The sequence below is a fragment of the Flavobacterium sp. LM5 genome (assembly GCF_002017945.1).
Classification (GTDB): Bacteria; Bacteroidota; Bacteroidia; order Flavobacteriales; family Flavobacteriaceae; genus Flavobacterium; species Flavobacterium succinicans.
This window is the reverse complement of record NZ_MUFX01000004.1, coordinates 1-115,343: the sequence shown is the minus strand read 5'-3', so window position 1 is coordinate 115,343 and position 115,343 is coordinate 1. Positions and strand designations below refer to the sequence as shown.

The 115,343-nt window shown below is 35.7% G+C and carries 88 protein-coding genes, 5 tRNA genes and 3 rRNA genes (1 of these 96 running past the window's edge); 46 read left to right on the top strand and 50 right to left on the bottom strand.

The window, feature by feature from the left end; all coding sequences use genetic code 11:
• The 4 genes from priA to nadC form a co-directional block, all read right to left on the bottom strand.
• Window positions 1–1,816 carry the 5' portion of a primosomal protein N' gene (gene priA, locus BXU11_RS12750; RefSeq protein ID WP_078212951.1) on the bottom strand. 635 nt of this gene lie to the left of the window's left edge, so 1,816 of the gene's 2,451 nt are visible here — the first part of the coding sequence; the start codon lies at window positions 1,814–1,816; its stop codon lies off the left edge, out of view.
• Between the two features lie 150 nt (window positions 1,817–1,966).
• Window positions 1,967–2,398: a DUF2147 domain-containing protein gene (locus BXU11_RS12745; RefSeq protein WP_078212950.1), complete on the bottom strand. Its 432-nt coding sequence runs from the start codon at window positions 2,396–2,398 to the stop codon at window positions 1,967–1,969.
• 173 nt (window positions 2,399–2,571) lie between these two features.
• Window positions 2,572–3,519 carry a YihY/virulence factor BrkB family protein gene (locus BXU11_RS12740; RefSeq protein ID WP_078212794.1) on the bottom strand — a complete coding sequence of 316 codons (948 nt, stop codon included), beginning with the start codon at window positions 3,517–3,519 and terminating at the stop codon, window positions 2,572–2,574.
• A 16-nt stretch (window positions 3,520–3,535) separates the two neighbouring features.
• Window positions 3,536–4,393 carry a carboxylating nicotinate-nucleotide diphosphorylase gene (gene nadC, locus BXU11_RS12735; protein WP_078212949.1) on the bottom strand — a complete coding sequence of 286 codons (858 nt, stop codon included), beginning with the start codon at window positions 4,391–4,393 and terminating at the stop codon, window positions 3,536–3,538.
• Between the two features lie 263 nt (window positions 4,394–4,656).
• Here nadC and BXU11_RS12725 point away from each other — a divergent pair, with 263 nt between their 5' ends.
• The 6 genes from BXU11_RS12725 to BXU11_RS12700 all read left to right on the top strand — a co-directional run bounded on the left by BXU11_RS12725 (window position 4,657) and on the right by BXU11_RS12700 (window position 8,946).
• Window positions 4,657–5,199 carry a DUF2975 domain-containing protein gene (locus BXU11_RS12725; protein ID WP_078212792.1) on the top strand — a complete coding sequence of 181 codons (543 nt, stop codon included), beginning with the start codon at window positions 4,657–4,659 and terminating at the stop codon, window positions 5,197–5,199.
• A gap of 2 nt (window positions 5,200–5,201) precedes the next feature.
• Entirely contained in the window at window positions 5,202–5,405 is a 204-nt protein-coding gene (locus BXU11_RS12720; protein WP_024982106.1) for a helix-turn-helix transcriptional regulator, read from the top strand.
• A 280-nt stretch (window positions 5,406–5,685) separates the two neighbouring features.
• Window positions 5,686–6,519: a 50S ribosomal protein L11 methyltransferase gene (gene prmA / locus BXU11_RS12715; protein ID WP_078212791.1), complete on the top strand. Its 834-nt coding sequence runs from the start codon at window positions 5,686–5,688 to the stop codon at window positions 6,517–6,519.
• 37 nt (window positions 6,520–6,556) lie between these two features.
• Window positions 6,557–6,832, top strand: a complete 276-nt coding sequence (locus tag BXU11_RS12710) for an ATP-dependent Clp protease adaptor ClpS (protein WP_024982108.1) — start codon at window positions 6,557–6,559, stop codon at window positions 6,830–6,832.
• Between the two features lie 91 nt (window positions 6,833–6,923).
• Window positions 6,924–8,189, top strand: a complete 1,266-nt coding sequence (locus tag BXU11_RS12705; protein WP_078212790.1) for a sterol desaturase family protein — start codon at window positions 6,924–6,926, stop codon at window positions 8,187–8,189.
• A 76-nt stretch (window positions 8,190–8,265) separates the two neighbouring features.
• Window positions 8,266–8,946: a lysoplasmalogenase gene (locus BXU11_RS12700; RefSeq protein WP_078212789.1), complete on the top strand. Its 681-nt coding sequence runs from the start codon at window positions 8,266–8,268 to the stop codon at window positions 8,944–8,946.
• A gap of 45 nt (window positions 8,947–8,991) precedes the next feature.
• Here BXU11_RS12700 and BXU11_RS12695 read toward each other — a convergent pair whose 3' ends face one another.
• Window positions 8,992–9,405: a DUF6691 family protein gene (locus tag BXU11_RS12695; protein ID WP_024982111.1), complete on the bottom strand. Its 414-nt coding sequence runs from the start codon at window positions 9,403–9,405 to the stop codon at window positions 8,992–8,994.
• Window positions 9,406–9,415: 10 nt separating this feature from the next.
• Window positions 9,416–9,976, bottom strand: a complete 561-nt coding sequence (locus tag BXU11_RS12690; RefSeq protein WP_024982112.1) for a YeeE/YedE family protein — start codon at window positions 9,974–9,976, stop codon at window positions 9,416–9,418.
• Window positions 9,977–10,156: 180 nt separating this feature from the next.
• Between BXU11_RS12690 and BXU11_RS12685 the strand changes: the two genes are divergently transcribed.
• The 3 genes from BXU11_RS12685 (at window position 10,157) to BXU11_RS12675 (ending at window position 12,407) form a co-directional block, all read left to right on the top strand.
• Window positions 10,157–10,612 carry a hypothetical protein gene (locus tag BXU11_RS12685; RefSeq protein WP_024982113.1) on the top strand — a complete coding sequence of 152 codons (456 nt, stop codon included), beginning with the start codon at window positions 10,157–10,159 and terminating at the stop codon, window positions 10,610–10,612.
• A 121-nt stretch (window positions 10,613–10,733) separates the two neighbouring features.
• Window positions 10,734–11,552, top strand: a complete 819-nt coding sequence (gene kdsA, locus BXU11_RS12680; protein ID WP_024982114.1) for a 3-deoxy-8-phosphooctulonate synthase — start codon at window positions 10,734–10,736, stop codon at window positions 11,550–11,552.
• Between the two features lie 21 nt (window positions 11,553–11,573).
• Window positions 11,574–12,407 (top strand): hypothetical protein, encoded by an 834-nt coding sequence (locus BXU11_RS12675; protein ID WP_078212788.1) that lies wholly within the window; start codon window positions 11,574–11,576, stop codon window positions 12,405–12,407.
• A 49-nt stretch (window positions 12,408–12,456) separates the two neighbouring features.
• Here BXU11_RS12675 and BXU11_RS12670 read toward each other — a convergent pair whose 3' ends face one another.
• The 4 genes from BXU11_RS12670 to BXU11_RS12655 form a co-directional block, all read right to left on the bottom strand.
• Window positions 12,457–12,804, bottom strand: a complete 348-nt coding sequence (locus tag BXU11_RS12670; RefSeq protein WP_078212787.1) for a DUF1801 domain-containing protein — start codon at window positions 12,802–12,804, stop codon at window positions 12,457–12,459.
• 1 nt (window position 12,805) lies between these two features.
• Window positions 12,806–14,176, bottom strand: coding sequence for a M20/M25/M40 family metallo-hydrolase (locus tag BXU11_RS12665; RefSeq protein WP_078212948.1), 1,371 nt, complete (start codon window positions 14,174–14,176; stop codon window positions 12,806–12,808).
• Window positions 14,177–15,019: 843 nt separating this feature from the next.
• The gene (locus BXU11_RS12660; RefSeq protein ID WP_078212786.1) at window positions 15,020–17,116 is read right to left on the bottom strand and encodes a glycoside hydrolase family 97 protein; all 2,097 of its coding nucleotides are present in this window, start codon (window positions 17,114–17,116) and stop codon (window positions 15,020–15,022) included.
• A gap of 169 nt (window positions 17,117–17,285) precedes the next feature.
• Window positions 17,286–18,155: an NAD(P)H-hydrate dehydratase gene (locus tag BXU11_RS12655; RefSeq protein ID WP_078212785.1), complete on the bottom strand. Its 870-nt coding sequence runs from the start codon at window positions 18,153–18,155 to the stop codon at window positions 17,286–17,288.
• Between the two features lie 436 nt (window positions 18,156–18,591).
• Here BXU11_RS12655 and BXU11_RS12650 point away from each other — a divergent pair, with 436 nt between their 5' ends.
• Entirely contained in the window at window positions 18,592–19,062 is a 471-nt protein-coding gene (locus BXU11_RS12650; RefSeq protein ID WP_078212784.1) for a DUF1572 domain-containing protein, read from the top strand.
• A gap of 53 nt (window positions 19,063–19,115) precedes the next feature.
• On the opposite strand, the gene BXU11_RS12645 is transcribed toward BXU11_RS12650, so the two are convergent.
• The gene (locus tag BXU11_RS12645; RefSeq protein WP_078212783.1) at window positions 19,116–22,301 is read right to left on the bottom strand and encodes a glycosyl hydrolase; all 3,186 of its coding nucleotides are present in this window, start codon (window positions 22,299–22,301) and stop codon (window positions 19,116–19,118) included.
• Between the two features lie 160 nt (window positions 22,302–22,461).
• Here BXU11_RS12645 and BXU11_RS12640 point away from each other — a divergent pair, with 160 nt between their 5' ends.
• Both BXU11_RS12640 and BXU11_RS12635 read left to right on the top strand, forming a co-directional pair.
• Window positions 22,462–23,004, top strand: coding sequence for a hypothetical protein (locus BXU11_RS12640; RefSeq protein ID WP_078212782.1), 543 nt, complete (start codon window positions 22,462–22,464; stop codon window positions 23,002–23,004).
• A 40-nt stretch (window positions 23,005–23,044) separates the two neighbouring features.
• Window positions 23,045–23,557 carry a GNAT family N-acetyltransferase gene (locus BXU11_RS12635; RefSeq protein ID WP_078212781.1) on the top strand — a complete coding sequence of 171 codons (513 nt, stop codon included), beginning with the start codon at window positions 23,045–23,047 and terminating at the stop codon, window positions 23,555–23,557.
• Between the two features lie 29 nt (window positions 23,558–23,586).
• Here the strand turns inward: BXU11_RS12635 and BXU11_RS12630 are convergent, their stop codons facing one another.
• Together BXU11_RS12630 and BXU11_RS12625 are read right to left on the bottom strand one after the other, a co-directional pair.
• Window positions 23,587–25,383 carry an adenylate/guanylate cyclase domain-containing protein gene (locus BXU11_RS12630; RefSeq protein ID WP_189318531.1) on the bottom strand — a complete coding sequence of 599 codons (1,797 nt, stop codon included), beginning with the start codon at window positions 25,381–25,383 and terminating at the stop codon, window positions 23,587–23,589.
• 97 nt (window positions 25,384–25,480) lie between these two features.
• Window positions 25,481–26,029 (bottom strand): hypothetical protein, encoded by a 549-nt coding sequence (locus BXU11_RS12625; protein ID WP_078212779.1) that lies wholly within the window; start codon window positions 26,027–26,029, stop codon window positions 25,481–25,483.
• Between the two features lie 255 nt (window positions 26,030–26,284).
• On the opposite strand from BXU11_RS12625, the gene BXU11_RS12620 reads away from it, so the two are divergent.
• The 5 genes from BXU11_RS12620 to BXU11_RS12595 all read left to right on the top strand — a co-directional run bounded on the left by BXU11_RS12620 (window position 26,285) and on the right by BXU11_RS12595 (window position 33,002).
• Window positions 26,285–27,172, top strand: a complete 888-nt coding sequence (locus BXU11_RS12620) for a YitT family protein (RefSeq protein WP_024982125.1) — start codon at window positions 26,285–26,287, stop codon at window positions 27,170–27,172.
• A gap of 346 nt (window positions 27,173–27,518) precedes the next feature.
• Window positions 27,519–28,961 carry a M20/M25/M40 family metallo-hydrolase gene (locus BXU11_RS12610; RefSeq protein WP_078212777.1) on the top strand — a complete coding sequence of 481 codons (1,443 nt, stop codon included), beginning with the start codon at window positions 27,519–27,521 and terminating at the stop codon, window positions 28,959–28,961.
• A 119-nt stretch (window positions 28,962–29,080) separates the two neighbouring features.
• Window positions 29,081–30,163, top strand: a complete 1,083-nt coding sequence (gene gcvT / locus BXU11_RS12605) for a glycine cleavage system aminomethyltransferase GcvT (protein ID WP_078212776.1) — start codon at window positions 29,081–29,083, stop codon at window positions 30,161–30,163.
• 6 nt (window positions 30,164–30,169) lie between these two features.
• A complete protein-coding gene (locus BXU11_RS12600) occupies window positions 30,170–32,197 on the top strand; it encodes a S41 family peptidase (protein WP_078212775.1) in 2,028 nt (675 codons plus the stop codon).
• A 94-nt stretch (window positions 32,198–32,291) separates the two neighbouring features.
• Entirely contained in the window at window positions 32,292–33,002 is a 711-nt protein-coding gene (locus tag BXU11_RS12595; RefSeq protein ID WP_024982129.1) for a YebC/PmpR family DNA-binding transcriptional regulator, read from the top strand.
• Window positions 33,003–33,146: 144 nt separating this feature from the next.
• Here the strand turns inward: BXU11_RS12595 and BXU11_RS12590 are convergent, their stop codons facing one another.
• Window positions 33,147–33,710, bottom strand: coding sequence for a hypothetical protein (locus tag BXU11_RS12590; RefSeq protein WP_223253733.1), 564 nt, complete (start codon window positions 33,708–33,710; stop codon window positions 33,147–33,149).
• A gap of 78 nt (window positions 33,711–33,788) precedes the next feature.
• A complete protein-coding gene (gene folP / locus BXU11_RS12585; RefSeq protein ID WP_078212773.1) occupies window positions 33,789–34,616 on the bottom strand; it encodes a dihydropteroate synthase in 828 nt (275 codons plus the stop codon).
• An 87-nt stretch (window positions 34,617–34,703) separates the two neighbouring features.
• Here folP and BXU11_RS12580 point away from each other — a divergent pair, with 87 nt between their 5' ends.
• Window positions 34,704–35,252 carry a DUF1599 domain-containing protein gene (locus tag BXU11_RS12580; protein ID WP_078212772.1) on the top strand — a complete coding sequence of 183 codons (549 nt, stop codon included), beginning with the start codon at window positions 34,704–34,706 and terminating at the stop codon, window positions 35,250–35,252.
• Window positions 35,253–35,316: 64 nt separating this feature from the next.
• Here the strand turns inward: BXU11_RS12580 and rho are convergent, their stop codons facing one another.
• A complete protein-coding gene (gene rho / locus BXU11_RS12575; RefSeq protein WP_078212771.1) occupies window positions 35,317–37,158 on the bottom strand; it encodes a transcription termination factor Rho in 1,842 nt (613 codons plus the stop codon).
• A 184-nt stretch (window positions 37,159–37,342) separates the two neighbouring features.
• On the opposite strand from rho, the gene BXU11_RS12570 reads away from it, so the two are divergent.
• The 4 genes from BXU11_RS12570 (at window position 37,343) to BXU11_RS12555 (ending at window position 42,073) form a co-directional block, all read left to right on the top strand.
• The gene (locus BXU11_RS12570) at window positions 37,343–37,756 is read left to right on the top strand and encodes a DUF4293 family protein (protein ID WP_078212770.1); all 414 of its coding nucleotides are present in this window, start codon (window positions 37,343–37,345) and stop codon (window positions 37,754–37,756) included.
• Window positions 37,757–37,885: 129 nt separating this feature from the next.
• Window positions 37,886–38,545 (top strand): response regulator transcription factor, encoded by a 660-nt coding sequence (locus tag BXU11_RS12565; protein ID WP_024982135.1) that lies wholly within the window; start codon window positions 37,886–37,888, stop codon window positions 38,543–38,545.
• Window positions 38,546–38,577: 32 nt separating this feature from the next.
• On the top strand, window positions 38,578–40,278 hold the full coding sequence (locus BXU11_RS12560) for an ATP-binding protein (protein ID WP_078212769.1): 1,701 nt from the start codon (window positions 38,578–38,580) through the stop codon (window positions 40,276–40,278).
• Between the two features lie 97 nt (window positions 40,279–40,375).
• Window positions 40,376–42,073 carry an ATP-binding protein gene (locus BXU11_RS12555; protein ID WP_139363501.1) on the top strand — a complete coding sequence of 566 codons (1,698 nt, stop codon included), beginning with the start codon at window positions 40,376–40,378 and terminating at the stop codon, window positions 42,071–42,073.
• On the opposite strand, the gene BXU11_RS12550 is transcribed toward BXU11_RS12555, so the two are convergent.
• Window positions 42,074–42,565: a metallophosphoesterase gene (locus tag BXU11_RS12550; RefSeq protein WP_078212768.1), complete on the bottom strand. Its 492-nt coding sequence runs from the start codon at window positions 42,563–42,565 to the stop codon at window positions 42,074–42,076.
• A 363-nt stretch (window positions 42,566–42,928) separates the two neighbouring features.
• Between BXU11_RS12550 and truA the strand changes: the two genes are divergently transcribed.
• The 5 genes from truA to cysK all read left to right on the top strand — a co-directional run bounded on the left by truA (window position 42,929) and on the right by cysK (window position 48,670).
• Window positions 42,929–43,666: a tRNA pseudouridine(38-40) synthase TruA gene (gene truA / locus BXU11_RS12545; protein ID WP_078212767.1), complete on the top strand. Its 738-nt coding sequence runs from the start codon at window positions 42,929–42,931 to the stop codon at window positions 43,664–43,666.
• Between the two features lie 84 nt (window positions 43,667–43,750).
• Entirely contained in the window at window positions 43,751–45,505 is a 1,755-nt protein-coding gene (locus tag BXU11_RS12540; RefSeq protein ID WP_024982140.1) for an ABC transporter ATP-binding protein, read from the top strand.
• Between the two features lie 36 nt (window positions 45,506–45,541).
• Window positions 45,542–46,084 carry a hypothetical protein gene (locus BXU11_RS12535; protein WP_078212766.1) on the top strand — a complete coding sequence of 181 codons (543 nt, stop codon included), beginning with the start codon at window positions 45,542–45,544 and terminating at the stop codon, window positions 46,082–46,084.
• Between the two features lie 106 nt (window positions 46,085–46,190).
• A complete protein-coding gene (gene lpdA, locus BXU11_RS12530; RefSeq protein ID WP_078212765.1) occupies window positions 46,191–47,579 on the top strand; it encodes a dihydrolipoyl dehydrogenase in 1,389 nt (462 codons plus the stop codon).
• A gap of 176 nt (window positions 47,580–47,755) precedes the next feature.
• On the top strand, window positions 47,756–48,670 hold the full coding sequence (gene cysK, locus BXU11_RS12525; RefSeq protein ID WP_078212764.1) for a cysteine synthase A: 915 nt from the start codon (window positions 47,756–47,758) through the stop codon (window positions 48,668–48,670).
• Window positions 48,671–48,741: 71 nt separating this feature from the next.
• On the opposite strand, the gene BXU11_RS12520 is transcribed toward cysK, so the two are convergent.
• Together BXU11_RS12520 and BXU11_RS12515 are read right to left on the bottom strand one after the other, a co-directional pair.
• Window positions 48,742–49,866 carry a cysteine desulfurase family protein gene (locus BXU11_RS12520; protein WP_078212763.1) on the bottom strand — a complete coding sequence of 375 codons (1,125 nt, stop codon included), beginning with the start codon at window positions 49,864–49,866 and terminating at the stop codon, window positions 48,742–48,744.
• 340 nt (window positions 49,867–50,206) lie between these two features.
• Window positions 50,207–51,121, bottom strand: a complete 915-nt coding sequence (locus BXU11_RS12515) for an EamA family transporter (RefSeq protein ID WP_078212762.1) — start codon at window positions 51,119–51,121, stop codon at window positions 50,207–50,209.
• 147 nt (window positions 51,122–51,268) lie between these two features.
• On the opposite strand from BXU11_RS12515, the gene BXU11_RS12510 reads away from it, so the two are divergent.
• Window positions 51,269–52,216 (top strand): hypothetical protein, encoded by a 948-nt coding sequence (locus BXU11_RS12510; protein ID WP_078212761.1) that lies wholly within the window; start codon window positions 51,269–51,271, stop codon window positions 52,214–52,216.
• 63 nt (window positions 52,217–52,279) lie between these two features.
• Here BXU11_RS12510 and BXU11_RS12505 read toward each other — a convergent pair whose 3' ends face one another.
• A complete protein-coding gene (locus tag BXU11_RS12505; protein ID WP_078212760.1) occupies window positions 52,280–52,831 on the bottom strand; it encodes a Smr/MutS family protein in 552 nt (183 codons plus the stop codon).
• Window positions 52,821–53,006, bottom strand: coding sequence for a hypothetical protein (locus BXU11_RS12500; protein WP_024982148.1), 186 nt, complete (start codon window positions 53,004–53,006; stop codon window positions 52,821–52,823). The genes BXU11_RS12505 and BXU11_RS12500 overlap by 11 nt, the downstream gene beginning before the upstream one ends.
• 103 nt (window positions 53,007–53,109) lie before the next feature.
• Between BXU11_RS12500 and BXU11_RS12495 the strand changes: the two genes are divergently transcribed.
• The 3 genes from BXU11_RS12495 (at window position 53,110) to cysM (ending at window position 55,332) form a co-directional block, all read left to right on the top strand.
• Window positions 53,110–53,397, top strand: a complete 288-nt coding sequence (locus tag BXU11_RS12495) for a DUF2752 domain-containing protein (protein WP_024982149.1) — start codon at window positions 53,110–53,112, stop codon at window positions 53,395–53,397.
• A 256-nt stretch (window positions 53,398–53,653) separates the two neighbouring features.
• The gene (gene epsC / locus BXU11_RS12490; RefSeq protein WP_078212759.1) at window positions 53,654–54,445 is read left to right on the top strand and encodes a serine O-acetyltransferase EpsC; all 792 of its coding nucleotides are present in this window, start codon (window positions 53,654–53,656) and stop codon (window positions 54,443–54,445) included.
• Window positions 54,445–55,332 carry a cysteine synthase CysM gene (cysM, locus tag BXU11_RS12485; RefSeq protein WP_078212758.1) on the top strand — a complete coding sequence of 296 codons (888 nt, stop codon included), beginning with the start codon at window positions 54,445–54,447 and terminating at the stop codon, window positions 55,330–55,332. The genes epsC and cysM overlap by 1 nt, the downstream gene beginning before the upstream one ends.
• A 75-nt stretch (window positions 55,333–55,407) precedes the next feature.
• On the opposite strand, the gene BXU11_RS12480 is transcribed toward cysM, so the two are convergent.
• The 5 genes from BXU11_RS12480 to BXU11_RS12460 form a co-directional block, all read right to left on the bottom strand.
• Complete coding sequence (locus BXU11_RS12480) at window positions 55,408–56,253, bottom strand: DUF2911 domain-containing protein (protein ID WP_024982152.1); 846 nt, start codon at window positions 56,251–56,253, stop codon at window positions 55,408–55,410.
• Between the two features lie 63 nt (window positions 56,254–56,316).
• Window positions 56,317–56,976: an HAD family phosphatase gene (locus BXU11_RS12475; protein WP_078212757.1), complete on the bottom strand. Its 660-nt coding sequence runs from the start codon at window positions 56,974–56,976 to the stop codon at window positions 56,317–56,319.
• Window positions 56,977–57,055: 79 nt separating this feature from the next.
• Complete coding sequence (locus tag BXU11_RS12470; RefSeq protein ID WP_024982154.1) at window positions 57,056–57,769, bottom strand: ThiF family adenylyltransferase; 714 nt, start codon at window positions 57,767–57,769, stop codon at window positions 57,056–57,058.
• A gap of 381 nt (window positions 57,770–58,150) precedes the next feature.
• Window positions 58,151–58,807, bottom strand: a complete 657-nt coding sequence (locus tag BXU11_RS12465) for a TatD family hydrolase (RefSeq protein WP_078212756.1) — start codon at window positions 58,805–58,807, stop codon at window positions 58,151–58,153.
• Window positions 58,808–59,410, bottom strand: a complete 603-nt coding sequence (locus BXU11_RS12460) for a DUF1684 domain-containing protein (RefSeq protein ID WP_078212755.1) — start codon at window positions 59,408–59,410, stop codon at window positions 58,808–58,810.
• Between the two features lie 93 nt (window positions 59,411–59,503).
• On the opposite strand from BXU11_RS12460, the gene BXU11_RS12455 reads away from it, so the two are divergent.
• From BXU11_RS12455 to dnaX, 5 genes are all read left to right on the top strand, one after another.
• Complete coding sequence (locus BXU11_RS12455) at window positions 59,504–60,721, top strand: MFS transporter (RefSeq protein WP_078212946.1); 1,218 nt, start codon at window positions 59,504–59,506, stop codon at window positions 60,719–60,721.
• Between the two features lie 134 nt (window positions 60,722–60,855).
• On the top strand, window positions 60,856–61,212 hold the full coding sequence (locus BXU11_RS12450) for a BlaI/MecI/CopY family transcriptional regulator (protein WP_078212754.1): 357 nt from the start codon (window positions 60,856–60,858) through the stop codon (window positions 61,210–61,212).
• A gap of 5 nt (window positions 61,213–61,217) precedes the next feature.
• Window positions 61,218–63,038: a M56 family metallopeptidase gene (locus tag BXU11_RS12445; protein WP_078212753.1), complete on the top strand. Its 1,821-nt coding sequence runs from the start codon at window positions 61,218–61,220 to the stop codon at window positions 63,036–63,038.
• A gap of 63 nt (window positions 63,039–63,101) precedes the next feature.
• Window positions 63,102–63,239: a hypothetical protein gene (locus BXU11_RS12440; protein WP_024982160.1), complete on the top strand. Its 138-nt coding sequence runs from the start codon at window positions 63,102–63,104 to the stop codon at window positions 63,237–63,239.
• A gap of 197 nt (window positions 63,240–63,436) precedes the next feature.
• Window positions 63,437–64,522, top strand: a complete 1,086-nt coding sequence (gene dnaX, locus BXU11_RS12435; protein WP_024982161.1) for a DNA polymerase III subunit gamma/tau — start codon at window positions 63,437–63,439, stop codon at window positions 64,520–64,522.
• A 10-nt stretch (window positions 64,523–64,532) separates the two neighbouring features.
• Here dnaX and BXU11_RS17700 read toward each other — a convergent pair whose 3' ends face one another.
• Window positions 64,533–64,754 carry a hypothetical protein gene (locus BXU11_RS17700; RefSeq protein WP_139363500.1) on the bottom strand — a complete coding sequence of 74 codons (222 nt, stop codon included), beginning with the start codon at window positions 64,752–64,754 and terminating at the stop codon, window positions 64,533–64,535.
• On the opposite strand from BXU11_RS17700, the gene BXU11_RS12430 reads away from it, so the two are divergent.
• Window positions 64,729–65,178 (top strand): DNA polymerase III subunit gamma/tau, encoded by a 450-nt coding sequence (locus BXU11_RS12430; protein WP_223253732.1) that lies wholly within the window; start codon window positions 64,729–64,731, stop codon window positions 65,176–65,178. The two genes, BXU11_RS17700 and BXU11_RS12430, sit on opposite strands and share 26 nt — an antisense overlap.
• Window positions 65,179–65,284: 106 nt before the next feature.
• The gene (locus BXU11_RS12425) at window positions 65,285–65,851 is read left to right on the top strand and encodes an acetate uptake transporter (RefSeq protein ID WP_223253731.1); all 567 of its coding nucleotides are present in this window, start codon (window positions 65,285–65,287) and stop codon (window positions 65,849–65,851) included.
• A 74-nt stretch (window positions 65,852–65,925) separates the two neighbouring features.
• On the opposite strand, the gene BXU11_RS12420 is transcribed toward BXU11_RS12425, so the two are convergent.
• From BXU11_RS12420 to BXU11_RS12410, 3 genes are read right to left on the bottom strand one after another with little or no spacing between them, the layout of a single operon-like run.
• Complete coding sequence (locus BXU11_RS12420) at window positions 65,926–66,816, bottom strand: Ppx/GppA phosphatase family protein (protein WP_024982180.1); 891 nt, start codon at window positions 66,814–66,816, stop codon at window positions 65,926–65,928.
• A gap of 36 nt (window positions 66,817–66,852) precedes the next feature.
• A complete protein-coding gene (ppk1, locus tag BXU11_RS12415; RefSeq protein ID WP_078212751.1) occupies window positions 66,853–68,919 on the bottom strand; it encodes a polyphosphate kinase 1 in 2,067 nt (688 codons plus the stop codon).
• 7 nt (window positions 68,920–68,926) lie between these two features.
• Window positions 68,927–69,412 carry a histidine phosphatase family protein gene (locus BXU11_RS12410; protein WP_078212750.1) on the bottom strand — a complete coding sequence of 162 codons (486 nt, stop codon included), beginning with the start codon at window positions 69,410–69,412 and terminating at the stop codon, window positions 68,927–68,929.
• Between the two features lie 418 nt (window positions 69,413–69,830).
• Between BXU11_RS12410 and BXU11_RS12405 the strand changes: the two genes are divergently transcribed.
• The 4 genes from BXU11_RS12405 to BXU11_RS12315 all read left to right on the top strand — a co-directional run bounded on the left by BXU11_RS12405 (window position 69,831) and on the right by BXU11_RS12315 (window position 87,865).
• Window positions 69,831–70,370, top strand: coding sequence for a hypothetical protein (locus BXU11_RS12405; protein WP_139363499.1), 540 nt, complete (start codon window positions 69,831–69,833; stop codon window positions 70,368–70,370).
• Window positions 70,371–70,418: 48 nt separating this feature from the next.
• A complete protein-coding gene (locus tag BXU11_RS17695) occupies window positions 70,419–84,926 on the top strand; it encodes a gliding motility-associated C-terminal domain-containing protein (protein WP_139363498.1) in 14,508 nt (4,835 codons plus the stop codon).
• Window positions 84,927–85,000: 74 nt separating this feature from the next.
• Window positions 85,001–85,912, top strand: a complete 912-nt coding sequence (locus BXU11_RS12320) for a type IX secretion system membrane protein PorP/SprF (protein WP_078212748.1) — start codon at window positions 85,001–85,003, stop codon at window positions 85,910–85,912.
• Between the two features lie 9 nt (window positions 85,913–85,921).
• The gene (locus tag BXU11_RS12315) at window positions 85,922–87,865 is read left to right on the top strand and encodes an OmpA family protein (protein ID WP_078212747.1); all 1,944 of its coding nucleotides are present in this window, start codon (window positions 85,922–85,924) and stop codon (window positions 87,863–87,865) included.
• A 78-nt stretch (window positions 87,866–87,943) separates the two neighbouring features.
• On the opposite strand, the gene BXU11_RS12310 is transcribed toward BXU11_RS12315, so the two are convergent.
• The 11 genes from BXU11_RS12310 to BXU11_RS12260 all read right to left on the bottom strand — a co-directional run bounded on the left by BXU11_RS12310 (window position 87,944) and on the right by BXU11_RS12260 (window position 103,281).
• The gene (locus BXU11_RS12310; protein WP_223253730.1) at window positions 87,944–88,453 is read right to left on the bottom strand and encodes a CAP domain-containing protein; all 510 of its coding nucleotides are present in this window, start codon (window positions 88,451–88,453) and stop codon (window positions 87,944–87,946) included.
• 160 nt (window positions 88,454–88,613) lie between these two features.
• Complete coding sequence (gene pdxH / locus BXU11_RS12305) at window positions 88,614–89,258, bottom strand: pyridoxamine 5'-phosphate oxidase (protein WP_024982690.1); 645 nt, start codon at window positions 89,256–89,258, stop codon at window positions 88,614–88,616.
• 73 nt (window positions 89,259–89,331) lie between these two features.
• A complete protein-coding gene (locus BXU11_RS12300) occupies window positions 89,332–90,237 on the bottom strand; it encodes a ribonuclease Z (protein WP_078212746.1) in 906 nt (301 codons plus the stop codon).
• 54 nt (window positions 90,238–90,291) lie between these two features.
• Window positions 90,292–90,624, bottom strand: a complete 333-nt coding sequence (locus tag BXU11_RS12295) for a ribonuclease Z (protein WP_078212745.1) — start codon at window positions 90,622–90,624, stop codon at window positions 90,292–90,294.
• Window position 90,625: 1 nt separating this feature from the next.
• On the bottom strand, window positions 90,626–91,552 hold the full coding sequence (locus BXU11_RS12290) for an aspartate carbamoyltransferase catalytic subunit (RefSeq protein ID WP_024982693.1): 927 nt from the start codon (window positions 91,550–91,552) through the stop codon (window positions 90,626–90,628).
• 8 nt (window positions 91,553–91,560) lie between these two features.
• Window positions 91,561–92,106 carry a bifunctional pyr operon transcriptional regulator/uracil phosphoribosyltransferase PyrR gene (gene pyrR / locus BXU11_RS12285; protein ID WP_024982694.1) on the bottom strand — a complete coding sequence of 182 codons (546 nt, stop codon included), beginning with the start codon at window positions 92,104–92,106 and terminating at the stop codon, window positions 91,561–91,563.
• A 152-nt stretch (window positions 92,107–92,258) separates the two neighbouring features.
• Window positions 92,259–93,878 carry an ABC-F family ATP-binding cassette domain-containing protein gene (locus tag BXU11_RS12280; RefSeq protein WP_078212744.1) on the bottom strand — a complete coding sequence of 540 codons (1,620 nt, stop codon included), beginning with the start codon at window positions 93,876–93,878 and terminating at the stop codon, window positions 92,259–92,261.
• 247 nt (window positions 93,879–94,125) lie between these two features.
• Window positions 94,126–96,198, bottom strand: coding sequence for a beta-N-acetylhexosaminidase (locus BXU11_RS12275; protein ID WP_078212743.1), 2,073 nt, complete (start codon window positions 96,196–96,198; stop codon window positions 94,126–94,128).
• 97 nt (window positions 96,199–96,295) lie between these two features.
• Window positions 96,296–98,233 (bottom strand): glucosamine-6-phosphate deaminase, encoded by a 1,938-nt coding sequence (gene nagB, locus BXU11_RS12270; RefSeq protein ID WP_078212742.1) that lies wholly within the window; start codon window positions 98,231–98,233, stop codon window positions 96,296–96,298.
• A gap of 414 nt (window positions 98,234–98,647) precedes the next feature.
• Complete coding sequence (locus BXU11_RS12265; RefSeq protein ID WP_078212741.1) at window positions 98,648–100,249, bottom strand: RagB/SusD family nutrient uptake outer membrane protein; 1,602 nt, start codon at window positions 100,247–100,249, stop codon at window positions 98,648–98,650.
• 11 nt (window positions 100,250–100,260) lie between these two features.
• Window positions 100,261–103,281 carry a carboxypeptidase-like regulatory domain-containing protein gene (locus BXU11_RS12260; protein WP_024980752.1) on the bottom strand — a complete coding sequence of 1,007 codons (3,021 nt, stop codon included), beginning with the start codon at window positions 103,279–103,281 and terminating at the stop codon, window positions 100,261–100,263.
• Between the two features lie 261 nt (window positions 103,282–103,542).
• On the opposite strand from BXU11_RS12260, the gene BXU11_RS12255 reads away from it, so the two are divergent.
• The 3 genes from BXU11_RS12255 (at window position 103,543) to BXU11_RS12245 (ending at window position 106,741) form a co-directional block, all read left to right on the top strand.
• A complete protein-coding gene (locus BXU11_RS12255; protein WP_024980753.1) occupies window positions 103,543–104,595 on the top strand; it encodes a sensor histidine kinase in 1,053 nt (350 codons plus the stop codon).
• Window positions 104,585–105,292, top strand: a complete 708-nt coding sequence (locus BXU11_RS12250; RefSeq protein WP_024980754.1) for a LytTR family DNA-binding domain-containing protein — start codon at window positions 104,585–104,587, stop codon at window positions 105,290–105,292. The genes BXU11_RS12255 and BXU11_RS12250 overlap by 11 nt, the downstream gene beginning before the upstream one ends.
• A gap of 189 nt (window positions 105,293–105,481) precedes the next feature.
• On the top strand, window positions 105,482–106,741 hold the full coding sequence (locus BXU11_RS12245; protein ID WP_024980755.1) for an MFS transporter: 1,260 nt from the start codon (window positions 105,482–105,484) through the stop codon (window positions 106,739–106,741).
• A gap of 97 nt (window positions 106,742–106,838) precedes the next feature.
• Here the strand turns inward: BXU11_RS12245 and BXU11_RS12240 are convergent, their stop codons facing one another.
• Window positions 106,839–107,345, bottom strand: a complete 507-nt coding sequence (locus BXU11_RS12240) for an adenine phosphoribosyltransferase (protein ID WP_024980756.1) — start codon at window positions 107,343–107,345, stop codon at window positions 106,839–106,841.
• A gap of 119 nt (window positions 107,346–107,464) precedes the next feature.
• Between BXU11_RS12240 and BXU11_RS12235 the strand changes: the two genes are divergently transcribed.
• Window positions 107,465–107,538: transfer RNA gene (locus BXU11_RS12235), tRNA-Arg, on the top strand.
• Between the two features lie 169 nt (window positions 107,539–107,707).
• Here the strand turns inward: BXU11_RS12235 and BXU11_RS12225 are convergent.
• The 8 genes from BXU11_RS12225 to BXU11_RS12190 all read right to left on the bottom strand — a co-directional run bounded on the left by BXU11_RS12225 (window position 107,708) and on the right by BXU11_RS12190 (window position 114,653).
• Window positions 107,708–108,937, bottom strand: a complete 1,230-nt coding sequence (locus tag BXU11_RS12225; protein ID WP_078212739.1) for an IS4 family transposase — start codon at window positions 108,935–108,937, stop codon at window positions 107,708–107,710.
• 291 nt (window positions 108,938–109,228) lie between these two features.
• A tRNA-Leu gene (locus tag BXU11_RS12220) sits at window positions 109,229–109,314 on the bottom strand.
• Between the two features lie 6 nt (window positions 109,315–109,320).
• Window positions 109,321–109,393: transfer RNA gene (locus BXU11_RS12215), tRNA-Phe, on the bottom strand.
• 57 nt (window positions 109,394–109,450) lie between these two features.
• A 5S ribosomal RNA gene (gene rrf / locus BXU11_RS12210) occupies window positions 109,451–109,559 on the bottom strand.
• A 155-nt stretch (window positions 109,560–109,714) separates the two neighbouring features.
• Window positions 109,715–112,589, bottom strand: a 23S ribosomal RNA gene (locus BXU11_RS12205).
• Between the two features lie 191 nt (window positions 112,590–112,780).
• A tRNA-Ala gene (locus BXU11_RS12200) sits at window positions 112,781–112,854 on the bottom strand.
• Between the two features lie 88 nt (window positions 112,855–112,942).
• Window positions 112,943–113,014: transfer RNA gene (locus BXU11_RS12195), tRNA-Ile, on the bottom strand.
• A gap of 129 nt (window positions 113,015–113,143) precedes the next feature.
• Window positions 113,144–114,653 (bottom strand): 16S ribosomal RNA (locus BXU11_RS12190).
• The 16S, 23S and 5S rRNA genes sit together here with 4 tRNA genes alongside, the layout of an rRNA operon.
• Between the last annotated feature and the right edge of the window lie 690 nt (window positions 114,654–115,343).

Here is a 115,343-nt window from a genome sequence, read left to right as displayed (position 1 = left end):
ATTTTCCTCGCGTAGTATCCTGATCCATTCGACCGATTTTAGCCTCTGGAAACAGTTCTATCAATTCCAATTCAATCTGCTCTGTACCAAATCCTTTGGAAGTTAAATCGATACTCGAACAGGAATAACAATTGGTAGGCTTGCCCATCGCATATCCACAGTAATGACAACGTAATTGATTTTTAAATTTATGAAACGTTAGACTCACATCGCATTGCGGGCATTGTGGAATATGGCCACAGGTAAGACACTCAATTACAGGCGCAAAACCACGTCGATTCTGAAATAGAATCACTTGTTCTCCCAGTGACAAGGCCAAACTAATTTCCTTGATTAAAGCATCACTAAAATGCCCTTTCATGCGTTTACGGAAGTAACTATCCTTCAAATCCACCAATTCAATAATTGGCATTGGCACTTTACCAAAACGCTCCTTTAGCGTAACAAGTCCATATTTAGCGATTTGAGTATTATAATACGTTTCTATACTAGGCGTAGCCGATCCCAAAAGAACTTTACATTTATGGTAATTAGCTAATACAATTGCAGCATCACGTGCATGAAAACGCGGAGCCGGATCAGCCTGTTTAAAGGTTTGTTCGTGTTCTTCGTCAATTATAATAGCCCCTAAGTCTTGAAATGGCAAAAAAAGTGCCGAACGCGCTCCAATTATTATTTGTGCATTTGTAGACTGTTGCAATACATTTTGCCAAACTTCAATGCGTTCGTTATTATTGAATTTGGAATGAAAAACTGCTATTTTATCACCAAAATACAAACGCAAACGTGTCACCAATTGCGTGGTTAAAGCAATTTCTGGTAACAAAAACAATACTTGCTTATTTTGTTCTAAAATAGTTTCGATCCATTTGATGTAAATTTCAGTTTTACCACTCGCGGTAACACCATGAAGCAAACAAACTTCTTTTTGCAGGAATTGATTTTGAATCGCTTCGAAAGCAGCCAGTTGTGTATCGCTTAAATTCCAATTTTCAAGATTTAATCCTGCTTTATATACCAAACGATCCTGCTGTACCAAATATTCTTCAAAAATTTCTTTGTCGATCAAAGCTTTCACCGTAGCTGTGGTCACCTTAGCCGATTCGCACAATTGCTTTATGGCTATTGGTTTTTTCTCTTTAGCATTCAATTGAAAATAATGCAGTACAATTTCTCTCTGCTTACTAGCATTCTTGAGTAATGCCAATAAATTCTCCAAACCTCCTTCAATATTGTATTGCGAATGCAATCGAACATAACGAACTAATTTGGGCTTGTAACTTTCTGAAATTTCTTCTTCAAGTACAAGCATATTTTTATCGATCATTTTTTGAATAACAGGCAGAATGTTCTTTTTATTCAAAATAGAAACAATATCATTGATTTTTAAGGTACTTTGTTGCTGCAAGGCTTGATATACTAAATATTCTTCGTCCGAAAGTTGCCCTTCTTCGATATTGGAATCTAACTTTGCCGTAACAACTGTCTCACTTTCTAAGAGCATAGCACTCGGCATGGCGTTTTTGTATACTTCGCCAATACTGCACATATAATAATTGGCTATCCAAAGCCAATGCTCAATTTGAATGGCAGTCACCACTGACTTATGATCTAAAATTTGATGAATTTCTTTGGCTTGATACAGGGTAGGTTCATTGCGATGTAACTCGATAGCAATAGCAGTATAAATTTTACTTTTACCAAAAGGTACAGCCAACCGCATTCCTTTTTGAATGAAATGATATTCTGCTTCAGAGACTTGATAAGTGAAGGTTTTAGCTAAGGCTAATGGTAAAATTACTTCTACGAAAAACATATAGTAAGGATCTTGTCTAGCGACAATTTTGAGACATTTATATTCCATTCAATGTCCAAAAATAACAAAAAAAATACCCTTAAAGTTTAATTTTATCTAGAAAAACTCTACATAAAACAAACCTCAAGGGTATTTATACTTTAAACAGACCTACTTAACGCGGTGCCATAATTGTGTTCTTCCTATTAATGCGATACCAATATATCCCCTCACCTTTAATTTATCTTTTCCTTCTAGCGTAATAAAGCATTTGTACTTTTTTCCTGTAACTGGATCCATTATACTTCCATCATTATATTCTTCAGCATCTTTTTTAAGTCCTTTTACAATAACCATTCCCAAAACTGGCTTGTTTTTATCCTCTCCTGTACACTCCGTGCACAATTTTTCTTTTTTTTGAGGATCTAAAATATCTATAATTTTTCCGTAAATCTTTCCAGACTTCTCATAAATTTCAACAATAGATTTTGGCTTACCCGTTTCGTCATCAATGGTTTTCCATTTTCCTACAACAGATTGACTTTGTACAGCACTAACAAAACTAAGACCAATACTGATGGCTAAAAGAATACTTTTTTTCATTTTTTTCATAATTTGATTTATAATCGCTACATAACTTTCTTATTTTATGAAAATTTATATTTCATTTCAGTTTTTCTTGAACCAAAAAACCGAATAATAAAAAGTATATAGCTTTTAAATAGCACTCAAAAATAACATAGTTTGTGATATTTATTATGCAACTATAACGTTTTTTATGAATTAATTTGTTTTCTATGGGACTGAATAATGGCATTGAGCTCAAAACCAAGCAAAAGCAACATGCAATTGATCCAAATATAAAACATCATAATAAGCAATGTCCCAATAGATCCGTACAATTCATTGTATTTAGAGAATTTTACCACCCAAATTCCAAAACCATAGGAAGAAATTATGATAAGAATAGTAGTAAACACAGCACCAATCGAAATAAACTTAGGCTTATGTCGCTGTTTTATTCCAAATCGCAATAAAACACAAGTAGTAAATAAAATCATTAATGATAAAAAAATGTAACGTCCCAATTGAATCAACGGTATATTATCACTTAAAACATCTTGAATTTTAGTCTGTTGAATAAACACCTCAAAAACTACTATAATTGCAACAGTAAAGAGTAACAAAAAAGAAAGAAAAAGCGACATTCCCAGCGCTACTACATATTGGTCAAACACTCCCCTTTTTTCAGTAACATGTTTAGATTCCTCAAACCCGCCCAAAATAGCACTTAAACCATTTGCCATTAAAAATATCGACAACAAAAAACCTGTTGACAATAAGCCTGAATGACTGTTATTTAAGATATCATTAATAATTCCTGCAATAGCATCATAAGTATTAGGTGGTACACTTTGCTCTACAAAGCGCAAAAAATCCTCTTGAAAACCTTCAATTGGAATAAACGGAATCAAGTTCAAAATAAAAAGAGCAAATGGAAAGAGCGCCATGAAAAAACTAAAGGCAATAGCACCCGCACGTATATTAAGTTTTCCATTCAAAAGCCCAACAATATAGGAATGCAAAAAATCATACAGTGACACCTCTTCCAACCAAAGTAATTTTTGATTTTTCAAGAAAAATATCAGCTTTTTTACAAGGACATTTTGTTTTACTTTATTCTTAATCAGAATTTCTAAAGGAATCTTCTTAGTTGAAATCATTAGGTTTGGATTACTATCAAATGGCTTTTAAACTCAAATCCATATTGTACACGGAGTGCGTCAACGCTCCAGAGGAAATAAAATCTACTCCACAGGCCGCATATTCGCTAATGGTTGTTTCGTTGATATTTCCTGAAGATTCAGACTGAAATTTGCCGTTAATCATTGCCACTGCTTTACGAGTATCTTCATAATTAAAGTTATCAATCAAGATTCTATAAATACCGTCAGACTTTAAAATTTCTTCAATTTCGGCTAAATCTCTGGCTTCTACAATAATTTTTAAATCTAAGTTATTTTCCTTTAAATACACTTTTGTCTTATCAATGGCTTTTGTGATACCTCCGGCAAAATCGATATGATTGTCTTTGAGCATAATCATATCATATAAAGCAAATCGATGGTTCACTCCTCCCCCAATGGTTACTGCCCATTTTTCGGCAGCACGAAATCCTGGTGTTGTTTTACGAGTATCTAATATTTGAGTTTTTGTACCTGCTAATAAACGAACATAACTGTTGGTTTTCGTCGCAATGGCTGACATACGTTGCATAGTATTCAACACCAAACGTTCTGATTTTAATATCGATTGTGAACTACCCGATACGTGAAAAACCACATCACCATAGCGCACAGGTGTTCCGTCTTGTATAAAGGTTTCTATTTGCAAGGAAGGGTCAACATAATGAAAAATCATTTCAGCCAATGCTACACCCGCGATTATCCCATCTTCTTTTACTAGTAATTTTGCTTTCCCTGTGGCCGATGCTGGAATACAAGCCAAGGAACTGTAATCCCCTGGGCCAACATCTTCACGAATACCATTGGCAATAAACAATTGTAACTCTTGTTGAAACTGTGCTTCTGAAATCATTCTCTTATTTTTTTGTGGTGCTAAATTAATCAAAAACGATGGCAAAAGCTAGTCTAAAAACCAAAATAAACTATCAAAATTCCTCGAAAAAAAACCAGCAAAAACAAGGGTTTTCATTAGGACTCCAACTTTTTTCAAATCCTTCATTTTCACAATTTTCTGAATTAAGGTTTTTATTCAATCAAATTAAAATAATAAATTTTTATTATTTATCAATAAATTTTTATTATTTTTGAATCAATAAACCCAAAAAACAAACTGTTATGGAAATCAGAATTAGCACCGAACAGCTACTCAAAATTCTATTTTATGTAGCCCTTTTACTTTTTGTTGGCATTTGCATTGAGTCGGGAATGTACATTTTTAATGGCATTTACACCTTCACTATCAATTCGTACAACGCCAATTTTTTGAGTCTAAAAGCACTCTATCAATTTGACCCTGGACATTATGGTGTAGTGATGCTGTTGTTAAGCATCGTTACCACCTTAAAAGCTGTACTCTTTTTTGTTATCGTAAAACTATTGCACGATAAAAACCTGAACCTTTACCAGCCCTTTAGTACAAAAATGTATCATTTTCTCTTAACCTTAAGCGGATTAAGTGTGGTAATCGCCTTTTTCTCTAATTACGGTCTCAACTACTTGAAGTGGTTGCAAGAAAAACCCATAAGCCTTCCTGACTTGAGTACATTCGCAGTAGGCGGAGGCGATGTTTGGTTTTTTATGGGCATCATCTTATTTCTGATAGCAAAAATCTTCAAAAGAGGTATTGAAATCCAGTCCGATAACGAATTAACCATATAATTATGCCTATAGTAGTCAACCTAGATGTAATGATGGCCAAAAGAAAAATGTCCCTCAACGAGCTTTCCGAAAAAGTAGATTTAACGCTCTCCAATCTTTCGATTTTAAAAACAGGCAAAGCAAAAGCCATTCGTTTCAGTACCCTCGAAGCCCTCTGCAAAGCCTTAGATTGCGAGCCAGGCGATTTACTTGAATATAAAGAATAAATCAGTTGAAAAACACAAATAAATTAAAAAAATTAACCACATAGAAGAATCATAGACAAACACTAAATAAGTAAAGAAACCAATAGAAACAGCACTATTTCACACATAGAATAGCTATGTGAATAGTAAAACGTCTATTTGTCCTTTTAAAAACTTATACTATAAATTAGTGTTCATTAGTGTTATTTGTGGCAGAAATTTTAAAAGAGGCTACCCTGCTTTTTTAAATTTTTAACACCGCATGAATAGAGAAATAGTACCTTTGCAAAAAAATTGAAAGATGTCAAATAGTTACATAGGATACCATTTTACCATTGAACCCAAAGAATTAGGTTCAGAAATTCTAATTGCCGAGTTAGGCGAAAAAGCATTCGAAAGCTTTACAGAAACCGAAAAAGGAATTGATGCCTTCGTTCAAAAAGACCTTTGGGACGAGAACATATTAGATGGTATTTTTATTCTACAATCCGAGGAATTCAAGATTAGCTATACCTTCGAAGAAATCGAACAAATCAACTGGAATGAAGAGTGGGAAAAAAACTTTGACCCCATTGATGTTGATGGAAAATGCCATGTTCGCGCCCCTTTTCACCCAAAAACCAATGCCGAATTTGATATTCTCATCGAGCCCAAAATGAGCTTTGGCACAGGGCATCACGAAACCACACATATGATGATTCAGCACCTACTCGATATGGATGTTGCGGGTTTAAAAACACTCGATATGGGATGCGGAACAGCAATCTTGGCCATTTTAGCCGAGATGAAAGGAGCCCAACCTATTGACGCCATTGATATCGACAATTGGTGCTATTTGAATTCTATTGAAAATGCAGAGCGTAATAATTGTAAACACATTAGCGTTTACGAAGGAGACGCTGCTTTACTTGCTGGCAAAAAATACGATTTGATTATTGCCAACATCAACAGAAACATTTTGTTAAACGACATGCAAAGTTACGTAGACAGTTTGAATGCAAATGGAATTATTTTGTTCAGTGGCTTTTATGAAGAAGATATTCCATTCATAGACGCTTCATGCACTGAAAAAGGATTAACTTTTGTAAAAAAACTTCAACGAAACAACTGGGTTTCTCTAAAGTATAGTAAGTAACCATCATACACCATTTATAGTATCAAAACACAGCATTATGAGTACTAAAGAAAAAGTAAGAGAAAAAGTCAATATCAAGGAATTGATGGGACTCAACAATGAAATTATAGTATACAATGACGATGTAAACACCTTTGATCACGTAATTGAGACTTTAATTCGAGTTTGCGACCACACCCCTGAACAAGCAGAACAATGTTCGTTAATCATTCACTATAACGGAAAATGTACTGTAAAAACAGGCCCTTATGACAAATTGAAACCGCAATGCACTAAACTTTTGGCAGCGGGTTTGAACGCAGAAATAGTCTAAGAAAAAAACTTTCATAAAAAAGCAGAATTATCAATACAATTGGTAGTTCTGCTTTTTCTTTTTTATATATTTGGTAAAAAAAAAGTACTTTATGGAAGAATACGGCAAAATATTGGTATTTGTAATGCCCATGTTTTTACTACTCATTGCGATTGAAAAAATTTACGGTCATTTTAAAGGCGAAGACACTGCTCCTTATATGGATACGGTTTCGAGTGTCAGTTCTGGAATGACGAATTCGGTCAAAGATGTTTTGGGGATTAGTATCTCTATACTTACCTATGAATGGCTTGAAGCTCATATTGCCTTATTTCATTTAGAAGCTAGTGTTTGGGCGTATATCATTGCTTTCATTTGCATTGATTTTTATGGGTATTGGTCGCACCGATGGGCGCATCAAATTAATTTTTTATGGAACAAACACGCTATTCATCACAGTAGTGAGGAATTCAATTTGGCTTGTGCGCTGCGCCAAACCATTTCAAGTTTTGTCAATCTCTTTACGTTTTTGTTGATTCCTGCCGCAGTTTTAGGAGTTCCCTCAGTCGTAATTGCCATTACCTTACCCATTCATCTGTTCTTGCAGTTTTGGTACCACACCAAACACATCAAAAAAATGGGCTTTCTAGAAAAAATCTTGGTTACACCTTCTCATCATCGTGTGCATCACGCCATCAATCCAGAATATATCGACAAGAATCATTCCCAAATCTTCATTTTTTGGGACAAACTCTTTGGTACTTTTCAAGAAGAATTGGATGCAGTGCCTCCTGTTTTTGGGATTACCCGACCAGCACAAACTTGGAACCCCATTAGAATTAATTTTCAGCATTTAGGATTGTTGATTTCGGATGCGTGGCGTGCTGAAAACTGGAAAGACAAACTCACCATTTGGTTCAAACCAACAGGTTGGCGTCCCGAAAATTTTGAAGAAAAATATCCCGTTACTAAAATTAGCGATGTGTATCATTTTGAAAAGTATGGCACACAGCATTCTAAAAAACTAATGTATTGGTCTATTTTTCAAGCCTTGGTTACTTTGCTTTTAATTACCTATATGTATGATTCTATAGGTACGATTGGCTTACCGCACGTATTTGTATATGGTACCTTTATCTTTGTAACCGTATACAGTTACACAGAATTGATGGATGCCCGAAAAACGGCTGTCTTTTGGGAGGCTTTCCGATTCCTTTTTGCTATGGGCCTTCTCTATTTTTATGGCGATTGGTTTGGTTTAACCAATTTACTACCCGTGAGCACCTATATTTTAATTGGGTATTTTTCGATTTCACTTGCTATGAGCATTTACTTTGTAGCTATTGATTTTGAAAAAGAAAAAATAGCACTCGCCTAGTTGCCTCAAACTTATTCTAAACTAATTTAATTTCCATTCCGTAGTCGTATAGACTGCTAACTACTTCTTGTGTCTTATGAAAGCAAACAGCATCCTCAACAGCTATCTTATTTTTAGCATACTCTACTTACTACTCCCTTTTGTGGGATTAGATACTGTTAACTGGTATTTGAAACCCTTTTTATTGCCCTTTTTGCTAGTAACTGTTCTTATTTCTGCTGATTTTCAAGGCAAAAAATTATTGCTTAGCGCTTTGTTGTTTTCTTGGATAGGAGATATCATTTTAATGTTTGCTGACAAAGCCGAAATTTATTTCATTTTAGGATTAGTTTCGTTTTTACTTTCTCATATCCTATACATTGTCCTTTTTAGTAGACAACCCAAAACAGCAATGAAAGGTAATTCCATTGCTTTGTACTTAGGAACTATCCTGATTCTTGGTTACTTTTTTGGAATGGTTGGTCTATTGTTTCCGAAATTAGGCCCTTTGCAAATTCCTGTGATGGTATACGCAGCTGTTATTACTACAATGCTCTTTGTTGCTTGTAAAGGAAGTTTGACTTGGGAAAAACCAGCAGCTTTTTCAATCCTAGCAGGTGCTATTTTCTTTGTGCTTTCGGACAGCATTTTGGCTATTAATAAATTCTACCACCCCATAGCTCAATCTGGTTTTTGGATTATGAGCACTTACATCTTGGCACAGTACCTTATTGTTTCAGGCATACTTCGATTGAATAAAAAAAGTAGTCTTTCCTAATCAGAAAAGACTACTTTTTAAAAATTATAAAAACGATTTTATAAATTAATGAGGTAATTTATCTTTAAATACCCCGTATAAATAAGTTCCCAACAAAGCTCCAATCAGCACTACACTTACAGGTAAAAAACCAGCACCCAACAAAATAAAAATAGGTCCTGGACAACAGCCTACTAATGCCCATCCTAATCCAAACAAAATTCCACCAACCCAATAACGGGTATTCCCATTTTCTTTATCCGGAACACTCATAATAGTGCCGTCAATATTTTTCACATTAAAGCGTTTTACCAATTGCATCCCTATCAATCCAGTAGTAACAGCAACGCCAATTATGCCATACATATGAAAGGATTGAAAGTGAAACATTTCGTAAATGCGGTACCACGAAACAGCCTCAGATTTGGTTAATACAATTCCAAACAAAAAACCAACAAATAAATATTTTAAAGCTTTGATCATAACCTAATTATTTTAAAAGTAAAGGCAATAGTAAATGCGCCATAATAAGTCCTCCAATAAAGAAACCAATTACTGCTTTGAGCGAAGGCAATTGCAAAGTACTCAATCCTGTAATGGCGTGTCCTGAGGTGCAACCTCCAGCAAATCGAGAACCAAAACCGATTAAAACCCCTCCTAAAAGCAAAATAGCTAATCCCTTAGGAGATTCAAAAACAGACGGACCAAAAAGAGCATCAGGCACTAATTTTCCCTCAGGAGCATCGATTCCTAATGTTGCCAATTGCTCAATGGTTTGAGGATTAATAGCTACGTTTGTCGGAGCGCTCATATAATGTACAGCCACAAAACCCCCAAGCATAGTTCCAAGAACTACAACTAAATTCCACCGTGTTGATTTCCAATCAAAATCAAAGAAGGGCACTTTTTTCCCGGCTCCGGCCAAAGTACACAAGGAACGAAGATTAGAAGACATCCCGAACGTTTTTCCCAGAAAAATCAAAGTAAGCATAACCATGCCAATAACAAAACCTGAAAAATACCAAGGCCATGTTTGAAACAAAAAATCCATAAGTTCTATTTTAAATTTCTGCAAAGATAAGACGCTTTTTGCGCTAAACCTTGCGATATACTATAATGGATTAAAAAACATCAATACTAATTTTGATTATATCTTCATCAAAGTTTTATATTTGCTTCAAAAACTCTTTTGAAATTTACGTCAAACTATTTCAAAATAAAATTCATCGCTATGAAAAAAATCTTCGGGTTGCTGATCAGTATTTTACTCTTTACATCATGCCTTAGTACCAAATCAACTCTTGAGAATGTAGATAATAATGCACCGGCTCTGAAACTTTCTAAAAACAATACATTTATCATAACAGCATTTAGTAAGGATAAAAAGTACGGATATGACAAAAATTTCCCCATTAACATTTATTATCACGGTACTAAAAATGACACCATCAATCAAAAACGCTATTTAGACGCTTTGGCTGGGCCTAAAGGAGAGGCAATAATGTATAAAAAACTAGAAAGCTGTTGTCCGTTTCCTTCGAAAAATTCAGAGATGGGTGCCGGATTTTTAGATGTTTATGAAATTAAATGGGAAGGCCAAAAAAAACCTATCCTTCTTTATATGAACATATACGAGAAAGGTCATTTATTGGTTCCAATGGGATTCAGACTAAAAACAACTAATTAATAGTTTAGTCCAAAAAAAACTTGATTTCAGATTCATTTTGAATAATGAAGTCCAAAAAACTATTTTCTTAAAAATTATCTAAAATCGCAAAACCTATTTACCTTTGCAAAAAAAATATAACATGAACATACATCATATTCCTCAAATTAAACATACTGAAAGTGGTAACTTCTTTGTACTAGCTGGTCCTTGTGCCATTGAAGGAGAAGAAATGGCTTTGCGTATAGCAGAACGCTTAGTTGGTATCACTGACAAATTACAAATCCCATACGTATTTAAAGGTTCTTTCAAAAAAGCCAACCGTTCTAGAATTGATAGTTTTTCTGGAATTGGAGACGAAAAAGCTTTGAAAATTCTTCAAAAAGTATCTGAAACTTTTGGTGTTCCAACTGTAACTGATATTCACACCAATGAGGATGCGGCTATGGCTGCTGCTTATGTAGACGTGTTGCAAATTCCTGCTTTTTTAGTTAGACAAACGGACTTGGTTGTGGCTGCTGCCAAAACTGGAAAAGTAGTCAACTTGAAAAAAGGGCAATTCATGAGTCCAGAGAGTATGAAGCATGCCGTACAGAAAGTATTGGATTGCCAAAACGAAAATGTAATGGTTACAGACCGCGGAACTATGTTTGGTTATCAAGACATGATTGTAGATTATAGAGGCATTCCAACAATGCAGCAGTATGCTACCACGGTTTTGGATGTTACGCATTCTTTGCAACAACCTAACCAAACCGCTGGTGTAACTGGAGGTCGACCAGACATGATCGAAACTGTAGCCAAAGCTGGAATTGCTGTAGGTGTAGATGGCATCTTTATTGAAACTCATTTTGATCCAGCTAACGCTAAAAGTGATGGAGCTAACATGTTGCATTTAGATTATTTTGAAGCCTTAATGACCAAACTGGTAGCTATCAGACAAACCATCAATCAATTTTAATTTTTTTTATTTAATAGCCCCTTGAAAACATTCTATTATTATTTCGTTCTTTTTTTAACGACGACTATTGCCTTTGCACAAGAAAACACTACAGAAAGATACACTGCTCACAATAAAGGAAAATTCTTTATCTCATGGGGAGGAAACAGAGAATCCTACAGTAAATCAGACGTTACCTTTACCGGTAAAGATTATCGCTTTACAGTAGAAGATATGCGAGCTCACGACAAACCCAAAGGTTGGCATATCGATTACATTAACCCTACCAAAATGACGATTCCACAAACGAATTTACGTTTAGGATATTTTTTCTCAGATCATTATAGTGTGGCTATTGGGGTGGATCATATGAAATATGTGATGACTCAAAACCAGACGGCTAATGTAACAGGGCAAATAAACGGACCTATTCACAATGGCATCTATAATAACACTCCTGTTGATTTTTCAGATGAATCATTTTTAACATTTGAACATACTGATGGTCTGAATTATATCAATACCGAAGTTTCTCGTCATGATGATATTTCTAAGTTATTCAAAATTGGAAATACGGATAAAATTCAGGTTAACTTGACAGAAGGCATTGGTTTTGGGGTATTGTATCCAAAAACAAACACACAATTACTAGGCAAAGAACGTTATGATGAATTTCATTTAGCAGGATTTGGAACTTCTATAAAAGCAGGTTTAAATATTACTTTTTTTAAATATTTCTATGTCCAAGGAGAATTAAAAGGCGGTTATATCAATATGAACGATATTCGTACAACCATTAATCCAGAAGATAGAGCCTCGCAAGATTTCTTCTTTTTTCAGAGAATCCTTGCTGTAGGAGGAAAATTTAGAATCTAAGCTTTTACCATAAAACCATAAAAAAATCTCCTTTTAGGAGATTTTTTTTTTAGTACAATGTCATTGCTTCGGTAATTACAGCTAGTAAAATGTCGTGGTCTATATTTTCTAGGTTAAAATAACGCAGCGATTTTACCGTATTTCGTTTCTCCCCAATCAAATGGGATTGATTTTGTTGCAATTGAAAACCTTTGGCAAAACCCAAATCGACAAATCCTTTCTTGTGATTGGGAGCGAGATAGCAAAAGGGGTTCTTTTTATAATACACATAAGGAATGCCCCATTTGAACAACACTTCACTTTCGGGCAGTTGTTGCTGAATCACCTGAAGTAAATGCAACATAATACTCTGGTACAAGTGCGGCTGATTAAAAATATAGGCTTCGGAGGGTTTCATCTTATAATCCTTTTTGATCCATCAAAAATAACAAAGAAGCCATAGTAGCTGCTCCCAATTCCAATTCTCTTTTGTTGACAGCATCAAAGGTATCGTTTGCCGCATGATGGTAATCAAAATAGCGTTGAGAATCGGGTTTGAGTCCTGCTTTGACGATATGTTTGGATGCCAATGGCCCAATATCTGTTCCGCTATGTCCTTTTACAAAACTATGAATCAAATAAGGTTCAAATAACCCTTTCCAACTGCTAAATTTAGCAAACTCTTCATCATTGCATTCGAATGAGAAACCTCTTGGCGAAAAGCCTCCCGAATCGCTTTCTAAAGCAAAAACGTGATTTTCTTTATTGGTTTGTGCCAATTCTGCATATTTTTTCCCTCCGCGGTTGCCATTCTCTTCGTTCATGAACAACACTACACGAATCGTGTTTTTAGGCTTGTAATTCAGCTGTTTCAAAATGCGTAAGGCTTCCATACTTTGCACCACTCCTGCCCCATCATCGTGAGAACCATCGGCTAAATCCCAAGAATCCAAATGACCGCCCACTACCATAATGTTTTCGGGCGTTTCGCTTCCTTTTAGTTCGCCCACCACATTATAAGACAACACATCTGCCATTTGTTCACAGGATTGCTTAAAATAAAATTGCAGTTGTGGGTTTTCTTTTAACTTCTTGCTTAACAACTCCGCACCATTGGTACTGATGGCTGCTGTAGGAATCCATTGCGCTTGCGGTAAGTCGCCATAACTTTGGTTACCAGTATGCGGAAAATCATCCAAACGCAAATTCATTGAACGTACAATCGTTCCCACCGCACCATATTTCGCTGCTTCTCTAGCGCCCGAAGAACGTTGGTCCACACAATGTCCATAAGCATTAAAGGTTTCGATATATTCTGCCTCCATCGGGCGGTTGTAAAAAACAATTTTTCCTTTTAAAGCCGTTCCCAAGGATTCTAGTTCTTTGATACTATGCACTTCGATTACGGGAGCTAGTAAGCCCTTTTTAGGAGTGGCTACCGAACTACCCAAAGCACAAATAGGCACTTCAATTTTGTTTTTGCCATCTTTGATATAAGCGGTTTCTTTTGCACCACGCACCCACTTTGGCACCATTACTTCCTGCAAAAACACTCTATCTAACCCTAAGGCTTCTAATTGTGCTTTGGTGTATTGTACTGCTTTCTCGGCATTATCAGAGCCTGATAATCGGTGTCCGATTTGGTTAGAAAGATAGTCCAGCCATTGGTAGCCTTGCCCCTTAGTCAATGCGGATTGGTAAATGGCTTTGAGTTGCAATTCGTCTGATGTTTGAGAAAAAATGACTCCGCCAAGGCTTAGCAATAGGGCTGTAAAAAAAGTTTTCTTCATAGTTTTAGGTTGGTTTTGGAACATTATAGTTGGCGGCAATTTCGGGAAAGTTTATGAATTATGAGGTAGGTTGGTTAAAGTTTATGGCTAATTGTTTATGGTTTAAGGTTTAAGGTTTTTAGAGCCTTCGGCTCTTTTTCGATTTGCTGTGTGTGGACTGGCCTGAAGTCCAGCCTTACAAAATGTACCGAGTCTACGACTCTTTATCGAATGTAAGAGTTCCGTAGGAACGAAACATTTTGTGCAACTGAAACTGGACTGAAGTCTAGCCTTACAAAATGTGCCGAGTGTACGGCTCTCTATCGGATGTATGAGTTCCTTATGAACAGAACATTTTGTAGCAACTGAAACTGGACTAAAGTCAAGCCTTACAAAATGTACCGAGTCTACGACTCTCAATCGAATGCAAGAGTTCCGTAGGAACGGAACATTTTGTAGCAACGGATTTTAATCCGTTGTTTTTTAATACGTTGTTTTTAAATACGTTGTATTGGATTCGTTGTTTTTTAAACCGTTTTGTTTTTAATCGGTTGGTATTGAGCAATATTTTTTTTGGGTTTCCTGCAAGGTTTTTTCAACCTTGTAGGGATAAGGGATAATTATGAAAGCCTACAAGGTCTAGAAAAAGACCTTGCAGGTTGATAAGGTGATACTTTATTTTTTAATTGGGTTTTAAACAAACCTTCTTATGAAAATGAAACGTCTTACCTAGCCCCGATCGCAGCGGCATCCTTTTTTACAAAAAAACCTAGTAGTGGGTTACTACTAGGTTTTTTTGTAAAAAAGATAGAGCGGAGAGCGGGACGACGTGTGTGGTGCTCCGCCTGCGTCTGCTCCTAAAAATTAAGGCAGTGGTTCGAAACTAATGGCGGTTCCTCCCCCAGCGGCTAATTGCAGTTTGAGCTTGCTAGCCGAAGTGACCACTTGTGTTTTGATGGTGTAAGCGATTGGGTTTTTCTCCCAATGTGCATTTTTGGCGTCTTCATAGATGATGGCTTTGTATTTTTTGCCTTTGGTTAGGAAATCCAATTTGATTTCGGTGGTTCGGGCATTTTCATCGGTGATGGCGCCTAGGAACCAAGTGTCTTTGCCTTTGGTTTTTCTGGCCACGGTAAGATAATCGCCGGGTTCTGCTTCTAGATACAAACTCTCGTCCCAATCCATCGCCACGTCTTTGATGAACTGAAAAGCATCGGGATATTTCTCGTAGTTTTCAATCAAGTCGGCCGCCATTTGCAAGGGAGAATACATCGTCACGTACAAGGCCAATTGCTTCGCCAAAGTAGTATGAACTTGCTCAGTTTTGTTTTTATCGTAGTAACTCATTTTGATTTCAAAAATCCCTGGGGTGTAATCCATAGGGCCGCCCAACTGACGCGTGAAAGGCAAAATGGTTTCGTGCGCTGGCGGATTTCCGTTGCTCCAAGCGTTGAATTCGTTCCCACGAGCCGATTCAGCCGCAATATAGTTTGGATAAGTACGGCTGTAGCCTGTTGGGTGCGAACATTCGTGTGAGTTGACCATCAATTTGTTGTCAGCAAAGCGACGCGCCACAAAATTAAAGTGATTCACCATCGCTTGTCCGTCGTGGAATTCACCACGCGGAATGATTTTGCCCACATAGCCTGTTTTGGCCGCAGGATAGTCAAATTTCTTCATCAAATCTAATGCACGGTCCAAGTGGCGTTCGTAGTTGCCCACAGAACCCGAAGTCTCGTGATGCATGATCATTTTTACGTTTTTTGCTTTGGCGTAAGCCGAAACTTCTGCCAAATTAAAGTCAGGATAAGGTGTCGTAAAATCAAAAACATCTTCTTTCCAGTTGCCTACCCAGTCTTCCCAACCTACGTTCCAACCTTCGACCAACACGCCATCAAAACCGTGTTTGGCGGCAAAATCAATATAGCGTTTGGTATTTTCGGTAGTTGCACCGTGTTTGCCTGTTGGAATTGGATTGCCCGCAGCGTTTTGCGCATTTTGAGAACCCGCGTAATCCCAAGTCGATTTCCCCACGTGCATTTCCCACCAAATCCCTACATATTTCATTGGTTTTATCCAAGAAGTATCTTCGATTTTAGACGGTTCGTTTAGGTTCAAAATCAATTTGGAACTCACAATTTTTCTAGCGTCATCGCTGACCATAATCGTACGCCAAGGCGAAACGCAAGGCGCTTGTAAATAAGCTTTGTCGCCAATGGCGTTGGGTACCAAATTGGCTTTTAGCGTGAACTTTTGCACATTGGCATCCAAATGCATCACGGGATAATTCACCACTGCTGCCTCAAAAATATTGAGATACAGCCCTGAAGGCGATTTCATTTGCAAAGGCGTTTGCACCGTGTATTTTCCAGGAATCGATTTCACGCCAATTCCGTTGTTCATGTTCAATTTTTCGTTGTCAATTTCGGAGAATTTCGTTTCGTTGTACACGTATTCATTGCTATCAAAATCCCCTGGCAACCAAAAAACCTTATTATTTTCGGTTAAATTGAATTCCGTTTTCTCGTCTGAAATGATAAAATAGTTTAGGTTTTCTTGTTTTGGGAAATCATAGCGAAACGCCACCCCTTCGTCAAAGGCTCTAAAGACCAAATTGAGTTTTACCTTTGAATCTTTATTTAGTAAAGAAACGATCAATTCATTGTAGTGATTCACGATTTGGGCTTGTTCACCTAATACCGGTTTCCAAGTTTCGTTGACCGAATTAGTTTTTGTATCAATAATTTCAAAATGATTGACCAAACCTTGTTTCTCTTTAAGACTTATTCCTAAAGCACTTTGTACTACAACGGGTTTATTTTTGTAGCTCACGGCATAGGTCGGTTGGCCATCGGGCGTAAGTTGAAATGAAAGCGTCAAAGTTCCAGTAGGTGATTTTACAGATTGTGCAGTAATTGTACTTATCCAACCCAAACAAAGTAAGAATACTATTTTTTTCATGGTATTTAATTTAGATAACTTTAAAATTAAGTAAAAAAATGGTGCTACAAAACTAAACTCTTCGCTACAAGGTTGTAGTTGGAGAATTCGTTCTAATTATAACATATTTTTCACGTTTGGATGAGAGGAAGAAAGTACAAACAAAAACACAGAATAAAAGGCTAATTGTTCACGTTTTAGGAATGCCTGTTTCATTTGCTATAAACAAAAAAGCCTTTCCAAGATATTTGATAATGGTAGAGGCGATGAAAGACTCATAACCCGTTTTGGGTACGGCTAAATCCGCAGTCAAACCATGGATAAAAACGCCCAAAATAGCTGCATCTATTGGTGAGTAGGATTGTGCTAGCAAACTGGCTATGATACCCGTAAGCACATCACCACTTCCTGCTGTTGCCAAAGCTTGATTGCCTGTGGTGTTTTCATAAAATTCTTGCCCAAATACAACTTGTGTTGGTCCACCTTTTAGTACTAAAATAATCTGATAACGTTGTGCAAATGCTCTCGCTTTAGTTACCTTTTCTTCCTGATTACACCAGCTTCCAATCAATCGTTCTAATTCTTTAGGATGAGGAGTTAGGATGGATTGTCGAGGAAGTAACGTCAACCATTCGGGATTTTGTGCCAAAATATTGATCGCATCTGCATCGACGACCAAAGGGCTTTTTTGCTTAACAAGAAAGTCATAAAATGCTTTTTGCGTTTCTAGTGCTTGTCCCAAACCAGGACCGATGGCGATGGCATTGGGTTGGAAATCATAATGCATATCAGAAAGATATTTTTTGTTTACATCCGTTAGTACCATCACTTCGGGGTTTGAAATTTGGATTATTTCGTAGCCACATTTGGGAACAAATGCCGTTACCAAACCACAACCGGTACGTAAAGCTGCACGAGAAGCTAAGGTAATGGCTCCAATTTTCCCATAACTTCCACCAATCAATAAAGCATGTCCTTGCAGTCCTTTGTGGGTGTCATACAAAATGTCTTTATATCGCTTTCTAGCTTCAAATTGATCAATATAAATGGGTAACCGCATAGCTTAAATTTTACTTAAAGGTACAAAAATGACACAGCAGATTACTATTAAACAGGATTTAAAGCAATATAATGCTAAAAAAAGTGAACATAATTTACACCAGTACTCATGAATTGAGATTCTACCTCGATAAAAAAAGTAAAACACAAATTACAGTAATCCAGACAGATTTAAAAAAATATATAAAAGTACGAAGATGTACCTACTTTCTAATTATTTGTATTTTTACGAGAAAGGTATTTGTTACCATTTAGCGAAATGACAAGTTTTGTTAGTTCACTTAGCTCATTTGTAACTGCAATTATTTGCTATGGCAGCAACTATCGGGACGAAGCAAAAGATACAGCGAATAGCAAGATTCGTAGCATCCAGACTTCAACAAAGAGCTTACTAAATCAAACCAAATACTGCTATTTATTAAAAAACACAGAAATCAATGAGTCATCAAATTACCACGCAAATCGCTCTGCACTTAAAGCAAGTATACTTTGGAGGCAACTGGACCACATCGAATTTTAAAGATCAGGTTTCGAATGTCACATGGCAAGAGGCTAATTTAGCTATTAAAGAAGGTAATAGCATTGCCAAACTATTGTTTCATTGCAATTACTATATTAATGGATTGATACCAGTTTTGCAAGGTGGAACGTTGGATATTAAGGATAAATTTAGTTTTGAAAGCCCAGTGATTACTTGTGAAGCCGATTGGGAGCAGTTAAAACAAAAATCATGGGACGAAGCGGAGCTTATTGCCTCCTTAATTGAAAAATTGCCCGATAGCTGCCTTTTTGACGATTTTGTGGAAGCAAAGTATGGCAACTACTACCGCAACTTCCATGGATTAATAGAACATTGTCATTATCACCTTGGCCAAATAGCCATCATTAAAAAAGAAATTAAACAATAAAAGAAGGCAGTGAATACTCCATTTCACTGCCTTCTTTGATAAAGTGCTCTGGTTTATTTGATCCAAATACCCCCTACTCCTGCTTCCCATAATTTTTTATTCAAAGCTGGAATGTCTTGATTCAAAATTTGAAAGCCTTCGGCTTGCATTTTTATCCATTTGTTATCATACTCCAACTTTAAATCCCTTACAGGCTGAGTAATTTTAGGCAAGGTACTTTCGGATTGATTGATCAAATACAAATAATCGGCATTGAATTTATTTGGAAAATTTTCTACATCGTCATACGCTTTTGATTTGCGTTGCACCATTGACTCGTCCCAAGTTTTCATTTTCTGCACTAACTTTTGTGCTTCCTCCAAAACGGTAATTTGCTGTGGACTGTTCATCAATTGTGCAATCAGTGTACTGATTTGTTGTTGTTTTATATATATACCATTAATCATGCTTTGCATTTCGTTAAAACGCTGTTCTAGATCCATCTTTAACGTATGATAAGCCGTGTAATCGCTCTCTTTTGTGTCGAATAAGGGATTAGGTAAAACAGTAGCTTGCGCACTTTTTTCTTGATTAGCCACTTTAAGGGTAATAGTGTAGGTTCCAGGCGCTACTTTATGTCCGTCGTAACTTCCTTCAATATAAACATTAGGAATACCTAATAAAGAAGTATGACGCATATCCCAAACGATACGGTTCAATCCCTTGTTTTTACTCAGTAACACGGCAGCACTTGGACCACCATCATAGCTTTTAAGTTCAGGATTGACTTTAGAACTGTATGTTCTTACTATTGTACCAGCATTATCCATTATTTGTAGTGTAACCACCTCACTTTCTTTTAGTTCTGGCAATTGATAATACACAACAACTCCCGAAGCAGGATTAACGCCTTTTGAAACTCCCATTCCCGTAAATTCAGCATCTGTTACATCCAATTCGCTCCCGCTTGTAGTAATGAATGTTGGATTAGGAGCAAATAATTTAATTGTTTCGGTAATCGACTTGCTATCTTTAGACTCCTTAGCCAATTCACGAATCAAATTCAAATCATCTAGGATCCAGAAACCACGACCTGAGGTTGCCGCGATCAAATTGTTTTGATGTACTTTTAAATCAGTTATAGGAGTTAAAGGCAAGTTCACTTGAAACGATTGCCAATTATTACCGCCATCAAAAGAGACAAACACCCCTAATTCTGTCCCAGCATATAACAAGTTTTTCACCGTATCATCTTCTCGGATCACTCTTGTAAAGGCATTGGCAGGAATACCATTGTTGATTTTTTTCCAAGTTTTTCCGTAATCTGTAGTCTTATATAATCCAGGTGTATGGTCATTAAATTTATAACGCGTAGTAGCAATATAAGCTGTAGCTTTATCAAAAGGAGATACTTCAATGGCATTGATTAAGCACTCCGTCAAATTGGCTGGAGTAACATTTTTCCATGTCTTTCCACCATCTTTAGTCAAATGCACCAAACCATCGTCACTACCAGTATACATTACACCTTTTTCGAGGGATGATTCTTCGATATAAGCCAATGTCCCATAATTCTCGGCTCCTACTGCCTCATTGGTAAATGGCACACCCGGTTTGCCTTGCTTGCTTTTATCATTTCGAGTCAAATCAGGAGAGGTTTCGGTCCAACTTTGTCCCATGTTATCAGTACGTAAGACCAATTGTGACCCATGAAAATAGGTGTCTGGTTCGTGTTTACTGCGTATAATTGGCGCATTCCAATTGAAACGGTATTTCATATCTTTGGCATCGCGACCAAGATATAAAATTGGGGCTGCCATAACATTCGTACTGGTTTTGGTTTGAGTATCTAATACTTCGATGGTTCCTTGATAACTTCCACCAAAAACAAATCTAGGATTGGCTGGATCAAATGCTAAAAAGGCACTTTCTCCTCCTGCCGAAACGCTCCAATCTTTTTCAGAAATACCGTATCCGCTAAGATTTCGGCTCGCAATTTTTACAGAAGTATTATCTTGTTGCCCTGCATAAATATTATACGGAAACTGGTTGTCGACCGCAATACGATAAAACTGCCCTGTAGCATAAATATCTTGGCTACTCCATGATTTTCCTTTATTAAAAGTTATGGCTGCTCCGCCATCATCGGCAATAATCATATTGTTCGAATTTTTGGGATTGATCCATAAATTATGGTAATCGCCATGTGTTTTCGAAATGTTTTCCCAAGTTTTACCTCCATCAGTCGAACGCATCGCTGGGGCGCTCATTACATAAATGGTATCTTCATGATTAGGGTCAATGAACAATTCAATGTAATACCAAGAACGTTGAATAAGTCGATGGTCCGTTGTGACTTGTGACCAAGATTTTCCAGCATCATTAGATATATACAAGCCACCAGCTTCTTTTTCCCAATCACTTTCGATCAAAGCATATACTTTATCTGGATTAGTGGGAGATACGGCAATAGCCATTTTTCCCATTTCCTTAGGAAGACCTTCTTGCATAAGAGTCCAAGTAACACCACTGTCCACTGACTTGTACAAACCACTACCTGCACCACCACTGGTGACTTGCCAAGGCTTGCGACCATGTTCCCACATCGCCGCATATAAAATTCTAGAATTTGTAGCATCCATCGATAATTCGACAGCACCAGTTTGGTCATTTTTGTATAATACTTTTTCCCATGTTAGACCTCCATTGGTAGTTTTGTATATCCCTCTATCTTGCGACTTGCTGTAAAGCGCTCCTTGAGCCGCAACATAAACAATATCTGAATTTTTAGGATCTATACAAATGCGAGAAATATGTTGAGTAGTCTCTAGTCCAAGATGTTTCCAAGTTCTACCGGCATCGGTACTTTTATAGATACCATCGCCATGATGCGTCATTACCCCACGAACTGCATGTTCTCCCATTCCAACATAAATCACATTAGGATCACTTTCCGCAACTGTAATAGCACCAACAGAGCTCGTTTTAAAAAAACCGTCCGAAATTGGATGCCAACTCACTCCCATGTCTTGTGTTTTCCACAAACCACCGCCAGTCGTCCCCATGTAATACGTTAATGGATCGGATGTTACTCCTGTAGCGGTTACCGATCGTCCGCCCCTAAAAGGACCTATAGATCGCCATTTGGACACTTTAAGTTGTGCATTTAAATCTGCTGGCTTAGAAGAGATATTCTTCTGAGCGAACAACGTACTACTAATGGAAGCCAATAGTAGTACTAAAAACAGTTTTTTGGTCATAATATAAGGTTATAGCTTTGGTTCAAAAATATGTAATGTTTCTGTAGTAGTCTACTTTATACGGTAAAAAAAACATTTTTTCTAAACAATAATATTAAAAGGGAGCACTATAATCCATAACTAAAAATCATATATTTGAATTTTCTAAACGGATCGAATCATGAAAACTGCTTTTTATTTTTACCTTACATTATTGACGAGCTTAGTTCTTTTTTCTTGTAAAAAAGAAGAAGAAAATACTGTAACAGATCAACGAAGCAATGTTGTTCCTTTTACTCAAATGGCTACAACAACTGCTCCTTCTACACCCACCAATCCTGCTAATACATCTGCATATGTGGAAAAGTCAGACCAAAAAGAAAGTGTGATGTATCAATACAAATATACCGTTGTTAAAAATCCAAATGCTACTACAACTACCACTGTTACACCAGCAGGGATGAATCCTCCGCATGGTCAACCGAAGCACCGTTGTGACATTCCTGTTGGAGCACCTTTAAATTCTCCAAAACCAAAAAATGTCACCACACCTAATACTACTGTAGTTAGTACTCCAACCTCAACCAATACAACTAATGCAGTACCCTCTTTACTAGCTGCACCAACCGAAGGAACACCTACTCCCGAAGGTATGAATCCACCTCACGGTCAAGCCAAACATCGATGCGACATTGCTGTTGGTGCTCCATTACCAAAAGAGTAGTGTAGCAGAATCTCATTAAAAAAAATAAACTTTATCAGTTATGATTACTCCCGCTACAACGGCAGACGCTATTGAATTATCTGCACTAATTAACTCTGCTTACCGTGGAGAAAGTTCAAAGAAAGGTTGGACCACAGAAGCAGATTTATTAGACGGTAGCAGAACTTCCGAAGCGGAATTGCACACAATCATTACGTCGCCAGATCATTACATGCTTAAATTTACACGCAATCAAAGAATAATTGGAAGCGTTTTGCTTATTGCTAAAAAAGAGGTACTGTATTTAGGGATGCTGACCGTTTCACCCGAACTTCAAAACGGTGGATTGGGAAAACAATTATTAAAAGCCGCGGAGGAAAAAGCAAAACATTTACATTTGAACACTATTCAAATGACTGTTATCGGCCTTCGAAAAGAGCTTTTAGCTTGGTACATTCGAAATGGTTATAAGGACACTGGTAAAACAGAGCCCTTTCCATTTAGCAATAAAGATAAAGCACTAACAGCGGAATCTTTAGATTTTATAGTCTTAGAAAAGAAGATTACGCACTAAACCAATTTATTATTTAAAACTAAGAGAATTTATATGGTCTGTTTTATAAAATACATATTCATTCTACCTCTGTTTTTTACCACGATATTGCCACGATATTCACATGCGAAACGATCTTTGACCAACTCAAAAGTCGCTTCTGAAATATTGATTTTACCAGTTTCGGAGTTGGATTCCATTCTAGAAGCCGTATTTACAGTATCTCCCCAAATATCATAGGCAAATTTCTTTGTTCCAACTACACCTGCTACAACTGGCCCGGTGCTGATTCCAATCCGAATATCAAAACGAACATGGGACACGTCTCTTTCGGTTTTGGCCAAGGCTACACAATGAATAATCTCCTGAGCAGCTAGTATCATTTTGTAAGCATGATCGTTAGTTTCAAAAGGCAAGCCACCTGCACACATATAGGCGTCGCCAATCGTTTTAATCTTTTCTAAATCGTATTTTTCAATAATGGCATCAAATTTTGAGAAGTAATAATCAACACTTTCTACTAATTTTTCTGGAGATAAATTTTCAGCATATGCCGTAAATCCAACAAAATCTGTAAATAGAACTGACACTGAATCAAATTTTTTAGCCCTCACACTTCCAGATTGTTTCAATTCTGCCGCTGTTTCTTCAGGCAAAATATTCAATAATAATGCATTAGATCTATTTTTTTCTGATTCGATAATAGCATTGGTTTTTTTGATGAATTGATACCTCCTAAATAAACCCACTACTAAAAGACTAATTAAAATAATTGCAACAACTGTAGCATAGATCACATTTTGCTGCTTCTTAGCTAAAAGTTTCTGAATTTCTGATTCTTTCTCCAGTATGTTTACTTCCGCTTGTTTTTTTGAAACCTCAAAATTGGTTCTTAAATCGGCTAAATCTTGTACCATTTTCACATTGCTAACACTATCTTTATAGGCTACATATTTTTTGAAATACGATAAAGATAGGTTGCTTTTGTGTGTAGATTCATAGATTTTGGACAATTGTAAACTCGAAGTGCTAATTTGGTCTTTATAACCGTTTTTAACAGCCAATAGATAACTTCGTTTAGCTGCACTAAGGGCTTTACTCCAATTATTCTGCTTACTATAAATATCAGACAAATGGATCAAATATTCAGAAATCCCATAAAAATCTTCGATAGATTCTAAGGATTGTATGGCTTGTTTTAAATTGTTTTCAGCTTCTTTATTTTTTCCTTGTTTGAAATAAATCACACCCATATTACCCAAAGTATAGGCAATACCACTGGTATATCCCGATTTTTCAAAATACGTACCCGACTCAGAAAAATACTCTAAAGCTTGTACTAATTGATTGTTTTTTAAATATTCATCCCCAAGATTGGATAGCGCTGACGCTAACTTCAATGGTTCATTTGATTTTCGTAAAATTGCTATTGCTTTTTCATAATATGAATAGGCCTTTTTCGTGTCTTTCATTACCGAAAAAACATTAGCCATTGCCATATAAGTTACGCCTTCTCCAACTAAATTTTTTGAATTTTGAGCAATTTTTATTGCCAACAAAAAATCGCTCAACGCTTCTTGAAGGTTTCCTTTCAACTTGAGTTTGTTACCCCTAAGATAATAACCTCTAAACAAATACAGGTCATTCTTTGACTTTCTTGATAACACAATTAATTCATTAGTATATCTAATTGCTAATGTCAAATCGTTAAGTTCATTGAATGCTAAATTGCGAAGTAATTCTAGTTGTACAGCTGTCGTATTACCTCCTTTTTTGTAAATAATAGTCAGACTGTCTGCTACTTTTTGGTCTTGCGCCTGTAGCTTAGTGCCTACTGCAAGAAGCATAACGAAGCACATCACGCAACATTTAATAAAAAAATTGGATATAGTATTCAATACAAAAGTTTGTTTAAAAATTAGAGATTGATATCTAATTTCGGAGTTACTCAGAACTAGGATTGATATCCAATTTAGGCATAACGTTTAGAGTGGGATTAATGTCCAACTTCGGCATAACGCTAGCAGCATTAGGATTAATTTCGACTTTAGGATCAATGATATACGATTTAGATGCTTCTTTGTAATGTATCGAAAAATGGATCTTGTAGACGTTTTGCTTTCCTATTAAACTTTCACGATCTTTTACCGTTGCCACTACATTGCCCGATGTACCTCCTTTTCCAATTAACATTAAATCATCGGAATCGTCATTACCAAAACACATTTCAAAATCATCATTCGTAGCATCTAAATCATAAACAATCTTATCTATAGCTATAGAATACCACTTATCATTGGTTACACCTTCCCACTCTACTTCTTGACTCAAGTATATGTTAGATAAAAAATCTTGAATTTTTCCAGTCTCTGAGAGTCCATCGTTATCATCTGATAAATAACAACGTTCATGTATATCATCCTGAGTAGGATGGGACATTTGAAACAATCGGCTAGCTTCTACATTCAGCTGAATTTTAACTCTTTTACCCATGATGCATTGATTTTTAAAATTTTATTATAAGTTTTTCCCAGAACGATACTTTACACGATACAAATAATTGATTTACAAGCAAATAAACAGGGGGTAATCAAAGATACAGTTTTAATAAATAGGTTTTTAGATGAATTTAAAAAAAGTTATTTGGCGTAAAAATTTAAATTTTTTCTCCAAATAAAAAAAAATAAATAATTGAATATGAGGTATTTAAAAGATTATAACTAATTTTATAGATCAAAGCAACCAAAAATGAAACAAAAACCCAATACGATAGACTGGAAAGAAATTTTTCAACCCAAGAACATTGTGCTTAATCTCATAGGAGTTGCCTTTATTCTATTAGCCTTAAAAGGGTTTATGATTCCTAATCGTTTTTTGGATGGCGGTGTTATTGGAATTTCTATCTTAATTCATGAAATTACACATTGGCCCTTTAGTATTTTAGTTTTAGTTTTCAATATTCCTTTTATCTTTTTGGGGCATAAATTGTTGGGATTGACTTTTGCCATTCAAAGCTTAATTACTTTTATTTTAATCGCTGTTGGCTATACTTTTTTTCATATTGAGGCTGTAACTTCTGACAAATTACTGATTGCTTTATTTGGGGGATGTCTAATTGGGGTTGGTATGGGTTTGTGCATTCGTAGTGGATCAGTTGCAGATGGTATTGAAATCGTAGCCTTATTAACTACACGAAAAATTGGTTTGAATGTTTCGGAAGTTATTTTTGCCTTGAATACGCTACTTTTTTTAGCCGCAGCTTGGTCTTTTGGTATTTCGACGGCACTTTATTCAATAGTGACCTATTTTTCGGCCGTAAAAGCATTAGATTATATTTCCCATGGAGTGGAACAATATACAGCTTTGCACATTATTTCAGCAAAAAGCGAAGAAATGAAACAATTAGTAGTTCAAAAATTAGGAAAAGGCATAACCGTAATCAAAGGAGAAAGAGGTTATCTTCCTGAAAGTTTTCATGTAAAAACACCCTGCGATATCATTGTAACAATAGTCACCCGATTAGAATTACTCCGCATCAAAGACGAAATAAAACTGGTCGATCCACATGCTTTTACCTACATTCAATTCATCAAAGAAGCAAGTGGAGGCATTCTTCGTCTGAGAAGAAGCCACTAATTCTCATAAAATGGGTTGCCAAAAACAAGTTCTATTTTATTTTTTTAACCAAATTAAAGTCAATTAATTGATTTTTTTTACTGGACCTGCCAACTCATTACTTGTTGAGACTATTACAAGTGCCAAAATATTTCGTATTAAATCCTCAAGACAAAAGACGATTATTACCAACAATTTATCCAAACAAGATGTTTTGATGTTTTATCATACAGTTTTAGTTTTTAAGAATCTACAAACTATTAGCTGTCAAAAAAAAGGCTACTCACAATAACCTGTTTAACATTTTATTAACTATATTAGCTTTTTACATTGGCAACTTTTCTTTACCTAAAATCTAGAAAAAAAAATGAAATTCTTTTACTATTTCTTTCTCTTATTATTCACTTTTTCTGTACAAGCTCAATTTCTAAGAAAGAAGAAAAAAAAAACGCTACCCTACGAAAACATAGTGATAAGCGATTCAGCCACACAACATTTAGTGAAGGCTATTCAATTTGAAACCCTTTCAAAACCAGATTCTCTTTTTTTTTATGCCAAAGAATTTAAAAAGTTTAAAGCTTTTTTAAAAACTAGTTATCCCTTAGTTTTTGCCAATTTAAAAGAAATACCAGTTAATTCCAATTCTATTTTATTAAAATGGGAAGGAAGCAATACGAAGCTAATGCCAAATTTATTTATGGCTCATCAAGATGTGGTACCTGCCAAACAGCAAAATAGTAAATGGCAGTTTCCACCATTTGGGGGCGAAATTAAAGATGGTTACATTTATGGGCGCGGCACACTTGATGACAAATCTTCATTAATTGCAATATTCGAGGCAACCGAATACGCCTTAAAAAACAAATACCAACCCTTACGAACAACCTACTTTGCTTTTGGTGATGATGAAGAAGCTGACGGAAATGGCGCTAAAGAGATTGCTGAATATTTTATTAAAAACAAAATTGAATTTGAATTAATTTTAGATGAAGGTCCTGGAGTTGGTTTGGATATTATTCCTGAGATCAGCAAGCCAATATCATTTATTGGCATAGCCGAAAAGGGATATGCAACGGCAGAAATAACAGTAGATCAAGAAAGTGGACATTCCTCTATGCCTTCAAAACATACCGCTATCGGAATATTGAGTCAAGCGGTTGCCAATATTGAAAACAAACCTTTCAAGGCGCATTACCATGGTTTAGCAAAAAAATTATTTGACGAAATAGCCTCAGAAATGAGTTTTACACAAAGAATTGTATTTAAAAACAGTTGGCTATTTAGTGGATTAATAAAAAAAGAGTTGTCTAAAAAATATTCAACCAATGCTTTTATAAGGACAACGGCTGCAACGACCATTTTCACTTCAGGACAATCCGAAAATGTATTGCCACACAAGGCCTCAGCAACAATTAATTTTAGATTAATCCCAGGTGATTCTGTACAAGATATCGTTCCTTATTTAAACAGAGTTATTAAAAATCCAAAAGTTAAGGTAGCTTTAAAAGGCAATACTTATAATGCTTCGCCAATTGCCAAAAAAAAATCTATAGGATATAAAGCCCTTTCAAAAACTAGTTTAGAGTTGTTTCCAGAAGCAATTGTAGCGCCAATTTTAGTTATTGGATCTACTGATTCAAGACATTTTAACCGTACTTGTAAAAATATTTTAAGATATATTCCTCTTCGATTTACCAATGCCGATTTAGAAAAAGTACATGGTTTTGATGAAAATATTGAAATAGAAAATTATCATAATATGATTCGGTTTTACATAAGATTTTTTCATAATCTCAACGAGTTTCCATAAAATCATCATTTTGTTAAAAAACACACGCTACAACCGCAAAAGAATATCGTGTTAGTATTCTTTGTTACACAAAATAAATTGAATAAATTAGCGCCACTAAATTTTATACCAAAATAAAAATGAAAAACACAGCGCTTACGCATATACACGAGAATTTAGGAGCCAAAATGCTTCCATTTGCAGGATACAATATGCCCATTCTTTATGAAGGAGTGAATATTGAACATGAAACCGTACGTAACGCAGTAGGCGTTTTTGATGTTTCTCACATGGGAGAATTTTTTCTTTCGGGTCCTAATGCTTTAGCTTTGATTCAAAAAGTGACTTCAAACGATGCTTCCACTTTAACTATCGGAAAAGCACAATATTCTTGCCTACCCAATAATGAGGGAGGAATTGTAGATGATTTGATCATTTACAAAATGGAAGAAGAAAAATACCTTTTGGTAGTCAATGCTTCCAATATTGAAAAAGATTGGAATTGGATTAGCTCTCATAACGATTTAGGCGTTGTTATGGAAAATCATTCAGATGATTATTCATTATTGGCCATTCAAGGACCAAAAGCTGTTGAAGCCATGCAAACACTTGCTTCAATGGATTTATCTTCTATAAACTACTATCATTTTGCAGTAACAGACTTTGCAGGATTTTCTGATGTCATTGTTTCTGCAACAGGATACACCGGTTCAGGTGGTTTCGAAATTTATTGTAAAAACGACCAAGTTGAAGCGATTTGGAACCAAGTTTTTGAGGCTGGAGCCGCCTATGGTATTAAACCTATCGGATTAGCTGCAAGAGACACCTTACGTCTAGAAATGGGATTTTGTTTGTACGGTAATGACATCAACGACACTACTTCACCTTTAGAAGCTGGTTTAGGATGGATTACCAAATTCACCAAAGACTTTACAAATGCTGAAAATTTAAAAAAACAAAAAGAATCAGGTGTAACCAAAAAACTAATTGCTTTTGAAATGCAAGAGCGCGCGGTACCGAGACACGATTACGAAATTGTTGATGGTACAGGAGCCGTGATCGGTATTGTAACGTCAGGCACCATGTCACCGTCTATGAACAAAGGGATTGGTCTTGGGTATGTTACTACCAACAATAGCGCTGTTGATAGCGATATCTTTATTCGAATTAGAAAGAATGACGTACCTGCCAAAGTGGTCAAACTTCCTTTTTATAAAAAATAATCAATTATGAAAAAAATTTTACTGGGGTTTCTAGTAATGAGCGCCCCTATTTTTGCTCAAAGTAATGACACTTCATGTAAAATTCTTTCCAAAATTAATGCGTTAGTTCAAAAAGAACACGTGCAACCTAAACCGATAGATGATAGTCTATCGGTTTTTATTTTTGATCAATTAATCAATCAACTGGACCCTGCAAGAAACATTTTTTTTAAATCTGAATATGATTCCTTAGCACAAAATTACAGATTAGAGTTAGACAATTTAATGCTAAAGAACGAGTGCCAATTCATCTCAACTTTTACAAAAACATATCAAAAAGCATTACAAAGAAACTTAGTTCTTTTAAAACGATTGGACAATGATACTCTTGATTTTTCGATAAAAGACACCATTCGTTTGTATAAAAAAGCCTTTCCTGTATACATGACTCCGTCAACGATGGAAAAAATTTGGCGAAAAAAAATTCGATACGAAATACTTAATGACATCGCCTACAATAGTAATAACTTAGATTCTATTCAAAGTAATTTTCAAACGATGATTTTTGCACAAAAAAAATTGGTCCTTGAAAATGAAAATTGCAAAATCAATACTCAACTCAAGAATCTCAACACGATGGATCAAAAAATATACGGTCTTTTTTGTACCTATTTTGATCCACATACCAATTATTTTAATGTAAATAACAAATCTAACTTTGTAGCGTCATTATCAAAAGAGCGATTGTCACTTGGCTTTTTAGTAACCTTAAACGAAAAGAATCAAATTCTTATTGAAGAAATTGATTCCAATGGACCTGCTTTCAAAAATGGACTACTCAAAAAAGGAGACCAAATTATAGCCATTTCTAATCAAAAAGAAACATTAAAAGTTACATGTGCCTCCTTAGAGGAAATTGGGACATTAATTGCTTCTGACTCCAATAAAATAGTTACGCTCTGGATCAAACGAAAAGGCGAAAAAACATTTCAGGTTACCCTAGAAAAACAAGTAATTAAGGACGAACAAAACACAGTATATAGTTTCGTAATTGAAGATAAACGTAAAATTGGTTATATCAAAATACCTAGTTTTTATTCTGATTTTGACAACAAAAACAATAGTGGTTGCGCTGAAGATGTTGCCACTGAAATCGTCAAATTACAAAACGACGATATCGAAGGATTAGTCATTGATCTTATCGATAACGGTGGTGGATCTATGGAAGAAGCTATAAAAATGGCTGGCTTATTCATACATCATGGGCCAATAAGTATTGTTGTAGACAACACGAAAAAACAGCAAATTATCCAAGATCCTTATCGTGGTTATTTATATAAAGGGCCTGTTATCATTTTAGTCAATGGAAATAGTGCCTCTGCAAGTGAATTTTTTGCCACTATTTTGCAAGATTACAATAGAGCAATGGTAATTGGTAGTAATACGCAAGGTAAAGCTACCATGCAAACCATTCTACCACTCGAAAATGAACAAGAAGATTTTGTAAAAGTAACCATAAACAAATTTTATAGAATAACAGGCAAAAGTCATCAAGGTATAGGTGTCATTCCTAATGTAAAACTACCGGTTCTTTTTGAAACGGTATTCTCTAAAGAAAGCGATCAACCTAATGCCTTCAAAAATGACATTCTTCCTAATTCGATTAGTTTTACACCTTATGTAAAAAACAAGCTCATTACACAATTAGAAAAAAACAGCGTCAAAAGAACCAACGCTAGTGATTACTTTTCAACCATTATTAGTTTTAACAATAAAATTAATGATTTAGTTAAAAATCCAAAAACAGTGATTCCAATGGAAATTGTTGCTATCGTTAATGATCAGCTAGCTGTTACCAATCTTTGGAAAGAATTAAACGAATACAAAGACGAAAGTGTCCATTTAAATGTCAAAAATTCTAAATTCAATGAATCGCTGTTAAATGTTTATTTTTCAGAAAGACCTAATAACGAAAATCAAATCAAAGCGTTACAACACAATCATTACCTAAATGAAGCCATTGCGATTATCAACGATTATTTGAATCTAAAATAAGGCACTCCATGCCAAACTTCTACTAAAAGAATCTAAAATCAATTTGGTAAAATAAGGAATAACTGTATTTTTGCATTTCAAAAATTGTATAGAAATGGGAAGAGCTTTTGAATTCCGAAAAGGTAGAAAAATGAAACGTTGGTCTGCAATGGCCAAAGCATTTACCAGAATTGGTAAAGATATTGTAATGGCTGTTAAAGAAGGAGGCCCAAATCCTGAGGCTAATTCTCGTTTAAGAGCCGTTATTCAAAATGCCAAAGCGGCTAACATGCCCAAAGACAATGTAGAGCGTGCTATTAAAAAAGCAACTGATAAAGATACAGCTAACTACAAAGAAGTGCTTTTTGAAGGTTATGCACCACACGGTATTGCACTGTTGATTGAAACAGCTACAGATAACAACAATAGAACGGTAGCCAATGTTAGAAGTTATTTTAACAAATGCAATGGCACATTTGGAACACAAGGTTCTGTAGAATTTATGTTCGATCACACTTGTAACTTCAGAATTCCAAAGGAAGGAATTGACGCTGAAGAATTAGAATTAGAATTAATTGATTTTGGTGCCGAAGAAGTTTTTGAAGACGAAGATGGTATTTTGATTTATGCTCCATTTAGTAGTTTTGGAACCATTCAGAAAGAATTGGAAAATAGAAACATGGAAATCTTATCCTCAGGTTTCGAAAGAATTCCACAAATTACCAAAAAATTATCTGAAGCTGAAATGGCCGATGTTGAAAAACTAATTGAAAAACTAGAAGAAGATGACGATGTGATGAATGTTTATCACACTATGGAAGAGTAATTATTTAAACAACTCACCAACTTATGAAAATAAAAAAAACTTCGTTCTACTGAGCGAAGTTTTTTTTTATGCTTATTTGTCTTAAGGTATCAATTCTAGCTTACGCAAACATCGTTAATTCGGCTAGAAAAATAAATAATTCAATTAATAAATATACTCTGTATTGGCTTTATCTAAAAAAAACTGTTTGTAGGCATTCACATTTCGAAGGTAAATTTTATTTTGAATATAGCGCTCAAAACTGCAATCTTTCGAAAAGCAAAACACAATACTTTGACGATTGTTTGCTACAAATTCTTGTAAAACATCTTCGACTTCCTCTCGTTTAACTTCCATACCATCAAATACAATTCGATTATTTTTGTCTATAAAAAAAACACCTTGCTGTTTGGGTTGTTCTAGTTTATAACTAATGGTAGAAAAAGGCATAAACGCTAAGTTTTTATGAATGCTATCAGCATAAGAAAAATAGTTTTGTGATGTTTCATTTTTATGCATACTGCCTTCTTTCTTAGCTTGCATTTTTATTATTTGTGGTAGCACTAAACGCAAAGGTAATCGCTTGTCAATAGTAAAAACCCAATGGGTTGAGCTAATCGTATTGGCGCGATTCAAATCAGCAATTGTATCCTTTTTATCTTTTTTAAAAAAAATATAAACAGGAGAGTGTTCTCCAATTTCAGCTTCGATCGTTACATTAGATTTCACTAACTGAACTTCTTTTTTTCCTTCACAGGACAAAACAAAACAACAAATACAACACAATAAAAAACACCTCATACCTTTTTACTTTACAGTTATTTTTTGACACAATTTGATCACTTCAACCGCCTCATTAACATCGTGAACCCTCAGAATAGCCGCTCCTTTTTGCAAAGCGATTGTATGGAGTACCGTAGTACCATTTAAGGCTTCATCAGGTGAAACACCTAAAGTTTTATAAATCATTGACTTCCTTGAAACACCTGCTAAAACTGGCAAATCCAATATCCTAAAATGGTCTAAATGACTTAAAAGTTCATAATTTTGATCTATCGTTTTTGCAAATCCGAAACCAGGATCCACAATAATATCCGAAATCCCTAAACTTCTAGCAACAGCCACTCGTTCAGAAAAATAGTGAAGCACCTCTTTAGTAACATCCTCGTAAGTGGTTAAAGTAGTCATATTTTGAGGCGTTCCCTTCATATGCATCATGATATAAGGTACTTTGTAATTCGCAACAATTTTAAGCATTAAAGGATCTAACATTCCTGCTGCAATATCATTCACTAAAGCTGCCCCTTGATCCAAACACAATTGCGCCACATCACTTCTAAAGGTATCTATTGACACTATAGCTTCAGGGAAATGTTGTACAATTGCAGTAATTATTGGAAGTACTCTAGCTTTTTCTTCTTGTGAAGTTACAAATGTAGCATCAGGTTTACTAGAATAACCACCAACATCAATAAATGTAGCTCCTTCTTCAAGCATTTTTTCAACACGCTGTAGCACTAACTTTTCGCTAATAAAACGCCCACCATCAAAAAATGAATCAGGAGTAACATTTAAAATCCCCATTACTTTAGGGCTTGATAAATCGATTAATTGTCCATTACAGTTAATTGTCATAGTTTTTGTGATTCTAATAATAACTTGGTATTTGTTTAAAAAATTGTTTTATTTTTGGAGCCAATAGAATACAAATATACACCAATAATGAAGAATACTTCACAGGAATATGATGCGGTTATCGCCATTTGTCGTCAATTATTTAGTAATAAAATGAAAGATTACGGGAGTGCATGGCGTATTTTGCGATTACCATCGTTAACCGATCAAATTTTCATCAAAGCACAACGCATCCGAAGTTTACAAGAAAATGAAGTTCGTAAAGTAGACGAAGATGAAACTGGCGAATTTATCGGGATCATCAATTATTCAATCATGGCATTGATCCAATTAGAATTAGGTGTAGTAGAACAACCTGATTTGGATGTAAGCACAGCAATACATTGGTACGATGAAAAAATCAACACGACCAAAGCTTTGATGGAAGCCAAAAATCATGATTATGGAGAGGCTTGGCGAGAAATGCGTGTGAGTTCACTTACCGATTTAATTCTTCAAAAACTACTCAGAGTAAAACAAATAGAAGACAACAAAGGAAAAACATTAGTCTCTGAAGGCATTGATGCCAATTACCAAGATATGATCAATTATGCGATTTTTGCTCTAATTTTAATGGGCTTTCATCTCAAAAAGTAAATCAATCTAAAACAAAAAAATCCTCAGTTGAGGATTTTTTGTTGTATAATCGGAATCAGAGATTTTAATCATTCATAGATATTAAAAACTCTTCGTTATTTCGTGTTTTCTTAAAACGATCATTGATAAAATCCATCGCTTCAATTGGGTTCATATCCGAAAGGTATTTCCTCATGATCCACATGCGGTGTAAGGTATTTTGATCCAATAACAAATCGTCACGACGTGTACTAGAAGAGGTCAAATCAATTGCAGGGAAGATTCGTTTGTTAGCAATTTTTCGATCCAATTGTAATTCCATATTTCCAGTTCCTTTGAATTCTTCAAAGATAACTTCATCCATTTTAGAACCCGTTTCGGTCAAAGCTGTAGCAATAATACTCAACGAACCGCCGTTTTCTACATTTCTTGCAGCTCCAAAGAAACGTTTTGGCTTTTGCAACGCATTGGCATCAACCCCTCCACTTAACACTTTTCCTGACGCGGGTTGTACTGTATTGTACGCTCTAGCTAAACGTGTAATGGAATCCAAAAGAATCACCACATCATGCCCACATTCTACCAAACGTTTTGCTTTTTCCAAAACGATGTTGGCAATTTTCACATGCTCTTGTGGTTCTCTATCAAAAGTAGAGGCAATAACCTCGCCTCTAACGCTTCGTTGCATATCAGTAACTTCTTCTGGACGCTCATCGATCAATAAAACAATCAAATAAACTTCTGGGTGATTGGCAGCAATTGCATTGGCGATATCTTTCAATAACATGGTTTTACCCGTTTTTGGCTGCGCCACGACCATACCACGTTGACCTTTTCCGATAGGCGAAAACAAATCCATAATTCGAGTAGAGATCGTAGATTGTTTTTCGGCTAATTTAAATTTTTCAGAAGGAAAAACAGGAGTCAAATGTTCAAATGAAACGCGATCTCTTACTACTTGTGGATCGTGACCGTTTATCTTGAGTACGCGTACTAAAGGAAAATATTTTTCGCCTTCTTTTGGAGGACGCACCACTCCTTTTACAGTATCGCCTGTTTTTAAACCAAATAAGCGTATTTGCGAAGTAGACAAATAAATATCATCTGGTGAAGCCAAGTAATTATAATCCGAGGAACGCAAAAAGCCATATCCATCAGGCATCATCTCCAATACACCTTCACTTTCTATAATGCCATCAAATTCAAAATCAGCATCTTTAAAATTGTTCTTCTTATTTTTAAAATTAGGGTTTTGATTTCCTGCTGCATTCCCATTCTGATTAGTATTTGCGTTGGGATTCTGATTAGCATTTGGATTTGAATTCTGATTTTGTTTCTTAAGTTGATTTGGATTAATCTTCTTAATCAGCTGCGGTTTTTCAGGAGCATCTGTTGAGTCAACTGCTACTACCTCTTTCGCATTAGTAGTAATTGTATCTGCATCTCCGTTTGTAGCTGGTTTTTCTAATTTAGCTGCCTCTTTTTCACGCTGAAGCGCCATCTTTTGTTCATATGCAGCCTTATTAAACTTCACTGTTTTGTTAATTTTGGCAACAGGAACTTTACCTTCTTTGGGTTGATCCACTTTCGCTTCTGGTGCTGCGGGCAAAGGATTTTGAACCTCTCTATTCAGGACGTTTTCTTCAATTACTGTCTCCTGAAGAGTTGCTTCGCTACTATTGACAACTAATTTCTCTTTTTTTGACGGAAGAATACGTACTCTTTCTTTCTTATGTTTTTCTACCTCTGCTTTGTCTTGTACCGTTTCTTTAGTAGGTATAGTAGTGACTGCTGCGTTTTGATATTCTAAAATCAAACCTATTAAAGTTTCTTTTTTGACACCATTAAATTTTATTGTTTTTGCTTTTTTAGCAATTTCTTGAAGCTCAGAAAGCTTCAATTCTTTTAATGCAGCAATATCAAACATGAAAGTTTTATTAAATTATTGTAATATGGAATTTTGTGTGAAGAAAAAGAAAGGATTTTTTTCTTGAATCAACCGCAAAATGAAGTGCTTACGGATTTATGATGCAATAATACGAATAAAATTCAATCATACAATAGTATTTCTAAAAAAGAAAATATATTTTTGCGTTAGAATATTACTAACAATGATACAACGCATTCAATCGATCTACTTATTTTTAGCCTTTTTGGCTACCTTGGTTTTGCCCTACATTTTTCCGTTATGGATTACTGCAGATAATAAAGACTATTATTTCATGCAAAACCCAGTTTATGTAGCTCTTCTAGGATTGAGTACTACCCTATCTTTGGTAAGCATTTTTTCATTTAAAAAGAGACAAAATCAATTTGTAATAGGCAGATTGAATATGATATTAAATTTAATTTTATTAGGATTATTTGTATATCGTTCACTAAATTTATCTGGAGAAACCCCATTGGTTTCTGAGAAAGGTATTGGGATGTTTGTACCTGTCTTGGCTATCGTGTTGTTAGTTCTAGCTAACAAAGCCATCAAGAAGGATGAAGATCTTGTAAAATCTGTGGACAGATTGAGATAAACCTATAAACTTAGTTTATTTGTGCGAGGAAAACCCGATTTTTATAAATCGGGTTTTTTTATTTTTGCAGAAAAAATCTTAGATTATCTTTAAAAAAAGAATATATTTGAAAGGTTCAAGATCTATACTATGCAAAATATAAATATTCATTTAGCCGATGATCATCAAATTCTAATTGACGGAATTAGAGCGCTTTTAAACACCATACCTGGCTTTTCTATTGTAGGAACATCCCTGAACGGAACTCACATTTTTGAGGAAGTGACTCAAAACAATACCGATATTCTTGTCCTTGACATCAGCATGCCTGAAAAAGATGGGATACAAGTTTTAAAGGAATTTGCAAAAAAAGGTTTTCCATGCAAGGTCATTATTTTATCCAGCTATGACGATTTAAAAATTGTAAAAGAAGTAATGAAACTTGGAGCTAGTGGCTATCTCACCAAAGAATGCGCCTGCGAGAGCATTATTGACGCCATTAACATAATTCATTCGGGGCAAGAATATTTTTGTAAAAGTGTTCAAAACAAAATTTTCAATACCGCTACCAAAAACAATCCTAAAATAAAACCTTTACCTCTTGGACTCGACGTAACATTAACAGAACGCGAACTTGAGATTATGATTTTAATTTCTTTAGAATACAGTGGCAAAGAAATAAGCGAGCGCTTATACATCAGTACCAATACTGTCGAGACACACCGCAAGAATATTATGAAAAAAATAAAAGCCAAAAACACGATCAGTATTGTGAAATATGCGCTTAAAAATCAACTCATTGAAGCTTAATTTTTTTATTTTTTTGTGAATCAAAACTGCCAATGAAATTTTTAAAACAACCTCTTTCCTCTCTTTTTGCGCTACTCTTTTTGTGGTTGTTAACTCTATCTTTTAGTCATGCTCAAGAAAAAAAACTTTCTCGACATGAAATTCAATCTTTATCCCGAGAAGCTGTCAATAACATGCATAATGAGTTGTATGAAAAATCATTAATCCAAGCTCGAACTGCCTTACGCCACGCTATACTATTAAGAGATGATGCTGTAATTGCTCAAATTTACAACATCATTGGAGGAAACTTTGATGGTTTATTAGAATATGAAAAAGCTCTTTTTTATTACAATAAGGGGCTTTTTTTTGCAAATAGAACCAAAGAAACCGAGCTAAAAAACTTCCTACACAATAATCTTGGTAATATTTATTTTTTTGATAAAAAAAACTTTAAAAAAGGGGTGTATCATTATAACAAATCCCTTGGTTATAGTACTCTAACTAAAGATACTGTAAAAATGGTTTTTACCAAAATCAATATAACTTGGGCTTTTTTTGATATTGAAAAATACAAGGAAGGATATAGATATTTGGCGTTTGTGAACACTCATTTTAAAAAATATGGTGACCCTGCTTTAAGTACAGTACTACACATGTTGAATGGAATGTATTTCAAGTTTAAAAAACAACCTGAAAAAGCGACTACCCACTTCACAAAAGCCATAAAAACTGGGATTGAAAACCAAGAAAAATCAGACCTTTCATATACATATTTAGAATATTCTCGATTTTTAAACCAAATTGGCAAACACCAAGAAGCTTATCGAAACTTAGAAAAATACAATCAACTCACTGAAGAAATTAATTCAGAAGAGAAAATAAAAAAAGCCAATTTAGCCGGAATTAATTTAGAATTAGATGAGTACAAAAGAGAGATTGACAAAATTGCCGTGACCTATAAAAACAAAGAAACTATTTGGAAGGAGGAGCAATCACGTAATAAAAAAATAGTATTAGTCATTGTAACACTTTCGATTTTAATACTCATCATTTTTTATTTTTTAGCCATAAATGAAAAACTAAAGCAAAAAAACAAACTCAAAGAATTACAAAACCAAAACCAACAGAATTTAATTAATGCCACTATCGATGGACAAGAATCAGAGCGCAGAAAAATAGCTGCATTTCTTCATGATAACATCAGTGCTTTACTTTCGTCTGCAGGGATGCATATCAACGTTTTTTCAAGTAAGAATGAAGAACAATCCGATGAAATCCTAAAAACAAAATACATCCTTGAAGAAGCTCATCATAAAGTTCGCGACTTATCACATGAACTGATGCCAGCGCTTTTGGTCCGTTTTGGGTTGATGTATGCTTTAGATGATTTGTGTGAAAAAAATTCGAATTCCCAAATTCAATTTGAATTCATACACGACTTAGAGATGTCCACTAGATTTGAAGAGGCCTTTGAAATGAAACTGTACTTTATTGTATCTGAGTTGCTCAACAACATCCTAAAACATAGCAAGGCTTCTCATGCAAAACTACATGTAGCATTAATTAACAATCAACTACATATCCTTGTAAAAGATAACGGAAAAGGATTTAATGAAAACAGTTCAAGCATCGAAGGATTTGGAATTAATAGAATCAAAGCCAGAATTCACAGTATGCATGGAGAAATTTACATCGTGTCTGATAACGAAAATGGAAGTTCTATTGAACTCATTGTTCCAGTTATAGCATGATGATAGCTACTTTCAACGCTTTATTATAAAAAAAAAACAGCTAATAATACCGATACATTCAACGAATAGTAAACCAGAAAACAATTTTGAAGTACACATGAATCCACTACTAAATTCTTTTGGAAAAATAATTTTTAAAATTTGTTGGTACCTTTTACCTATTATCTGCTATTCACAAAATGAAGTTGTCACAGAACAAAAAATCCAAAAACTACTCAATCAAGCCATTGAAAATTGGAAAAATGACCGTTACGAAACGTCCTTAAAGCAATCCAATCTCGCGCTCTCTAAAGCTCTACTACTCAAAGACAATAAATTAATTGCGAAATCTTATAACGTAATTGGAGTGAATTTCGATGATTTGTTCCTATTGGAAAAAGCATTTTTCTATTACCAAAAAAGCTTAATATTTGCCAAAAAAACCGAAGATGACACTTTAAAAGGAAAAATTTACAACAATCTAGCCAACATTTATTTCTTTGAAAAAAAAGAATATAAAAAAGGTCTAGAACATTACCAAAAATCATTATTTCACACAGAAAAAATTGCCGATACCAGTAAAATATTCTTAAGAAAATTAAACATTACTTGGGCTTTTTTTCAAGAAAATCAATTCTCCAACGGCAAGAGTTCTTTGGATTACTTAAATAAATACCAAAAAAAATATGCTGATGAATCAACACTCACTATACTCAATATGCTAAACGGTATGTATTCTGAATACCTAAATGATTACCCAAAAGCTGCTCAATTTTATCAAAAGGCCATAAAATTTGGTATAAATAGCAATGAGAAATTTGATTTATCAGTTGTATACTATAATTATTCCCTGTTTTTAGCCAAAACTAAACAATTCAAAGAAGCCTACACTTACGGTAAAAAATTTGAAGATTTAACCAATCAAATTCAAAACGACAGCAAGATAAAAACAGCCAAAAACACAGGGATTAATCTTGAAGTTGAAGAATACAAAAGAGAAATAGCCACTATTGCTTCAACTTTCAAAACCAAAGAAACCTTTTGGATGGAACAACAAGCTCAAAACAAAAAAAAGGTAGTGCTAATCATCGTATTTTCATTACTAGTATTTTTTCTTTTTTATGCCGTTTCGTTACATGAAAAATACAAGCATAAAGACAAAATTAAAGAGATTCAAAACAAAGTACAACAAAACATAATCAATGCTACTATTGATGGGCAAGAGTCTGAACGGATGAAAATTGCCACGGTATTACACGATAATATTAGTGCGTTATTATCATCTGCAGGCATGCATTTGAATGTTTTTAGTACCACTACCCAAACACCGAGCGAAGAAATCCTAAAAACAAAACACATTCTTGATGATGCCCATCACAAAGTGAGAGACCTCTCACATGAACTCATGCCTTCCTTACTCGTCCGGTTTGGTTTGTTTTTCGCCTTAGAAGATTTGTGCGAAAAAAACTCCAATTCCAATATCAAGTTTGACTACAGCAACACCATCGATATTGAGACTCGATTCGATGAAACATTCGAAATCAAACTCTACTTTATTGTTTCAGAATTGATAAACAATATACTAAAACACAGTAAAGCCAACTACTCCAAAATTGAAACCATCATAGAAGATCAACAACTTCATATCACCATTCAAGACAACGGAAAAGGATTTAATGACCTTCAAAAAAACAGCACCGATGGTTACGGAATCAACAGAATCAAAGCACGAATCAACAATATGAAAGGAGAATTCGTAATCACCTCCAAAAAAAATCAAGGAACAACCATAAAGCTAGTTGTCCCAATTGTATAATTATTTTTTCATTTCGACAATTTCCAAGTCTTTAATTTTATCGCCATCAATCACAAATCGCAACAGTGTACGAACCTGATGAAAACCGCTTTTTCCAGCAGCACCGGGATTCATGTGTAACAAATTATGCTTCTTATCAAACTGAACTTTCAAAATATGAGAGTGTCCAGAAATAAATAACATAGGCGGATTCATAGCCATTTCATCTCTAACAGCAGGAATATATTTCCCAGGATAACCGCCAATATGCGTAATCCAAACCGAAACTTGCTCACACACAAAACGATTGTGTAAGGGAAATTCAATTCTAGCTTCATTCCCATCAATATTACCGTACACTGCTCGCAAAGGCTTGTGTTTTTTTAGCGTATCGGTCACATTCAAATCTCCAATATCACCTGCATGCCAAACTTCATCAGCCCAAGCTACATGTTTCAAAATCGCCTCATCGATGTGGCTGTGCGTATCTGAGAGCAAAAGAATTCTGGTCATACTATGGAGGATTAAAAATAAAAAACAGCAAAAATAAGCGCTTCTCCCTCATTCCAGCCAAAATTTGAAGTTCTTTTTTTGGAGCCAAACAAAAGGCTAAAAATAAACAGGGATTCCCGCTGTCCTTCCTATCTTTTTTTTATACCTGTCAGGTTTTAAAACCTGACAGGTATAAAAAAAAGGATATTCCCTCCCATCGGGGCTAGCATCAAACATTCGGCATTTATTCAGGCAATTACAAAAATGATATAAAAACAAAAAAATCACTCTAAAGATTGTAAATTTGCAGCCAATAAAACAAGCAATCGTTACCCTACCTTTGTAACGCATTAAAACGATTACAACCCAAAATCACAAAACATCTTGAGGTACTTTATACAATTAGCCTATAACGGAACTGCTTATCACGGTTGGCAATACCAACCCAATGCCAGATCTGTCCAAGAAACGCTGAACAAAGCTCTTTCGGTGCTTTTGAACACCACTATAAATATTATGGGGGCTGGTAGAACCGATACTGGCGTACATGCCAGCCAAATGTATGCTCATTTTGATAGTGAAAAAAAACTAGAAACAGCAACCTTGGTACACAAACTCAATTCGTATTTACCAAAAGATATCGCCATATTTGACATTATCCCCGTAAGCGATGAAGCGCATTCCCGATTTGATGCTACCAAACGCACTTACGAATACCATATCAATACCCTAAAAAATCCTTTTCTAGAAGGATTGAGTTGGTATTACCACCAAGATTTGGATGTAGCCTTAATGAATGAAGCTGCTAAATTATTATTAAATCATACCGACTTTCAGTGCTTTTCGAAAGTGAATACTGATGTAAATACATTTGATTGCACTATATTTGACGCAGTTTGGAGAAAGGAAAAAGATCGTTTGATTTTTACCATTTCCGCCAATCGTTTTTTGAGAAATATGGTGCGTTCTATTGTAGGAACATTAATCAATGTGGGATTACATAAAATCACTTTGATTGATTTTGAAAACATCATAAAAAGCAAGAACAGAGAGAAAGCAGGTTTTTCGGTTCCAGCGCATGGTTTGTACTTAACCGAAATCACTTATGAATACCTAAAATAGCCCCGATAGTAGTGGAAATCCTTTTTTGTTTTTCCTTTAAAAACAAAAAAGATTATAACGGATAGCGGGAAATAGCTCCTAAACATGAAAGCAAAAGCATTCGATACTCGATTATTCAAAAGAATTTTAAAATATACAAAACCCTATCAATTACGATTTAATGGGGTCATTGCCTTTGCCATTTCCTTATCGGTTTTTGCAGCTTTACGTCCGTATTTGTTAAAGCAAACAGTCGATGGATACATCAAAACCCATGACCAACAAGGTTTACTTTTGTATGTGTCTTTGATGGGAATTGTATTGCTTCTAGAAGTTTTTTCGCAATTCTATTTTGTGTTTTGGGCCAATTGGTTGGGCCAAGATATTGTAAAAGACATCCGAATTAAATTGTTTGCACATTTGCTCAGTTTTAGGATGAAATACTTTGATTTGGTTCCTGTTGGACAAGTCGTAACCCGATGTGTTTCGGACATTGAAGCCATTGCTCGTATTTTTAGTCAAGGACTTTTCATGATTATTAGTGATTTGATGAAAATGCTTGTGGTACTTATTTTTATGTTCTATATGAACTGGAAACTCACTTGGATTGTCATTGTAGCCATGCCGGTTTTGGTCTTTTTCACGCGTATTTTCCAAAAGAAAATGCAAGTGGCTTTTGAGGAAGTTCGTACCCAAATTGCGAATATGAACACTTTCGTTCAAGAACGCGTAACAGGAATGAAAATCGTTCAGTTGTTCAATCGTGAAGATATTGAGTTTGATAAATTCAAAAACATTAATGATAAACATAGAAAAGCGTGGATAAAAACAATTTTGTACAACTCCATTTTCTTCCCTATTGCTGATATTATCTCGTCATTGACGTTAGGATTTATCGTTTTGTATGGTGGAATCAAAATATTGAACGGTGACAACTTTACCACATTTGGAGATTTGTTTTCGTACACTATGTTTATCGGAATGCTATTCAATCCCTTGCGCCAAATCGCGGATAAATTCAACGAAATGCAATTGGGAATGATTGCAGCCAATCGTGTGTTTGATATTTTGGATACCGAAGACCAAATTCAAGACAAAGGAACAGTAGAAGCGCCGATTTTCAAGGGAAATATTTCGTTCAAAAAAGTACGATTCGGCTATATCCCTGACGAAGAAGTGGTAAAAGGTATCGATTTGGAAGTAAAAGCCGGACAAACCATTGCTATTGTGGGTTCTACAGGCGCAGGAAAATCGACTATAATTAATTTATTGAATCGTTTTTACGAAATCAACAGCGGTACGATTTGTATTGATAACGAAAATATCGACAACTATTCATTAAGTTCTTTACGAAAACAAATAGCGGTGGTGCTTCAGGACGTTTTTTTGTTCGCCGATACTATTTACAACAACATTACCCTTAATAATCCTGAAATTACAAGAGAGGAAGTAGTAGCTGCTGCCAAAAAAATTGGAGTACATGACTTTATCATGAGTTTGCCTGATGATTATAATTTTGACGTAAAAGAACGCGGGGTTATGCTTTCGTCTGGTCAACGCCAATTGATTGCTTTTTTACGTGCTTTTGTTTCTAATCCGAGCATTTTGATTTTGGATGAAGCCACGTCATCTATCGATACGTATTCAGAGGAATTGATTCAGCGCGCCACCGAAACCATTACGCAAGGCAGAACTTCAATAGTGATTGCGCACCGTCTGGCTACAATTGTAAACGCTGACAAAATCGTAGTTATGGACAAAGGCTTGATTGTAGAACAAGGAACCCATTTTGAGCTATTGAATTTAGAAAATGGTTTTTATAAAAACCTGTATGATTCGCAGTTTTCAATAGCGAATTAATTATTACATTCACATAATTAGTTCTTACTTAGCAGTATGAAAAAACTCAGTTGTTGGCTTCTAATTCTCCTAGCTTATTCTTGCATACCGTACAAAATTGCTCCAAATATCGAAGGAGAAAAAATCATTAAGGCAAAAAAATTCAAAAAAGACTTACCAAATTTTTACGGATACATTTTTGAAGACCCCAAGAATGCAAATGAGTTTTATAATTTCATCAACACTAAATACAATTTGAAGCATTTCAATGTCGATTCAAATGTGCCAATTACTATCAATAACACTAGGTATTATTTATCTTTTTTTGAACGTGAGAGAACAACAGAAACAATAAATTTGATCCCATTTATTATAGATGCTGATAGAAATAGTAAAGGAAAAGAGTCATTATTAGAAGATTTTTACGCAACTAGAACAGGTTTTTGGTATTTAGTGATAACAGTAACGGACACGGAAATTAAAGATTGTCTTAATCCAAAATATCCGCAACATGAGGAAGTCCTCAATCATTTGAAAAAATTAAAAAACGAATATTTTTCAACAAGTAATTATAAGGAAGCTTTCTTAAAAATGAAATAATAGTTTTTACGGATGCTACGAACTAATAAACTTTTGAAAGGTCTAATTTTTTTTAAAATAAATCCTTAATTTCGCAACTTGAAATTAATTTAGAAAACACATACAAATGAAATACGATATTATAGTTTTAGGAAGTGGGCCTGGAGGTTATGTAACAGCCATTAGAGCTTCACAATTAGGTTTTAAAGTAGCTGTAGTTGAAAAAGAAAATCTTGGTGGCGTTTGTTTGAACTGGGGGTGTATCCCAACTAAAGCCTTACTAAAATCAGCACAAGTTTTTGATTATTTAAAACATGCTTCTGACTATGGATTGACTGTAAAAGAATTTGACAAAGATTTTGGTGCTGTAGTTAACCGCAGCCGAAGTGTAGCTGACGGAATGAGCAAAGGCGTTCAGTTCTTAATGAAAAAAAATAAAATTGACGTTATTGACGGATTTGGAAAGCTAAAAGCTGGAAAAAAACTTGACGTTACTGATAAAGATGGAAAAGTAACTGAATACAGTGCTGATCACATCATTATTGCTACGGGTGCTCGTTCTCGTGAATTACCTAACTTACCACAAGATGGTGTAAAAGTAATTGGTTACAGACAAGCGATGACTTTGCCAACTCAACCTAAATCAATGATTATTGTAGGTTCTGGAGCAATTGGAGTAGAGTTTGCACATTTCTACAACTCAATGGGAACAGAGGTTACTATTGTAGAATTTATGCCAAATATTGTTCCTGTAGAAGACGAAGACATTTCAAAACAAATGGAACGTTCTATGAAAAAAGCAGGAGTTAAAATTATGACTAACTCTTCAGTAGAAAGAATCGATACTACTGGTGCTGGTGTAAAAGCCTATGTAAAAACGGCTAAAGGTGAAGAAGTTTTAGAAGCAGATATTTTATTATCGGCTGTTGGAATCAAAACCAACATCGAAAACATTGGATTAGAAGAAGTAGGTATTGCTACTGATAGAGATAAAATTTTAGTAAATGCATACAATGCTACTAACATTCCTGGTTACTATGCTATTGGAGATGTAACTCCAGGACAAGCTTTGGCACACGTTGCTTCTGCAGAAGGAATCAACTGTGTTGAAAAAATTGCAGGTCTGCACGTAGAACCAATCGATTACGGAAATGTACCAGGTTGTACTTATGCAACGCCAGAAATTGCTTCTGTTGGTTTGACAGAAAAACAAGCCAAAGAAAAAGGATATGAATTGAAAATTGGTAAATTCCCATTCTCTGCTTCTGGAAAAGCAAAAGCTTCTGGAGCTGCAGATGGTTTTGTGAAAGTAATTTTCGATGCTAAATACGGCGAATGGTTAGGATGCCATATGATTGGAGCTGGTGTTACGGATATGATTGCTGAAGCAGTTGTAGCTCGTAAATTAGAAACTACAGGTCACGAAATCTTAAAAGCCATCCATCCTCACCCAACTATGAGTGAAGCGGTTATGGAAGCCGTAGCTGATGCTTATGGCGAAGTAATTCACTTGTAACATTTTGTTTTAAATCTTCTTAAGTAGATTATAGATAAATATAGAATCCGTTTTGTGTATAACAAAACGGATTTTTTTATGTAATTTCATTTTACCATAGAATTAACTGTTGCTGTTTTGGTAAAACCAATTTATTCTATAAATTTACTAGGATTTAAAACTAAATAATTACAATCATGACTTACAACAACATACTTGAAACAATTGGCAATACGCCTCATGTAAAAATCAATAAACTTTTTGGAGATAAAGCATCCGTTTGGATAAAACTAGAGCGTGCCAATCCTGGGGCTAGTATCAAAGACCGTATTGCTCTAGCCATGATTGAAGATGCAGAAGCAAAAGGAATTATACAAAAAGGAAGTACCATCATCGAGGCTACCTCAGGCAATACAGGCATTGGCTTAGCTATGGTGGCGGCAGTGAAAGGATACCGACTTATTTTGGTTATGCCAGAATCAATGTCCATAGAAAGACGTCGCTTAATGAGTATCTACGGTGCAGAATTTGTATTGACACCACGCGAAAAAGGAATGAAAGGCGCCATTGAAAAAGCGCAAGAACTAGTCAACGAAATCCCAAACTCTTGGTCACCACTACAATTCGAAAACCCTGCAAATATTGAGGTGCACAAGCAAAAAACAGCCCAAGAAATCATCAACGCCTTTCCAAACGGAATTGACTACCTCATCACTGGAGTGGGCACTGGTGGACATATTACAGGTTGTGCAGAAATCCTAAAACAACACTTTCCTAACCTAAAAGTATTTGCGGTAGAACCAGAAGCTTCTCCTGTAATTAGTGGAGGCGCTCCAAGTCCACACCCAATTCAAGGGATTGGTGCTGGTTTTATACCCACCAATTTACACACCGAATTACTTGACGGCACCATACAAGTTAGCAAAGACGAGGCATTTGCTTATGCACAAAGAGCCGCTAAAGAAGAAGGAATCCTGTTAGGCATTTCATCTGGTGCCTCTTTAGCCGCTGTAGCTAAAAAACTAAACGAAATCCCAGATGGTGCAACTGTACTTACTTTTTGCTACGACACCGGGGAACGCTATTTGAGCATCGAAGGATTGTTCGAATAACATAAAATTGTATATAACAAAAAACCTGACAACTTTACAATTGTCAGGTTTTGCATTTTTATAAGAGAGCCTTAAAGGCCCTTCAACGCCTCAATCAATAAATCTACATCTTCTTGAGTGGATAAATGACTGAACGATATTCGCAAACTTGGTTTTTTCAAATCATCTTCCGAGAGCATTTCAGCCAATACATGCGACGGCTTCACACTTCCCGACTGGCAAGCACTTCCTCTTGAAACAAAAATCCCTTTCATATCCAAATAAAACAAAATCATAGCCGTTTTATCCGCTGAAAAAGGCAATTGCACATTCAAAATCGGATAAAAAGTAGCAACTCCATTTTCTTTCACTCCAGCAAAGTGCAACGCTAATTGTTCCAAACAATACTGCTTTAGAGCACTAATTTGCTGCTGCTCAGCTTCTAAATTGGCATAAGAAATTTCCAAAGCCTTTGCCATTCCAGCAATTTGATGAATTGCTTCGGTTCCAGAACGCAGTCCTTTTTCTTGCTCTCCACCAAAAAACAAAGGCTGCAAACCCGAATTTTTTCGAATAAAAGCAAAACCAACGCCTTTTGGACCGTGAAATTTATGGGCACTGCTCACTATAAAATCTACAGGCACTTTTTGCAAATCCAAAATCGCTTTGCCTACAGATTGCACCGTGTCCGAGTGAAACAAAGCATGATGCTCTTGACAAATTTGTGACACACGTTCCAAATCCAAAACCACCCCCGTTTCATTGTTCACATGCATTAAACTCACCAACGTTTTCTCCGTAGATTCAGAAAGTAAACTCACTAAATGCGTCAAATCAAGAACGCCATCAACCGAATTTTCTACATATTCCACTTGAACACCAAACTCCTTTTGCAATTCCAAAATAGGATATAAAACCGCATGATGTTCCATTTTGCTCGAAATAATTCGCCTCACTTTCAAATCCTTCACTGCCGAACGTAAAATCCAATTATTGGCCTCAGTCCCACCCGATGTAAACAAAATCTCTTGCGCCGTAGCATTCAAAGCCTTGGCAATGCTCTTTCTAGACAGTTCCAAAATACTTTTGGCGTGACGCCCCAAACTATGCGTAGACGACGGATTTCCATAATCTTGCGCCATACAATCTACCATCACCTGAATCACTTCGGGACGCATCGCAGTTGTAGAAGCATTGTCGAGATATACTTTTTTCATAATTAAATACTATTCATTTTTATTTGGGCGTGCCCCGCCAAAAAAAGTCGGGTCGGGCATCCGTTCCCGCTTTTTTTAGAGCCAAAAAAGTCTCTAAAAAAGAGCTCCACTTCTACCCTCACGCAAACCCTGCAAAACCAAACGTTCTTTACAGGAAATTCACTTTTAAAATTTTCGCCACAAACAACACTAATAAACACTAATTTGCAACAGTTTTTTATTGAACGAATTCTTAAGATCTATAAAATTTGTGCCATTCCATTTTAAAAATTGCAAAAAATTAGTGCCTATTTGTGCTATTCGTGGCTATTTTTTTTTAAATGCGAATGCTTTGCGTTCTTTAGGCAACCAATCGTTTTTCTTTCGATTTTTTCAATAGTTCCAATATCACTTTCTTATTAAAAATCACAACAGAAATCAAAATCAGTACATACGAAAAGAGTTGAATTCCATTTATTTTCTCTTTGAAATACAACAAAGCAATTGCAAAATTAATCATTGGATTGATATACATCAAAATTCCAACTGTCGCAGAGGAAATTCCTTTCAATGCAAACAAATTTAAAAATAAAGGAATAATCGTAAAAAAGACCACAATACATAACAAACAACCATAAAACAAAGGTGTTGTAGGAAGCGGACCGCTATAAATAGGATAAAATGGCAGTATCAACAGCGCAATAAAAAGCAACTGCACATTGAGCACCAATAGTTTATCCATTTGATTGTTTTTTCGTTGACTTACCAAATAGAGCGCATAAGACGCCGCTACCACCAAGCTATAAAAAATATCATGTAAATCATTCATTGACAACAACAAACAACTCACAACACTCAATGAAACCGCAAACCATTGCGTCTTTGAAAGTGTTTCTTTTAAAAGAAAAAAGGCAAAAACGGTCGTCAGTATCGGGCAAATCAAGTAAGCCAAGGAACCTGCCTTCACACTAACGTGATTGACAACATAAATAAAAATAAACCAATTCGAAGCCAGTATTAAACTTCCTCCTAATGTCAACCACAAAATGGTTTTCTTAACTTTTGACTCAAAATTTAGAAAAAGAACCCAATTCTCTCGAATCACACTTTTTCTAAAAACAACATTCAAAAGCGTCAAAAGTGCAACACTAAAAAAAACACGGTAAAAAAGAATGTCCAAAGAAGGAAAATCGGCAATAGGTTTTAGTGCCAAGCTGAAAAATCCCCAAATAAAGAAAGCGGAAAATGCAGCAAGATAATATTTCGTTTGTTTCATTTAGATTAAATAGGACGGCAAAGGTACTAATTTCATTTGGCTTGTCTTTTTCTTCCAAAACAAATCGGCTACATTAACATCATTTTAAAAAAGAGATGAAGCGGATACCAATTAAAAATTCTATTTTTGCTTAAAATAAACTCTATAATGAAACGATTTTTAGGTATCTTATTCTTATCACTAATTTTGAACAGTTGCGATGATGGCGACCTGTTTTTAGAAGATATTAATTTTGACAATGCCACGGTGGCCAAATGCGAAACTAATGGTATTATTTACAAACTCAACGAAAAAGAAGCCTTATTGCTGGAGCTTCCACGATTAGTTTTACCAAACGAAACCAAAACGCAATCTGTTATCATCGGTGGTGAAAATCGGGTGGTGTATCGTTTCTACGATGGAAAAGTATCGCAAGCCAACATTTGCGAAACTATACCTCCTGGAACACCAATTGTAACAGATCAATGGAATGCAACAGCCGGTATTGTTGAAATTGCATCGACACCGATCAAAAAAATTGATGAGACCAACAATAGTACTCGAATTACAGGCTATAATCATTTTATAGTATTGAGAAATATTACTTTTAAAAAGTCAGACGGTAAAGATCAAACTTATCCTGAGTTTGTTTTTGGAAATCAGGTGACCATGGCTACTTTGCTACCTTTTGCTTTCACTCAGGCGCTAAACCGATGTACTGTTTCAAAAAATATTTATAACTTTATTAAGAGCGAAGCATTAACTTTAAGCAATATTGATCCTGAACTAATTAAAAGCGAAAGTACTCCTTTGAATACTCCTAGAGTTGGATTATTGGGTACTACTAAAAATAGTCTAGTCTACAAATCCTATAACGGTTTGTTGACAGGTGATTTTTTCTGTACTACCACACCTCCACTTACACCAACTGTTCTTCAAGAGTGGAAGGCGGCAGCAGGTATTGCTAATTCTGAAGGCATTATCGAAGTAACAACCACTACTTTTGGCACAGGATATAAACATACGATTATACTTAAGAAAGCAAAAATGACCCGTGGAGAAGACAGCTTTTTATTGGGTGACACCTATATTTACGGAGAATTAATCACCAATTAACACTCAAATCAACAATCAAAAAAAGGTCAATTCTTTACTGAATTGACCTTTTTTTGATAAAAATTACTTTGCGTTTTGCTTAAAGTATACTTCAGTTGCCCCTAAACCATATTTTTGATAATTGGCATCTTGAAACGAAACATTGTCATAACGTCCTAGTAGAAAATCCAACTCGGCTTTCAGTACTCCTTCTCCAACGCCGTGGATGAAAACGATTTTTGGTATTCTATTTCTAATCGCAAAATCAATATGGCGTTTGGCGGTATCGGCTTGCAAAGTTAGAATATCATAATTCGTCATACCACGCTTATTGGGTACTAATTTCTCAATGTGCAAATCAAATTCAGGTACGCCAACTTCCTTTTTTTCTTTGCGTTCTTTTACAAAACTTCTGGGTGTTGGAATCGTTTTTTCTTTGATAATTTCATCTACATTAATCCTTCTAATAGCATCCATTAAATTACTCGATTGGTTCATGTTAAGTAATTCATGAGTTGCAAAATTCATTACAAAACCATCTTCGGTTTCAATAGTAATTTGGGTTCCATTGATCGCTAGAACAATACCATTAATATCGTCGTCTAGTACCGCTACTTTATCTCCTTTATTCCACATCATTTTCTTCTTTATCTTGATTTTTACTTGGCGTTTTACCACTTAATCGCATCATTCCATACATGAAAATAATCATAGCCATAACTATCAAATAAACATTTTTATCTGGTTTAGTTTGTTCATAAAAAGCAACTCCTATGGCTACTGCCACTATCAAAATCATCAATTTCTTCATTTCAAAAAATTTCAAGCTCCAAAAATAAGAAATAAAACTGGTGAGATCGATTATTGAAAAAGGAATCGGCTTTTTTTTGTAAAATTGTATCAAATTAATGACGATGCATTTAGAAGAATATATGATTCCTTGTTTGAGCAAAACACTTTTTGGTATAGAATGCTTGGGTTGTGGATTTCAACGCGCCCTGCTTTTGTTGCTAAAAGGAGAATGGAGTACCGCGTTTGTTATGTATCCAGCAGTATATTCCATGCTTACAATGTTAGTGGGAATTCTTTTGTTTTACACCACCAAAAAAACAACTTTTACCAAAAAAGGTTTAACTGTTTTAATAGCAATTAATCTCTTCTTTGTCATTGGTGGCTATACCTACAAACATTTTTTGATTTAAATTACTTTTTCATTCGAGTAAAAATATCATTCATAATTTCGATTTAATGATCATTATTTAATGATTAAACTCTCTTTTTTAAGCTAATTTTCGCGATTAATTCAAGGTAACTTACTAAAAAAGAAACAAATTTATAGTCCTACAAAATCTATCTAATAAATAGGAAAAATTATGATTTATTGCCACAAAAATTAGTTACATATCTAAAAAACATCTTATTTTTACGTTTTCGAATTCATCTTATAATCTTACTATTGTGTCAAGACATCAAATTATTCAAAATATTCATTCGCAAAAGAGTCATTTGTCTATTAATTATAGTATAAAAACCAAAACAGAAGCTTTTACTGAAAAACTGTTTTATACCCTTTTTGATTCAAATGCTCCTTTAGACCAAAGTATTGATGAATTGGAGGTTCAATTCAAAGAAATTGCAAAAATTGCTTGTAAAAAAGCAACCACCCATTGTGAAAGTGCTTGGGATAGTTTCCTTGAAAAATTGCCTTTCGTTTTAGAACAACTCAATCAAGATGCGGCTTACATTCTTATAAATGACCCCGCTTCGAATAGTATCGAAGAAGTATATTTAGCTTACCCAGGTTTTTACGCTATTGCCATTTATCGTTTAAGTCATGAATTGTATTTACTGGATTTATTGCTTTTTTCAAGGTTAATGAGTGAATACGCACACCGCATTACGGGTACAGACATTCATGCAGGAGCTACCATTGCTTCGCCATTTTTTATTGATCACGCCACTGGAATTGTAATTGGAGAAACCACTGTAATCGAAGAAAACGTCAAAATATACCAAGGAGTCACTTTGGGTGCGCTAAGTGTTAGTAAAGAAATGAAAAATGCTAAACGCCATCCAACCGTTGAAAAAAATGTCTGTATTTATGCCAATGCCACTATACTTGGAGGCGAAACTGTAATAGGACAAAATAGTATCGTAGGTGGAAATTCATGGGTAACAAAATCAATACCAGCCGATTCTACTGTATTAAACACAACAACAACTGAGGTTAAGATAAAAGAAAAACGATAATGAAACCACAAAAGTTAGTCGATCTTATTGGAAACACACCATTAGTAATAAGTCAAAATTTAGTACATAATCCCAACGTAAAATTGCTTCTAAAACTTGAAGGAAACAATCCTGGAGGAAGTGTAAAAGACCGTGCAGCCTACAATATGATTAAATCGGCAATTGAACGAGGCGATATCAAAAAAGGCGATAAATTAATCGAAGCAACCAGTGGAAACACAGGCATCGCATTGGCCATGATTGCACAATTATTCAACATCGAAATTGAATTGGTTTTACCTGAAGATTCTACCATAGAACGCACACAAACCATGAGAGCTTATGGAGCCACTGTAATCTTGACTCCTGCAAGTATTGGCATCATTGGTTCAAGAGATTATGCCGACAAAAAAGTCGCAGAAGGAGGTTACATAATGCTCAACCAATTTGCCAATAACGACAATTGGAAGGCACATTACAACACTACAGGTCCAGAAATTTGGGAAGACACCGAAGGAACCGTAACCCATTTTGTATCGGCGATGGGGACAACAGGAACTATTATTGGTACTTCAACCTATTTGAAAGAAAAGAATCCATCGATTCAAATTATTGGGGCACAACCTAGTGATGGCTCTCAAATTCCGGGTATTCGCAAATGGCCACAAGAATATTTACCTAAAATTTTTGATGCTTCAAAAGTGGATACCGTTATAGAAGTAACTGAAGCCGAAGCTAGAGCCATGACTCAACGTTTAGCTAAAGAAGAAGGCATTTTTGCTGGAATGAGTAGCGGTGGTTCAGTAGCAGCTGCAGTAAAAATTGCCGAAACCTTAGAGTCAGGAGTCATTGTCGCTATTATATGTGATCGTGGTGATCGTTATCTGTCTTCCGATTTGTTTGATTAAAAACAGATTCAGATTATAAAAAAATCCCGTTCGATTGGACACGAACGGGATTTCTATTTTAATAAATATTGCAGATTATTTTTTGCTCCACTCTGCTATACTGTCTTTATTCATTTTTACATAATCTTGGTTTTTAGCGGCTTCAGCAGCGGCAAGAGACAATTTTGCAGTTTCTATTGCTCCCGCTTTATCACCTTGTTTGGCTTGAATCAAAGATTTTAAACGTAAATACCAAAAAGGCTTTTCTTTGGTCATATCCAAAGCTTTGTCAATATAGGTTCTAGCTTTGGTTATATCACCTTCTGCTTGAAAAATGTATTGTGCCGAAGAAAAATAATCCCCTGCTGTTGGACCTGCTAAAACTTTTTCAATACTTGCGGTAGCTATTTTTTGAGTAGGCACTTCAAATTTCATTGATACTGAAGAATTTTCCCAAGCTAAATCCAAATGCCCTGAATTCAAATCCAAATGATTAATACCAATAGTAAATGATTCTACTGCTTTTGGTAAAGCTTCTTCTTTAACAGTAGTACGCAAGGCTACATTTTCTTCTTTGAATTCTTCTGGCAACCCCCAATTGTCAGTTGTACTATAAAAAATAACTTCCCAACTACCAATTTTTGGAACAGTATACAAAGCATATTTTCCTTTTTTCAAGGTTTTACCATCAATCACTACATCATCTGAAAATGAAATAGTAGTATTCGCGTTAGCTCCCGTTCTCCATAATTTTCCAAAAGGAACTAAGTTTCCAAAAACTGGTCTTCCTTTGGCCGCTGGTCTTGAATACACCACTTCTACATCCGTTAGTCCCACTGTTTGCATAATGGTCGCTTTTGGACTAGGAGCAGGCGTTTTTACTTGCGCCTCGATAGTGAAATTAGCAATAAAAATTGCTAAAGCAATAATGATTTTTTTCATGATACTTTTTTAAGTTAGTGCTTCAAATTTACAAATAAGATTCAATATTTTAACTCTTTAACATTAAAAACCCAATTTCGAAATCGTATTGGCATTTAATTCGGTAAAATTTTGAATAATAGTATCTGCGGTAGACAAGTCTTGATCTTTGGAATGAAAACTTTTGTACCCCACGCAAAAAATTCCAGCGGCATTAGCGGCTTTTACACCATTGGTACTATCTTCGATGACGATACAGCTTTGCTTAGGAGCAGTAGACAAATTGGCCGCGTGCTCAAAAATAGCAGGATGCGGTTTGGATTGCGGAAAATCTTCGCCACTTACAATATGCGAGAAGTATTGATGTAAATTAAATCTTGTGAACACTCTATCAATAGTCACTTTTGAAGCTGATGAAGCCACGATTAACTGCATTCCGTTTTGATGTAAATCTTTAATCAAATTTTCTACTCCAGCCAACAATTCCAAATCTTCTTTAGTATCAAAAGCATCATTAAAACGGTTGCGTTTTTGCTGAATTAAATCTTCTACTTCCAGTTGTAAATTGAACTGATTTTTCAAAAACTGAAAAGTATTTCGAGTTGAAAAACCAGTAAAAGAAGTATACATTTCCTCGGGAACGCTAACATTTAATTCATCGAATAATTGGTAATAGGCATAACGATGAACAGGTTCTGTATCTACAATTACCCCATCCATATCAAAAATTACAGTTTGTATCATATTTTTTTTAAGTTTCTAAGTTGCTTTGTTTGTATTGAATTGAACTAATCACTAGTTACTAGGTACTAGCCACTAAGAACTAATTCTTCAGTAAATATCGAATTACGGTTTCGGCGGCATGCAAACCAAAAAGACCTGGCATATAGCTATTGGTCCCGTAAAAAGATTTTTTAAAATTAGTACCATCTGTTAATTTTAAACTGGTTGGATCTTGAATTTCGGAAGAAAAAACCACTTTCAATTTGTATAAATTATGTGCTTTCAAACGTCTTTTGATCGTTCGAGCAAAACTGCAATTGATGGTTTTAGAAATATCAGCAACTTTAACCTTTGAAGCTTCCATTTTTCCTCCAGCACCCATGCTACTAATAATTTTTACTCTATATCTTTGGGCTCCTAGAATTAAATTGATTTTGGGAGTTACACTATCAATACAATCTAATACGTAATCATAGTCATTATTTACGATTTCGAAGGCGCGTTCTGGTGAAAGAAATTCTTGTACTCGGGTAAGGTTAAGTGCGGGATTGATGTCCATTAATCGGTCGCCAACGACGGTTACTTTGGGTTGCCCTACAGTGGAATGTAAAGCTGGTAATTGACGATTAATATTGGTAATATCGACCACATCTCCATCTACTATGGTCATCTTTCCTACGCCTGCTCTTGCCAAAAACTCGGCAGCAAATGAGCCTACTCCTCCTAGTCCTACGACTAGTATATTTGCATTTTGTAATTTTTGTAATCCTTCGGCTTTAAATAAAAGCTCCGCTCTTTCGGTCCACTCTGCCATATTCTTTGTTTAAAGTTATTCTTTGTTATTTGATTATTTTATAAACATTTGAGTCATTTTAGTTTTTGCTACTTATTATTTTAAGCACAATGAAAGTGCATAAGAGTAAAACTTGTTTGTTCTTAAAAGCGTAGTTATCAATTTCAACTTTTTTAAACTGATTAGTACAACTTTCAATGACTGATATGTTTCTGTTTTTATTTGAATCTATTTTCTTTTTTAAAATGTTTCCTAAAAATCCCCAATCTTCTCTTCTAGCCCCGGTAGGAGCGGCATCCTTTGCTTTTTTTCTTTAAAAAAGCAAAGATATAGCGGATAACGGGACTTTGCTGGCTAAAATGCCTATTTTTTCTGCTCCTAAAAACTCATTTCATTCTAAAATCAATCGAGTTGTAATCCAAAAACTCGCTTTATGTTTGCGTTGATTTGTTGCTGTATGGTTTCAACAGTCGTGTTTTTGTATTGGGAGGCCAAAGCGTAGACTTCTTCGATTCCGTTTTCGATGGTATCGGTTTCTAGAAAAAACTGATGGTCTGGCACTTTTTGAAAAACGCTTGCCAAGGCTGGATTTTGAACCAAATACTTCCCAAAAGACAGATAAAACCCGTTGTTGAGTAACGATTGCGCCACGATTTCGTTCTTTGAGAATCCGTGAATGAGCAACGGAACAGTGATTTTTAACTTTTTGCTACTAGCAATTACCTCCTGATACGCCGCCACACAATGAATCACCACGGGTTTGTTGTACTTTTGCGCCAAATGCAACTGTTGTTCAAAAACGGCTTGTTGTATCTCTAACGGAATAGCAATTCGTTTGTCTAAGCCGCACTCGCCCAAAGCCAAACAATTGGGGTCTTGGAGTTGTTTCTCGATGATTTCTAAATCGTTTGCTATCCGCTCCTCCACAATGTACCAAGGATGAATGCCTATGGAATAATAGGAAAAAGAGTTCTCGAACTCGTTTGGATACTGATTAACCAACTCGATTCGGTTGGGATTTTGGGTGGCTTTGTGCGTATGTAAATTGAAATACTTCATTTAGTCGTGAAACTTTTTTACTCCCGCATTTATGGCTACTGGTAAATCATTTTCAAGCGGTACTATGGGACAAGAATATTTGTGATTGTAAGCGCAATAAGGGTTGTAAGCCGTATTGAAATCTATAAAAATAGTATCGTTTGTTGGGATTTTCAAATCGATGTAGCGTCCGCCGATGTAACTTTCTTTGCCGCAAGTCAGGTCAGAAAAAGGCAAAAACAAATAGTCTACATATTCTTTCTTTTTGGAAAGTTCGATGTTTTGATAAATATTGAGCACTAAATCTTTCCCATCGATAGTGAAATGTGCTTCTCCGAATTTAATGTACAAAGGTTTTCTTGTCGTAGAGGTTTTCATTTCGAACACCTTCTCATTTGGCGTACGAACGAAACGGGCTTCAATTTGCAAGTTGGGATTGAAAGGAAAAAAATCCAAGCTTTTGAAAACGGCTAAATCCTCTTTGAGCAAAGGACTTTTTTCAGGAGAAGCATATTCTGCATTGAGTTCTTTTTGGAATTTTTCTACGGCTTCGCTACCTTTTTGAGCTTGTCCGAAAGTCCAATTTGAGCAAATAATCATCAATACAAGAAGTGCTTTTTTCATTTTCGAGTCGTTTTTGGCAAAAATAACTTAAAGTTAGCAGTCAGCAAAGTGCTTCCGATCAAAGTTAGTACCTTTGGCAAAACGAAAAAAAAGATGCTGACCACTGCCATTCAACGCTATTTTGACAATTACCGAGGCTTTTCGAGAGAAATTTGGATACTAACTTTAATGACTTTTATCAATCGAGCAGGAACGATGGTGTTGCCTTTTTTGTCCAAATACTTGAAAGAAGACCTTGGTTTTTCGTTTAGTCAAGTCGGTTGGATTATGGTATGTTTTGGTTTAGGCTCTATGCTCGGTTCTTGGCTAGGTGGAAAACTATCTGACAAGATTGGTTTTTACAAAATCATGATTTTCAGTTTATTTACTACTGGCGTTTTGTTTTTCTTCGTTCAATATGTGACTTCCTTTTGGGGATTGTGCTTCAGTATGTTCTTTATTATGTCGGTTGCTGATATGTTTCGACCCGCGATGTTTGTTTCGTTAGGAACTTATGCCAAACCAGAAAATAGAACTAGAGCCTTGACCTTAGTGCGATTGGCCGTAAACCTTGGTTTTGCGGCTGGGCCAGCGCTTGGCGGTTTAATCATTATGGGAATGGGTTATCAAGGATTGTTTTGGATAGACGGGGCTTCGTGTATAGTCTCTATTTTGATTTTTGCCCTTTTGGTAAAGGAAAAGAAAAGCACTATCGACAAAGAAAAACTGAAAGAAATCAATGCTACAAGAGTATCAGTGTTTAAAGACACCGTTTTTTGGATTTTCTTGTTTGTATGTTTCATTACAGCCGTTTTATTTTTTCAATTGTTTACTACTTTGCCTTTGTATCATAAAGAACAATTTGAATTGACTGAATTTCAAAGTGGTTTGCTATTGTCGTTGAACGGATTGATTATCTTTTTCCTAGAAATGCCTATCGTAAGCGCTTCTCAACGCAAAAACGTGAACAAACTCAAAATCATTCTTTGGGGCTGCGTTTGTATGTCATTTAGTTTCCTTGCGTTGTTGTTCAATTTTTGGGTGGGCTTTTTAGTGATTAGTTTATTGTTTATCACTTTTGGAGAAATGTTCATTTTTCCTTTTTCGAATTCTTTTGCTTTGAGCCGAGCTCCCAAAGGACACGAAGGGCGTTATATGGCGCTTTTTACGATGAGTTTTAGTTTGGCTCATATTGTTAGTTCCAAAACAGGAATGGATATTATCAGTCGATTTGGCTACCAAAACAATTGGCTTTTTATGGCTTTCTTGGGCGTATTATCGATTTTGGGTTGTATTTGGGTAATGCGATTGGTTCGCAAAGAAAACCAATAACTCCTTGTTTTACTGCATTTTGAGATAGCGAAATTTTAACTAACTTAAAATTTAGTTAAATAACTATATTTTTAGTTTATCAACTACAAAAATAGTTGTAGGTTTGTTTTGTCATTAAATCAAACGTAATCAAGATGCAAAAATTAACCAACAAGGAAGAAGAAATTATGCACATTTTATGGAAGCTAAAAAAAGCCTTTGTAAAAGAAATTCAAGCAGAAATCACAGAAGAACAACCCCACTACAACACCCTTTCTACGATTGTTAGAAATTTAGAAGAGAAAGGATATGTGTCGCACAACGCTTTTGGTAACACCCATCAATATTTTCCAGTAGTTCAGATTGATGACTATCGCAAGAAATTCATGTCGAATGCCATAGAAACATTTTTTGGCAGTTCCTATAAGAATATGGTATCGCAATTTGCGAAAGAAGAAAAAATATCTGCTGAAGAGTTACGAGAAATAGTAGCGATGATTGAACAAAAATAAGCGTTATGGAAACCCTCTATATCTACTTACTAAAAGCAAGCGGTTTGATTGCTTTATTTTATTTGGCTTACTATTTCTTGTTACGAAAAGAAACATTTTTTACAGCCAATCGCTTTTTCTTACTCGCTGGATTAGGAACAGCTGTGGTGCTTCCGTTATTCTACATAACCAAAATCGTTTGGGTAAACCCTACTCCACTTACTTTTCCTATTTCAGAACTGCCACTGCAGCAAGTTGCGCCTGAGAAAACCTTTGAAATAGATTGGTATTTGACCGCCATTGCCATTTATATAGTAGGCTCTGCTTTGTTTTTTATCAAATTCGGAATAGATTATTGGAGTTTGAATCGAGTATTGTATAAAACCAAAGCGCAACAACAAGCCGACTTTAAATTGATAGATGTTCAAGAAAAAATAGCGCCATTTTCGTATTTCAACACGATTGTTTTCAATTCTTCTTTGTATACTCCATCAGAATTACAAAGCATTTTAGAACACGAAAAAGTGCACAGCGAGCAACACCATACCATAGATGTTTTGATTATTCGCTTTTTTAGTATCGTATTTTGGTTCAATCCTTTTATCTGGCTGTACCAAAGAGCCATACTTCAAAACCTTGAATTCATTGCGGATAACGAAGCTACCAAACGACTAGACGACAAAAAGGCCTATCAAATGGCACTTTTAAAAATAACAACACACGAAAATTGTGTTGCCCTTACCAATCATTTTTATCAATCATTAATCAAAAAACGAATCGTTATGTTAAACAAAAATCAATCAAAAAAATGGAATTCCTGGAAGTATGCGCTGATACTTCCAGCCTTAATCGCCTTTGTGTTTATCTTCCAAATTAAGGTTTTAGCACAGGAGAAAACAGTAACACACACTACAACATCCAAAACAACAACAGAGGACATCATTTTAGTCATAGACAAAAATACTTCTGATGCCAAATTAAAACAAGAAGCACAATTACTAAAAGACCAACACGGTATTAACCTAAAAATTTCGAAAGTTAAGCGTAATGCTAATCAAGAAATTACAGGAATCAAAGTCCAATTTGATGACAAAAACGGTAACAAAGGAACCAATCAGGTGGACAGCGACCGTCCGATTTCACCTATCACTTTCATAAAAAATACCGATAGCAACGGAAAATCAAGTATCGGATTTTATACTGGAAAAGCCAATCCGAAAGGAAAAATCAATAAAAGAATAGTACTAAATTCTTCTGATGATGAAGAATCTAACTTTTCTTTTTCTTTTAGTGATGACGAAGAGGATTTAACTCCACCAGATGTACCAAGTGTTCCTGATGTAGAAGGTGCTCTAGACGCACCAGATACACCAGATGCGCCAAACCAACCCAAAGTTCAAATCCAAAAAAGGGTAATCGTAACCAGAAGTAATAATGGTGAAAAACCAATAGTGTACATCAATGGTAAAAAAGTGGATGTCAATATGGAAGAATTAAATTCCAAATTAGACCCCAAATCAATCGAAAGAATGGATGTTTATAAAGGAGACATATCTATTGAAAAATATGGAGACGATGGTAAAAACGGCGTAATCGCAATTACAACTAAAGATGGAAGAACTGAAGTAAATGTGAACAAAATAATCAAAAGAGCTCAAGCTGATGTAGAACGCTCTCTCAACGACAGAGAAAATATGCAAGCCGATATGGAACGTGCTAGAAAGGAAATAGAGCTATCAAGAATTGAAATGCAAAAAGCAAAAGCCGAAATAGAAAAAGCGAAACAAGAAATTCTAAAAGCCAAAAAAGAAATAGAAAAGGCAAAAGCTGAAAACAATAAAATATAAATTCAAAAGACGGTCATTCTACAACGACCGTCTTTTTTTTTTTATCTTTGAAAAAAATAATCTATGTATAAAGTACTCGCTAAAATCAACAAAATCATTTTACCCAGTTTCACAAAGCAAGGCTTAGACCTCTCAAAAGCCAAAAAATGGCAAATGGCCATTATTGGGTATCGCTACTATGTAACTAAAAAAGCATTGTAAATACGATTTTGATACGAACTGAAAGCATTGAAAAAATACCGCAAAGTCCAAAAAAGAAGATTCTTTTGTGCATCTTTTAAAAACACAATCTTTCAATAATTTAGCAAGTCGAGTCAAAAAGTTTTATAGAATTCAATACTACACCGCTACAAACATTAATATAAAAAGCTATATTTGCTTTTGAATTTTAGTAAAAAATGGAACAATTTATAGTATCAGCCCGTAAGTATCGCCCACAAACCTTTAAGGATGTTGTTGGTCAAAAAGCGATTACCAATACGTTGCTCAATGCTATCGAAAACAACCATTTGGCCTCTGCCCTATTGTTTACAGGTCCGCGTGGCGTGGGTAAAACCACTTGCGCCCGAATTTTAGCCCGTAAAATAAATCAGCCTGGCTACGACGATCCCGAAGAAGATTTTGCCTTTAACGTATTTGAATTGGATGCGGCTTCTAACAACTCAGTAGATGACATTCGGAACCTAATTGATCAGGTTCGAATTCCCCCTCAAACCGGGCAATATAAGGTCTATATTATCGATGAGGTGCATATGTTGTCTTCTGCCGCTTTCAATGCTTTTTTGAAAACATTAGAAGAGCCACCAAAACACGCCATTTTTATTTTGGCTACTACCGAAAAACACAAAATCATTCCAACGATTTTATCTCGTTGTCAGATTTTTGATTTCAAAAGAATTACGGTAAAAGACGCTAAAGAACATTTGGCCGATGTTGCTGAAAACCAAGGAATACAATTTGAAGATGACGCTTTGCATATTATTGCTCAAAAAGCAGATGGTGCTATGCGAGATGCTTTGTCTATTTTTGACCGTGTAGTTTCGTTTTGCGGTAGCAATTTGACTCGACAAGCTGTAACTGAAAACCTAAATGTTTTAGATTACGAAACCTATATCAACATCACCGATTTGATCTTGGAAAACAAAATTCCTGATTTGTTATTGGCTTTTAATACCATCTTGTCAAAAGGTTTTGATGCACATCATTTTGTATCTGGTTTAGCTTCTCACTTTAGAGATTTATTGGTTGCCAAAACACCTTCTACCTTAGTTTTGATGGAGATGGGCGAACAAGCACAGCAAATGTATGGAGTACAAGCTCAAAAATGCAGTCCTGATTTTTTATTAAAAGGTATCGAAATTGCCAATGATTGTGATCTGAAATACAAAGTGAGTCAAAATCAACGCTTGTTAGTAGAACTTTGTTTGATGCAATTGGCCTCTATCACTTTTGATGGAGAAAAAAAAAAGTTGACGCTTTCATAATTCCCCCTACTTATTTCCGAAAACAAGAGTATTCCATAACTGTTAATACAAAGTCAGAAGCAGTAAGTAGTACAACTGTTACTCCCGAACCAACAAGTCCTAGTGTTGCAATTCCTTCTATTTCTTCCCCTGCAATTGCAGAAGTTGTTCCAGATGTAGTAAAACCTGCTCTAGATTTTAAACCTGACGAAACGAAATTTTCTGCCTTGTCATTATCAAGTATTCGTGCCAAAAAAGCCCTTGAAGAAAGCAGTAAATCGATTGTCAAAGAAGTAGTTCATTCGCCTACAGAAGTATTTACAGAAACGCAAATGCTGTTGCAATGGACGAAATATGCTCAAAAATTAGGAAACAAAGGCTACAAAATCATGGAATCATTATTGCTAATTAATGATCCTAAATTAGACGGAACAAAAATCACTATTGAATTACCCAATGAAGGTTCAAAATTAGATTTTGAAAGCGAGAAACATGGACTTTTAGGCCATTTAAAAGGACATCTTCACAATCATGAAATTACGATTGATGTTATTGTAAATGAATCCATCGAGGTCAAAAGAAATTTAAATGACCAAGATCGCTACAACCGATTAAAAGAAATCAATCCTGCTATTGATTTATTACGAGCTACTTTTGGACTTCATGTCGATGCTTAAAAAAATGTTAAAGTAGTGGTTTATTTTAACATTTATTTCCCATTTCATAAACCTTAAAGCCCTTTTTAAAGCATAATTTTGCACATTCAAAATAAAAACAAAATTATTGCATAAAATGGAAAAAAAACAAGCAAATGTAGCACCTCTAGGACTCTTAGGTTTTGGAATGACAACTATTTTATTAAACATTCATAATATGGGATTTTTCCCAGTAAGTAGTGTAATTATATCTATGGGGCTTTTTTATGGAGGAATGGCACAAATCATAGCAGGTATATTTTCACTTCACCAAGGAAAGACTTTTGCAGGTACTGCTTTTACTTCTTATGGATTTTTCTGGATTTCATTAGTTGGCATTTGGTTATTCCCCAATACAGGTTTTGAATTGGCCGGAACAACACCAGCACCTTTTTTTGGCTGTTACCTTGTATTATGGGGATTATTTACGGCATTCATGTGGTGGGGAACTTGGGGAGGTAGCAAAGTACAGCAATTTGTATTTTTGTCGTTAACCATTTTATTTTTTGTATTAGCGCTTTCTAAATTTTTAAACAGCGAAGCCATTAACGAAATTGCAGGTGTAATTGGTGTAATTTGTGGTGGAAGTGCTTTCTATTTGGCTATGGCTGAATTATTAGAAGAGGTGAAAAGCAGCAAAGTATTACCTTACTAAATCCTAAAAAAGATCATTTAAAAAAGGGTGGTTCAAATTGATGAACCACCCTTTTTATATCTACTTAATTTTTACTAAATTTTACCGTAATACATAGCTTTTACTATTCCGTCTGATAATCCAATTTTAGGAACAAAGATTTGTCTAGCTCGGCTCCATTTCATGGCGTTTAAATAAATTCGTGTTGCTGGCACAATTACGTCAGCACGGTCAGAGTTTAAGCCCAACTGCGAAATTCGCTGTTCATAAGTTAATGAATTCAAATAGCTATACTGTGAATTAATATAAATAAAGGACAAAGGTTTCTCTTGTGATTTACCTGACATCTTAAATAATTTATTAATATTTCCACCTGATCCAATAAGGGTAACTTCTTCATAATCTGCCGTGTTGGTTTTGATCCATTTTTCAATTTCGTCCCATACCACATCATGTACCATGTTATTGAGTAAACGAACTGTCCCTGCTTTAAAGGAACGTGACGTGATCATTTTTCCATTTGAAAATAGGGTAAATTCAGTACTTCCACCACCTACATCCACAAACAAATAAGTTTCGTCAGTTTTTAATAAATGATGTAAATCTGTTGAAGCAATGATAGCGGCTTCTTTTTTACCATCAATGATTTCGATTTTAATATCTGCCTTTTTCTTAATTATGGCCACAACTTCTTTTGCATTATAGGCTTCTCGCATTGCTGATGTTGCAAATGCTTTGTAACTCTCCACTTTGTGTACCTTCATCAAAAGATTAAATGCTTTCATGGCATCGCACATTCTTTCAATATTTTCTGGAGAAATTTCACCAACAGTAAAAGCATCTTGCCCCAAACGAATAGGAACACGCACCAAGGAACTCTTACTAAATTGAGTCTCCTTTCCGTCTTCCTCTACAATATTTGCAATCAGTAATCTCATGGCATTTGATCCAATATCGATTGCGGCATATTTTTTAATTTTAATCATACTTCCTTCTATCATTTATTTTTTAACTTCTTTATTCTATAACTCTTCTGTAACTACTTCTAATTTGTTTTGATAATACTTGTATGTTTCTGTTTGAGCTCTAAATAGAGGTTTATCTCCTGATTTGCGATACAAATTGTCTAAATTTTCAGAATGAAATCTAGCTTTAACATTCCCTTTCCAACCTAAATCAAAATGATCCATCAATTCGTCTTTAATATCTTGATCATAAATTGGACAAGTTACTTCTACTCTAGCATCTAAATTTCTGGTCATAAAATCGGCAGAAGAAATAAAGACATCTGGAATTCCGGCATTACCAAAAATGTATACTCTTGAATGTTCTAAATAGTTATCTACTATACTGATAGCCTCAATATTTTCACTCAACCCTTTAACACCTGGTATTAAGGAACAAATCCCTCTGATTTGTAATTGAACTTTAACTCCTGCCTTACTCGCTTGATACAATTTATCAATCATTTCAAAATCTGAAAGACTATTCATTTTCAATCGAATGTAAGTTTTTCTACCTGCCAAAGCATGAGAAATTTCTCTATCAATCAACTTTGTAAATTTACTTCGAGTATAATGAGGCGATACAATTAAATGTTTGTAGCGATGAACTCGATAGTTGACATCAAAGAAATCAAAAATTCTATTAATGTCTTTTAAAATTTGTTGATGACTTGTAAAAAGGGTTACATCTGTATATATTTTTGCGGTTGATTCGTTGAAATTTCCCGTAGAAACAAATCCATAACGCTTAATTTTATCATTTTCCTGACGCTCAATAACACATATTTTACTGTGTACTTTCAGTCCCTTTATACCAAAAATTAATTCGATACCTTCCGTTTTCATTTGCTCTGCGTATGAAATATTGGAAGCTTCATCAAATCGAGCTTGCAATTCTATTTGAACCGTAACTTTTTTTCCATTCTTTGCAGCATTTATTAATGAACTAATTATTTGAGAGTTTTTGGCCAAACGGTATAAGGTTATTTTAATAGAAAGTACATTAGGATCTAATGCGGCTTCTCTTAAGAACTTGGTCAAATAAGAAAACGATTGATAAGGTGCATTTAATAAAAAATCTTTTTTACTGATTTTATCTAGCATACTTCCTTCAAGACTCAAGCCAGGTATGGGAAGTGCTACATTTGATTGGTACAACAAATCGTATCTTCCCAGATTTGGAAAACTCATATAATCACGTCTATTATGGTAACGCCCTCCTGGAATGATACTATCTGTAGAAACGATATGCATTTTATCTAGAAAAAAACGAAGGGTATCTTCCTCAATTTCTTGATCATAAATAAATCGAACCGGTTCTCCTATTCGTCTATCTTTTACACTCAACGCAATTTTTTCAATCATACTTTTACTCAAATCACTATCAATATCCAAAGAGGCATCTCTAGTGATTTTTATCATGTGAGCCGATAGTTTTTTATAATCGAAAATATTAAAAATACTGCCTAAATTTTGACGGATGACATCATCCAAAAGAATTACATACTGTTTACCATTTTTTGAAGGCAATACTACAAAACGATTAATGGTTTTTGGTATTTCGACCACCGCATAACGTACTTCCTCTTCTTTATTTAAAACCAACTTAATAGCCAAGTAACCAAAAGTATCTTTTAGTAAAGGGAATTCAGCCAAATCGTTCAATATAATAGTCACCAATTCAGGACTAACTCTTTGAATAAAGAAATCTTTAAGATAATTTTCTTGTTCCTTATCTAAATCATTTTCAGTAATAATATAAATATTCTCTTGCTGTAATTGACTCTCAATATCTCTCAAGATATTCAAACTTTCCTCTTGGTGTTCTATTACAATTTCGGTAATTTCTTTTACTAATTGTTGAGCAGAAACTCCACCTAAATATTTTTCACCTGAGATACCAGAAAGACTCAATCGTCGAATGGCAGCAAATCGAACTCTAAAAAACTCATCCAAATTATTTGAAAAAATACCTAAAAAGCGCAACCTGTCCAATAAAGGCACTGAATGGTCTGCTGCTTCTTGTAATACTCTGGCATTAAAAGCTAACCAACTCTTCTCTCTATCAATATATTTATGTGTCAAAACTTTACTATTTTAAATTTTTAGGAACAATAATTTTCAACGTTTTTCCTTTCTCGATTGAGCTCCAATCATTTACATCAAATTGCATAGAAACAAAACCGGAAGTAGGAACATTTTCAATAAAAACATCCCCAAATCTATTAACAAAATTTGTAATTGCACCATTATGACCAAAAAGAATTACATTATCAAAATGATTTTCACATGATTTAATAACACTAGTTAATTGGTGCTCATCAAAGGTGTACAAATCCTCCTTGAAAATAATACTTTCAATGGGATAAGACAAATTTTGTGCAAAAATTAAAGCTGTTTGAGAAGCTCTTTCTGCGACACTACTCCAAAACAAATAGGTTTTTGGCAAATATTTCGATACATAACTCGATACTTTATGTGCCGTTTGTAAACCATTCTTAGACAAAGGTCTGTCTATATCTTTCAAAGGGGTTTCCCAACTTGATTTTGCGTGTCGAATCAGAATTAAGTTTTTCATACTTATAAAAAATTATATAGTTATAAATCTATGTTGTAGTTGTGATTTACCCTCAAAAAAGAAAGTAATAGACGTTTAAAAGAGCACTTAAATTACATTAATTTTTCAAGGCAACAACGAAATCGAAACTTAATTAACAATTGTTTATCATTTTTATATACCTAAATCCTAAATAAAATAAAACATTGAAAAATTTAACAAAAATAAATTTAGATTGACCATTCCCTATTTTAGATATATAACAGAAATTAATTACAAATCCAAAAAAAATGGAAAGATATTCACAAAAAAACATTTAAAAAAACTCCTTTTAACGATTTTTCAGGTTGTTTACGGAAAAAAAAACAATATATTTTTCATTGTATCTAATTTTGAAGTAGTTAATCAAAACATAAATTATTACTTAAAATCATTTACAATGAAAGCTACCTCTACTCAAAAAAAAATAAACTTACCTATAGACCAAAAAAAATCTTCCTTAAGATACTACACAAAAAGCATATTGGCAGTATTGGTTTTTATGATAGGTAGTAGTTTGATCCATGCACAAAATTCTTGTAAGTCTAAACTTCAAGTTGAAAAAAACAGAAACTCAAGAAGTATTTCATCAGAAGGTACTCAATACAGACTTCTAATTTCAAATGAAACCTCCAACCAAGCGTCATTCAATTTAAAAGCAATTGATATTAATAAAAACTGCACAAATAATGATGGTAGTTCTACATCAAACAATGTTAATCTCAATTTCTTTTTTACAGATGTTGATTCAAATCCAATTTCAGATATAGTTTTGAATTCAGGCGAAACAAAATCTTTTTTAGTAAAGCTTACAATACCTACTGGAACACCATACAACAGATGGAATTGCACCGAAATTGCCGCTACATCAAATGATTGTAGCAATTATTCTATCACTACAATTTTACATACTCTAGTGAGTGATCCAAATCAAGAGTAAAATCATTAAATCATTTCATACCCAAATATCACTATTAAATAGTTTAAGATGAAAAGACAATTACACCTAAGTATCCATAAGATAAAATTGAACAAATCATTTATTTTGTTTGTTTTTCTTTTAATGACTGGATTTGTAAACTCACAAACAATTACACCAACAAAAACGGTTACTGTAAGACCAGGAGTATGTGGTAAAATTGATGTTGAGTTAAAATTGCAAGGTTCTAATCCAGTGGCAAGGCCTTCTGAAGTTGTTTTAGTAATAGATGTTTCAGGAAGTATGGGTTTCGATATTGCTAATGATCCAAATATACCTTTAGATTATGCAAAAGATGCTGCTATAAGTTTTATAAACAATGTCTTTACTCCAGCAAACAATCCAACAGGAAAAAATAAAATCGCAATAGTAAAATATAGTAGCAATGGTTCATTAGTAAGAACTCTAACACTAGCTTCTGGTAAACAAACTTTAATTAATGATGTTAATGCTTTAGTTGCAAATGGATCAACAAACATAGAGGACGGAATTAGAAAAGCTGATCAAGAGTTAACTGCAAAAGGTACTTTTGATTGTATTACATCAAGAAGTATTGTGCTTTTAACAGATGGTGTTGCTACTAGAAATGTAGCAAATGGTGACAACTGTACTAATGGCCAACAAGGCACATGTATTCAAGCAGCTATTACAGCAGCAAATGATGCTAAAACAACTGTTGTTTCTGGAACTACATATAACAATCAAATTTTTGCAGTGGGTTTATTTGGTGCAATATCAGGAACAGATCAAAGTAATGCTGAATATACCTTAAACAATGTTCAAACGGCTGGTGCTTTTTTTACAGAAAACGCAGCGAACCTAACTGGAATTTATAACCAAATATCTACTCAACTTTCTTGGATTGCTCAACAAATTACTGGAACACCATTTGCAACAGAGTCAGTTAGTAATGACTTTACAATAGGAGCGGTTACACCTTCAAAGGGAACAGCATCTGTTTCAGGTCAATCGATTTCATGGAACATTGACTTTTTGAATGTAGAAACAATAACCCTAAAATATGAACTTACACCAAAGGCAAATGTATGTGGAAGTAAAACTGTAAGTTCTTCATCTCTAAATTATCGAAACACTAGTTGTCAAAATTCAACACTAAACATCCCAACATCTTCAACAAATATTCCTTGTCCAATTATCACTTTAGCTTCGCAAACAAACGTAAGCTGTTTTGGCACCTCTACTGGGGCAATAACATTAAATGATGCTACTGGAGGTACTTCTCCGTACACTTATGATTGGTCAGATTTAACTGGAACCAACGACCCAAAAAACAGAACAGGATTAGCTGCAGGTACCTATATTGTTACTGCTACAGATAAAAATGGATGTAGTACTGCGGCTTTAACAGTAAATATAACGCAACCAGCAGCGGCTTTAGCTTTAGCAGCTTCTTCTAAAACAGATGCTTCTTGTTTTGGAGCTAGTACTGGATCGGTAACTGCAGGAGCTGTAACTGGCGCCGTAGGAACGGTAACTTATTCTTGGAAAAATGCTTCCAATACAGTGGTGGGTTCAACTGCTTCTGTAAATAATTTGCCTGCGGGAATTTATACTGTAACGGTTAGTGATTCTTGTTCTTCTCAATCTAATTCAGTAACTGTTGGACAACCTGCAGCAGCTTTAGCTTTGGCAGTTTCTTCTAAAACAGATGCTTCTTGCTTTGGAGCTAGTACGGGTTCTGTAACTGCAGGAGCTGTAACTGGCGCCGTAGGAACGGTAACTTATTCTTGGAAAAATGCTTCAAATACTTTGGTGGGTTCTACTGCTTCTGTAAATAATTTGCCTGCGGGAATTTATACTGTAACGGTTAGTGATTCTTGTTCTTCTCAATCTAATTCAGTAACTGTTGGACAACCTGCAGCAGCTTTAGCTTTGGCAGTTTCTTCTAAAACAGATGCTTCTTGCTTTGGAGCTAGTACGGGTTCTGTAACTGCAGGAGCTGTAACTGGCGCCGTAGGAACGGTAACTTATTCTTGGAAAAATGCTTCCAATACTGTGGTGGGTTCAACTGCTTCTGTAAGCAATTTACCTGCGGGAACTTATACTGTAACGGTTAGTGATTCTTGTTCTTCTCAATCTAATTCGGTAACTGTTGGTCAACCTGCAGCGGCTTTGGCTTTAGCAGCTTCTTCTAAAACAGATGCTTCTTGTTTTGGAGCTAGCACTGGGTCTGTAACTGCGGGTAACGTAACTGGCGCCGTAGGAACGGTAACTTATTCTTGGAAAAATGCTTCTAATACATTAGTTGGTTCAACTGCTTCTGTAAATAATTTGCCTGCGGGAACTTATACCGTAACGGTAACTGACTCTTGTTCATCTCAATCTAATTCAGTAACTGTTGGACAACCTGCAGCAGCTTTGGCTTTGGCAGTTTCTTCTAAAACTGATGCTTCTTGCTTTGGAGCTAGTACGGGTTCTGTAACTGCAGGCGCTGTAACTGGAGCTGTAGGAACAGTAACTTATTCTTGGAAAAATGCTTCTAATACAGTAGTTGGTTCTACTGCTTCTGTAAATAATTTGCCTGCGGGAACTTATACCGTAACAGTTAGTGACTCTTGTTCATCTCAATCTAATTCTGTAACTGTTGGACAACCTGCAGCAGCTTTGGCTTTGGCAGTTTCTTCTAAAACAGATGCTTCTTGCTTTGGAGCTAGCACTGGGTCCGTAACTGCGGGTACCGTAACTGGCGCCGTAGGAACGGTAACTTATTCTTGGAAAAATGCTTCCAATACAGTGGTGGGTTCAACTGCTTCTGTAAATAATTTGCCTGCGGGAATTTATACTGTAACGGTTAGTGATTCTTGTTCATCTCAATCTAATTCAGTAACTGTTGGACAACCTGCAGCAGCTTTGGCTTTGGCAGTTTCTTCTAAAACAGATGCTTCTTGCTTTGGAGCTAGTACGGGTTCTGTAACTGCAGGAGCTGTAACTGGCGCTGTAGGAACAGTAACTTATTCTTGGAAAAATGCTTCCAATACTGTGGTGGGTTCTACTGCTTCTGTAAATAATTTGCCTGCGGGAACTTATACTGTAACGGTTAGTGATTCTTGTTCTTCAAAATCTAATTCAGTAACTGTTGGACAACCTGCAGCAGCTTTGGCTTTGGCAGTTTCTTCTAAAACAGATGCTTCTTGCTTTGGAGCTAGCACTGGGTCTGTAACTGCGGGTAACGTAACTGGCGCCGTAGGAACGGTAACTTATTCTTGGAAAAATGCTTCTAATACATTAGTTGGTTCAACTGCTTCTGTAAATAATTTGCCTGCGGGAACTTATACCGTAACGGTAACTGACTCTTGTTCATCTCAATCTAATTCAGTAACTGTTGGACAACCTGCAGCAGCTTTGGCTTTGGCAGTTTCTTCTAAAACTGATGCTTCTTGCTTTGGAGCTAGTACGGGTTCTGTAACTGCAGGCGCTGTAACTGGAGCTGTAGGAACAGTAACTTATTCTTGGAAAAATGCTTCTAATACAGTAGTTGGTTCTACTGCTTCTGTAAATAATTTGCCTGCGGGAACTTATACCGTAACAGTTAGTGACTCTTGTTCATCTCAATCTAATTCTGTAACTGTTGGACAACCTGCAGCAGCTTTGGCTTTGGCAGTTTCTTCTAAAACTGATGCTTCTTGTTTTGGAGCTAGTACAGGTTCTGTAACTGCGGGTAACGTAACTGGCGCCGTGGGAACAGTAACCTATTCTTGGAAAAATGCTTCTAATACAGTAGTTGGTTCTACTGCTTCTGTAAATAATTTGCCTGCGGGAACTTATACCGTAACGGTAACTGACTCTTGTTCATCTCAATCTAATTCAGTAACTGTTGGACAACCTGCAGCAGCTTTGGCTTTGGCAGTTTCTTCTAAAACTGATGCTTCTTGTTTTGGAGCTAGTACAGGTTCTGTAACTGCGGGTAACGTAACTGGCGCCGTGGGAACAGTAACCTATTCTTGGAAAAATGCTTCCAATACTGTGGTGGGTTCTACTGCTTCTGTAAATAATTTGCCTGCGGGAATTTATACTGTAACGGTTAGTGATTCTTGTTCATCTCAATCTAATTCTGTAACTGTTGGACAACCTGCAGCAGCTTTGGCTTTGGCAGTTTCTTCTAAAACTGATGCTTCTTGTTTTGGAGCTAGTACGGGTTCTGTAACTGCAGGCCCTGTAACTGGAGCTGTAGGAACAGTAACTTATTCTTGGAAAAATGCTTCTAATACAGTAGTTGGTTCTACTGCTTCTGTAAATAATTTGCCTGCGGGAACTTATACCGTAACAGTTAGTGACTCTTGTTCATCTCAATCTAATTCAGTAACTGTTGGACAACCTGCAACGGCTTTGGCTTTGGCAGTTTCTTCTAAAACTGATGCTTCTTGTTTTGGAGCTAGTACAGGTTCTGTAACTGCGGGTAACGTAACTGGCGCCGTGGGAACAGTAACCTATTCTTGGAAAAATGCTTCCAATACTGTGGTGGGTTCTACTGCTTCTGTAAATAATTTGCCTGCGGGAACTTATACCGTAACAGTTAGTGACTCTTGTTCATCTCAATCTAATTCAGTAACTGTTGGACAACCTGCAACGGCTTTGGCTTTGGCAGCTTCTTCTAAAACAGATGCTTCTTGTTTTGGAGCTAGCATTGGGTCTGTAACTGCGGGTAACGTAACTGGCGCCGTGGGAACAGTAACTTATTCTTGGAAAAATGCTTCCAATACTGTGGTGGGTTCTACTGCTTCTGTAAATAATTTGCCTGCGGGAACTTATACCGTAACAGTTAGTGACTCTTGTTCATCTCAATCTAATTCAGTAACTGTTGGACAACCTGCAACGGCTTTGGCTTTGGCAGCTTCTTCTAAAACAGATGCTTCTTGTTTTGGAGCTAGCATTGGGTCTGTAACTGCGGGTAACGTAACTGGCGCCGTGGGAACAGTAACTTATTCTTGGAAAAATGCTTCCAATACAGTGGTGGGTTCAACTGCTTCTGTAAATAATTTGCCTGCGGGAATTTATACTGTAACGGTTAGTGATTCTTGTTCATCTCAATCTAATTCTGTAACTGTTGGACAACCTGCAGCAGCTTTGGCTTTGGCAGTTTCTTCTAAAACTGATGCTTCTTGTTTTGGAGCTAGTACGGGTTCTGTAACTGCAGGCCCTGTAACTGGAGCTGTAGGAACAGTAACTTATTCTTGGAAAAATGCTTCTAATACAGTAGTTGGTTCTACTGCTTCTGTAAATAATTTGCCTGCGGGAACTTATACCGTAACAGTTAGTGACTCTTGTTCATCTCAATCTAATTCAGTAACTGTTGGACAACCTGCAACGGCTTTGGCTTTGGCAGTTTCTTCTAAAACTGATGCTTCTTGTTTTGGAGCTAGTACAGGTTCTGTAACTGCGGGTAACGTAACTGGCGCCGTGGGAACAGTAACCTATTCTTGGAAAAATGCTTCCAATACTGTGGTGGGTTCTACTGCTTCTGTAAATAATTTGCCTGCGGGAACTTATACCGTAACAGTTAGTGACTCTTGTTCATCTCAATCTAATTCTGTAACTGTTGGACAACCTGCAGCAGCTTTGGCTTTGGCAGTTTCTTCTAAAACTGATGCTTCTTGTTTTGGAGCTAGTACAGGTTCTGTAACTGCGGGTAACGTAACTGGCGCCGTGGGAACAGTAACCTATTCTTGGAAAAATGCTTCTAATACAGTAGTTGGTTCTACTGCTTCTGTAAATAATTTGCCTGCGGGAACTTATACCGTAACGGTAACTGACTCTTGTTCATCTCAATCTAATTCAGTAACTGTTGGACAACCTGCAGCAGCTTTGGCTTTGGCAGTTTCTTCTAAAACTGATGCTTCTTGTTTTGGAGCTAGTACAGGTTCTGTAACTGCGGGTAACGTAACTGGCGCCGTGGGAACAGTAACCTATTCTTGGAAAAATGCTTCCAATACTGTGGTGGGTTCTACTGCTTCTGTAAATAATTTGCCTGCGGGAATTTATACTGTAACGGTTAGTGATTCTTGTTCATCTCAATCTAATTCTGTAACTGTTGGACAACCTGCAGCAGCTTTGGCTTTGGCAGTTTCTTCTAAAACTGATGCTTCTTGTTTTGGAGCTAGTACGGGTTCTGTAACTGCAGGCCCTGTAACTGGAGCTGTAGGAACAGTAACTTATTCTTGGAAAAATGCTTCTAATACAGTAGTTGGTTCTACTGCTTCTGTAAATAATTTGCCTGCGGGAACTTATACCGTAACAGTTAGTGACTCTTGTTCATCTCAATCTAATTCAGTAACTGTTGGACAACCTGCAACGGCTTTGGCTTTGGCAGTTTCTTCTAAAACTGATGCTTCTTGTTTTGGAGCTAGTACAGGTTCTGTAACTGCGGGTAACGTAACTGGCGCCGTGGGAACAGTAACCTATTCTTGGAAAAATGCTTCCAATACTGTGGTGGGTTCTACTGCTTCTGTAAATAATTTGCCTGCGGGAACTTATACCGTAACAGTTAGTGACTCTTGTTCATCTCAATCTAATTCAGTAACTGTTGGACAACCTGCAACGGCTTTGGCTTTGGCAGCTTCTTCTAAAACAGATGCTTCTTGTTTTGGAGCTAGCATTGGGTCTGTAACTGCGGGTAACGTAACTGGCGCCGTGGGAACAGTAACTTATTCTTGGAAAAATGCTTCCAATACTGTGGTGGGTTCTACTGCTTCTGTAAATAATTTGCCTGCGGGAACTTATACCGTAACAGTTAGTGACTCTTGTTCATCTCAATCTAATTCAGTAACTGTTGGACAACCTGCAACGGCTTTGGCTTTGGCAGCTTCTTCTAAAACAGATGCTTCTTGTTTTGGAGCTAGCATTGGGTCTGTAACTGCGGGTAACGTAACTGGCGCCGTGGGAACAGTAACTTATTCTTGGAAAAATGCTTCCAATACAGTGGTGGGTTCAACTGCTTCTGTAAATAATTTGCCTGCGGGAATTTATACTGTAACGGTTAGTGATTCTTGTTCATCTCAATCTAATTCTGTAACTGTTGGACAACCTGCAGCAGCTTTGGCTTTGGCAGTTTCTTCTAAAACTGATGCTTCTTGTTTTGGAGCTAGTACGGGTTCTGTAACTGCAGGCCCTGTAACTGGAGCTGTAGGAACAGTAACTTATTCTTGGAAAAATGCTTCTAATACAGTAGTTGGTTCTACTGCTTCTGTAAATAATTTGCCTGCGGGAACTTATACCGTAACGGTAACTGACTCTTGTTCATCTCAATCTAATTCAGTAACTGTTGGACAACCTGCAACGGCTTTGGCTTTGGCAGTTTCTTCTAAAACTGATGCTTCTTGTTTTGGAGCTAGTACAGGTTCTGTAACTGCGGGTAACGTAACTGGCGCCGTGGGAACAGTAACCTATTCTTGGAAAAATGCTTCCAATACTGTGGTGGGTTCTACTGCTTCTGTAAATAATTTGCCTGCGGGAACTTATACCGTAACAGTTAGTGACTCTTGTTCATCTCAATCTAATTCAGTAACTGTTGGACAACCTGCAACGGCTTTGGCTTTGGCAGCTTCTTCTAAAACAGATGCTTCTTGTTTTGGAGCTAGCATTGGGTCTGTAACTGCGGGTAACGTAACTGGCGCCGTGGGAACAGTAACTTATTCTTGGAAAAATGCTTCCAATACAGTGGTGGGTTCAACTGCTTCTGTAAATAATTTGCCTGCGGGAATTTATACTGTAACGGTTAGTGATTCTTGTTCTTCTCAATCTAATTCAGTAACTGTTGGACAACCTGCAGCTCCATTAAGTGCAACTGCTATTATTATAAACAATAACAACTGTGCAAATTGTAACAATGGCTCAATAAACATTACTGTCACAGGAGGAACATCACCTTATACTTTCTTATGGTCAAATGGTTCTACACTAGAAGACATTTCTGGCTTACAAAACGGAAATTACACTATTGAAATTACTGATAAAAATGGCTGTAAAGCTAATTATAATTACGCTATTTCAGAATCAAGTATCAACATCACCAAAGAAGGTACTTATGTTGATGCTAATAATGATGGTATTACCAATGTAGGTGATGTAGTTTCTTATAACTTTGTAATCAAAAACACTGGAAACACCACTTTAACTAATATTACTGTTACAGATAATAATGCTACAATCTCTGGTGGACCAATTGCCACTCTTGCTGTAGGCGCAACTGATGCTACTACATTCTCTGGCAGTCATATCATCACTCAAGAGGATATCAATACTGGTTATGTGTACAACTTGGCTACTGTTACTGGTAAAGATCCAGAAAACAAATCTGTTACTGATACTTCTTCGGATCCTACACCTTGTACTTCTTGTCCTGTGAACCCTGAATGTACAGATTGTACCATTACTCCATTGACTCAAACTCCAAGTATCAACATCACCAAAGAAGGTACTTATGTTGATGCTAATAATGATGGTATTACCAATGTAGGTGATCTAGTTTCTTATAACTTCGTAATCAAAAACACTGGAAACACCACCTTAACTAATATCACTGTTACAGATAATAATGCTACAATCTCTGGTGGACCAATTGCTACTCTTGCTGTAGGCGCAACTGATGCTACTACATTCTCTGGCAGTCATATCATCACTCAAGAGGATATCAATACTGGTTATGTGTACAACTTGGCTACTGCAACGGGTAAAGATCCTAAAGGAAATCCTGTTACTGATACTTCTTCGGATCCTACACCTTGTACTTCTTGTCCTGTGAACCCTGAATGTACAGATTGTACCATTACTCCATTGACTCAAACGCCAAGTATCAACATCACCAAAGAAGGTACTTATGTTGATGCTAATAATGATGGTATTACCAATGTAGGTGATGTAGTTTCTTATAACTTTGTAATCAAAAACACTGGAAACACCACTTTAACTAATATTACTGTTACAGATAATAATGCTACAATCTCTGGTGGACCAATTGCCACTCTTGCTGTAGGCGCAACTGATGCTACTACATTCTCTGGCAGTCATATCATCACTCAAGAGGATATCAATACTGGTTATGTGTACAACTTGGCTACTGTTACTGGTAAAGATCCAGAAAACAAATCTGTTACCGATACTTCTTCGGATCCTACACCTTGTACTTCTTGTCCTGTGAACCCTGAATGTACAGATTGTACCATTACTCCATTGACTCAAACGCCAAGTATCAACATCACCAAAGAAGGTACTTATGTTGATGCTAATAATGATGGTATTACCAATGTAGGTGATCTAGTTTCTTATAACTTCGTAATCAAAAACACTGGAAACACCACCTTAACTAATATCACTGTTACAGATAATAATGCTACAATCTCTGGTGGACCAATTGCTACTCTTGCTGTAGGCGCAACTGATGCTACTACATTCTCTGGCAGTCATATCATCACTCAAGAGGATATCAATACTGGTTATGTGTACAACTTGGCTACTGCAACGGGTAAAGATCCTAAAGGAAATCCTGTTACTGATACTTCTTCGGATCCTACACCTTGTACTTCTTGTCCTGTGAACCCTGAATGTACAGATTGTACCATTACTCCATTGACTCAAACTCCAAGTATCAACATCACCAAAGAAGGTACTTATGTTGATGCTAATAATGATGGTATTACCAATGTAGGTGATGTAGTTACTTATAACTTTGTAATCAAAAACACTGGAAACACCACTTTAACTAATATTACTGTTACAGATAATAATGCTACAATCTCTGGTGGACCAATTGCCACTCTTGCTGTAGGCGCAACTGATGCTACTACATTCTCTGGCAGTCATATCATCACTCAAGAGGATATCAATACTGGTTATGTGTACAACTTGGCTACTGCAACGGGTAAAGATCCTAAAGGAAATCCTGTTACCGATACTTCTTCGGATCCTACACCTTGTACTTCTTGTCCTGTGAACCCTGAATGTACAGATTGTACCATTACTCCATTGACTCAAACGCCAAGTATCAACATCACCAAAGAAGGTACTTATGTTGATGCTAATAATGATGGTATTACCAATGTAGGTGATCTAGTTTCTTATAACTTCGTAATCAAAAACACTGGAAACACCACCTTAACTAATATTACTGTTACAGATAATAATGCTACAATCTCTGGTGGACCAATTGCCACTCTTGCTGTAGGCGCAACTGATGCTACTACATTCTCTGGTAGTCATATCATCACTCAAGAGGATATCAATACTGGTTATGTGTACAACTTGGCTACTGCAACGGGTAAAGATCCTAAAGGAAATCCTGTTACTGATACTTCTTCGGATCCTACACCTTGTACTTCTTGTCCTGTGAACCCTGAATGTACAGATTGTACCATTACTCCATTGACTCAAACGCCAAGTATCAACATCACCAAAGAAGGTACTTATGTTGATGCTAATAATGATGGTATTACCAATGTAGGTGATCTAGTTTCTTATAACTTCGTAATCAAAAACACTGGAAACACCACCTTAACTAATATCACTGTTACAGATAATAATGCTACAATCTCTGGTGGAACAATTGCTACTCTTGCTGTAGGCGCAACTGATGCCATTACATTCTCTGGCAGTCATATCATCACTCAAGAGGATATCAATACTGGTTATGTGTACAACTTGGCTACTGCAACGGGTAAAGATCCTAAAGGAAATCCTGTTACTGATACTTCTTCGGATCCTACACCTTGTACTTCTTGTCCTGTGAACCCTGAATGTACAGATTGTACCATTACTCCATTGACTCAAACGCCAAGTATCAACATCACCAAAGAAGGTACTTATGTTGATGCTAATAATGATGGTATTACCAATGTAGGTGATCTAGTTTCTTATAACTTCGTAATCAAAAACACTGGAAACACCACCTTAACTAATATCACTGTTACAGATAATAATGCTACAATCTCTGGTGGAACAATTGCTACTCTTGCTGTAGGCGCAACTGATGCCATTACATTCTCTGGCAGTCATATCATCACTCAAGAGGATATCAATACTGGTTATGTGTACAACTTGGCTACTGCAACGGGTAAAGATCCTAAAGGAAATCCTGTTACTGATACTTCTTCGGATCCTACACCTTGTACTTCTTGTCCTGTGAACCCTGAATGTACAGATTGTACCATTACTCCATTGACTCAAACGCCAAGTATTGACGTTATAAAAATTGCTACCTCTACAAGTTTCAATAAAGTTGGAGATATTGTCAACTATGTAATAACTGTGAAAAATACTGGAAATGTAATCTTATCCAATGTAAATATTACCGATCCATTAACTGGATTTAGCACGATTATAGAAAACTTAAATGTTGGTCAAATTCTTGAGTACAACCAAAGTTATACCATTAAACAACTAGATTTAGATAAGGGTTCCGTTTTAAATATTGCTTCAGCTTCTGGTAAAGACCCCAAAGGAAATACAATTTCAGATGAGGACAGCGAAATTGTAAACGAAAAAGCCAATACCATTGATGCAATTGATGACAATGTTGGAACAGTTGTAGGTGTGAATCAAATTACTCCTAATGTCATTAATGTGTTTACCAATGATACTTTAAATACAACAGCAGTAAACCCTTCAGATGTGATTCTTACCGCTGTAACATCAAATCCATTTTTAATAATGAATCCTGACGGTTCAATTGATGTATTACCAAATGCTCCAGTTGGAACTTTAACATTGACTTATCAAATTTGCGAAAAATTAAATACATCAAATTGCGATACAGCAGTGGTAACAGTAATCATAGAAGCGCCAAGCATGACTGTTTCTGGTGAATCAATATGTGTAAATGATGTACCGTACTTTAAATACACAACAACAGCAAATAATTTTACACCTGTAAATGGACTAACTGTAACATGGAAAGATAGCAACAATAATATTGTAAGTACAATGACCAACTTACCTTTAAATGGACAAGTGCTATGGCCAGGCGCTGTTATTGATGCTAATGGAAACGGTACTGATTGGCCTGGTTGGATATTAGTAAATGGCAAATGGATGGAAAGTTCTGATGGTTTCGAAAATCTAAGACCAACTGCAATTGTCGCTCTTACATTAAACCCAACAGAAACTATAGTTGTGAGTTATCCTCCTTCAATTCCATTTTGTACTTCAAGACCTATATTTACAATAGATGCCGTAAATGACACTGCAGAAACTCTTGACGGTTTTGGAGGAGCAACAAATGTTGTTAACGTATTTACTAATGATACATTAAACACAGTAACTCTAAACCCTAATGATGTCAACCTGACTCTAACAATACCTGATCCAACTGGATCATTGGTATTGAATCCTGACGGTTCGGTAGATGTAAATCCAAATACTCCAACTGGAACTTATATTTTAACTTATCAAATTTGCGAAAAAGCAGATGAAGGAAATTGTGACACAGCGGTGGTAACAGTAAATGTTGAATTCTCATTACCTCCTGCTCCGCCTGTTCCTGTTTTTGCCCAAGATGATACTGCTGGTCCAATTGATGGGGCTAATGGCAAAACTAACATTCTAAATGTGTTAACAAATGACTTTCTTGGATTAGCTTCTGCTACCCTAAATAATGTTTCATTATCTCTTGTAACTCCTGATCCAACTGGATATATGACTATGAATACTGATGGATCTATCGATATAAAAGATGGAACTCCTGCAGGAACTTATATTTTAACGTATCAAATATGTGAAAAAGATAAACCATCAAACTGTGATACAGCAATTGTGACAATTACAGTTATATGTAGAGATCAGACTAAAATCGCTGGAATTGTGATTAATGAAGGTACAAAAAAACCATTAGCAAATGTACCAGTTACTTTGATTCCACAAGGAACTACTACTGGATCAGTTCAAATAAGAATCACTAACGCTGAGGGGTATTATAACTTTACAGGAATGGTTCCAGGAGATTATTTGGTACAGGTTCAAGATGCCAACTTGAATGCATCCTATCAATTATATCCAACAAGTTCAAGTTTATTTTTTACAACCTTAGAAAATTGTAAATATCAGGCTCATAATTTCGGTTTTGACAAATCAAATTTACCAGTATTAGGAGACTTTGTATGGTATGATGTGAATAATAATGGCTTGCAAGATGAATGGTTTGACGCTAATAATGACAATGTAGTAACCAAAAATGTTCCAGACGCCAATGGCTCATTTGATTATAGTAAATGGGAATGGATCGACTTGAATGGTGATGGTAGTTACAAAGGAATATTGAACGTTGGCGAATTGAATGCTGCCGGTTTTGGAAATGCAAAATCTGCTAATGTATTTGTAACTGGACCAAGCAACTACTCTGATTCTGTAATCGTTGGCATTCAAGGTTTTTGGAGAAATAGACCAACAGCTGGTGTATTTGGGGAGTATAAAGTAGAACTAAAAATGGACTCCAACTTAGAAGCTCAATCATCAGCCATGGGGGCAACTGGTTTAGTGAAAGTTCTTCCGAATACTGATCGAAAAATACCTGAAAGTAAAACTACTGCGTTTGAAGTTTGTGGGCCAACAAATAATACGGTTCAAACCGCTAATCTAACGTCAACAAACCAAGTAAATCTAGACTTAGATTTTGGTATTAGCTGTAAATTATTTGCTAATATTCAAGCTTCAAATGACACCTATAATGTTACGCAATGCTCTATAGCAAATGAAATTAGAAATGCATTGGCAAATGACCTATTGAATGGATCACCGGCTGATATTGCAAAATTCAAATTCAAATTACTTACAGCTCTAAGCCAATTTATTATTATCGATGACAATGGAAACATCACATTAACAGACGATGCTAAAGCAGGGATATTTAAATTTGAATACCAAGTATGTGAAGCTGCCAATCCTACCAATTGTAGTACTGCTACTATAACTATTAATATTACAGGAATAGAACCTGTAACCATCAATAGTACTGCTTGTAATGCCGATACTTCGCCTTTAGATTTAAATTCATTACTACCAGCTGGCATACCAACTGACGGAACATGGATTGATACAGACAATACAGGTGGTTTAAATGGAAGCATCTTAAACACATTTGGAATACCAACCAACAAATACAACTATGAATACAAAATTGGTGGCCTTTGTCCAAGATCTATTTTCTTAATTCTAGATGTTAATTTTGATTGTAAAGTCTTGGGTTGCGGAACTATTATAGTACACAATGCGTTCTCACCAAATGGCGATGGATTAAATGATATCTTTAAAATTGATAGTATAGATGATACCATTTGCTATCCTGAAAATACCATAGAAATATACAATCGTTGGGGAGTATTAGTTTTTGAAACTAAGAACTACAATAATACTTCGAACTATTTTGACGGAGTCTCAAGAGGTAGAACAACGGTGAGCCAGTCCTCAGGATTACCTAATGGAACATACTTCTATATTTTAAACTATACTTCTTTTGATCTAAATGGAAATCCAGTTCAAAATAAAAAAGACGGCTATTTGTATCTATCAAAATAAACGAATGATAAGAAAACACAACCATTTAACCTACTTCATCCTTATAAATCTAATGCTACTAAAATAAAGCTATTATGAAAACACAAATAATCACTTTCATTACCATGTTACTAGCGTTTGTGAGTTATGGTCAACAAGACGCTCAATTTACCCAATATATGTACAATACAATAAACATAAACCCTGCCTACGCTGGTAGCAGGGGAGCCATGAGTATTTTTGCTTTACATAGAACACAATGGGTAGGTTTAGACGGAGCTCCTACAACAAACACCGCCTCTATTAATACCCCTATAAATAATTCCAATTTAGGTTTAGGATTTACTTTCATCAATGATAAAATTGGGCCTACAAATGAAAATACTATTTCAGCGGACTTATCATACAGTATACAAACATCTGCAAATTTCAAACTTTCTTTTGGAATGAAAGCAACGGCTAATTTGTTTAATTTGAATGTTAATAAACTCAATCCATCTGATCAAGGTGATGCACAATTTCAAAATTTGAGAAATGTTTTCACACCAAACATTGGAGCAGGAATCTACTATCATTCTGACAAGGCATATATTGGATTATCAGTCCCTAATTTTATCGAAACCAAGCGCTATGACGACAACGATGTGGCCATTTACAAAGAAAAAATCAATTACTATTTAATTGGAGGGTATGTTTTTGATTTGTCCAATAGCATCAAATTCAAGCCTGCTTTCTTGACCAAATTAGTCGAAGGAGCTCCATTACAAGTAGATGTATCAGCTAATTTTATGTTTGCTGAAAAACTAGTATTGGGGGTCGCCTACCGCTGGAGTGCTGCTATGAGTGCTATGGTAGGCTTTCAAATTTCAGATGGCATGTATCTTGGTTACGGTTACGATTTAGAAACTACCAATTTAGAGAACTACAATTCTGGCTCGCATGAAATTTTCTTGCGCTATGAAATATTCAAAAATAACGGAAAAATTACCACCCCACGTTTCTTCTAAATAGTGATTATGAAAAATTATATCCTCTTCTCGATACTATATGTTAGTTTATTTCCTTGGAATGCTAATGCACAAAAAGGAAAAATAGCCTCAGCAGATAAAAAATATGATAACTACGCTTATGTCGATGCGATACAAACCTATGAGCGTGTAGCTAATAAAGGCTATCAATCGGCGGAAATGTTTGAAAAACTAGCCAATGCCTATTACTTTAATTCTGATTTTGAAAAAGCAGCACAATGGTATGAGCAATTATTCAATTTAGAATCAAACTTAGAACCTGAAAATTATTATCGTTATGCACAATCACTAAAAGCAGTAGGAAAAGAAAAACAAGCACAAGAGATATTGAGTAAATTTGAAGGTAAATCTTCAAATGATACTCGTGGAAAACGTTGGAAAAAAAACAATAACTATTTAGCAGAAATAAGAGCCAATACAGGCCGTTATAGTATTGAAACCACCAACATTAACTCAAAATATTCTGATTATGGAAGTGCTATTGTAGACAATAAACTAGTTTTTGCTACAGCAAGAGATACTGGAGGAGTTAGTCAAAGAATACATACTTGGACTGGAGAACATTTTACTAATTTGTATTTCGCCAATGTAGATGGAGAACTATTTCCTAATGCCCCAATGCGATATGACGCTACTATAAATTCAAAATTTCATGAAGCAACCCCAGTTTTTACCAAAGATGGTACAACTATGTATTTTACTAGAAATAACTATTTGGATGGTAAAAAAGGAAAAAATGACAAAAAGGTAACTTTACTAAAAATTTATAAAGCGACATTAATCAATAATAAATGGACAAATATCTCTGAGCTCCCCTTTAATAGTAATAATTTCAGTACTGCCCATCCTGCTTTAAGTCCAGATGAACAAACTTTATACTTTGCCTCTGATAGACCTGGTTCCGTGGGACAATCTGACTTGTATAAAGTTCAAATTCTGAACAACGATAATTATGGTGAACCCATAAACTTAGGAAAAGAAATCAATACAGAAGGGAAAGAAACTTTTCCATTTGTTACCAAGGACAATCACCTCTACTTCTCTTCTGATGGGCACCCAGGACTTGGTGGTTTGGATATTTTTATAGCAAAAATAAAACCTGATGGATCGATGGGAATAATTGAAAATGACGGTGGTGAAATTAATTCTCCCAAAGATGATTTTGCTTATTATAGAGACAGTGACATTAATAAAGGTTTTTTTACTTCAAATCGTGATGGTGGAATGGGGTCTGACGATATCTATAGATTTAATTTTAAACCACGTTGTACACAACTACTCAAAGGTGTAATCACAGATATTGAAACTGGAGCAATATTAGCGGGAGCAACAGTAACCTTGATTGATAGCAACTATAATGCAATAGCAGAGACTATCTCAGATAGTTCAGGCAACTATAGCTTTCCTGTAGATTGTGGTAAAAACTACAGTATAAGAGCCGCGAAAGTAGACTATAAAACTAAAGAGCTAAAAGTGAGCATACCAGATACGAAAGGCGAAACCAAACAAGATATTGCTTTGGAAACCAGCATATGCAAAGTCACTATTGGAGGAGATTTAGCTAAATGTTTTGACATTACAATGATCTATTTCGATTTAGATAAATCATTCATTCGTAAACAAGCGGCAGTTGATTTAGCTAAAATATTAGATGTATTACAACAATATCCAAAAATGAAGCTTGATATTCGTTCACATACCGATTGTAGACAAACTGCCAAATATAATATGGCCTTATCAGAACGAAGAGCACAATCTACTATGGCTTGGTTAATTACAAAAGGTGTTGATAAATCAAGATTAACAGGTAAAGGTTATGGAGAGTCACAACTTGTTAACGATTGTGGTTGTGAACCTACCAATCAATCCAATTGTACAGAAGAGCAACATCAAATGAACAGAAGAAGTGAGTTTATTGTAACTGATTTTTAAATTTCATTGAATCCAAAAAATCACAAAACAAAAAAGCTGCCAATTCTAAGGCAGCTTTTTTGTTTTGTGATTTCCAATCTAAATTTTTGCAAAAATATTTACATAATATTTCTTACCTGAAACAGGATCTTGTCTAATAGCAATTCCAAAATGAGTAAAATTGCCAACAATGTTTTCTTTATGACTAGTACTTTTTAACCAAGCATCCAAAGCACCTTTGGGAGTAATATAATTATAAGCAATATTTTCAGAAACATTTTTAGCGCCTAAAACTCTAATAATATCATTCGATCTCGAAGTAAAATCATTGTGATTTACTACATTATTAGCCATCAAATAATTTGCATGATTCTCCGACTTAATGGAAATATAATTTAACTTTTCGAGTGTATTTAAACCAATTGATTTTCGATACTCATTGATCAAATTCAATGTTTCTAGCTCAGTAGCAGAATAGCTATATACAGAATTATCGACAATAGAACTTGATTTTTCAGGTAAATTAATTTCCTCTTGATCGTTAGAACACGACATAAAAAATAAAGAACTAATAAACAACATACCCAAAATAAAAAACTTATTTTTCATAACATTGGCAGATTAAGTTTAAAGAAGATGTGGGGCAAATTCCTTATGTATTTATACTATACTTATTTTTAACAGTATAAAGCTCTACAATAATCGTTAAAACACCAAATTTAATCGATGAAATACATGTTTTATTATTTTTTATAATAAATACTTTACATTATGGAGACAAACGATACATACTCCAAGAATAATCTTCTTGTAGTACATATTGAATTCTGTCGTGCAAACGATTGGGTCTTCCTTGCCAAAACTCGACCTCGTGAGGAACAACTAAAAATCCTCCCCAAAAATCAGGTCTTGGGATTTCTTTTCCTTCAAATTTTCGTTCTAATTCTTTCAAGTTGTTCTCTAGAAAAGATCTTGATGGAATTACTTCACTTTGATTAGAAACGATTGCACCTAATTTACTTCCATCAGGTCTAGAATCAAAATAGCCATCAGAAACTATTTCACTTGTTTTTTGAGCACGCCCTTTAATGATAACTTGTCGTTCCATACTGTGCCAAAAAAAAGAAAGACAAACATTTGGATTTGCCGCTATTGCTCTCCCCTTTTGAGAATTATAATTAGTATAAAAAACAAAACCTTCTTCATTAAATTTCTTCAATAAAACAACTCTAGATTTTGGAAATCCATCTAAACCAATGGTAGCAACAGTCATAGCATTAACTTCATCTACACCACCAAAATCCTCTACTTCATGAAACCATCGGTTAAATAAATTAATAGGGTCTTCAGGAATAGAAGTCTCTAGTAATTCACTTTTATCATAGGACTTTCTGTAATTACTTAAATCTTTCATAGCTTTCAATTTTAAAAAATATAACAAATTTAAAAAACATCCTTTGTAGTTTTTTAATGTCAAAAAATCTTAACTATATCTCAAAGGATTTTCCGTCATCTGCCAATTGCACATTAGAAAAAAAAGTTAAGGCTTCCTCTTTAAACGAAGAAATACTTTCGTATCGTGTAGAATAATGTCCCAATAGCAACGATTTAACATTTGCTTTTGACGCAATAGTCGCTGCTTGAATAGCCGTAGAATGCATCGTTTTAGCGGCCAATTGTGACTCACTTTCTAAAAAAGTACTTTCGTGATATAACAAATCTACTTCTTGTACTAAAGGAATTATTGACTCTGTATAAGCTGTGTCAGAACAAAAAGCATACGATTTTGTAGGCTCTCCTGGAAAAGTAAGCTGCTCATTGTCTACAACTTGTCCATTATCTAACGTAACAGTCCCTCCCTTTTTTATCTTTTTATAATAACAAACATCTAACGACAATTCTTTAATGACATCAATGTTTAATTTTCTATCTCCTTCTTTCTCTCGAAATAAAAAGCCGTTGGTATATACTCTATGTTTTAATGGAATAGTGTGAACTGTAACTTTTTCATCTTCAAATATCAATTCACTTTCTTTGGCGTCTAACTCATGAAAATGTATTTCATAATTGGTCCACGAGTGTGAAAGCTTTAATTGTAATTGAATAATTTCTTTCAAGCCTTTGGGACCATAGATATGCAAATCTGCCACTCTTGATAAAAGGGAAAAAGAAGAAATTAAACCGATAAGGCCATAAAAATGATCTCCGTGTAAATGAGAAATAAAAATATGACTGATTTTGGTAAACTTAACTTTGTTTTTACGCAATTGAACTTGAGTTCCTTCTCCACAATCAATTAAAAAATACCTATTTTTTACTTCCAACAATTGAGCTGTTGGATTTGTAAAAGTTCGAGGTGTTGCAGCATAGCAGCCAAGTACGGTTAATTTCAAAGTAATGAATGTTGTTTTTAGATAAACTGAAATCTAATCTTGAGAAAGTTTTTATTAAAAGCCTAAATCTCTTTCAATTTCTTCCATTTCAATGATATCATTTGCTTCTAACAAAGAGGGAACTACAGTTATGGTTTGTGGAACCGCATTAAAATCAATAGCATCAGCAACAATGACCAATGACTTTTTAGCTTTTTTATGAGCTTTAGCCAAAGGCAAAAAAAGTTTTATTGAAGCAATATCGACTGTTTTATCATTGGATACATCCAAAATCAAATTAAAATCTTTGAAACTGGCATATTGATTTGTTACTTTTTCAATAAAAGTAGTTACAACACCTTCAGTATCTTTAATAGTTATTGTATGTCCTTTAGTATCTACTTTCATCTTATTGAATTTTTGAAGCTAATAAATAAATCACTGCCATTCGAATGGCTACTCCATTCTCTACCTGATTCAAAATAACAGATTGTTGAGAATCTGCTACATCAGAAGTAATTTCAACTCCACGATTTATAGGTCCTGGATGCATAATTACAATTTCTTTACTCAGTGAATCTAATAAATTTTTATCTACTCCGTATTGTTGCGCATACTCTCTTGTGGATGGAAAAAAGTTAACATCCATTCGTTCATTTTGCACTCTCAACATATTCGCTACATCACACCATTCTAAGGCTTTACGCAAATCCGATTCAACTGTTACTCCAAGTGATTCGATATATCTAGGAATCAATGTTTTTGGACCACAAACTTTAACTTCTGCACCTTGCATTTGCAAAGCATATATATTAGATAAAGCTACTCGCGAGTGCAAAATATCTCCAACAATAACTACTTTTTTTCCTCCTACATCACCTAATTTTTCTCTTATAGAATAGCTATCTAAAAGCGCTTGTGTAGGATGTTCATGAGCACCATCTCCCGCATTTACAATACTTGCTTTTACATTTTTTGACAAAAAATAAGCAGCTCCAGGATTTGCATGACGCATAACAACCATATCCACTTTCATTGATAAAATGTTGTTAACGGTATCAATTAACGTCTCCCCTTTTTTAACAGAAGATTGAGCGGCAGAAAAACTGATTACATCTGCGGATAAACGCTTTTGAGCCAGCTCGAACGAAAGCTTGGTTCTTGTACTGTTTTCAAAAAAAATATTGGCTATGGTAATGTCTCGTAAAGAAGGAACTTTTTTGATGGGTCTATTGATAACTTCTTTAAAATGATCAGCTGTTTCAAAAATAAGGTCAATATCGTTTTTGGTGATATATTTAATTCCTAATAAATGATTTACGCTTAACTCGCTCATTTTTATACTTATTGATTATTATTGATTAAAAAAACACCATCTTCTCCTCCTTGTTCAGCCCAAGTAACTTTTACTTTTTCGTCATTAATTGCATCCACTTGACGACCGCGATAATCTGGCTGAATGGGTAAATCACGACTAAATCTTCTATCGATTAAGGTCAAAAGTTCAATACCTGATGGTCTTCCAAAGGACTGAATTGCAGTTAAAGCAGCTCTAATACTTCTTCCTGTGTACAACACATCATCAACAAAAATTACTTTTTTATTTTCGACCAAAAAATCGATTTGTGTAATATTAGCTTCCAAAGGTTTATCGGTTCTTCTAAAATCATCTCTAAAAAAAGTGATGTCTAAAAATCCTATTTTAATGTTTGCTACTTGGTAGTCGTTTTCTAAAATACTTTTTAGGCGTTTGGCTAAAAAAGTACCTCTAGGCTGAATTCCAATTAAGATGGTTTCAGAAAAATCAAGATGTTTTTCGATTAATTGACAAGCCAAACGGTTAAGGATGATATTGACTTCTTTGGAAGTGAGCAATACTTTTTGATTCATGGTATAGTTTTGTTTGGTGTACAAATATACAAATTTCGATTTAGCTATAAACTAGGATTAGTGATAAAAGTAAATCTCCTATAAAAAAACCAAAGGCTTTTTAGATTGAGATTAAAACAAAAAAACCTTTCTTTCGAAAGGTTTTAATTAAATTATCGAGTATACATTTTAACTCTCAATTCTTGTATTTTATCGTCATCTAAGTATTCGTCAAATGTCATGTAACGGTCAATGGCTCCATTTGGTGTAAGCTCCACTACTCTATTACCAACAGTTTGTGCAAACTCGTGGTCATGAGTGGTAAAAATAACTGAACCTTTGTAGTTTTTTAATGAATTATTAAAAGCTGTAATAGACTCCAAATCTAAGTGGTTTGTTGGTTCATCTAACATTAAGATATTAGCACGTTCCATCATCATTCTAGACAACATACAACGCACTTTCTCTCCTCCAGATAAAACTCTACTCGTTTTCAAAGCTTCTTCTCCAGAAAAAATCATTTTTCCAAGAAAACCTCTGATAAATACTTCATCACGCTCTTCTTCAGTTTTTGCATATTGACGTAACCAATCTACTAAAGTTAAATCATTTTCAAAGAAAGAATGATTCTCACTTGGTAAATAGGCTTGATTCGTTGTAACTCCCCAATCAAATTTTCCTGAATCTGCAACTTGATTACCATTCAAAATTTCATAAAAAGCAGTTGTTGCACGAGAATCTTTAGAAAAAAGTACAATTTTATCTCCTTTGGCCATATTCAAATCAACGCCTTTGAACAAAAGTTCTCCATCTACAGAAGCACTCAAATCTTGTACATTCAAAATTTGGTCACCTGCTTCACGATCTTGATCAAAAATAATCGCAGGATAACGACGGCTAGAAGGTCTAATTTCAGAAATATTCAATTTCGAAATCATTTTTTTACGAGAAGTTGCTTGTTTTGATTTCGCTACATTGGCACTAAAACGACGAATAAACTCCTCCAATTCTTGTTTCTTTTCCTCTGCTTTTTTGTTCTGTTGTGCACGCTGTTTAGCCGCTAATTGGCTAGATTCATACCAAAAAGTATAATTTCCAGAATAATGGTTGATTTTACTAAAATCTATATCAGAAATATGTGTACAAACCGCATCTAAAAAGTGTCTGTCGTGAGAAACTACAATTACGGTATTTTCATAATTAGCTAAGAAATTTTCTAACCAAGCAATGGTTTCAAAATCCAAGTCGTTGGTAGGCTCATCCATAATCAACAAGTCAGGATTTCCGAATAAAGCTTGTGCCAAAAGGACACGAACCTTCATTTTTCCTTCCAAATCAGCCATCAAAGTATAATGATTGTCTTCTGTAATACCAAGATTTGACAACATAGCTGCTGCATCAGAATCAGCATTCCATCCATTCATTTCTTCAAATTGCACTTGCAATTCTCCAATTCTATCAGCGTTTTTATCGTTATAATCCAAATAAAGTTCGTCCATTTCTTTTTTGACAGCATACAAAACTTTATTACCCATCATCACCGTTTCAAGTACCGTATGTTCATCAAACATGTTGTGATTTTGGTTCAGTACTGACATTCTTTTTCCTGGTTCCAAATGGATATTTCCAGAAGTTGGATCCATTTCACCAGAAATTATTTTTAAAAAGGTAGATTTTCCAGCACCATTGGCTCCAATAACTCCATAAACATTACCATGAGTAAATGTGGTGTTTACTTCGTCGAATAAAATTCGTTTGCCAAATTGAACTGATAAATTATTAACTGTTAACATAAATCGATTTTTTAAAAATTTTTGCAAAAGTACAAAATTAGCTTTGTTTTACTCTTAAATAACAAGCTATCTTTTATAGATATCAAAAAAAAGAGGATATCATTGATATCCCCTCTTCAAAATTAACTTCTCATAAAAAACAATAACCAAATTGAAAAAGAAATTAACAGCAATTCCAAAACAATTAATGAAAAGCTATAGAGTAACCAATTCTATAACTAGAAAAACTCATTACACTTTGGAAAAATTATAATTGAACTAAATATTTTAAAGCATTGTAATTAGCTAATTCAACATCTGCATGATCTTTAGAATTACATTGTTCTAACAAATCTTTAGCTAGTATAGCATTATAGCCTGATTGATTTTGCAGCTTCATCAGCAACTGTTCTGACAAAGAGCTCAGAGCCGTTGACAAAGGCAAAAGAGGCTGTACTAAAGGAGCATTTTGACTTAAAACTTTTAAATCTTTATTATTTTGAATCCATTTGTTCAAAAACATTACGATAGATGCTTCTAGTGTTTTGTCTTTGTTTGCAACATATTGACCCACTAATTGATTGAAAGTTAAAGCATCTTCAGCATCTGGCGTGCAAGCATCTGCAAACAAGGTAAAAGGAGAATACATTTGATATTCCGTTCCTCCTTTATTTCTGGAATACACCTTCAAAGGCTCGCAAATCTCAGAGAATATTTGCAAAGCAGCTGTGTTTTGATTGTTACTGATGTTTCTCAACAACACTTCTTTGTTACGAATATGCGTGATTCCTAATTCTTCCAGATGGTAAGAAACAACTTTTAACCTCTTTCTCATACTGGCAATATCGGTCACATTTGCAGCTGACCAAAGGCGCTCTGCTATGGCTGCGGTTCTTGGCCAAATTCTAGAATCTATGGTTTGAGGCGTTACCAATTCGCTCCACATGGTAGCCTCTCCACCTAAAATCCTGGCTTTTTCATCCACTGATAAATTTGCATTTGCAGGCATTGGGTCATTCAAATAATGACTTTCAACTCCTTGAACCAAATCCACATAAAAACCATTGGACAACACTGTTTTATAACCATTTGTTGCTGCGGCTATCAATGAACCACCAGCAGCTACACCTTCATTTGGACCTTTCCAAGAATGAATAATAGCCTCCTTAGACATATTTTTGGTCATAATTTCTTCCCAACCCATCAATTCTTTTTTATGCTTTTTGAGCATAGGAATCAATTTCATGGTGAAATAAGTTTGCAACTCATGATTGTTGGCTAACTTATTTTTCTTCATAAAATCTTGAATTTTAGGATTCGAATCCCAATCTTTCCCTTCATTTTCATCGCCGCCAATGTGAAAATATTTCCCAGGAAACAAAGGACAAACTTCGTCAAAAATTTCACCCAATAGCTGATATGTTTTCGGATTAGAAGGATCTAATGTTGGGGTAAAAATCCCAGCATTTCGTTCTAATGAATAAGTTACCAATCCAGAAGCTTTCTGAGTTGTTTCAGAAGACCCTTTATTAATAGTCACAACTTTACTTCCGATTTCTGGGAAGGCAGTCAAAATAGCAGATGCATGACCTGGAACATCAATTTCAGGTACAATCAAAATACCTCTATCGGCAGCATATTTTACAATTCCTTTAATTTCTTCTTGAGTATAAAAAAGACCATCAGACGCTTTATCGGTAAGCACCTTATGCTTTTTCATCTCAATTCTCCAGCCTTGGTCGTCTACTAAATGCCAATGAAATACATTCATTTTCATAGCTGCCATAGCATCTAAATTTCTCTTAATAACATCCACAGGTTGGAATTGTCTCGCAGCATCAATCATTAATCCACGCCAAGTAAATCTGGGCATGTCAGTAATTGAAACATTAGGAAGATAAAAAGAAGTAGCGTTGTTCTGAAGTAATTGCAATACCGTTTCAAGGGCATGCATGGCTCCCAATTCAGTAGTGGCATTAATATTGATTTTATTGGATTGAATATCTAATTGATAACTTTCATCTTCATACAACCCAATTTTTCCAGCTCTACTACAATTAATCTGTAATTGAGCCTCAGGATACTCATTGTTGGCTGTAACAAAACCTTGTTTAAAAAACAACCCCGTTCTTCCGTCTAATCGTCTTAAAAAACGAGATGCTGCCACATAAATTCTTGAATCGGATTGACCGGTAACATTAACTTTAAAAGCTGAAGTTAGTGCAAAATTTCCTGCTTTCAACTCTACTTTCTGAGGCCAAGGCATCAAATTTAATTGCTCTTTAGTAACTTGGGAAAAAGCTGATACTGTTATAAAAAAAAGGGTAAAAAGGTATTTCATAAATGGTTTTGTTTACAAACTAGTCTGGTTTAGGAATACATCCTAACTAGTTAAAAATCCCCATTCGATTGTACTGCAACCGAATGGGATTAAAAATTTAATAATCAAATCGTTTGAAGGCTTCGATCGCTTCATATTCAGCTAATCCAAGATCATCGTATAATTTGGCAGTATCTTTATTTCTGTCCTCTGCACGTACCCAGAATTCTCTTGAGTCATTACCTTGGAACATTACTCGATCTTTTTGAGATTGATGGAATAAAATGGCCTGACGTTTTAACAACACTTCATCTGGACTTAGTGGCACAGCCATGTCGATTTCGTGTAGATCCCATTCGTGCCACGCACCTCGATACAACCACAACCAACATTCTTTCATGTATGGCTTAGCTTTTAATTGCTTCATCGCAGCAAAAATGGCATTCAAACACACTTCATGTGTTCCGTGTGGATCAGCTAAATCTCCTGCTGCAAATACTTGATGTGGTTTAATTTTAGCAATAATGTCTGCTACAATTTCAATATCTTCTGTTCCAAGTGGGTTTTTCTTCACCTGACCTGTTTCGTAAAATGGTAAATCTAAAAAGTGAACGTTTTCATCTTTTAATCCAATGTAACGAACAGCAGCATAGGATTCTCTTCTTCGGATTAATCCTTTTAATTTGCGTACTTCAAGGGAATCAATTTGATTGTCATTCTTGTTTTTCAAGAAATCAATCACCGCTTGAAAATTGATCTTACTACTATCTTCGCCTACAAAATCATTACATACTTCGGCAAATTTTAAAGCTTCGTCATCCGTAACTGCAATATTTCCTGAGGTTTGATATACTACGTGTACATCGTGTCCTTGCTTGATCAATTTAGCAAAAGTCCCTCCCATAGAAATCACATCATCATCAGGATGAGGGCTAAATAAAATCACACGTTTTTTAGCAGGATTAGCGCGCTCTGGTCGATTGGTATCGTCAGCATTAGGTTTTCCGCCTGGCCATCCGGTGATTGTATGTTGCAACACATTGAACATGTTGATATTCAAATCGTAGGATGATCCTTCTTGCGCTAGCAAATCAGACATTCCATTATTGTTGTAATCTCTGTCAGTAAGTTTTAAGATAGATTGTTTAGTTTCTTGACACAACCATACAATGGCTTTGCTTTTTAATTCTTGTGTCCATAAACATTCCCCTACCAACCAAGGTGTTTCAAAACGAGTCAGTGCCGAAGCAGCAGACTGATCTAAAACAAAAGTAGCATTTGAATGGTTTTGCAAGAAAGTAGCTGGCACTTCTGAGCTGATATCACCTTGGATGGTTCTTTTGATAATATCGGCTTTGTTTTGTCCCCAAGCCAACAATACAATACGTTTGGAGCGCATGATTGTTGAAACTCCCATTGTAACAGCACGTTTAGGCACATTATTGATTCCATTAAAATCAGACGAGGCATCTACTCTAGTGATATGATCCAAAGTAATGATGCGAGTTCCTGAATTGATATGTGAGCCCGGCTCATTGAAACCAACGTGTCCCGTACGACCAATTCCTAACAATTGAAAATCAAGGCCACCTGCGTTTTTTATGTTCATTTCGTAATCAATACAATATTGATTTAACTCCTCAATGGCTACCGTTCCATCAGGTACGTGAACATTGTCTGGATGAATATCAATATGATTGAATAAATGTTGGTGCATAAAGAAATGATAACTTTGCTTGTTTTCTTTATTCATCGGATAGTACTCATCCAAATTGAAAGTGATTACGTTCTTAAAGCTTAACCCTTCCTCTTTGTGCATACGAACCAATTCTTCGTAGACTTTGATAGGCGATGATCCAGTGGCCAATCCTAACACACAATTCTCATTGCTTTCTTGTTTTGAGCGAATCAAATCGGCTATTTCTTGAGCTACTATTTTTGAAGCTTCCACTGAATTTTTAAAAATTTCATTGTGAATTTTTTCAAATCGTGTTTCTTCGAATTTTCCTGCACTTTTGTAACTAATATCTGGCTTAATCTCTAAAGTGTTTTTCATTGTATTTAAATTTTAATTTTTTTTATTTGACTAAATAGCTAATAATGATTTTTAAATAAAAATCTTATATTTTCAAATCTTTAGCTTGTTAATTTATTTGATTTTATGCATTATAAAACCGTTTTAGTATAAATATACATCAAATGTAAACGTAATAGTTCTAGCAAAAAAATAAAAAAAACAAACGGCAAGAGTTTATATACCAACGACAATATTCAATCAATAACAGGTGTTTTTTATCAAAAAACAATAAAAAACCACTCCTTCATTAACTAAATCTTTATTATTTTCATAATTAAATCTTAACAAAATGATTGATGAATCCTAATTATTACTAATTCAAGGTATTCAAGAATCGAATAAAAATGGAATAAGTAATTTTGAAATTACTTATTCCATTTATTTTATTTCCTACTAGAAGTTTCCTCCAGTAGTATCCCACCATAATCTTGTGCCTCCTGTATCAGGTCCGCCTAATTTGGCTTCACCAGTAGCTACTCCAGCTTTATTTCCTGCAATTTCAGATTGTACAAAATTAACTCTACGTACTCCAAATTCGGTTGTGATTTTTCCTGCACTTTTGTTTACAACAACAGGCAATAATTTTGGATATCCTGTTCTTCTGTATTCAGACCATGCTTCTTGACCTTCTGGGAAACCAGCAATCCATTTTTGTGTAATGATCTTTTGCAATTTCACTTCGTTTGTAGCTGCAGCATCCCAAGCCACAGTTACATTATTTACAGCAGTTCCATTGTTAGCTGCGTTTACAGGGTCCACATAATTAATTGGTAAACTTGCATTATCCGCAATGTAATTTGCTGCACCAGCAACTCCATGTTGTGCAAAAGATGCTGCAATACCTTGCTCATATAAACTTTGAGCAGTACCTCCCATGTTCCAACCTCTCAATGCTCCTTCTGCTTTCAAAAAGCAAACTTCCGCAAAAGACATCCAAACATAGACACTAGTTTTCCCAACTTTACCAACTCTTGAAAAATTAGTACGCAAATCTTTACCTACTGCTTGATCTCCTGAAATCTCGATACCGTTTCTAATACCTTTGTATTGTCCTGGGTATTGAGTAGAAGTATCAAAGAAAATCGCTAATCTTGGATCTTTGTACCCTACTAACATGGATTCCATATCTGCAGACATATTTACATCGCCATAAACATTACTACAACCATAAATACCAGTAGTAAATCCGCTATCATAAGAAAAAGTATCCTCTTGACTTTTGAAAACACCATATTTTTGTGCTACCGCTTTTTCAGCTTCCGCTTTAGCTAAAGTTGGATTTTTTTTCACGATACGCATTGCTAATCTCAAACGTAATGAATTAGCATACTTAGCCCATTTTGAATAATTTCCTCCATAAGAAGATTTATCCGAAGACACCAAAATAGATTTTTCTCCCGAATCTGCACTTTTAGACAATTCAGTTACAGCTTCATCTAATTCAGCAAACATTTGTTTGTACACTTCTTCTTGAGAATCGTACTCTTTCACAGCATCAGTAGTACTAAATTTAGAATAAACGATTGGACCATAAGTATCTGTAATCCTATGCATTGCCTGAACTTTCAAGACTAAAGACATAGCATAAATTTGATTGTACTGTCCTTTCTTTTTTGTTAAGTTCTCTACTTTCAAAGCATTAGCCATTACTTCCGTATAGGCTTTTCCCCAAGCCCATCCGTTCCAACCATCGATCAAGTTGTAAGTAGAGTTATTTGAGCCACCAGCAAAACCTGTTGGAATGGCTGCATAACCTGACCACAAATCGGCTTGTAGGTTTTGTTGAATTTGATAACTCCAAATTGGATCGTGATTCCAAACATTATTGAACATCACTTTTATTGGTGCATTGATATTTCCAAAATCTTGGGCTAAAATTTCACCTGTAGCCCCTGCAGTATTAGAATTTAATTCGTCAAAATCTCCAGTACAACTTACTGTCATAGATAATAAACTAAAACATACAGCTGCTTTTTTTATTGTATTTAATTTCATTGTTTTAGTATTTAGAAAGTTACATTTAAATTTAATCCGATACTTCTAGTAGAAGGTAAGCCAAAAATATCTACCCCTTGAAGACCTTCTCCTGTACTTAATGCAATATTTGGATCAAATGGAGCATCTTTGTAGATAAAAAATAAATTTCTACCTACAACTGACATAGAAGCTGACTGTAAAAATGGTAAACTTTTCACGTTGAATGTATAACCAAGTGACAACTCTCTTACACTAATGTTTGTAGCATCATAAACATACTCTCCTAAAGCACCATTTCTACCTCCTACTTTTGCATAATACTTCTCTGCAGCAATACTTGTTACTGGTGTTTTGCCATCAGCCGCAACTGCGTTCACTTTAACTCCTCCTGCATTTTTAGCATCACCAAAAGCTTTAGAAACTCCAGCTTGATCATTTATTGCTTGAGTCATACTCAAAACATTACCTCCAAATCTTCCATCAACTAGAACATTTAATGTAAAGTTTCCAACTTTAAAGTTATTAGCAAAACCTAACATAAAATCAGGATTAGCAATACCTACTTCTTTAAAATTCTGATCTACTTGTACATCACCATTGTTATCCAATAAAAGTCTTCCTTTATCATCTCTAACCGCGGTAAACGCTTCAATTACACCAAAAGGTCTTCCTTCAATTAATGAAAACTGATATCCATTACTACCTGGTAACGTTAAATTGATTCTTCCACCTAACTCAGCAGGAATATTATTCACTTTATTAGTGTTTTTAGAGAAGTTAACTGTAGAATTCCAAGAAAATTTCTCTCCTTCGATAACTTTTCCAGTTAACACCACCTCAATACCTTTATTTTCAATACTTGCTGCATTAAAGGCATAATTAGCATAACCAAAAGGATTCGTTGCTGGTGCTGGAACTTGAACGTATTGGTTTTTGGTGTCTGAATTATAGTAGGATATTTCAAAACCTAATCTATTATTAAACATTCTCCATTCAGTTCCTATTTCAAATTCTGATTTTAACTCAGGTTTCAAAGAAGATCCTGGTCTTGGTCCTACTGAAGGAGCTATAACATTACCCGCAATTATGGTAGCAACTGGAGAAGTAACACCAACAGGAATATCGTTACCTACTTGAGCATAAGTAGCACGAACTTTACCGAAACTAATCCATTCTGGCATTTCGGTCATTTGAGAAATGATGCCAGTCAAACCAACTGATGGGTAGAAAAATGACAAATTATCAGTATTTACAAGAGTAGATGACCAATCATTTCTGGCAGCAACATCTAAAAACAAATAATCTTTATAACCAAATGTACTTGTTGCAAATATAGACTGAACCTCTCTTTCAGCTCCTCCTATTTGTTGGTTCAATTTATTGTTTACAAAATTTCCAAGTGTAAACCAGTTCGTATTTACCAAACCTCCATTATTGATTCCTGAATTCAAAACAGTTGATTTGTTTGCTAATGTACTAGTAACACTAGTACCAAGTATTGCATTAAAAGTAAAGTCAGAATTAAAAGCAGTATTAATTCTTGCTATAAAATCACCATATTTTTGTGAACTTTCATTATTAATGTTCACATAAGTTCCATTTCTATTAACCAAAATTTCACTTGTTGTAGCATGCATTTTTTTATCAAACTCACTATTGATTTTATTATAACTAAATCTAGATGAAAGATTCAACCAATTGTTTACTTTGTAATCTAATGCAATAGATCCATTAAAGAAATTGTTGCTATCTATTGATTTTGCTTTATTAATTAACCAATATGGATTTTGAATGTATTCATTAATCACTGGATAATTTTGAGCATAAATATTTCTAACAGGATCAAAAACTTGATAGTTATTTTTCAAATTAGCAAAATCATTTCCAGCACCTCTTGGTAATAAGTATGTTCCTAATAATGGATTAAAATACAACCCACTTATTGGTCGGTTTACAATTTCTTGAGTCGTATATTTAGCATCAACTGCTACTGTCAATTTGTTATCAAAAAACTTTCCAGTTTGTCTGATTCCAAAGTTATTTCTTTTCAAACTGTTTCCTGGCATAATACCATCCGCCGAAGTGTTGGCATAAGATAAGTTAGTTGAAGCTACATCAGAAGCTGATGAAAAACTAACTGAAGAAATTTGAGTATTTCCAGTTTCAAAAAAATCTTTTACGTGATCTCTAGTTTTTTCTTTCTCTCCTTTAAAGTTGTAATCATTTTGAAATTTAGGCAAATAAGCTGCAGTTTCAAAAAGTGTTACAGAAGAACCTGTTATGGTTGATTTTCCTTCTTTAGCTTTTTTAGAAGAAAGCAAGATTACACCATTTGCCCCTTGAGAGCCATACAATACAGATGCTGCTGCACCTTTCAAAACAGTCATTCCATCATAATCCTCAGGATTAATCAATGAAACAACATCTCCACCGTCACGGTTACCACCACTTAAATCACCAAAAGTTTCATTAGGCTGACTTGAAGACCCATTAAACAAAGGAATACCATCTATAACATATAAAGGTTGGTTATTACTTACAGAAGAGTTTCCACGGATCGCTACTTTGGTAGATCCACCAGTACCACCCGCACTTCTCGTAACGGCTACACCAGCAATTTTACCCGCTATAGTATTAACAATACTTGCATCTTTTACTCTAGTAAACTCCTCTCCTTTTAGCTCTTGAGCAGCATAGGTGATTGATTTTTTAGATTTCTTGATACCTAATGAAGTTACCACCACTTCAGTTAAAGCAGTAGTAGATTCAGCTTTTAACACGATATCGAGTGTTTCTTCGTCACCTACAACAACAGAATTCGACTCATATCCTAAATAAGATATTACTAATGTTTTACCTTTGCTTACTTTGATGGTAAAAGATCCATCAAAATCAGTAGAGGAACCGTTTGATTCTCCCTGCACTTTAACATTTGCGGATGGAATTGGAGCTCCACTGCGGTCCACTACCTTTCCTTTGACTGTTTTTACTTGCGCAAGTACCAATTGCGAAGTAAAAATCAGCATAACGATTACTAAAATTTTTTTCATTTTTTTAAATGTATTTGTTAGTTATGGTGTAAATCTATTCTTAAGGTTTTGTTAAAAAAAATAAATTATACGAACGGATCTTTTTTTTAAACCAACAGCATTTTTTTTTCAATAATACGCGAAACGAAAACGTTTTCTTAACTAAAGATTCTCATCAAAAAACATCATACCTTACTTTTTACATAGAAAAAAAAGGTTTTTAACAACAAAATGAGTATTGTTGCAAAATATAAATAGCTCCAAAATAATAAACAACATATAATGAATAGAATAAAAAACTTAACATTTGACATAAAAATAAAAAACCATTTTTGGTTTTGGGGCATCTATTTTCTACTTAATTTTTTACGCTGGGGCGCCTACTTTAATGATTATGAATATTCGTTTAAGTCAAATGTTATAGAATTTGCTTTACACATTCCGCTGGTTTATTTCAATTTGTTTTTGTTGGTCCCGAGATATGTTTTAAAATCAAAATATTGGCATTATACACTTTCTCTCATCCTTTCTTTGGCAGTCATTTATATCCTAAAAACAGGACTAACCTATTTTTTAATTTCTAAAAATATATGGCCGGAAGCAAATCGAGATTACGAAGCTTTTGAAATCAACCATATTATTGCTGTTTGCATTGGTGAATTGTATGTGCTAGCCATGGCATCGTCAGTTTACTTGACGCTTACTTGGCTCAAAGAAAGAGAACGAAATAGAATTCTTGAGGAAAATCAATTTAAAATAAAACTCAAATACTTAAAAACTCAAATTCAACCTCATTTTTTCTTCAATACGCTAAACAATCTTTACGCACTTTCCCTAGAATCTTCGGACAAAGTGCCCAACGTTATCATAAAATTATCCCAATTAATGGAATATGTTTTGTACGATATTGAAGGCACCAAATTTGTTCCTCTAATAAAGGAGCTCGATTATATTCAAAATTATATCGAAATAGAAAAACTACGTTTTGAAAACGTACAAGTATATATCAATCTAGAAAACAATATAGAAAACGTCTTTGTGCCTCCGTTGCTTTTGATTAATTTAATCGAAAACGCATTCAAACATGGTGGCGCCAATAATACTGACTTAAAAATTAAAATCAATTTCAAAATTATCAATGGAAATATGCTAGATTTTGAAATAATAAATAATTTTGTACATTCACAAAACGAAAACCATAAACACGGCATTGGTCTAACCAATACTAAAGAAAGATTGGAGTTGATTTTTAAAAACAAATATCAATTAAATCATCAAATCAAGTTTAATTTTTTTATAATTCGTTTACAAATTCCCATAAGCAATGAAGATTAAGTGTGTATTGATTGATGATGAACCATTAGCTAGTAAAGTAATACAAAACTACTTTGAAAACTTTCCCGAATTCGAAATCGTAAAAACATTTACCAATCCTATTGAAGCATTAGATTTCATAAACAATACTACCATTGATGCGCTTTTTCTAGACATCAACATGCCATTAATGTCAGGGTTTGAATTGATCCATTTGTATCATAATAAAAAAAATACAAAAATCATCATCACTTCAGCCTTTAGAGAGTTTGCTGCAGAAAGTTATGATTTAGATGTATTAGATTACCTAGTTAAACCCATTCCACTGCCAAGATTCATCAAATGCCTTTCGAAAATAACCAATGAATTTCAAAATAAAAACAGCCCAAAACATGACAACCATCGGGTTGAACCTCATATTTTTATCAAAGTAGATAAAAAAATGGTAAAAGTAAATATTGATGAAATTCTATTCGTTGAAGGCATGAAAGAATACATCAAGGTAGTTACCCAAGAAAAAACGTACATTACCCACAAATCACTCTCTTCACTAACTGATGAACTTCCAGAAGAGCGATTTATGCGTATTCATAAATCGTTCACAATTGCCATTGACAAAGTCAAAACACTTGAAGGCAATCGTATTCAAATTACTTCTTACACCATCCCAATTGGAAGAAACTTTAGCAAAGAAGTGAAAAATAGAATATTGGAATAAACCACCATCATTTGTGATCTACCTGCTCCTATTTTTATTGGTTTAACCAAAGAAAATACGTGTTATTGAAGAAAAAAGGTAGTTCATTTAAAAAAATGTAAAAAATAACCAAAAAATTTTTTTTTCGAAATCGTAAGAGATATATTTACGTCTAATACTTTGTTTAATTAAAAATAAAAATAAATACCTATGTCTAAGAATAAAAGTTATTTACTACCCATTGCAATGATGTTCTTTTTGTTTTTCATCATATCCTTCGTTACAGGCCTTCAAAACCCAATGGGAGGTATCTTAAAAGAACAATTTACTTTAAGTAATTTCGAATCCCAATTAGCCAATATGGCGGTTTTCCTTGCTTATCTTTTTATGGGAATACCCGCTGGTAAAATGATCGAAAAATTAGGGTATAAAAAGTCAGCGTTAATCTCATTAGTTATTGGATTTTCTGGTGTTTTAATTTTGTTTCTTGCTGGAAAAATAGAATCTTTCAATTTCTATTTATTTGGAGCATTTGTTTCAGGATTTTCAATGTGTATCTTAAATGCAGTTGTAAATCCAATGCTATCCATTTTAGGTGACGAAAAAGGAGCCAATTCAAGACTTAACTTTGGAGGCGCACTAAACTCTTTAGGAGGAACATTAGCGCCAATTTTAGGAGGTGTGGTGGTTGGAAACATCCTTTCGCCAAAAATCTCCGATGCAAATCCTTTGTTATTTATGGCAATGGGAATTTTTGCTTTGGTATTCTTGGTTTTGTATAGCGTACAAATTCCAGAACCAGAAATTTCTGTTGCTGAAAAAGGAAATGAAAAAAATAGCCCTTTATCGTTTACGCACTTCAAAATGGGGTTAATTGCTATTTTCTTATACGTTGGAGTAGAAGTTTCGATCTCAAATACCACTTTGAATTACTTAATCAATGATCTGAAATTTGATAAAGGTGTTGCAGGATCTATTGTAGGATCTTATTGGTTACTTATGCTTGTAGGTCGTTTACTTGGAGGTGTTTTGGGTAAAAAATTCTCTAGTAAACAAATGTTGGTAACTGTATCTTCAGTAGCACTGCTTTTTGTGGTTTCCTCAATACTTATGGGTACAGGTACCTCTGCGTACATGCCTGCCTTTTCTGGCGAAACTTTATCTTTTAGCATGACTCAAGTTCCATTAAGTATTTTGCTTTTGGTACTTTGCGGATTATGCCTATCGGTTATGTGGCCTGGAATCTTCAATCTAGCCACTTCAGGTTTAGGAAAATATACAGCCCAAGGTTCTGGATTTTTTATGACAATGGTATTTGGTGGTGGTATTATTCCATTAGTACAAGCCTACGCAGTAGATGTTACAGGAAGTTTTCCTTCTAGCTACTGGATTGTTGTTTTAAGTTTAGTTTATATCTTATATTTTGCAGTTTCTGGATGCAAAAACATCAACAAAGATATTCCGGTTTAAAATTGATTGTACTAAGCGAAAAGTACATTACACTAAAAACTAAAAGAGCTCGAAAAAATTTCGAGCTCTTTTTTTTATAAAATATTCTAACAGTATTCTAATAGACCACTGGAGCAAAAACGGGGCGATCTCCTAATTTATCTCTTCCATTCAAGAAAGTCAATTCCATTATAAAGTTACACTGTACAATAGTACCGCCTAATCTTTCGACCAATTCACAAACCGCCTTAGCAGTGCCTCCTGTGGCCAAAACATCATCATGTATCAAAACCCTATCACCAGGCTGAATGGCGTCAGTATGGATCTCTAATGTATCCGTTCCATATTCCAAGTCATAAGAAGCCGAAATCGTATCAAAAGGCAGTTTATTGGGTTTACGAACCGGAACAAAACCAGCATTTAACTCTTGAGCAATTAAAGTACCAAAAAAGAAACCTCTACTTTCAACACCAACTACTTTATTTATTGCCTGATCTTTTAATGCCGCAACCAACACATCAAGGCATTTTTTACGAGCAATTGGATCAATTAACAACGGAGTTATGTCTTTAAATGAAATTCCTTCTTTTGGAAAGTCCTGAATATCACGAATATACTTTTTCATCGTATTTTTTTTTAATTTTTATACAAATTCATGCTTGCAATTTACACATTTATTCTTATATTTGCACCCGCAATCAGGTCATGAATCAAACATGATTAAATGACTAAAATGATTCAAAAGGCCTCGTGGCGCAACTGAATAGCGCATCTGATTACGGCTCAGAAGGTTACTGGTTTGAATCCAGTCGAGGTCACAAAAAAAACGCAATTGTCTCTTGATAATTGCGTTTTTTGCTTTAAAACACTTCCTGAAATAAAACAAAACAACTTAATTAGGGATAAAGTTTCATTGCTATCCGAAAGTTTTAATGAATGAGCATAAAATACCTTGTTACCCATTATAAATAGGCGTTTACTTTTTTATTATGCTGAAAATAAGTCAGAACTGAATTTTAATTCTGGTTCTGATCTTATTTTTTTGGCTCCATCTCCAACCTGATTGCAGATATAATCTAAACTTAAATAATACACTAAACAGATTCTGATTTTTTCAACCAGATTTGAGAATGACTTTGTCTTTTTTGATATGGTTCTGTTTATCAATTCAAGCAACAAATAACAAATCAAAGCGATATAAATTTGCGATTTAACCGCATTTTCACTTGTACCCAAGAATGTTTTTATCTGTAGATTTTGTTTCATCGCCTTGAAAAACAATTCGATATCCCATCTCTTTTTATACAAATCGGCTATTGTTCTTGCTGACCATTCTAAATTATTGGTTATTATTTCGATAATCTTATTTTCGTCTTGCTTATACACATGGACTAATCTTAGTCTTTCTTGGTTAATACCTGTCTCTATGGCTTTACTACTGTTTAAAACAACTATTTCGTCCTTGATAATGTCTTGGTCTTCTTCATCTGGCAAATCCAACTCTTGGATGGATTCGTACAAAGTATTTGTCTTAATCCTAATTACAAAAACATTTTCTGCTTGAATTCGATGCAACATCAATGCGAAATCAAAATAAGCCCTGTCTTCCACAACGATGGTTCCTTTTGAGAAAACTAACTGGCCTATACCATACCGATCGTGTGTTTTAGCTTCGGTTATATTTACCAAATCCGGGATTTGTAAATTATCATCCCAGCAGGTGTGTATTTTTAAGCCACCTTTTGCTGTCCGAAACTTTGCCCAGTCAAACATATTCAAGCACAAACTGATTGTGGTACTGTCTATCAATTTTATGTTTTGTTCTTTAATTTCTTTGATAATACTACGTTGAGATTCACTTTTTAAAACTCTTCCATAATGTTTCAAAAGCCTGTAATATAGGGATTCAAACACTTTCCAATCACGTTTTTTATTGCCATCACTCATCGTGGATCGTGCTGGACTTTGAATCAGTCCTAAATCCCCAATAAAAGTCTCACTGACCCCAATTCCAGTGGAAATATCATTTAAAGTGTAGCATTTATTAAGCTGTCCGTAAGTTAATGCAACAAATTGGTCGTAAGTCTTGTATTTAATACAGCCTTTGTCGAAACTGTGTTTTTTAGCACAAGATTCAAGCATCCATCGAGGAACAAGGTCAATAATTTGTCGAATAACTGGTTTTTTGATATTTTTGTTTCGCCTGAAGAGTCCCATAAAGTATTATTTGTTTCGCAAAATCAAAAATACGGGATTCTCAGGCATTTTTTATTTTAGACTTTCGGATAGCTATGACAAAATACATAAAAGTAATAAGTAACCCCCACAAAAGGCATTTTTAGTGAACATGGTTCCCGCTATCCTCTAAATCTTGTTTGGGCTTTATTCGCCCAAGCAAGGATACCGCTGCTATCGGGGTTAAGGAGCTACAATGGGCCTATTTATAGGCATTGTTACAACCAAAAAACTCCATTAGATATTCTCTAATGGAGTTTTTTTTTGTTTTTGTACTCAGAGCGGGACTTGAACCCGCACGAACATTGCTGTTCACTGGATTTTAAGTCCAGCGTGTCTACCAATTTCACCATCCGAGCAATTAGTGGTACCTCCAGGGATCGAACCAGGGACACATGGATTTTCAGTCCATTGCTCTACCATCTGAGCTAAGGTACCCTACTTTTAGGAGTAGTTATAAAAAAACCCTTCACTTTTGATGAAGGGTTTTCTAAAGAAAGGCGGCGACATACTCTCCCACAAATTGCAGTACCATCTGCGCAGGCGGGCTTAACTTCTCTGTTCGGAATGGGAAGAGGTGAGCCCCGCCGCAATAACCACCTTAAGGTCGTTTTGCAATGGGTAACCAGTTTGTACTGATTAACATTACATAATATCTTAACATACTGAGATAAAGAATATAAAAAGTTTCAACTTGCCTTGAGCGAAGTCGAAAGGAGAAAGTTCTCTCCCGAGAGCTTTCGCTCTCGGGAAAAAGGTGTACATAAGCTTACGGGTTATTAGTACTACTCGACTATGACATTACTGCCTTTACATCTATAGCCTATCAACGTGGTCATCTCCCACGACCCTTAAAAGAAATCTCATCTTGTGGTGGGTTTCGCGCTTATATGCTTTCAGCGCTTATCCCTTCCAAACGTAGCTACTCTGCGGTGCCCCTGGCGGGACAACAGATACACTAGAGGTTTGTCCAATTCGGTCCTCTCGTACTAGAATCAGATCCACTCAAATTTCTAACGCCCACAGTAGATAGAGACCGAACTGTCTCACGACGTTCTGAACCCAGCTCGCGTGCCACTTTAATGGGCGAACAGCCCAACCCTTGGGACCTTCTCCAGCCCCAGGATGTGACGAGCCGACATCGAGGTGCCAAACCCCCCGTCGATATGAGCTCTTGGGGAGATCAGCCTGTTATCCCCGGCGTACCTTTTATCCTTTGAGCGATGGCCCTTCCATGCGGAACCACCGGATCACTATGCTCTACTTTCGTACCTGATCGACCTGTATGTCTCTCAGTCAAGCTCCCTTATGCCATTGCACTCTTCGCACGGTTACCAAGCGTACTGAGGGAACCTTTAGAAGCCTCCGTTACTCTTTTGGAGGCGACCACCCCAGTCAAACTACCCACCAAGCAATGTCCTCTCTATCGAGAGTTAGGCCTCAGATAAACAAAGGGTTGTATTTCAACAATGACTCCACAACGCCTAGCGACGCCACTTCACAGTCTCCAACCTATCCTACACATCATTTATCCAAGGTCAATACTAAGCTATAGTAAAGGTGCACAGGGTCTTTTCGTCCCACTGCGGGTAAACGGCATCTTCACCGTTACTACAATTTCACCGAGCTCATGGCTGAGACAGTGTCCAGATCGTTACACCATTCGTGCAGGTCGGAACTTACCCGACAAGGAATTTCGCTACCTTAGGACCGTTATAGTTACGGCCGCCGTTTACTGGGGCTTCAATTCAATGCTTCTCCGAAGATAACATCTCCTCTTAACCTTCCAGCACCGGGCAGGTGTCAGGCCCTATACTTCATCTTACGATTTTGCAGAGCCCTGTGTTTTTGATAAACAGTCGCCTGGACCTCTTCACTGCGGCCCCGATTACTCGGGGCGACCCTTCTCCCGAAGTTACGGGTCTATTTTGCCTAATTCCTTAGCCATGAATCTCTCGAGCACCTTAGGATTCTCTCCTCGACTACCTGTGTCGGTTTACGGTACGGGTACTAATTACCTGAAGTTTAGAGGTTTTTCTTGGAAGCCCTTAGGCGCACTATCTCTTTGACCGAAGTCTCCGAGTACTATCGTATTTCCCCAAGCCGCGTGGATTTGCCTGCGCAGCTTATAGGTAGGTACTTCAACGAACTATTCCGTCAGTTCGCGGCGCTTTCATCACTCCGTCACCCCATCACAGTAATCAGTAGTACGGGAATATTAACCCGTTGGCCATCGACTGTCCCTTTCGGGTTCGCCTTAGGTCCCGACTAACCCACAGCTGATTAGCATAGCTGTGGAAACCTTAGTCTTTCGGTGTGCGGGTTTCTCGCCCGCATTATCGTTACTTATGCCTACATTTTCTTTTCTAACCAGTCCAGCATGCCTTACGACACACCTTCAACCCTGTTAGAATGCTCCCCTACCACTTACAATTGCTTGTAAATCCATAGCTTCGGTAATATGTTTATGCCCGATTATTATCCATGCTCGTCCGCTCGACTAGTGAGCTGTTACGCACTCTTTAAATGAATGGCTGCTTCCAAGCCAACATCCTAGCTGTCTGGGCAGACAAACCTCGTTCTTTCAACTTAACATATATTTGGGACCTTAGCTGATGGTCTGGGTTCTTTCCCTCTCGGACTTGGACCTTAGCACCCAAGCCCTCACTGTTATCAATCATTATATAGCATTCGGAGTTTGTCAGGAATTGGTAGGCGGTGAAGCCCCCGCATCCAATCAGTAGCTCTACCTCTATATAACTAAAATAACGCTGCACCTAAATGCATTTCGGGAGTACGAGCTATTTCCGAGTTTGATTGGCCTTTCACCCCTACCCACAGGTCATCCGAAGACTTTTCAACGTCAACCGGTTCGGACCTCCACACTGTGTTACCAGCGCTTCATCCTGCCCATGGGTAGATCACACGGTTTCGCGTCTAACACTACTGACTAAAGCGCCCTATTCAGACTCGCTTTCGCTACGGATCCGTGGCTTAACCACTTATCCTTGCCAGCAACGTTAACTCGTAGGCTCATTATGCAAAAGGCACGCCGTCACCCCACGAAAGGGCTCCGACCGCTTGTAAGCGTATGGTTTCAGGATCTATTTCACTCCGTTATTCACGGTTCTTTTCACCTTTCCCTCACGGTACTGGTTCACTATCGGTCTCTCAGGAGTATTTAGCCTTAGCGGATGGTCCCGCCAAATTCAGACAGGGTTTCACGTGCCCCGCCCTACTCAGGATACCACTATCCTTTACATTCATTACTTATACAGGGCTATCACCTTCTTTGGCTCTACTTTCCAGTAGATTCTAATTCTTTATGCAAGAAATCTCGTGGTCCTACAACCCCAACATTGCCGTAACAACATTGGTTTGGGCTAATCCGCGTTCGCTCGCCACTACTTACGGAATCACTTTTGTTTTCTTCTCCTCCGCCTACTTAGATGTTTCAGTTCAGCGGGTTTGCCCACCTATCGGTGTACTATGTCTTCAACATAGTGGTTGCCCCATTCAGGTATCTACGGATCAATTCGTGTGTGCCAATCCCCGTAGCTTTTCGCAGCTTATCACGCCTTTCTTCGCCTCTGAGAGCCTAGGCATCCCCCATACGCCCTTATTTTGCTTATTGTACCAATCATAAAATTAATTATGACCGTTTTTTTTCGCTTTCTCTAATAAATCAGAGAAAACTGCTTTCTACTTTTTATTATTTCTTATCTCAATATGTCAATGAACTTTAAATAAGTATTAAGTATTCTGTATTAAGTACTAAGACCTTATTGTCTTAATTCTTGATACTATCATCTTGATACTATCTTGTGGAGAATAACGGAGTCGAACCGTTGACCTCCTGCGTGCAAGGCAGGCGCTCTAGCCAGCTGAGCTAATCCCCCATTTTTTGTAAAATTCCAAATTTTTAAATTCCAAATTCCAAAAAAAAAGGATTTCAACCTCTAGAATTTCCTAATTAAGTGTAAATAGTAGTCCCGGCAGACTCGAACTGCCGACCCTACATTATCAGTGTAGTACTCTAACCAGCTGAGCTACGAGACTCTGTTTTTTACTTAATTCTTTATTCAATTTCTTTAAATTAACAGCAAGAGTAATATAATCGGTGTCATAGCACCTTTAAAATCTTCTTCTTTTTCCTTAGCGTGCTTTACGCTAACACTAAGGCTCTAGAAAGGAGGTGTTCCAGCCGCACCTTCCGGTACGGCTACCTTGTTACGACTTAGCCCTAGTTACCAGTTTTACCCTAGGCAGCTCCTTGCGGTCACGACTTCAGGCACCCCAGCTTCCATGGCTTGACGGCGTGTGTACAAGGCCCGGGAACGTATTCACCGGATCATGGCTGATATCCGATTACTAGCGATTCCAGCTTCACGGAGTCGAGTTGCAGACTCCGATCCGAACTGTGACCGGCTTTGTAGATTCGCTCCTGGTCACCCAGTGGCTGCTCTCTGTACCGGCCATTGTAGCACGTGTGTAGCCCAAGGCGTAAGGGCCGTGATGATTTGACGTCATCCCCACCTTCCTCACAGTTTGCACTGGCAGTCTCGTTAGAGTTCCCGACATGACTCGCTGGCAACTAACAACAGGGGTTGCGCTCGTTATAGGACTTAACCTGACACCTCACGGCACGAGCTGACGACAACCATGCAGCACCTTGTAAATTGTCTTGCGAAAAGTCTGTTTCCAAACCGGTCAATCTACATTTAAGCCTTGGTAAGGTTCCTCGCGTATCATCGAATTAAACCACATGCTCCACCGCTTGTGCGGGCCCCCGTCAATTCCTTTGAGTTTCATTCTTGCGAACGTACTCCCCAGGTGGGATACTTATCACTTTCGCTTAGCCACTGAACTTGCGCCCAACAGCTAGTATCCATCGTTTACGGCGTGGACTACCAGGGTATCTAATCCTGTTCGCTACCCACGCTTTCGTCCATCAGCGTCAATCCATTAGTAGTAACCTGCCTTCGCAATTGGTATTCCATGTAATCTCTAAGCATTTCACCGCTACACTACATATTCTAGTTACTTCCTAATAATTCAAGTCTAGCAGTATCAATGGCCGTTCCACCGTTGAGCGATGGGCTTTCACCACTGACTTACTAAACCGCCTACGGACCCTTTAAACCCAATGATTCCGGATAACGCTTGGATCCTCCGTATTACCGCGGCTGCTGGCACGGAGTTAGCCGATCCTTATTCTTACAGTACCGTCAAGCTCCCTCACGAGGGAGTGTTTCTTCCTGTACAAAAGCAGTTTACAATCCATAGGACCGTCATCCTGCACGCGGCATGGCTGGATCAGGCTTGCGCCCATTGTCCAATATTCCTCACTGCTGCCTCCCGTAGGAGTCTGGTCCGTGTCTCAGTACCAGTGTGGGGGATCTCCCTCTCAGGACCCCTACCCATCGTTGCCTTGGTAAGCCGTTACCTTACCAACTAGCTAATGGGACGCATGCTCATCTTTTGCCGTTGTGACTTTAATGTGAAAATGATGCCATTCTCACATACTATGAGGTATTAATCCAAATTTCTCTGGGCTATCCCTCTGCAAAAGGTAGATTGCATACGCGTTACGCACCCGTGCGCCGGTCTCTAGTTCCGAAGAACTATACCCCTCGACTTGCATGTGTTAAGCCTGCCGCTAGCGTTCATCCTGAGCCAGGATCAAACTCTTCATCGTATATTGTGCGCTTAATAAATTAAGCTATTTTTATGCGAATCCAATTCTATCGGTGTTTATTCTAATCTCTCGATTATCTTACTCTTTTTTTCTTTGTCTTATCTTTCAATAAGACGGCTGTCAATTCAATATGTCTAGGAACGTATTCTTCTTGTTTTCTGCGCTTTTCGTTGTCGCGATTAGCGGGTGCAAAAGTAGAAATTCTTTTTTTAACTGGCAAGAAAAAAATGAAGTTTTTTTTGAGATTTTTATCTCGTTTAAATCATTCTCTCTTATCAATCTCTCAAGGAACTTCCCGTGTTTTGCGGGGTGCAAAGGTAAATAACTCTTTTATTTCTCACAAGCTTTTTTGATTTTTATTTTTGAAAATCTCTTTTCGTTAATCTCAATCGCTTGCCAGTTTTTTAAAAGAACGTTGCCGTTGTTGCGGGTGCAAAAGTAGACCCTTTTTTCGTTTAAACAAGGCCTTTTTAAAACTTTTTTTGATTATTTTTTAATAATTCAATAAAGCTCTGATAATCATTATTTAACCAAAACTTTACGAATTGAAAAAACTTCATTATTCAACAACTAATCCTAAATCACTAGTAAAATACACTTTTCATACTCTATCTATACTTTATCCATACAGTATATATAGTGTATAAACAGCTTTTACAGTATAGAATATAGAGTTTGAGGCTAGAGAAC

What these genes read in the sequence shown, in the direction of transcription:
- BXU11_RS12450 (WP_078212754.1), top strand. Translation starts at nt 60,856, where the DNA reads ATGCAAAAATTAACCAACAAGGAAGAAGAAATTATGCACATTTTATGG.
- BXU11_RS12440 (WP_024982160.1), top strand. Translation starts at nt 63,102, where the DNA reads ATGTATAAAGTACTCGCTAAAATCAACAAAATCATTTTACCCAGTTTC.
- rho (WP_078212771.1), bottom strand. Translation starts at nt 37,158, where the DNA reads ATGTTTGATATTGCTGCATTAAAAGAATTGAAGCTTTCTGAGCTTCAA.
- BXU11_RS12505 (WP_078212760.1), bottom strand. Translation starts at nt 52,831, where the DNA reads ATGTGGAATAAAGGAGATAAAGTAGCGGTACTAGACGACGATATTAAT.
- BXU11_RS12495 (WP_024982149.1), top strand. Translation starts at nt 53,110, where the DNA reads ATGCATTTAGAAGAATATATGATTCCTTGTTTGAGCAAAACACTTTTT.
- prmA (WP_078212791.1), top strand. Translation starts at nt 5,686, where the DNA reads ATGTCAAATAGTTACATAGGATACCATTTTACCATTGAACCCAAAGAA.
- BXU11_RS12295 (WP_078212745.1), bottom strand. Translation starts at nt 90,624, where the DNA reads ATGAAAGTAGATACTAAAGGACATACAATAACTATTAAAGATACTGAA.
- BXU11_RS12650 (WP_078212784.1), top strand. Translation starts at nt 18,592, where the DNA reads ATGAGTCATCAAATTACCACGCAAATCGCTCTGCACTTAAAGCAAGTA.
- lpdA (WP_078212765.1), top strand. Translation starts at nt 46,191, where the DNA reads ATGAAATACGATATTATAGTTTTAGGAAGTGGGCCTGGAGGTTATGTA.
- BXU11_RS17695 (WP_139363498.1), top strand. Translation starts at nt 70,419, where the DNA reads ATGAAAAGACAATTACACCTAAGTATCCATAAGATAAAATTGAACAAA.
- BXU11_RS12685 (WP_024982113.1), top strand. Translation starts at nt 10,157, where the DNA reads ATGAAAAAAATCTTCGGGTTGCTGATCAGTATTTTACTCTTTACATCA.
- BXU11_RS12555 (WP_139363501.1), top strand. Translation starts at nt 40,376, where the DNA reads ATGAATCCACTACTAAATTCTTTTGGAAAAATAATTTTTAAAATTTGT.
- BXU11_RS12245 (WP_024980755.1), top strand. Translation starts at nt 105,482, where the DNA reads ATGTCTAAGAATAAAAGTTATTTACTACCCATTGCAATGATGTTCTTT.
- BXU11_RS12540 (WP_024982140.1), top strand. Translation starts at nt 43,751, where the DNA reads ATGAAAGCAAAAGCATTCGATACTCGATTATTCAAAAGAATTTTAAAA.
- BXU11_RS12515 (WP_078212762.1), bottom strand. Translation starts at nt 51,121, where the DNA reads ATGAAACAAACGAAATATTATCTTGCTGCATTTTCCGCTTTCTTTATT.
- BXU11_RS12700 (WP_078212789.1), top strand. Translation starts at nt 8,266, where the DNA reads ATGAAAGCAAACAGCATCCTCAACAGCTATCTTATTTTTAGCATACTC.
- BXU11_RS12455 (WP_078212946.1), top strand. Translation starts at nt 59,504, where the DNA reads ATGCTGACCACTGCCATTCAACGCTATTTTGACAATTACCGAGGCTTT.
- BXU11_RS12260 (WP_024980752.1), bottom strand. Translation starts at nt 103,281, where the DNA reads ATGAAAAAAATTTTAGTAATCGTTATGCTGATTTTTACTTCGCAATTG.
- BXU11_RS12460 (WP_078212755.1), bottom strand. Translation starts at nt 59,410, where the DNA reads ATGAAAAAAGCACTTCTTGTATTGATGATTATTTGCTCAAATTGGACT.
- BXU11_RS12725 (WP_078212792.1), top strand. Translation starts at nt 4,657, where the DNA reads ATGGAAATCAGAATTAGCACCGAACAGCTACTCAAAATTCTATTTTAT.
- BXU11_RS12620 (WP_024982125.1), top strand. Translation starts at nt 26,285, where the DNA reads ATGAAACAAAAACCCAATACGATAGACTGGAAAGAAATTTTTCAACCC.
- BXU11_RS12710 (WP_024982108.1), top strand. Translation starts at nt 6,557, where the DNA reads ATGAGTACTAAAGAAAAAGTAAGAGAAAAAGTCAATATCAAGGAATTG.
- BXU11_RS12625 (WP_078212779.1), bottom strand. Translation starts at nt 26,029, where the DNA reads ATGGGTAAAAGAGTTAAAATTCAGCTGAATGTAGAAGCTAGCCGATTG.
- BXU11_RS12225 (WP_078212739.1), bottom strand. Translation starts at nt 108,937, where the DNA reads ATGGGACTCTTCAGGCGAAACAAAAATATCAAAAAACCAGTTATTCGA.
- BXU11_RS12635 (WP_078212781.1), top strand. Translation starts at nt 23,045, where the DNA reads ATGATTACTCCCGCTACAACGGCAGACGCTATTGAATTATCTGCACTA.
- BXU11_RS12550 (WP_078212768.1), bottom strand. Translation starts at nt 42,565, where the DNA reads ATGACCAGAATTCTTTTGCTCTCAGATACGCACAGCCACATCGATGAG.
- BXU11_RS12670 (WP_078212787.1), bottom strand. Translation starts at nt 12,804, where the DNA reads ATGAAACCCTCCGAAGCCTATATTTTTAATCAGCCGCACTTGTACCAG.
- BXU11_RS12405 (WP_139363499.1), top strand. Translation starts at nt 69,831, where the DNA reads ATGAAAGCTACCTCTACTCAAAAAAAAATAAACTTACCTATAGACCAA.
- BXU11_RS12565 (WP_024982135.1), top strand. Translation starts at nt 37,886, where the DNA reads ATGCAAAATATAAATATTCATTTAGCCGATGATCATCAAATTCTAATT.
- BXU11_RS12660 (WP_078212786.1), bottom strand. Translation starts at nt 17,116, where the DNA reads ATGAAAAAAATAGTATTCTTACTTTGTTTGGGTTGGATAAGTACAATT.
- BXU11_RS12610 (WP_078212777.1), top strand. Translation starts at nt 27,519, where the DNA reads ATGAAATTCTTTTACTATTTCTTTCTCTTATTATTCACTTTTTCTGTA.
- BXU11_RS12420 (WP_024982180.1), bottom strand. Translation starts at nt 66,816, where the DNA reads ATGATTAAAATTAAAAAATATGCCGCAATCGATATTGGATCAAATGCC.
- BXU11_RS12310 (WP_223253730.1), bottom strand. Translation starts at nt 88,453, where the DNA reads ATGAAAAATAAGTTTTTTATTTTGGGTATGTTGTTTATTAGTTCTTTA.
- BXU11_RS12595 (WP_024982129.1), top strand. Translation starts at nt 32,292, where the DNA reads ATGGGAAGAGCTTTTGAATTCCGAAAAGGTAGAAAAATGAAACGTTGG.
- pdxH (WP_024982690.1), bottom strand. Translation starts at nt 89,258, where the DNA reads ATGAAAGATTTAAGTAATTACAGAAAGTCCTATGATAAAAGTGAATTA.
- dnaX (WP_024982161.1), top strand. Translation starts at nt 63,437, where the DNA reads ATGGAACAATTTATAGTATCAGCCCGTAAGTATCGCCCACAAACCTTT.
- BXU11_RS12315 (WP_078212747.1), top strand. Translation starts at nt 85,922, where the DNA reads ATGAAAAATTATATCCTCTTCTCGATACTATATGTTAGTTTATTTCCT.
- cysK (WP_078212764.1), top strand. Translation starts at nt 47,756, where the DNA reads ATGACTTACAACAACATACTTGAAACAATTGGCAATACGCCTCATGTA.
- BXU11_RS12655 (WP_078212785.1), bottom strand. Translation starts at nt 18,155, where the DNA reads ATGCGGTTACCCATTTATATTGATCAATTTGAAGCTAGAAAGCGATAT.
- cysM (WP_078212758.1), top strand. Translation starts at nt 54,445, where the DNA reads ATGAAACCACAAAAGTTAGTCGATCTTATTGGAAACACACCATTAGTA.
- BXU11_RS12275 (WP_078212743.1), bottom strand. Translation starts at nt 96,198, where the DNA reads ATGAAATACCTTTTTACCCTTTTTTTTATAACAGTATCAGCTTTTTCC.
- BXU11_RS12265 (WP_078212741.1), bottom strand. Translation starts at nt 100,249, where the DNA reads ATGAAATTAAATACAATAAAAAAAGCAGCTGTATGTTTTAGTTTATTA.
- BXU11_RS12570 (WP_078212770.1), top strand. Translation starts at nt 37,343, where the DNA reads ATGATACAACGCATTCAATCGATCTACTTATTTTTAGCCTTTTTGGCT.
- BXU11_RS12520 (WP_078212763.1), bottom strand. Translation starts at nt 49,866, where the DNA reads ATGAAAAAAGTATATCTCGACAATGCTTCTACAACTGCGATGCGTCCC.
- BXU11_RS12640 (WP_078212782.1), top strand. Translation starts at nt 22,462, where the DNA reads ATGAAAACTGCTTTTTATTTTTACCTTACATTATTGACGAGCTTAGTT.
- BXU11_RS12250 (WP_024980754.1), top strand. Translation starts at nt 104,585, where the DNA reads ATGAAGATTAAGTGTGTATTGATTGATGATGAACCATTAGCTAGTAAA.
- BXU11_RS12690 (WP_024982112.1), bottom strand. Translation starts at nt 9,976, where the DNA reads ATGGATTTTTTGTTTCAAACATGGCCTTGGTATTTTTCAGGTTTTGTT.
- BXU11_RS12745 (WP_078212950.1), bottom strand. Translation starts at nt 2,398, where the DNA reads ATGAAAAAAAGTATTCTTTTAGCCATCAGTATTGGTCTTAGTTTTGTT.
- BXU11_RS12240 (WP_024980756.1), bottom strand. Translation starts at nt 107,345, where the DNA reads ATGAAAAAGTATATTCGTGATATTCAGGACTTTCCAAAAGAAGGAATT.
- gcvT (WP_078212776.1), top strand. Translation starts at nt 29,081, where the DNA reads ATGAAAAACACAGCGCTTACGCATATACACGAGAATTTAGGAGCCAAA.
- BXU11_RS12480 (WP_024982152.1), bottom strand. Translation starts at nt 56,253, where the DNA reads ATGAAAAAAATCATTATTGCTTTAGCAATTTTTATTGCTAATTTCACT.
- BXU11_RS12475 (WP_078212757.1), bottom strand. Translation starts at nt 56,976, where the DNA reads ATGATACAAACTGTAATTTTTGATATGGATGGGGTAATTGTAGATACA.
- BXU11_RS12320 (WP_078212748.1), top strand. Translation starts at nt 85,001, where the DNA reads ATGAAAACACAAATAATCACTTTCATTACCATGTTACTAGCGTTTGTG.
- BXU11_RS12470 (WP_024982154.1), bottom strand. Translation starts at nt 57,769, where the DNA reads ATGGCAGAGTGGACCGAAAGAGCGGAGCTTTTATTTAAAGCCGAAGGA.
- BXU11_RS12500 (WP_024982148.1), bottom strand. Translation starts at nt 53,006, where the DNA reads ATGAAGAAATTGATGATTTTGATAGTGGCAGTAGCCATAGGAGTTGCT.
- BXU11_RS12465 (WP_078212756.1), bottom strand. Translation starts at nt 58,807, where the DNA reads ATGAAGTATTTCAATTTACATACGCACAAAGCCACCCAAAATCCCAAC.
- nadC (WP_078212949.1), bottom strand. Translation starts at nt 4,393, where the DNA reads ATGATTTCAGAAGCACAGTTTCAACAAGAGTTACAATTGTTTATTGCC.
- BXU11_RS12410 (WP_078212750.1), bottom strand. Translation starts at nt 69,412, where the DNA reads ATGAAAAACTTAATTCTGATTCGACACGCAAAATCAAGTTGGGAAACC.
- BXU11_RS12535 (WP_078212766.1), top strand. Translation starts at nt 45,542, where the DNA reads ATGAAAAAACTCAGTTGTTGGCTTCTAATTCTCCTAGCTTATTCTTGC.
- BXU11_RS12510 (WP_078212761.1), top strand. Translation starts at nt 51,269, where the DNA reads ATGAAACGATTTTTAGGTATCTTATTCTTATCACTAATTTTGAACAGT.
- BXU11_RS12720 (WP_024982106.1), top strand. Translation starts at nt 5,202, where the DNA reads ATGCCTATAGTAGTCAACCTAGATGTAATGATGGCCAAAAGAAAAATG.
- folP (WP_078212773.1), bottom strand. Translation starts at nt 34,616, where the DNA reads ATGACAATTAACTGTAATGGACAATTAATCGATTTATCAAGCCCTAAA.
- BXU11_RS12445 (WP_078212753.1), top strand. Translation starts at nt 61,218, where the DNA reads ATGGAAACCCTCTATATCTACTTACTAAAAGCAAGCGGTTTGATTGCT.
- nagB (WP_078212742.1), bottom strand. Translation starts at nt 98,233, where the DNA reads ATGAAAAACACTTTAGAGATTAAGCCAGATATTAGTTACAAAAGTGCA.
- BXU11_RS12705 (WP_078212790.1), top strand. Translation starts at nt 6,924, where the DNA reads ATGGAAGAATACGGCAAAATATTGGTATTTGTAATGCCCATGTTTTTA.
- BXU11_RS12290 (WP_024982693.1), bottom strand. Translation starts at nt 91,552, where the DNA reads ATGAGCGAGTTAAGCGTAAATCATTTATTAGGAATTAAATATATCACC.
- BXU11_RS12580 (WP_078212772.1), top strand. Translation starts at nt 34,704, where the DNA reads ATGAAGAATACTTCACAGGAATATGATGCGGTTATCGCCATTTGTCGT.
- BXU11_RS12280 (WP_078212744.1), bottom strand. Translation starts at nt 93,878, where the DNA reads ATGTTAACAGTTAATAATTTATCAGTTCAATTTGGCAAACGAATTTTA.
- BXU11_RS12665 (WP_078212948.1), bottom strand. Translation starts at nt 14,176, where the DNA reads ATGAAGAAAACTTTTTTTACAGCCCTATTGCTAAGCCTTGGCGGAGTC.
- BXU11_RS12600 (WP_078212775.1), top strand. Translation starts at nt 30,170, where the DNA reads ATGAAAAAAATTTTACTGGGGTTTCTAGTAATGAGCGCCCCTATTTTT.
- kdsA (WP_024982114.1), top strand. Translation starts at nt 10,734, where the DNA reads ATGAACATACATCATATTCCTCAAATTAAACATACTGAAAGTGGTAAC.
- pyrR (WP_024982694.1), bottom strand. Translation starts at nt 92,106, where the DNA reads ATGAATCAAAAAGTATTGCTCACTTCCAAAGAAGTCAATATCATCCTT.
- BXU11_RS12255 (WP_024980753.1), top strand. Translation starts at nt 103,543, where the DNA reads ATGAATAGAATAAAAAACTTAACATTTGACATAAAAATAAAAAACCAT.
- BXU11_RS12630 (WP_189318531.1), bottom strand. Translation starts at nt 25,383, where the DNA reads ATGCTTCTTGCAGTAGGCACTAAGCTACAGGCGCAAGACCAAAAAGTA.
- BXU11_RS12740 (WP_078212794.1), bottom strand. Translation starts at nt 3,519, where the DNA reads ATGATTTCAACTAAGAAGATTCCTTTAGAAATTCTGATTAAGAATAAA.
- BXU11_RS12560 (WP_078212769.1), top strand. Translation starts at nt 38,578, where the DNA reads ATGAAATTTTTAAAACAACCTCTTTCCTCTCTTTTTGCGCTACTCTTT.
- BXU11_RS12645 (WP_078212783.1), bottom strand. Translation starts at nt 22,301, where the DNA reads ATGACCAAAAAACTGTTTTTAGTACTACTATTGGCTTCCATTAGTAGT.